Source organism: Devosia sp. A449 (assembly GCF_054489375.1).
On record NZ_JBTMWU010000010.1, the window covers coordinates 1 to 112,550 of the forward strand.

General features: G+C 59.9%; 109 protein-coding genes and 10 pseudogenes (1 of these 119 running past the window's edge). 49 read left to right on the forward strand and 70 right to left on the reverse strand.

Annotated elements, in window-relative coordinates:
* Positions 1–158 precede the first annotated feature (158 nt).
* Positions 159–314: a hypothetical protein gene (locus ACX3OW_RS19840; protein WP_459097530.1), complete on the reverse strand. Its 156-nt coding sequence runs from the start codon at positions 312–314 to the stop codon at positions 159–161.
* An 89-nt stretch (positions 315–403) separates the two neighbouring features.
* On the opposite strand from ACX3OW_RS19840, the gene ACX3OW_RS19845 reads away from it, so the two are divergent.
* From ACX3OW_RS19845 to ACX3OW_RS19860, 4 genes are all read left to right on the forward strand, one after another.
* Positions 404–1,024 (forward strand): Fic family protein, encoded by a 621-nt coding sequence (locus ACX3OW_RS19845; protein WP_459097531.1) that lies wholly within the window; start codon positions 404–406, stop codon positions 1,022–1,024.
* 241 nt (positions 1,025–1,265) lie between these two features.
* Positions 1,266–1,577, forward strand: a complete 312-nt coding sequence (locus ACX3OW_RS19850) for a hypothetical protein (protein ID WP_459097532.1) — start codon at positions 1,266–1,268, stop codon at positions 1,575–1,577.
* 247 nt (positions 1,578–1,824) lie between these two features.
* Positions 1,825–3,213, forward strand: coding sequence for an FAD-dependent oxidoreductase (locus ACX3OW_RS19855; protein WP_459097533.1), 1,389 nt, complete (start codon positions 1,825–1,827; stop codon positions 3,211–3,213).
* A 225-nt stretch (positions 3,214–3,438) separates the two neighbouring features.
* Positions 3,439–4,014, forward strand: coding sequence for an NADPH-dependent FMN reductase (locus ACX3OW_RS19860; protein ID WP_459097534.1), 576 nt, complete (start codon positions 3,439–3,441; stop codon positions 4,012–4,014).
* Positions 4,015–4,076: 62 nt separating this feature from the next.
* Here ACX3OW_RS19860 and ACX3OW_RS19865 read toward each other — a convergent pair whose 3' ends face one another.
* From ACX3OW_RS19865 to ACX3OW_RS19905, 9 genes are all read right to left on the reverse strand, one after another.
* On the reverse strand, positions 4,077–4,367 hold the full coding sequence (locus ACX3OW_RS19865; protein WP_459097535.1) for a hypothetical protein: 291 nt from the start codon (positions 4,365–4,367) through the stop codon (positions 4,077–4,079).
* A 296-nt stretch (positions 4,368–4,663) separates the two neighbouring features.
* A complete protein-coding gene (locus ACX3OW_RS19870; protein ID WP_459097536.1) occupies positions 4,664–4,894 on the reverse strand; it encodes a hypothetical protein in 231 nt (76 codons plus the stop codon).
* A gap of 586 nt (positions 4,895–5,480) precedes the next feature.
* Positions 5,481–5,933: a hypothetical protein gene (locus ACX3OW_RS19875; RefSeq protein ID WP_459097537.1), complete on the reverse strand. Its 453-nt coding sequence runs from the start codon at positions 5,931–5,933 to the stop codon at positions 5,481–5,483.
* Between the two features lie 606 nt (positions 5,934–6,539).
* Complete coding sequence (locus tag ACX3OW_RS19880) at positions 6,540–8,099, reverse strand: TerC family protein (protein WP_459097538.1); 1,560 nt, start codon at positions 8,097–8,099, stop codon at positions 6,540–6,542.
* 34 nt (positions 8,100–8,133) lie between these two features.
* Positions 8,134–8,784, reverse strand: coding sequence for an exopolysaccharide biosynthesis protein (locus ACX3OW_RS19885; RefSeq protein WP_459097539.1), 651 nt, complete (start codon positions 8,782–8,784; stop codon positions 8,134–8,136).
* 6 nt (positions 8,785–8,790) lie between these two features.
* Positions 8,791–9,312, reverse strand: coding sequence for a DUF2076 domain-containing protein (locus ACX3OW_RS19890; RefSeq protein ID WP_459097540.1), 522 nt, complete (start codon positions 9,310–9,312; stop codon positions 8,791–8,793).
* A 10-nt stretch (positions 9,313–9,322) separates the two neighbouring features.
* On the reverse strand, positions 9,323–10,048 hold the full coding sequence (locus tag ACX3OW_RS19895; RefSeq protein WP_459097541.1) for a Bax inhibitor-1/YccA family protein: 726 nt from the start codon (positions 10,046–10,048) through the stop codon (positions 9,323–9,325).
* Positions 10,049–10,060: 12 nt separating this feature from the next.
* Positions 10,061–10,819 carry an anti-sigma factor family protein gene (locus ACX3OW_RS19900; RefSeq protein WP_459097542.1) on the reverse strand — a complete coding sequence of 253 codons (759 nt, stop codon included), beginning with the start codon at positions 10,817–10,819 and terminating at the stop codon, positions 10,061–10,063.
* Positions 10,806–11,345, reverse strand: a complete 540-nt coding sequence (locus tag ACX3OW_RS19905) for a sigma-70 family RNA polymerase sigma factor (protein WP_459097543.1) — start codon at positions 11,343–11,345, stop codon at positions 10,806–10,808. The genes ACX3OW_RS19900 and ACX3OW_RS19905 overlap by 14 nt, the downstream gene beginning before the upstream one ends.
* A 583-nt stretch (positions 11,346–11,928) precedes the next feature.
* On the opposite strand from ACX3OW_RS19905, the gene ACX3OW_RS19910 reads away from it, so the two are divergent.
* From ACX3OW_RS19910 to ACX3OW_RS19935, 6 genes and pseudogenes are all read left to right on the forward strand, one after another.
* Positions 11,929–12,609: a DUF1236 domain-containing protein gene (locus ACX3OW_RS19910; protein WP_459097544.1), complete on the forward strand. Its 681-nt coding sequence runs from the start codon at positions 11,929–11,931 to the stop codon at positions 12,607–12,609.
* Between the two features lie 421 nt (positions 12,610–13,030).
* On the forward strand, positions 13,031–14,083 hold the full coding sequence (locus ACX3OW_RS19915; protein WP_459097545.1) for an HWE histidine kinase domain-containing protein: 1,053 nt from the start codon (positions 13,031–13,033) through the stop codon (positions 14,081–14,083).
* Positions 14,076–14,441, forward strand: coding sequence for a response regulator (locus tag ACX3OW_RS19920; protein WP_459097546.1), 366 nt, complete (start codon positions 14,076–14,078; stop codon positions 14,439–14,441). Before ACX3OW_RS19915 ends, ACX3OW_RS19920 begins: the two co-directional genes overlap by 8 nt.
* Before the next feature lie 201 nt (positions 14,442–14,642).
* A pseudogene (locus tag ACX3OW_RS19925) lies at positions 14,643–14,962 on the forward strand (site-specific integrase); the annotation flags it as partial.
* 650 nt (positions 14,963–15,612) lie between these two features.
* Positions 15,613–17,004: a DUF6600 domain-containing protein gene (locus ACX3OW_RS19930; RefSeq protein WP_459097547.1), complete on the forward strand. Its 1,392-nt coding sequence runs from the start codon at positions 15,613–15,615 to the stop codon at positions 17,002–17,004.
* Between the two features lie 191 nt (positions 17,005–17,195).
* Positions 17,196–17,399, forward strand: coding sequence for a hypothetical protein (locus ACX3OW_RS19935; RefSeq protein ID WP_459097548.1), 204 nt, complete (start codon positions 17,196–17,198; stop codon positions 17,397–17,399).
* Here the strand turns inward: ACX3OW_RS19935 and ACX3OW_RS19940 are convergent.
* The 4 genes from ACX3OW_RS19940 to ACX3OW_RS19955 form a co-directional block, all read right to left on the reverse strand.
* Positions 17,383–17,655 carry a hypothetical protein gene (locus ACX3OW_RS19940; RefSeq protein ID WP_459097549.1) on the reverse strand — a complete coding sequence of 91 codons (273 nt, stop codon included), beginning with the start codon at positions 17,653–17,655 and terminating at the stop codon, positions 17,383–17,385. The two genes, ACX3OW_RS19935 and ACX3OW_RS19940, sit on opposite strands and share 17 nt — an antisense overlap.
* A 113-nt stretch (positions 17,656–17,768) precedes the next feature.
* On the reverse strand, positions 17,769–19,133 hold the full coding sequence (locus tag ACX3OW_RS19945; protein ID WP_459097550.1) for an ATP-binding protein: 1,365 nt from the start codon (positions 19,131–19,133) through the stop codon (positions 17,769–17,771).
* Positions 19,130–19,792 carry a response regulator transcription factor gene (locus tag ACX3OW_RS19950; protein WP_459097551.1) on the reverse strand — a complete coding sequence of 221 codons (663 nt, stop codon included), beginning with the start codon at positions 19,790–19,792 and terminating at the stop codon, positions 19,130–19,132. The genes ACX3OW_RS19945 and ACX3OW_RS19950 overlap by 4 nt, the downstream gene beginning before the upstream one ends.
* Positions 19,793–19,794: 2 nt before the next feature.
* Positions 19,795–20,256: a PepSY domain-containing protein gene (locus ACX3OW_RS19955; protein WP_459097552.1), complete on the reverse strand. Its 462-nt coding sequence runs from the start codon at positions 20,254–20,256 to the stop codon at positions 19,795–19,797.
* Between the two features lie 191 nt (positions 20,257–20,447).
* Here ACX3OW_RS19955 and ligD point away from each other — a divergent pair, with 191 nt between their 5' ends.
* Positions 20,448–20,885: a non-homologous end-joining DNA ligase LigD gene (ligD, locus tag ACX3OW_RS19960; RefSeq protein WP_459097553.1), complete on the forward strand. Its 438-nt coding sequence runs from the start codon at positions 20,448–20,450 to the stop codon at positions 20,883–20,885.
* 44 nt (positions 20,886–20,929) lie between these two features.
* A pseudogene (locus tag ACX3OW_RS19965) lies at positions 20,930–21,117 on the forward strand (IS30 family transposase); the annotation flags it as partial.
* Here ACX3OW_RS19965 and ACX3OW_RS19970 read toward each other — a convergent pair.
* The 7 genes from ACX3OW_RS19970 to ACX3OW_RS20000 form a co-directional block, all read right to left on the reverse strand.
* The gene (locus tag ACX3OW_RS19970; RefSeq protein ID WP_459097640.1) at positions 21,081–21,395 is read right to left on the reverse strand and encodes a hypothetical protein; all 315 of its coding nucleotides are present in this window, start codon (positions 21,393–21,395) and stop codon (positions 21,081–21,083) included. The pseudogene ACX3OW_RS19965 and the gene ACX3OW_RS19970 overlap by 37 nt on opposite strands.
* 163 nt (positions 21,396–21,558) lie before the next feature.
* Positions 21,559–21,735, reverse strand: a complete 177-nt coding sequence (locus ACX3OW_RS19975) for a hypothetical protein (protein ID WP_459097554.1) — start codon at positions 21,733–21,735, stop codon at positions 21,559–21,561.
* 217 nt (positions 21,736–21,952) lie between these two features.
* A complete protein-coding gene (locus tag ACX3OW_RS19980; RefSeq protein WP_459097555.1) occupies positions 21,953–22,270 on the reverse strand; it encodes an I78 family peptidase inhibitor in 318 nt (105 codons plus the stop codon).
* A gap of 185 nt (positions 22,271–22,455) precedes the next feature.
* A complete protein-coding gene (locus tag ACX3OW_RS19985; RefSeq protein ID WP_459097556.1) occupies positions 22,456–22,680 on the reverse strand; it encodes a hypothetical protein in 225 nt (74 codons plus the stop codon).
* Between the two features lie 156 nt (positions 22,681–22,836).
* On the reverse strand, positions 22,837–31,335 hold the full coding sequence (locus ACX3OW_RS19990; RefSeq protein WP_459097636.1) for a GH36-type glycosyl hydrolase domain-containing protein: 8,499 nt from the start codon (positions 31,333–31,335) through the stop codon (positions 22,837–22,839).
* 21 nt (positions 31,336–31,356) lie between these two features.
* A complete protein-coding gene (locus tag ACX3OW_RS19995; protein WP_459097557.1) occupies positions 31,357–32,112 on the reverse strand; it encodes an SDR family oxidoreductase in 756 nt (251 codons plus the stop codon).
* A gap of 90 nt (positions 32,113–32,202) precedes the next feature.
* On the reverse strand, positions 32,203–33,075 hold the full coding sequence (locus ACX3OW_RS20000) for a universal stress protein (protein ID WP_459097558.1): 873 nt from the start codon (positions 33,073–33,075) through the stop codon (positions 32,203–32,205).
* A 745-nt stretch (positions 33,076–33,820) separates the two neighbouring features.
* On the opposite strand from ACX3OW_RS20000, the gene ACX3OW_RS20005 reads away from it, so the two are divergent.
* The 6 genes from ACX3OW_RS20005 (at position 33,821) to copM (ending at position 38,447) form a co-directional block, all read left to right on the forward strand.
* Complete coding sequence (locus ACX3OW_RS20005; protein ID WP_459097559.1) at positions 33,821–34,660, forward strand: succinate dehydrogenase iron-sulfur subunit; 840 nt, start codon at positions 33,821–33,823, stop codon at positions 34,658–34,660.
* Between the two features lie 24 nt (positions 34,661–34,684).
* Positions 34,685–35,086 (forward strand): succinate dehydrogenase, cytochrome b556 subunit, encoded by a 402-nt coding sequence (gene sdhC / locus ACX3OW_RS20010; RefSeq protein WP_459097560.1) that lies wholly within the window; start codon positions 34,685–34,687, stop codon positions 35,084–35,086.
* Between the two features lie 4 nt (positions 35,087–35,090).
* Positions 35,091–35,483: a succinate dehydrogenase, hydrophobic membrane anchor protein gene (gene sdhD / locus ACX3OW_RS20015; protein ID WP_459097561.1), complete on the forward strand. Its 393-nt coding sequence runs from the start codon at positions 35,091–35,093 to the stop codon at positions 35,481–35,483.
* A gap of 92 nt (positions 35,484–35,575) precedes the next feature.
* Positions 35,576–36,016, forward strand: coding sequence for a CBS domain-containing protein (locus tag ACX3OW_RS20020; RefSeq protein WP_459097562.1), 441 nt, complete (start codon positions 35,576–35,578; stop codon positions 36,014–36,016).
* Between the two features lie 32 nt (positions 36,017–36,048).
* Positions 36,049–36,690: a DUF1971 domain-containing protein gene (locus tag ACX3OW_RS20025; protein WP_459097563.1), complete on the forward strand. Its 642-nt coding sequence runs from the start codon at positions 36,049–36,051 to the stop codon at positions 36,688–36,690.
* 341 nt (positions 36,691–37,031) lie between these two features.
* Complete coding sequence (gene copM, locus ACX3OW_RS20030; RefSeq protein ID WP_459097564.1) at positions 37,032–38,447, forward strand: CopM family metallochaperone; 1,416 nt, start codon at positions 37,032–37,034, stop codon at positions 38,445–38,447.
* A 646-nt stretch (positions 38,448–39,093) separates the two neighbouring features.
* Here copM and ACX3OW_RS20035 read toward each other — a convergent pair.
* Entirely contained in the window at positions 39,094–39,318 is a 225-nt protein-coding gene (locus tag ACX3OW_RS20035) for a hypothetical protein (protein WP_459097565.1), read from the reverse strand.
* A gap of 143 nt (positions 39,319–39,461) precedes the next feature.
* Here ACX3OW_RS20035 and ACX3OW_RS20040 point away from each other — a divergent pair, with 143 nt between their 5' ends.
* Positions 39,462–39,707: a glycosyl hydrolase 108 family protein gene (locus ACX3OW_RS20040; RefSeq protein ID WP_459097637.1), complete on the forward strand. Its 246-nt coding sequence runs from the start codon at positions 39,462–39,464 to the stop codon at positions 39,705–39,707.
* Positions 39,598–39,894 (forward strand): glycosyl hydrolase 108 family protein, encoded by a 297-nt coding sequence (locus ACX3OW_RS20045; protein ID WP_459097638.1) that lies wholly within the window; start codon positions 39,598–39,600, stop codon positions 39,892–39,894. Before ACX3OW_RS20040 ends, ACX3OW_RS20045 begins: the two co-directional genes overlap by 110 nt.
* A gap of 398 nt (positions 39,895–40,292) precedes the next feature.
* On the opposite strand, the gene ACX3OW_RS20050 is transcribed toward ACX3OW_RS20045, so the two are convergent.
* Positions 40,293–42,875, reverse strand: a complete 2,583-nt coding sequence (locus ACX3OW_RS20050; protein WP_459097566.1) for a membrane-bound PQQ-dependent dehydrogenase, glucose/quinate/shikimate family — start codon at positions 42,873–42,875, stop codon at positions 40,293–40,295.
* Positions 42,876–43,013: 138 nt separating this feature from the next.
* Here ACX3OW_RS20050 and ACX3OW_RS20055 point away from each other — a divergent pair.
* A pseudogene (locus ACX3OW_RS20055) lies at positions 43,014–43,343 on the forward strand (ATP-binding cassette domain-containing protein); the annotation flags it as partial.
* Positions 43,344–44,080: 737 nt separating this feature from the next.
* Complete coding sequence (locus ACX3OW_RS20060; RefSeq protein WP_459097567.1) at positions 44,081–44,554, forward strand: hypothetical protein; 474 nt, start codon at positions 44,081–44,083, stop codon at positions 44,552–44,554.
* A 67-nt stretch (positions 44,555–44,621) separates the two neighbouring features.
* Here the strand turns inward: ACX3OW_RS20060 and ACX3OW_RS20065 are convergent, their stop codons facing one another.
* Positions 44,622–44,855 carry a hypothetical protein gene (locus ACX3OW_RS20065; protein WP_459097568.1) on the reverse strand — a complete coding sequence of 78 codons (234 nt, stop codon included), beginning with the start codon at positions 44,853–44,855 and terminating at the stop codon, positions 44,622–44,624.
* A gap of 682 nt (positions 44,856–45,537) precedes the next feature.
* Here ACX3OW_RS20065 and ACX3OW_RS20070 point away from each other — a divergent pair.
* Positions 45,538–46,071: a DUF488 domain-containing protein gene (locus ACX3OW_RS20070; protein ID WP_459097569.1), complete on the forward strand. Its 534-nt coding sequence runs from the start codon at positions 45,538–45,540 to the stop codon at positions 46,069–46,071.
* A 562-nt stretch (positions 46,072–46,633) separates the two neighbouring features.
* Here the strand turns inward: ACX3OW_RS20070 and ACX3OW_RS20075 are convergent.
* Entirely contained in the window at positions 46,634–47,005 is a 372-nt protein-coding gene (locus tag ACX3OW_RS20075) for a PRC-barrel domain-containing protein (RefSeq protein WP_459097570.1), read from the reverse strand.
* Between the two features lie 376 nt (positions 47,006–47,381).
* On the opposite strand from ACX3OW_RS20075, the gene ACX3OW_RS20080 reads away from it, so the two are divergent.
* Positions 47,382–47,756 (forward strand): low affinity iron permease family protein, encoded by a 375-nt coding sequence (locus ACX3OW_RS20080; protein ID WP_459097571.1) that lies wholly within the window; start codon positions 47,382–47,384, stop codon positions 47,754–47,756.
* 323 nt (positions 47,757–48,079) lie between these two features.
* Here ACX3OW_RS20080 and ACX3OW_RS20085 read toward each other — a convergent pair whose 3' ends face one another.
* From ACX3OW_RS20085 to coxB, 13 genes are all read right to left on the reverse strand, one after another.
* Positions 48,080–48,412 carry a hypothetical protein gene (locus ACX3OW_RS20085; protein ID WP_459097572.1) on the reverse strand — a complete coding sequence of 111 codons (333 nt, stop codon included), beginning with the start codon at positions 48,410–48,412 and terminating at the stop codon, positions 48,080–48,082.
* Positions 48,413–49,167: 755 nt separating this feature from the next.
* Entirely contained in the window at positions 49,168–49,662 is a 495-nt protein-coding gene (locus ACX3OW_RS20090) for an MgtC/SapB family protein (RefSeq protein WP_459097573.1), read from the reverse strand.
* A gap of 119 nt (positions 49,663–49,781) precedes the next feature.
* On the reverse strand, positions 49,782–50,522 hold the full coding sequence (locus tag ACX3OW_RS20095) for a vitamin K epoxide reductase family protein (RefSeq protein WP_459097574.1): 741 nt from the start codon (positions 50,520–50,522) through the stop codon (positions 49,782–49,784).
* A 3-nt stretch (positions 50,523–50,525) separates the two neighbouring features.
* Positions 50,526–52,241 (reverse strand): NAD-dependent epimerase/dehydratase family protein, encoded by a 1,716-nt coding sequence (locus tag ACX3OW_RS20100; RefSeq protein WP_459097575.1) that lies wholly within the window; start codon positions 52,239–52,241, stop codon positions 50,526–50,528.
* A 226-nt stretch (positions 52,242–52,467) separates the two neighbouring features.
* Positions 52,468–52,689: a hypothetical protein gene (locus tag ACX3OW_RS20105; RefSeq protein WP_459097576.1), complete on the reverse strand. Its 222-nt coding sequence runs from the start codon at positions 52,687–52,689 to the stop codon at positions 52,468–52,470.
* 684 nt (positions 52,690–53,373) lie between these two features.
* On the reverse strand, positions 53,374–53,835 hold the full coding sequence (locus ACX3OW_RS20110) for a DUF421 domain-containing protein (protein ID WP_459097577.1): 462 nt from the start codon (positions 53,833–53,835) through the stop codon (positions 53,374–53,376).
* 18 nt (positions 53,836–53,853) lie between these two features.
* Positions 53,854–54,369, reverse strand: a complete 516-nt coding sequence (locus ACX3OW_RS20115) for a hypothetical protein (RefSeq protein WP_459097578.1) — start codon at positions 54,367–54,369, stop codon at positions 53,854–53,856.
* Between the two features lie 385 nt (positions 54,370–54,754).
* The gene (locus ACX3OW_RS20120) at positions 54,755–55,009 is read right to left on the reverse strand and encodes a hypothetical protein (protein WP_459097579.1); all 255 of its coding nucleotides are present in this window, start codon (positions 55,007–55,009) and stop codon (positions 54,755–54,757) included.
* A gap of 334 nt (positions 55,010–55,343) precedes the next feature.
* Complete coding sequence (locus ACX3OW_RS20125) at positions 55,344–56,342, reverse strand: c-type cytochrome (protein WP_459097580.1); 999 nt, start codon at positions 56,340–56,342, stop codon at positions 55,344–55,346.
* Positions 56,339–56,959 carry a cytochrome c oxidase assembly protein gene (locus ACX3OW_RS20130; protein ID WP_459097581.1) on the reverse strand — a complete coding sequence of 207 codons (621 nt, stop codon included), beginning with the start codon at positions 56,957–56,959 and terminating at the stop codon, positions 56,339–56,341. Before ACX3OW_RS20130 ends, ACX3OW_RS20125 begins: the two co-directional genes overlap by 4 nt.
* Positions 56,956–57,363, reverse strand: coding sequence for a hypothetical protein (locus tag ACX3OW_RS20135; RefSeq protein ID WP_459097582.1), 408 nt, complete (start codon positions 57,361–57,363; stop codon positions 56,956–56,958). Before ACX3OW_RS20135 ends, ACX3OW_RS20130 begins: the two co-directional genes overlap by 4 nt.
* Positions 57,360–59,849 (reverse strand): cytochrome c oxidase subunit I, encoded by a 2,490-nt coding sequence (gene ctaD / locus ACX3OW_RS20140; protein ID WP_459097583.1) that lies wholly within the window; start codon positions 59,847–59,849, stop codon positions 57,360–57,362. Before ctaD ends, ACX3OW_RS20135 begins: the two co-directional genes overlap by 4 nt.
* Positions 59,846–60,898, reverse strand: a complete 1,053-nt coding sequence (coxB, locus tag ACX3OW_RS20145; protein WP_459097584.1) for a cytochrome c oxidase subunit II — start codon at positions 60,896–60,898, stop codon at positions 59,846–59,848. The genes ctaD and coxB overlap by 4 nt, the downstream gene beginning before the upstream one ends.
* 20 nt (positions 60,899–60,918) lie before the next feature.
* Between coxB and ACX3OW_RS20150 the strand changes: the two genes are divergently transcribed.
* Positions 60,919–61,413, forward strand: a complete 495-nt coding sequence (locus tag ACX3OW_RS20150) for a cytochrome b (RefSeq protein WP_459097585.1) — start codon at positions 60,919–60,921, stop codon at positions 61,411–61,413.
* A gap of 365 nt (positions 61,414–61,778) precedes the next feature.
* Here the strand turns inward: ACX3OW_RS20150 and treZ are convergent, their stop codons facing one another.
* Both treZ and ACX3OW_RS20160 read right to left on the reverse strand, forming a co-directional pair.
* Positions 61,779–63,632 (reverse strand): malto-oligosyltrehalose trehalohydrolase, encoded by a 1,854-nt coding sequence (gene treZ / locus ACX3OW_RS20155; protein WP_459097586.1) that lies wholly within the window; start codon positions 63,630–63,632, stop codon positions 61,779–61,781.
* Positions 63,633–63,676: 44 nt separating this feature from the next.
* Entirely contained in the window at positions 63,677–64,042 is a 366-nt protein-coding gene (locus ACX3OW_RS20160; protein ID WP_459097587.1) for a hypothetical protein, read from the reverse strand.
* 97 nt (positions 64,043–64,139) lie between these two features.
* Between ACX3OW_RS20160 and ACX3OW_RS20165 the strand changes: the two are divergent.
* Positions 64,140–64,259: pseudogene (locus tag ACX3OW_RS20165) on the forward strand (LLM class F420-dependent oxidoreductase); the annotation flags it as partial.
* Positions 64,260–64,334: 75 nt separating this feature from the next.
* Here ACX3OW_RS20165 and ACX3OW_RS20170 read toward each other — a convergent pair.
* The 4 genes from ACX3OW_RS20170 to ACX3OW_RS20185 form a co-directional block, all read right to left on the reverse strand.
* Entirely contained in the window at positions 64,335–64,862 is a 528-nt protein-coding gene (locus ACX3OW_RS20170; protein WP_459097588.1) for a superoxide dismutase family protein, read from the reverse strand.
* A gap of 444 nt (positions 64,863–65,306) precedes the next feature.
* Positions 65,307–66,257: an NAD(P)-dependent alcohol dehydrogenase gene (locus ACX3OW_RS20175; protein ID WP_459097589.1), complete on the reverse strand. Its 951-nt coding sequence runs from the start codon at positions 66,255–66,257 to the stop codon at positions 65,307–65,309.
* 56 nt (positions 66,258–66,313) lie between these two features.
* Positions 66,314–66,541 (reverse strand): helix-turn-helix transcriptional regulator, encoded by a 228-nt coding sequence (locus ACX3OW_RS20180; RefSeq protein ID WP_459097590.1) that lies wholly within the window; start codon positions 66,539–66,541, stop codon positions 66,314–66,316.
* Positions 66,541–67,005 carry a hypothetical protein gene (locus tag ACX3OW_RS20185; RefSeq protein ID WP_459097591.1) on the reverse strand — a complete coding sequence of 155 codons (465 nt, stop codon included), beginning with the start codon at positions 67,003–67,005 and terminating at the stop codon, positions 66,541–66,543. Before ACX3OW_RS20185 ends, ACX3OW_RS20180 begins: the two co-directional genes overlap by 1 nt.
* On the opposite strand from ACX3OW_RS20185, the gene ACX3OW_RS20190 reads away from it, so the two are divergent.
* Complete coding sequence (locus ACX3OW_RS20190) at positions 67,006–67,455, forward strand: hypothetical protein (protein ID WP_459097592.1); 450 nt, start codon at positions 67,006–67,008, stop codon at positions 67,453–67,455.
* Between the two features lie 166 nt (positions 67,456–67,621).
* Complete coding sequence (locus ACX3OW_RS20195) at positions 67,622–68,107, forward strand: GNAT family N-acetyltransferase (RefSeq protein WP_459097593.1); 486 nt, start codon at positions 67,622–67,624, stop codon at positions 68,105–68,107.
* Positions 68,108–68,400: 293 nt separating this feature from the next.
* On the opposite strand, the gene trhA is transcribed toward ACX3OW_RS20195, so the two are convergent.
* Positions 68,401–69,051, reverse strand: coding sequence for a PAQR family membrane homeostasis protein TrhA (trhA, locus tag ACX3OW_RS20200; RefSeq protein WP_459097594.1), 651 nt, complete (start codon positions 69,049–69,051; stop codon positions 68,401–68,403).
* 187 nt (positions 69,052–69,238) lie between these two features.
* Complete coding sequence (locus ACX3OW_RS20205) at positions 69,239–69,790, reverse strand: cysteine hydrolase family protein (protein ID WP_459097595.1); 552 nt, start codon at positions 69,788–69,790, stop codon at positions 69,239–69,241.
* 89 nt (positions 69,791–69,879) lie between these two features.
* Here ACX3OW_RS20205 and ACX3OW_RS20210 point away from each other — a divergent pair, with 89 nt between their 5' ends.
* Positions 69,880–70,803 carry a GlxA family transcriptional regulator gene (locus tag ACX3OW_RS20210; protein ID WP_459097596.1) on the forward strand — a complete coding sequence of 308 codons (924 nt, stop codon included), beginning with the start codon at positions 69,880–69,882 and terminating at the stop codon, positions 70,801–70,803.
* 500 nt (positions 70,804–71,303) lie between these two features.
* On the opposite strand, the gene ACX3OW_RS20215 is transcribed toward ACX3OW_RS20210, so the two are convergent.
* From ACX3OW_RS20215 to ACX3OW_RS20225, 3 genes are all read right to left on the reverse strand, one after another.
* Entirely contained in the window at positions 71,304–72,074 is a 771-nt protein-coding gene (locus ACX3OW_RS20215; protein WP_459097597.1) for an ABC transporter permease, read from the reverse strand.
* Positions 72,071–72,868 carry an ABC transporter ATP-binding protein gene (locus ACX3OW_RS20220; protein ID WP_459097598.1) on the reverse strand — a complete coding sequence of 266 codons (798 nt, stop codon included), beginning with the start codon at positions 72,866–72,868 and terminating at the stop codon, positions 72,071–72,073. The genes ACX3OW_RS20215 and ACX3OW_RS20220 overlap by 4 nt, the downstream gene beginning before the upstream one ends.
* An 89-nt stretch (positions 72,869–72,957) precedes the next feature.
* Positions 72,958–73,953 carry an ABC transporter substrate-binding protein gene (locus tag ACX3OW_RS20225; protein ID WP_459097599.1) on the reverse strand — a complete coding sequence of 332 codons (996 nt, stop codon included), beginning with the start codon at positions 73,951–73,953 and terminating at the stop codon, positions 72,958–72,960.
* Positions 73,954–74,142: 189 nt separating this feature from the next.
* Here ACX3OW_RS20225 and ACX3OW_RS20230 point away from each other — a divergent pair, with 189 nt between their 5' ends.
* The 3 genes and pseudogenes from ACX3OW_RS20230 to ACX3OW_RS20240 form a co-directional block, all read left to right on the forward strand.
* The gene (locus ACX3OW_RS20230) at positions 74,143–74,478 is read left to right on the forward strand and encodes a DUF2062 domain-containing protein (RefSeq protein ID WP_459097600.1); all 336 of its coding nucleotides are present in this window, start codon (positions 74,143–74,145) and stop codon (positions 74,476–74,478) included.
* Between the two features lie 109 nt (positions 74,479–74,587).
* A pseudogene (locus ACX3OW_RS20235) lies at positions 74,588–74,731 on the forward strand (arsenical resistance protein ArsH); the annotation flags it as partial.
* Between the two features lie 241 nt (positions 74,732–74,972).
* Positions 74,973–75,306: pseudogene (locus tag ACX3OW_RS20240) on the forward strand (IS21 family transposase); the annotation flags it as partial.
* A 121-nt stretch (positions 75,307–75,427) separates the two neighbouring features.
* On the opposite strand, the gene ACX3OW_RS20245 reads toward ACX3OW_RS20240, so the two are convergent.
* Positions 75,428–76,708 carry a tyrosine-type recombinase/integrase gene (locus ACX3OW_RS20245; RefSeq protein ID WP_459097601.1) on the reverse strand — a complete coding sequence of 427 codons (1,281 nt, stop codon included), beginning with the start codon at positions 76,706–76,708 and terminating at the stop codon, positions 75,428–75,430.
* Between the two features lie 956 nt (positions 76,709–77,664).
* Between ACX3OW_RS20245 and ACX3OW_RS20250 the strand changes: the two genes are divergently transcribed.
* The 5 genes from ACX3OW_RS20250 to ACX3OW_RS20270 all read left to right on the forward strand — a co-directional run bounded on the left by ACX3OW_RS20250 (position 77,665) and on the right by ACX3OW_RS20270 (position 80,268).
* The gene (locus ACX3OW_RS20250) at positions 77,665–77,874 is read left to right on the forward strand and encodes a hypothetical protein (protein WP_459097602.1); all 210 of its coding nucleotides are present in this window, start codon (positions 77,665–77,667) and stop codon (positions 77,872–77,874) included.
* 1 nt (position 77,875) lies between these two features.
* Positions 77,876–78,112, forward strand: a complete 237-nt coding sequence (locus ACX3OW_RS20255) for a hypothetical protein (protein ID WP_459097603.1) — start codon at positions 77,876–77,878, stop codon at positions 78,110–78,112.
* Positions 78,113–78,247: 135 nt separating this feature from the next.
* Positions 78,248–78,439, forward strand: coding sequence for a hypothetical protein (locus tag ACX3OW_RS20260; protein ID WP_459097604.1), 192 nt, complete (start codon positions 78,248–78,250; stop codon positions 78,437–78,439).
* A 144-nt stretch (positions 78,440–78,583) separates the two neighbouring features.
* On the forward strand, positions 78,584–79,777 hold the full coding sequence (locus ACX3OW_RS20265) for an ImmA/IrrE family metallo-endopeptidase (RefSeq protein WP_459097605.1): 1,194 nt from the start codon (positions 78,584–78,586) through the stop codon (positions 79,775–79,777).
* Positions 79,774–80,268, forward strand: coding sequence for a DUF4411 family protein (locus ACX3OW_RS20270; protein ID WP_459097606.1), 495 nt, complete (start codon positions 79,774–79,776; stop codon positions 80,266–80,268). Before ACX3OW_RS20265 ends, ACX3OW_RS20270 begins: the two co-directional genes overlap by 4 nt.
* A gap of 109 nt (positions 80,269–80,377) precedes the next feature.
* On the opposite strand, the gene ACX3OW_RS20275 is transcribed toward ACX3OW_RS20270, so the two are convergent.
* Positions 80,378–80,551 carry a hypothetical protein gene (locus tag ACX3OW_RS20275; RefSeq protein WP_459097607.1) on the reverse strand — a complete coding sequence of 58 codons (174 nt, stop codon included), beginning with the start codon at positions 80,549–80,551 and terminating at the stop codon, positions 80,378–80,380.
* Positions 80,552–81,479: 928 nt separating this feature from the next.
* Between ACX3OW_RS20275 and ACX3OW_RS20280 the strand changes: the two genes are divergently transcribed.
* Positions 81,480–81,800: a helix-turn-helix domain-containing protein gene (locus tag ACX3OW_RS20280; RefSeq protein ID WP_459097608.1), complete on the forward strand. Its 321-nt coding sequence runs from the start codon at positions 81,480–81,482 to the stop codon at positions 81,798–81,800.
* 334 nt (positions 81,801–82,134) lie between these two features.
* Here ACX3OW_RS20280 and ACX3OW_RS20285 read toward each other — a convergent pair whose 3' ends face one another.
* The 7 genes from ACX3OW_RS20285 to ACX3OW_RS20315 all read right to left on the reverse strand — a co-directional run bounded on the left by ACX3OW_RS20285 (position 82,135) and on the right by ACX3OW_RS20315 (position 92,257).
* On the reverse strand, positions 82,135–85,224 hold the full coding sequence (locus ACX3OW_RS20285) for a DEAD/DEAH box helicase (RefSeq protein WP_459097609.1): 3,090 nt from the start codon (positions 85,222–85,224) through the stop codon (positions 82,135–82,137).
* A gap of 8 nt (positions 85,225–85,232) precedes the next feature.
* Positions 85,233–86,540, reverse strand: a complete 1,308-nt coding sequence (locus tag ACX3OW_RS20290; protein ID WP_459097610.1) for an EH signature domain-containing protein — start codon at positions 86,538–86,540, stop codon at positions 85,233–85,235.
* Positions 86,537–87,493 carry an OmpA/MotB family protein gene (locus ACX3OW_RS20295; protein WP_459097611.1) on the reverse strand — a complete coding sequence of 319 codons (957 nt, stop codon included), beginning with the start codon at positions 87,491–87,493 and terminating at the stop codon, positions 86,537–86,539. Before ACX3OW_RS20295 ends, ACX3OW_RS20290 begins: the two co-directional genes overlap by 4 nt.
* Positions 87,493–89,454, reverse strand: a complete 1,962-nt coding sequence (locus ACX3OW_RS20300; protein WP_459097612.1) for a MotA/TolQ/ExbB proton channel family protein — start codon at positions 89,452–89,454, stop codon at positions 87,493–87,495. Before ACX3OW_RS20300 ends, ACX3OW_RS20295 begins: the two co-directional genes overlap by 1 nt.
* 263 nt (positions 89,455–89,717) lie before the next feature.
* Positions 89,718–89,927, reverse strand: a complete 210-nt coding sequence (locus ACX3OW_RS20305) for a hypothetical protein (RefSeq protein WP_459097613.1) — start codon at positions 89,925–89,927, stop codon at positions 89,718–89,720.
* 288 nt (positions 89,928–90,215) lie between these two features.
* On the reverse strand, positions 90,216–90,935 hold the full coding sequence (locus ACX3OW_RS20310) for a PP2C family protein-serine/threonine phosphatase (RefSeq protein ID WP_459097614.1): 720 nt from the start codon (positions 90,933–90,935) through the stop codon (positions 90,216–90,218).
* Positions 90,932–92,257, reverse strand: a complete 1,326-nt coding sequence (locus ACX3OW_RS20315) for a serine/threonine protein kinase (protein ID WP_459097615.1) — start codon at positions 92,255–92,257, stop codon at positions 90,932–90,934. Before ACX3OW_RS20315 ends, ACX3OW_RS20310 begins: the two co-directional genes overlap by 4 nt.
* Before the next feature lie 263 nt (positions 92,258–92,520).
* Between ACX3OW_RS20315 and ACX3OW_RS20320 the strand changes: the two are divergent.
* A pseudogene (locus ACX3OW_RS20320) lies at positions 92,521–93,715 on the forward strand (IS3 family transposase).
* 335 nt (positions 93,716–94,050) lie between these two features.
* Here the strand turns inward: ACX3OW_RS20320 and ACX3OW_RS20325 are convergent.
* Positions 94,051–95,109 carry a GlxA family transcriptional regulator gene (locus ACX3OW_RS20325; RefSeq protein ID WP_459097616.1) on the reverse strand — a complete coding sequence of 353 codons (1,059 nt, stop codon included), beginning with the start codon at positions 95,107–95,109 and terminating at the stop codon, positions 94,051–94,053.
* Positions 95,110–95,241: 132 nt separating this feature from the next.
* Between ACX3OW_RS20325 and ACX3OW_RS20330 the strand changes: the two genes are divergently transcribed.
* Entirely contained in the window at positions 95,242–95,901 is a 660-nt protein-coding gene (locus ACX3OW_RS20330; RefSeq protein WP_459097617.1) for an HD domain-containing protein, read from the forward strand.
* A 199-nt stretch (positions 95,902–96,100) separates the two neighbouring features.
* Here the strand turns inward: ACX3OW_RS20330 and ACX3OW_RS20335 are convergent, their stop codons facing one another.
* Complete coding sequence (locus ACX3OW_RS20335) at positions 96,101–97,171, reverse strand: alkene reductase (protein ID WP_459097618.1); 1,071 nt, start codon at positions 97,169–97,171, stop codon at positions 96,101–96,103.
* Positions 97,172–97,274: 103 nt separating this feature from the next.
* Between ACX3OW_RS20335 and ACX3OW_RS20340 the strand changes: the two genes are divergently transcribed.
* Entirely contained in the window at positions 97,275–97,676 is a 402-nt protein-coding gene (locus ACX3OW_RS20340; RefSeq protein ID WP_459097619.1) for a winged helix-turn-helix transcriptional regulator, read from the forward strand.
* A 109-nt stretch (positions 97,677–97,785) separates the two neighbouring features.
* Positions 97,786–98,418 carry an FMN-binding negative transcriptional regulator gene (locus tag ACX3OW_RS20345; protein ID WP_459097620.1) on the forward strand — a complete coding sequence of 211 codons (633 nt, stop codon included), beginning with the start codon at positions 97,786–97,788 and terminating at the stop codon, positions 98,416–98,418.
* A gap of 179 nt (positions 98,419–98,597) precedes the next feature.
* On the opposite strand, the gene ACX3OW_RS20350 is transcribed toward ACX3OW_RS20345, so the two are convergent.
* Entirely contained in the window at positions 98,598–99,068 is a 471-nt protein-coding gene (locus ACX3OW_RS20350; RefSeq protein WP_459097621.1) for an SRPBCC family protein, read from the reverse strand.
* 172 nt (positions 99,069–99,240) lie between these two features.
* Positions 99,241–100,131: a LysR family transcriptional regulator gene (locus ACX3OW_RS20355; RefSeq protein WP_459097622.1), complete on the reverse strand. Its 891-nt coding sequence runs from the start codon at positions 100,129–100,131 to the stop codon at positions 99,241–99,243.
* A gap of 186 nt (positions 100,132–100,317) precedes the next feature.
* On the opposite strand from ACX3OW_RS20355, the gene ACX3OW_RS20360 reads away from it, so the two are divergent.
* Both ACX3OW_RS20360 and ACX3OW_RS20365 read left to right on the forward strand, forming a co-directional pair.
* A complete protein-coding gene (locus ACX3OW_RS20360; protein WP_459097623.1) occupies positions 100,318–100,935 on the forward strand; it encodes a nitroreductase family protein in 618 nt (205 codons plus the stop codon).
* Between the two features lie 160 nt (positions 100,936–101,095).
* Positions 101,096–101,971, forward strand: a complete 876-nt coding sequence (locus tag ACX3OW_RS20365; RefSeq protein ID WP_459097624.1) for an EamA family transporter — start codon at positions 101,096–101,098, stop codon at positions 101,969–101,971.
* A 642-nt stretch (positions 101,972–102,613) separates the two neighbouring features.
* On the opposite strand, the pseudogene dmeF reads toward ACX3OW_RS20365, so the two are convergent.
* From dmeF to ACX3OW_RS20380, 3 genes and pseudogenes are all read right to left on the reverse strand, one after another.
* A pseudogene (dmeF, locus tag ACX3OW_RS20370) lies at positions 102,614–103,138 on the reverse strand (CDF family Co(II)/Ni(II) efflux transporter DmeF); the annotation flags it as partial.
* Between the two features lie 34 nt (positions 103,139–103,172).
* Positions 103,173–103,430 carry a metal/formaldehyde-sensitive transcriptional repressor gene (locus tag ACX3OW_RS20375; RefSeq protein ID WP_459097639.1) on the reverse strand — a complete coding sequence of 86 codons (258 nt, stop codon included), beginning with the start codon at positions 103,428–103,430 and terminating at the stop codon, positions 103,173–103,175.
* 233 nt (positions 103,431–103,663) lie between these two features.
* The gene (locus tag ACX3OW_RS20380; protein WP_459097625.1) at positions 103,664–104,395 is read right to left on the reverse strand and encodes a hypothetical protein; all 732 of its coding nucleotides are present in this window, start codon (positions 104,393–104,395) and stop codon (positions 103,664–103,666) included.
* Between the two features lie 25 nt (positions 104,396–104,420).
* Between ACX3OW_RS20380 and ACX3OW_RS20385 the strand changes: the two genes are divergently transcribed.
* Positions 104,421–104,918, forward strand: coding sequence for a hypothetical protein (locus tag ACX3OW_RS20385; protein ID WP_459097626.1), 498 nt, complete (start codon positions 104,421–104,423; stop codon positions 104,916–104,918).
* Between the two features lie 247 nt (positions 104,919–105,165).
* Positions 105,166–106,581 (forward strand): mercuric reductase, encoded by a 1,416-nt coding sequence (locus ACX3OW_RS20390; RefSeq protein ID WP_459097627.1) that lies wholly within the window; start codon positions 105,166–105,168, stop codon positions 106,579–106,581.
* A gap of 83 nt (positions 106,582–106,664) precedes the next feature.
* Here ACX3OW_RS20390 and ACX3OW_RS20395 read toward each other — a convergent pair whose 3' ends face one another.
* From ACX3OW_RS20395 to ACX3OW_RS20410, 4 genes are all read right to left on the reverse strand, one after another.
* The gene (locus tag ACX3OW_RS20395; protein WP_459097628.1) at positions 106,665–107,018 is read right to left on the reverse strand and encodes a TfoX/Sxy family protein; all 354 of its coding nucleotides are present in this window, start codon (positions 107,016–107,018) and stop codon (positions 106,665–106,667) included.
* A 549-nt stretch (positions 107,019–107,567) separates the two neighbouring features.
* Positions 107,568–108,278 (reverse strand): CE1759 family FMN reductase, encoded by a 711-nt coding sequence (locus ACX3OW_RS20400; protein ID WP_459097629.1) that lies wholly within the window; start codon positions 108,276–108,278, stop codon positions 107,568–107,570.
* A gap of 1 nt (position 108,279) precedes the next feature.
* Positions 108,280–108,720, reverse strand: a complete 441-nt coding sequence (locus tag ACX3OW_RS20405) for a MarR family winged helix-turn-helix transcriptional regulator (RefSeq protein WP_459097630.1) — start codon at positions 108,718–108,720, stop codon at positions 108,280–108,282.
* A 20-nt stretch (positions 108,721–108,740) separates the two neighbouring features.
* Positions 108,741–109,925, reverse strand: coding sequence for a CE1758 family FMN-dependent luciferase-like monooxygenase (locus ACX3OW_RS20410; RefSeq protein ID WP_459097631.1), 1,185 nt, complete (start codon positions 109,923–109,925; stop codon positions 108,741–108,743).
* 149 nt (positions 109,926–110,074) lie between these two features.
* On the opposite strand from ACX3OW_RS20410, the pseudogene ACX3OW_RS20415 reads away from it, so the two are divergent.
* The 3 genes and pseudogenes from ACX3OW_RS20415 to ACX3OW_RS20425 all read left to right on the forward strand — a co-directional run.
* Positions 110,075–110,704: pseudogene (locus tag ACX3OW_RS20415) on the forward strand (VOC family protein); the annotation flags it as partial.
* 235 nt (positions 110,705–110,939) lie between these two features.
* Complete coding sequence (locus ACX3OW_RS20420) at positions 110,940–111,245, forward strand: hypothetical protein (RefSeq protein ID WP_459097632.1); 306 nt, start codon at positions 110,940–110,942, stop codon at positions 111,243–111,245.
* Between the two features lie 346 nt (positions 111,246–111,591).
* A pseudogene (locus tag ACX3OW_RS20425) lies at positions 111,592–111,816 on the forward strand (transposase); the annotation flags it as partial.
* A gap of 33 nt (positions 111,817–111,849) precedes the next feature.
* Here ACX3OW_RS20425 and ACX3OW_RS20430 read toward each other — a convergent pair.
* Positions 111,850–112,550, reverse strand: the 3' portion of a protein-coding gene (locus tag ACX3OW_RS20430) for a dihydrodipicolinate synthase family protein (RefSeq protein ID WP_459097633.1). It continues 244 nt past the right edge of the window; only the last 701 of its 945 coding nucleotides appear in the window; the start codon falls outside the window, past its right edge; the stop codon is at positions 111,850–111,852.

A 112,550-nucleotide genomic window follows, 5' to 3' on the forward strand; every position in this document is an offset into this window, starting at 1 on the left:
ACTTGTTCGTCGCCAGCGTCGTGGCCTAAATCGGCTTCGAGCATGATCCCTCCCATCCCAACCATCACAAATCAGCAAATGTCTGATCGGAGACTGACGGGTGAGCCAGCCTCATAGCAGGTTTCCGCCGCCAAAGACGATAATTAGCGCCGCGCAACCTAGGCTACAGCATTCTCGAACGGCTTCGGCCCAAATCGATCAAGAAACCGCACGCCAAACCCAGCGACAACCAGCGTCGCCAGTGTCTGCGGCATCGTTGCCAGACCAGCAAGGAACGGCGGCATCCCCAGCACCAGCTGCAGACGTTCCGGCATGAGCCGGATTACCGTGGGGGCTTGGCGGGACGATTCTTATGGCCCCATGCAGGTCGTTTCTGGTCCAATGGGACGCGAGCGCATCCACTATGAAGCGCCTGATGCATCGCGTCTGGACGCTGATGGCGGCGTTTCTTCACTGGTTTGAGGACAACGCCAAGCTGGATTTGATGCTCAAGGCCGGCATCGCCCATCTCTGGTTTGTGACCGTTCGCCCGTTCGAGGACGGCAACGGGCGCATCGCGCGCGTGATTGCTGACTTGATGCTGGCGCGTTCGGAAGGCAGCGCGCAGCGCTTTTATTCCATGTCCGCCCAGATACGGATTGAGCGCAGCGCCTATTACGACCTCCTCGAGGCCACCCAAAAGGGCGGGCTGGATATTACGGCTTGGCTCTCCTGGTTCCTGGACTGTCTTGACCGTGCGTTTGACCATGCCGAGGGTGCGTTGGCGAGCGTCCTGCGCAAAGCACGCTTCTGGGAGCACCACGCGGGAGAAGCCTTGAATGAGCGGCAGCGGAATATGCTCGTACGGCTGCTCAATGGCTTTTTCGGTAAGCTCACATCGGGTAAATGGGCGAAGATCGAGAAATGCTCGCCAGATACGGCTTTGAGAGACATAAACGACCTGCTGGAACGTGGGATACTGGAAAAGGGACCGGGCGGCGGTCGCAGCACCAGCTATGCCTTGGTGCATCCATCCAATACCTAACCGCCGCTTTCCGGTGTCCTTGGTCCGAGGATGTGAATACTGATTCAAATTTGACCCCACAAACGGCGTTCGTCCCTCGCTCAAACGTTTTTAATTGCTGGCCTTAAGGTCGAGACCCCTGTGGCTTGGCACTTAAATGGGTTCTTCCTCACTTTGTATGGTTCGTCTGTCAATCGGCGTGGGGTTTCAGCGCCTATCGGTGCCATAAGTCATTGAAATATCAGTCCCAGCGGGTCACATAGTGAGCGCCGATCTACACGGCGGCTCATTCGGTTTGCCGCATGCCCAGACCCACGCGGTGATGCTGCTGCCCTATACCATCGGCTTCAACGCCGTGGCCGTTGCCGATCGCCTTGGACCCATCCTCGACATTTTTGGTGGCACCAGCGTTGGCCAGGCCCTGCAGCGCTTCTCGATTGAGGTTGGTGGGCCTAGAAGCCTGCAAGAGCTCGGCATGGCAGAGGTCGACCTTGAGCGTGCCGCAGATCTTGCCCTTGAGGCGCCTTACCACAATCCCCGCCCCTTGATCCGACTGGGTGGTTCGCACTCTTGAGTGCGGCCTGGGCGGGCGCGGATGTAGCCTGAAAGGAACACCATGACTTGTTTACGCGGTGATGCGAGAGGCGCGCCAAGACAATTTGAGGGGACCGAATGCACTGTCCCCAGATTGCCATTTTGGTAGCTTTGGTGATGGCTGCCTGGGCGCGGTCGGCTTGGTACGAGTCCGCCCACACGCCCGGTCGGTCAGCGCGACAGAAATAGTCGTCCGATGAATGAATGTCGCCATGGGAGACGAGTCAATGCCAGAGTTGGAACAGTATGACGTGGTCGTCGTAGGAAGCGGAGAGGGCGGCAAATATCTGGCGTGGCACCTGGCGCAAACCGGGTTGCGAACGGCAGTTGTCGAGCGGCGCTGGATCGGCGGTTCCTGTCCGAACACCAATTGCCTGCCCTCCAAGAATGAAATCTGGAGCGCCAAAGTTGCGACTCTGGCGGCACGGGCGGATAGCTTCGGGGTCACCACCGGCCCGGTTGCAATCGATATGGTCAAGGTCCTGCAGCGCAAGCGCGCGATGGTTGCGGCATTGGTCGCGTTCCACCGAGAGCGCTTTGAGGCAAGCGGCGCGGAATTGATCATGGGTGATGCACGGCTCGTGGGCGCCAATACCCTCGATGTGGCGCTGAATGACGGGGGCACGCGGCGGCTGGTGGCCGACAAGCTGATGCTTAATCTGGGGACGCACGCCGCCATTCCGGACGTGCCGGGCCTGGCCAAGGCGCAGCCGCTCACCAATATCGAAGCGCTCGAACTTGATCAGGTGCCGGACCACTTGATTGTCCTGGGCGGCGGCTATGTCGGGCTGGAATTGGCGCAGGCCTATCGGCGCTTTGGTAGTCGAGTGACCATCATCGATCATGGCCCAAGGCTGCTGCGTCGCGAAGATGCGGATGTATCCACCCAAATTGGCCAAATCCTGGTAGCCGAAGGCGTCGAGATCCTGACGTCGTCGGAAGTGCTGCAGGTGGAAGGACGTTCGGGGGACCGCATCGACCTCACGCTTCGCACGGCCGACGGGTTAACAAAACTCACGGGCACGCATGTCCTGGTGGCTGCCGGGCGGGTACCAAACACCCGCAATATTGGCCTTGAAGCACACGGTATCGCGGTGACCGACCAGGGGTATATTCGCGTCAATGATCGCCTCGAGACCTCGGCCCCCAATATCTGGGCGATTGGCGAATGCGCCGGTAGCCCGCAGTTCACCCATGCCTCCCTCGATGACTTCCGCATCATTCGGGACAATCTTGCTGGCGGCAGCCGCACAACTCGGGGCAGGCAGGTGCCCTATTGCATGTTTGTTGACCCGCCACTGGCGCGAGTTGGCCTCAGCGAGGGCGAGGCCGCGCGGGCCGGCGTGGCCGTGCGTGTGGCCAAGCTGCCGACGGCGTCGGTGCTGAAGACCCGCACCACGGGCGATAGCGTTGGTTTCATGAAGGCGTTGGTCACGGCTGACGACAGGATTGTCGGCTTCACCATGATTGGCGCCGACGCTGGGGAGGTCATGGCGGTGGTGCAGGCAGCGATGTTGGGGCAGTTGCCGTACATGACACTCAGGGATGCGATCTTGGCGCACCCGACCATGGCGGAAGGGTTAAACGCGCTGTTTGGCAATGTCCCGACGGTGTGATGGCGAATCCAGCGAATACATAGCCCGCGCGGTGTCGGGCAGGGCAAAGCCATCGCAGACCGTCAGGTCAATGTCCTCGGGCAGCAGAGCACGCTCGGCCTCTGATCGGCGCGACGTACCGCCGTCATGATGCCTGGGTCGCGTTTCAGCATGGCGCTGGCATGGGCGGATCGAATTGTCATCTCCGGCGTTGTTGCGGATCGGCGACTATCGCTGGAGGGTTCTATGACCACGACGTTCAAAGTCGGCTACTTCGTTGGCAGCCTCGCCACTGCCTCCATCAACCGCAAGCTGGCGATGGCGCTGGTTCGCGTGGCGCATCCGGGGTTTGTCATGAACGAAATCCCGTTCCGCGACCTGCCGCTCTATAGCTACGACTACGATGCGGACTATCCTGCGGTGGCCCGAACCTTCAAGCAGGCCATTGCCGATGTCGATGCGGTGCTGTTCGTGACGCCGGAATATAACCGGTCGATCCCCGGCGGCCTCAAGAACGCCATCGACTGGGCCAGCCGGCCCTGGGGCCAGAATGCGTTCACGCGCAAGCCATCGGCGGTGATCGGGGCTTCTATCGGCGCAATCGGTACGGCGGTGGCGCAGCAAAATCTGCGCAGTGTGCTCAGCTTTTCCAACTCGCCGCAGATGAACGCGCCCGAGGCCTATATCCACTTCACGCCCGGCCTCATCACTGATGAGGGCGAGGTGACCAATGACGGCACTAAGGAGTTCCTGCGCAATTATATGGCCGAGTTTCACCAGTTCGTCGCTCGCGTCTACACAGCGCTCCCGCGCGGCGAATAGCACAAACCAAATGGGCCGGAGCGTTCCCGCTCCGGCCCGGTCTCTTGGGTTAAGGCTGAAGTCTATTTCGCCGTATAGACTAGGATCACACCGGGGTTTTCTAGCTCACCAACGCCTTCGCATGCCGCGTTCAGTACGCCACCGGCGGAGTCGGTGACGAAGTAGGTCGTCTTGCCGCCATCGGCGATATCGAGGTCACGCAGACGGTTCTCGCCCAGATAGTACGGGGCGAACTTGGCGTCGTCGCCTGTGGCTGCCGGATCGATCGTGTAGATCGCGCCGTGCTTCAGTGTGGTCGAGAGCAGCGTGCTTGCCAGTTCCGGAACGGCGTCGAACTGTTCCTCAGCGCCCACGGTGACCTAGCGATCGACCGCAAGACCATCACCGAGTTCGCGCTTGAAGGTATGACGGCATGTGCAGCGAAAGATTAGCCAGCTTATCGCAGAAAATCGATGGCAAGCGTCCTCGATCCAAAGCCCGCTTCGGCGGGTTTTTCTTTGTCCGCCACGTAGGAGGACTATGGCTGCGCAGTCCTACGACCCTCTCTGCCATCGGAGCCATTCCTAGGTCAGTTCGCAGGACTGCGCACGGCACCGTAGCTTGTTCGGAGCGGTCACAAGGTTAGCAGACACTGAATAGTCACAGCTGTTCACTCATCATTTGGCTCGTCTCGACCTTCGTCGGAAGGGAGTAGGCGCAGGATCGCCCCGTCTGTCGGCGGTAGATGGGCTAGCTCGATTGCGATGTCGACCGCTTCATCAAGGAGGGCGAGCAACGGTGCTGCATCGGGTTCGTGCGACAGAACTGCCATGGCCTGTTCGAGATGGTCTCTGACCTGCACGTAGAGTGGGTGGGCAAGTAGCGGATTTGCAATGGTCATTCTCCACGTGCCCCAGATGCACCTGTGCGCCTCAACGGTTTGTCGAAGGCGAAAAGCCGGCTAGACAATTTGATTGAAATTGAGGCTCGCCATACGAAAAACCTGCCCCGCGTGGCCACTGCCTGCGGTGCCACAAAGGCCGAAAATGCCAAATGTGAGCTGGGCCGTGTCTCGAGATCCTGATCCAAGCAGATTGCGCAGTCTCAGGACTCTCACTGTCATCAGAATCACAGCCGGATGGCTGAAGGTTTATGGGGCCGCGCACGCACCCTTTGAAAACGCCTGCCGCCATCTATTCGATCAGCCGATCATGAACGGTGGGCGCATTTGCAATTGGCGCCCACCTATAATGCCGTGGATCTTTGACAGCGGAGTAGCCAAGCTAGAAAGTGGTTTTAGCCGTCAGAAGGGGCCTCTCCAACCGAGTTGCTTCGAACATAGACGTTGTAAAAAAAGTGGCTGCCAAGGCAACGACGGCGCCAAACGCCATCGCAGCCAAACGAATGCCAGGTGAATTCCTCATTGCTGCCGTCTCCCTGGGCCTGATATAGCGTCACTGGCTTGCCGGAAGGGACCCCTGCTGACCTTAGTTGGCAGCGGTTTCGGCGTCAGCAACGGGCATGGTGCTGCTCGGGGCCAACGGCGCTTCTGCTACGGGCGTTGGGATGTCCGCCTCAGCCAATTGTTCGGCACACAGCTTGGCCGCCCCGCTGATGGGTTTTTCCTGCCCTCCTAAGGTGGTCCAGCCGCCACCATCGATATACTTGGCCCGTGCGTATGTGCTTTCTTCATTGAAGGCGGTGAGGTTCGCTTGAAGATCCGGGGCAGCCATGAAGCGAGTGAAGCAGACATCTGCAGCCAAGGATGCCACGGCGGCTTCCGAGGTGTTCTCGGCTAGTTCGATAGCGGAGCCTCCGGTAACCCATCCGCCCCAGGTAAACCCAATCACCATGGTCAAAACTGCAGTTCCTGCGCAGGACCAGAACAGAACTTTCTTGGATGCCTGGTAACTGCCAAATTTTTCGCGAAAATCAGCCATGATGTCTCCTCCATATTCAATCTAATGTCGTATTTTTAACACAATTCGAGCGGCGTGACAGATGTGTAGGAATATTGTTGTGTGATTTTTGATTTATTGTAAGGTAAGTAGATATTCACGGTGGTGTCTTTGTTAATTTGGCCTTGATCAAAGAACGAACTATATTTTTGGTTTATTTACATTGCGCCGCTGCTGTCACTTTTCTGTGTTCTAGTCTCGATCTCACACTGGCACCGCTGCTTAAATGCTGAAGTGGATGGGTCTTCGATAATTGTCGCAAGGCGCAGCAGGCCACCTCCGCCAGCAAAGCCGTCGAAATCGCTGTCTAAATCGGCAGATAGATGCGCACCGATGTTCGCCGTGCTCAGCACGGTGGAACCGCCGGGCCTTGATTTTGCACATTGCGCCGGTACAAATCATCGGGGTCGTCGACCATCTCAGCCAACTGCATGGCCCGGACGGTTTCGGCGGTGTCTGTCTCATAAACCGTGGTGCGTAACCGTCCGCTCGCGCATCGCAGCGGCTGCGCCGTGGTCGTGTTCATCCGCGCGTGGCAATGGAGAGGACGCGGATGCCTCGCGCGGGTAAACAACGGACATTGGCCCGCTATGGACCCAATCGTTTTGTGCTGATCATCAAACGGGTAATCTGCATCTCCACGATCTGGGAGATCTCGAACTGCAGATCACCGATGGCCACCACTGATCCCTCTCTGGGAAGAGCTCCTTGGTTCCACAGAACGTAACCGGCAGCGGTCGAATAGCGGTCGGCTTCATCAACTAGATCGACCTCAAGTGCATTGGAGAGGCGCCTGATGTCGACTCCGCCATCGGCGATCCAGGTGCCATCATCCTGCTGCACCAGCATCTGCAGTGGCTCATCCTCCTCGGGGAACTCGCCGGCAATGGCCTCTAGGATGTCGGTTGGTGTCGCGACGCCCTGCATGACGGCATATTCGTCCAGCACCACGGCCATCTGTAGCGGCGAGTTTCGAAGCTGCTCAATGAGCTTCAAGACATTGGCGCTTTCGTGGACAACAAGAGGGGCCCGGATCGAGCGTTCCAGGTTGACCTGGCCGTCCTCGATGATATCGCGCAGCAAGTCCTTGGCCAAGGCGACACCAAGAAACTCGTCGAGACTGCCCCGACCGATCGGGAAACGGGAATGACCGAGGTCGAGAATCTTGGCCTGGATGGCCTCTGTGCTGTCTTCAATGTCCAGCCAGTCGACCTCTGTACGCGGCGTCATGATGGACATGACGGGTCGCTCGGCAAGCCCCAGCACGCCCTGGATCATCTCCTTCTCCTCTTTGGCGAAGATCGCGCCGCCCGCCGATTGTTCCGCGATGACATCCACAGTTTCGCCCAGACTCATGTTACCCTTTTTCCCGCCAAGCAGGCTGAGGACAGCGTCGGCCGTGCGCTCCCGCAGGTCAGCGGTTTTTAGAAACTTCTCGCGGTTGCGACGGCCGATCTGGTTGAACGCTTCGATTAGGATCGAGAAGCCGATGGCGGCATAGAGGTATTCCTTGGGCATGTGGTAGCCGAAGCCTTCGACGACCAAGGAAAGGCCAATCATCATCAGGAAGCCCAGGCACAGGATGACGACGGTGGGGTGCTTGGACACAAAGGCCATAAGTGGTTTGGACAGCAATAGCATGACGCCGACCGCGACGATCACGGCAATCATCATGACGGAGAGGTGCTCGACCATGCCCACCGCAGTGATGACGCTGTCGAGGGAGAATACGGCGTCGAGCACGACGATCTGAACCAGAACCTGCCAGAATACGGCCTGAACGACTTTGCTCTCCTTGGGCCCATGATGGCCTTCAAGGCGCTCGTGCAGTTCCGTGGTGCCCTTGAAGAGCAGGAACAAACCGCCGAACAGCAGGATCAGGTCGCGGCCAGAGAACTCCGTACCCAGGACGGTGAAGAGCGGTGCGGTCAGCGTCACGATCCAGGCGACAGAGGCCAGCAAGCCTAGACGCATGATCAGTGCCAAGGATAGACCGACGACGCGAGCACGTTGCCGTTGATGTTCTGGAAGCTTGTCGGCCAGAATGGCGATGAAGACGAGGTTATCGATGCCGAGAACGATCTCAAGCAGGATTAGGGTACCGAGGCCAGCCCACGCAGCGGGGTCGGACATCCATTCGAAGAGCATGTGTTAGCGGCGCCGTTAGGCCACCGTCCTTGTGTCAGTTGAAATAGGTCGTAATGGCGAGCCAGCCGGCATAGGCGAAGGCGGCGATAACGCCGGACACGATGATCGCCGAGGCGATTGAGACTGCCGTGCCGATCAGCACCCAGACACCGTCCCGTTCGATCAGCCCCAGGGCCAGCACGCAGATGGCGATAGCCGGCAACATATTGCCCAGTGGGATCGGCAGGAAAAGTATGATGGCCAAGATCAGCGCGATGGCGCCGATCAGGTATTCTGCGGGTGGTTTGGCCAGGATTTCGAGGCGTGGCCGCATGAGCTTTTCAGCCTTCTGCAGCCATGGCCCGACCTTTATCACCACCTTCTCGAAATCGGTGCGGGCAAACGAACGATCCGCAATCAGACGTGGCAGCCACGGCGGGCGACCGAGCATGAGTTGGGCGGCCAAGAAGATCAACGGCGCGCCCAGGACGCCTGAGACGCCGGGCGGTACCGGAATGGTATTGGGCACAGCGAAGATGAAGAGCATCGCCGCGATGGCGCGATGATCCAGCTCGGTCAACAGATCGCGGATGAAGATGCGATCGCGGCCCGGCTTGGCCGCGATCCTGAGCAGGGTTGCCGAGAGACGATGGTCGTCGTATGACGGCGTTTCGTCCTCGGCGAGACTTCGACTGGGGTCGGACATGAAGGATCAGAATCCGATCTCGTCGTCACCAAACCTGCCGAAGTCATCGCCGCCGTGATCCTCCACGGGAGCTGGTTCTTCCTCGGCCAACGCCTGGGTAGGTGAGAGCATGCCGGCAATGGCGCTTCCTAACAGCACCCCGCCAGTGACGCCAAGTGCGGTCTGGGCAGCACCGGCCAGGAAGCCGCCGCTAGGTTGGCCGGGTTGCTGCTGGCCGAGAGCAGCGCGTCCGGGTGCCTGGCGTGCAGGTTCCTGGCCACCACCAAACAGGCCGCCAAAGAGACCGCCGCCTGCCGGTCGACGAGCCAGTTCGGCTTCGAGTTCAGCAATGCGATCCTGTGCCACCGACAAGGCGTGCTCCTGCACCAGCACGGTCTGCGCCATGTAGTATGGGGCGGCCGGCGCTGCAGAGACGCGCTGCTCGATCAGGGCGACAGCATCGGGGTCACGATCGGGGTTCTGGTTGGCGACGGTGTCGAGGCGATCAAACAGGCCTTCGATGGCCTTGCGGTCTTCAGGTGCGAGCATATGCTGTATCCTATTCTTCGCGCTGGCCGGTGAGCTGCAGCAGCAGCTGGAAGATGTTGATGAAGTTCAGATAGAGCGACAGGGCGCCCATGACGGCGAGCTTCTGGTTGGCTTCGGCGCCGGCATGTTCGGCATACTGTTCCTTGATGGATTGGGTATCCCAGGCCGTCAGGCCGACGAACACGATGATGCCAATGATCGAGATGGCGAACTGCAACGTGTCCCAGCCCAGGAAGATGTTGATGATCGAGGCGATCACCACGCCGATCAGGCCCATGAACAGCAGCGAGCCGAACTGGGTCAGATCGCGCTTGGTGGTGTAGCCATAAAGACTGGTGGCGCCGAACATGGCCGCCGCGGCGAAGAAGGTGCGCACGATGCTGGTGTCGGTGAAGACCAGGAAGATCGAGGCGAGCGACAGGCCCATGACCGCGCTGAATGCCCAGAACAGGGCCTGGGCCGCACCGGCTGAGATCGAATTGATCTTGAACGAAAAGAACAGCACGAAGGCCAAGGGCGCCAGCATCACCACCCATTGCAGGGGTGAGGAGAAGATCGGCACGTAGAGCGCCGGCGTCGTGCCGACGACGAAGGACACGATGCCGGTAACCACCAGGCCAATGGCCATGTAGTTATAGACGCGCAGCATATGGCTGCGCAGGCCTGCGTCGAACTGGACGCCGGCCACCGTAGTTGCCGGGTTGCTCCAGCGAAGCTGGGAGTTAGGGGCTCTCATGGAAATCTCCATTCAATAGAGGGTATGGGCCAGGCCGGTGGCGGCCGCACCGAGAATTTCGGGGCGTTCGTCGCCCAGGAGCGCATAGGCGATTTCGCCGATCTGCCAGTAGGCACCCGCTACATCCCCCATCTGCGCCGTGGTCACCGGCGAAACCGCGAAGTGGCCTGGACGGGCGGAGAAGAGGGAAAGCGAGCCGTACGGCTCGGCCTGGATTGCCATCTCGATGCTGGGACCGAATTGGGAAGGAAAGACCTGAACGTCGGTCACGATCCAATCCGCCGGCAGCTCTGGCATGGTGATCGCAGTCGCGGACAGCAGTTCCGCTCGGTCGTAGTCCGGCGCCTCGGGTTGGGAATACATTGCGGCCCGCAGCAGGCTCGCCTGCCGGGCGTTCAGCGCCGCCTCGACATAGCCGGGAAGCATGGCCTCGCTGGTCGATTGCGCCGCGAACTGGGCATGCGCGAACCAACCGGCTGTGACCAGAACGGTCGCTGCGATCGCAGGCCGGAAGCGCTGGGCCCAGGCGTGGCGCCTGAGCGCTCCCTCGATCCGTCTGGCTGCATCCTCGGTAGCAGGCCGAGCGAAACCCGGCTCGGCAACAAGCGCCATCCGCAGCTCGTGCCGATTGCGAAGGTCGGCCATCACTTGGGCGGCGGCAGTAGGCCGCTCGGCCAGGTAGGTCTCAACTTCGATGCGTCTGGCGACGTCGAGCTGATCATCGATATAGGCATGCAGGTCGTCCTCGGACACCTTGTCACTTCTGGCCATCATGTCCTCCGACGCTTCTGAAAGGAATGAGCTTGCCCCCAGGTGCGGCTTCAATCTCACGCAACCGATCGCGGGCCCGGGCGATGCGCGACATCACCGTCCCGATCGGGACGCCCAGCACCTCGGCGACTTCCTGGTAGGAAAGCTCTTCGATCGCGACCAGGTGAAGGACGGCACGCTGCTCTTCTGGAAGTTCCAGAAAGGCGCGGCGAACCTGCGACAGCCGAACGCTGTCGTCTTGTGGTGCCGGGGCGTAAGTGGGCTGCAACTGAGAGGCGGCCTCATCGCGACGGGTCATGGCGGCAGCGGATCGCTTCCGGTCGATGAAGCGGTTATGCAGGATGCCTATCAACCAAGCCTGCAGATTCCCGTCAGGACGAAAGCTGCGACGGCTTTCATGGGCGTCGAGCAAGGCGTCATGCACCAGGTCCTCAGCATCGGCCTCATTCCGGGTCAACGACAGCGCATAGCGTCGCAATCCAGCGAGCTGGCTCCTGACATCGATGCGGGACGTCCACTTGGGCATATTCAGTATGCGTATCTCGACGACGGATTATTCCATCCCGATGTCGATTTATTTTCGCGGAGCCTGATTTTATCCGAAAAGGGCAACCAGGGCTATCGCCGTCAGTGCCAGCCCAGCGACATGTAATTCGGCGCCATCATGTGACCCCGCGGTGATTGAGATTCAATGATTTACCGTGCCGATCGGCACCCAAACCACGCGCCTATTCACATTCTGGGCGCGCAAGCAACCAAGCTGCCATCGCGCCGCTACGTTCCGTCGCGCTCGGCACCTGTGACGGCCCAATCACGTGGTTTGAGGTCGGCGGACGTGGTCAGCGGAGAGTTCGGAGAGTCGGCGTCAAAGCACGGCCTTGTGCTGGAGTTGGAGTAGCCAGCCTCCCCAAGTCTGAGATGCCGCCTTGGAAGCCAAAGGCAGCCGGGCCTTACAATACGCTTACGCGTCCAGCTGGTCATTTGTCATAGTAAAAATAAATACTTACCGGAACAATCCGCCCGCTTAGGCAGTTAGGGTGGCAGCTGAACAATCACAAAATCAAACTCAGCTGCGCGTCACCCAAGTGACGTCGACAAGGAGAGCTCCAATGCACAAGCTTCTGACTTTCGCTACGGTCGCAGCCTTGGCAACGACCGCATTCGCCGGTGCCGCCCTGGCTCAAAGTGCTTCGGCTACGGCCACCGCAGACCTCAACATCCGTTCCGGCCCAGGCCCGCAATATGCCTCTGTGGGCTTCATCGCTTCGGGTGATTCAGCGACCGTCGACGGGTGCCTCGAAGGCAGCAAGTGGTGCCGCGTGATTTATGATGGAGTCACCGGCTGGTCGTACTCCGACTACCTCACGGCCGACCTTTCGGGTGAACTGGTCGTCCTTACCGAGAGATACCCCGATGTAGGTCTCGCCACGGTCACCTTTGAGGGGAGTGATGCGGCGGCCGGCGGCGCTGTGGCGGGCGCTACTGGCGGCGCAATCGTCGGAGCGTTGGTCGGCGGTCCTGTCGGCGCGGCCATTGGTGGCGCAATTGGCGCCAGCAGCGGTGCTACCGTCGGCGCTGTGATCGACCCGCCGGAGGTTGCCCGGACCTATGTTACCTCGAACCCAATCGATCCAGTCTATTTGGAGGGCGAAGTGGTGATTGGCGCAGGCGTTCCCGATACCGTCACCCTGAAGGCCATTCCGGATTACGAGTATCAGTACGTCTACATCAACGGCCAGCCTGTCCTGGTCGACCCTCGCACGCGTCAGATCGTGTACGTAGTTCGCTGAACTTGGAGGCCGGCCGGTTTAACCGGCCGGCCACTTCATTCCCCTATCTCAAGAGGTCCTAAAATGAACCTTGCTCAAGGACTGCTTGCACTCTCTGTGTCCCGCTGATGGCAGGCTGTCATCGTAATATTTCCGGCTAGACACATGAAAGATGCGCTCGCCCCTTGTGTTCACATTGCCCTTGATATTGCAGGAGCCGCTACCCTCCCCGCGAGGGGGAGGGAGCGATGGAGCCGCCGGTTCGGGGTGCGGGCACCTTGGCGGCAGTCGTCCCCCTTGCACGGCGTGCCGTCGCGTGGCGTGGTCAGGCCGCCTCATCTCCGCCATACGATTTGTACTGACGCTCCGCACGTGCGATGTTGCTACCGTTGGATTTCAATGGGCCGACGCATTGGCCCGGTACTCGGATTACATTCCAAGCATGCCGAAAATAACCAACAAGTCCAAAGGGCAGAAGGCTGCCGAAGCCGACGTCGAAAGCTTCCGAGACGATCTTGGCCCGTTCGTGGTCGCCGCCGAAGAAACACGGATGGCCATGGCGTTCACGGATGCGAAGGAATCCGGCCACCCGATCATATTCGCAAACGACGCTTTTCTCGCCCTGACCGGATACGCCAGGGACGAGGTGCTCGGCCAGGATTTCAGTTTTCTGGTGGAGCGCGGCGCAGATGCCGCGGCGCTGGCCAAGATCGAGAGCGAGTTCAAGGGGCATTCGGAAGGAGGCGCGGAAATCCAATTTCGTCGCAAGGACGGCAGTGCTTTCTGGGCCGCCGTCTTCATTAGCCCGGTCCGCGACGAGGACGAAGAAATCGTCCAGTATTTTGCCTCCTTCGTCGATGTCACGAGACACAAGCAGGAACAGACCGAGTCCAAGATGCTCATCGACGAATTGAACCACCGGGTGAAAAACACGCTTGCAACGGTGCAGTCGATCGTCTGGCAGGCATCGCGGACAAATTCTGATCCCAAGGTGATACGGGAAGCCATCGAGACCAGGCTATTCGCGCTTTCCCGCTCGCACGATCTGCTGACCCGGGAGAACTGGAAAAGCGCAGGGCTGGTGGACGTGCTCAATGACGCCCTCGAACCGTTCGGGATCGCCGACGGCCGGGCGGAACGGCTCACGATCAAGGGCGCGAACATCCGGTTTCCGCCCAAAGCCGCTCTGGCGTTCGGAATCGCATTCAACGAGCTTGCGACCAATGCCGTTAAGTACGGCGCGTTTTCCAACGCAATGGGGGCCGTCGAAATCGAATGGAGGATCGAGCCGAGAGCCGACGGCAGACGATTGGTATTACAGTGGCGGGAGAAGGGTGGCCCGCCAGTCGCGACACCCTTGCGCAAAGGGTTCGGCTCTCGCGTGATCGAGCGGGGCCTAGCTTACGAACTGGAGGGTGTCGTGCATCTCGACTACCGTAAAGAGGGATTGGTCTGCAGCATGGACATTCCCGCACCGGCACCGCGCAATGGATGATTTGTTGTCTGGCCGCCGCGTCCTCGTCGTCGAGGATGAAATGCTGGTCCTCCTGATGATCGAAGACATGCTGGCTGACCTCGGGTGCGAGTCAGTGACCGCCGCCGCCACAATTGATAAAGCCCTTGCGTCGATCGAAGAGTATGTCTTCGACGCGGCGATGCTGGACATGAACCTGAATGGTGACGACAGCGCGAAAGTGGCCGTCGCGCTCGCCGCGCGGGGCGTGCCGTTCGTCTACTGCACTGGTAACAACAGCCATGGCATGCAGGCAGACCTCGCCAACACACCAGTTCTTCGCAAGCCGTTCAGCTTCGAAGAGCTGACCGCCATCCTCACGCGCCTCCTCTCTCGCTGATTTGGTGGATTCGAGCCGTTCAGCACGCCTATTGGGATGGCCGCAAATGGGGCGAGGCAGCCTCCAATGTCGCCAGCAACGATGTCGGCTCTCGGGAAAAACGAGGTTGATCTCAATGAACGATATGGGGTCGCAAGGCGCCACTCCGGAGCGGAAAAACATCGTTTCTCCTGCGGCCGCCTTGGCCAACGGAGAAATGTTATGGGTATCTCACAGTATGATCCCGGCGGCGCAAGAAGACCGGCTTGGAATGCCGGTAACAGGTCGGCGCGAAGTGGGCGCCCAAAGTCCGGCAGATATGGTCGATCCGCTTTTTCCTGGACCGGGAGGGGCGGATGAGGGACCGGGCCCTCTTCGACCTTGCGATCGACAGTAAGCTGCGGGGATGCGAACTGGTGAAGATCAAGATCGGCACGCTCGTAGCCGGCCCAACCATCCGCGCCAGGTCGATGGTGGCTCAGCAGAAGACTGGGCGACCGGTTCAATTCGAAATCACTGCCGACGCCAGAGGCAGCTTGCTCGACAGGGCGTCGACGTCGACGACGCCCTGTCGCTGTCCGAGGCCACTGAAATCTAACCTAAGCGACGTCGCCGATGATCATGAAAGCGCCGTCGGCGAAGCGCCCCACTCCGGTCGTTGCAGGTCGCAACACCACGTCCCGAAAGCGGCCGTTCGGTCACGTCCAATGTCTACGACCGCCGCGATGGGGTGGCTTGCCGTTTGTGAGCCGATGTCCATCTATGGCCTAATCTGGCAGAACGGCGATCGACCCATTCATTTCTGCACCTTCCGAAGTCACAGCGGATAATGTTCAAAGTATATCTAGACTTTAAAACTTACAAGTCCATTACTTTTTCTGAAAGCAAAATGTAATACGTATATTTTTGGAACTATATCTAATCTATTTCATTTTCTATCCATCCCATGCTTCAAGAATGGAGAGCCGAAACGAATTTTCTCGCTGGAATTGCGACCATAGCAATGCGGAGCATTCCAACTATTTCCTATGCTCAGTCCGCCGACGTTGACGCAGAAGCCGACTGATCCTGCCTGGCGGCCGTCGTTTTGCCGGGGGCGATAACCAATGAGGTTCCCATGTTAAAGTCCCGACTTCTAGCGGGCGTCGCGCTCGCAACGCTTTACCTTCCTCTAACGTCATTGTCGCCCGCGATGCCGCTTGGCGTCACGACCGCCCAGGCCCAGGCCCAGTCCGTCAGCGTCAGCTTCCAGCTGTTCTTCGACCAGCTCGAGCCGCATGGCGTCTGGGTCCGCCATGCCCGGTATAATTACGTGTTCTGCCCCACTGGCGTCGATACCACTTGGCGTCCCTATAGCCATGGCCGCTGGCTCTATGTCGAAAACCGGGGCTGGTACTTCGCCTCGGACGAACCCTTCGCATGGGCGACCTATCACTATGGCCGCTGGTTCGCCGACCAGGAACTCGGCTGGTGCTGGGTGCCGGGGACAAAATGGGCTCCGGCTTGGGTCAGCTGGCGCCGCAGTGACACCATTGTCGGTTGGGCGCCCCTGCCGCCGGAAGGCGATGGATTCGCCGTATCGCTTGAAATATCGCGCCTCGAGCTGCCCGAGGGCTACTGGGTTTATGTGCCCACCAAACAGTTCGTCGTGCCCGACCTGGCGATCAACATCGTCCTCGGCAGCCAGCAGCCGGACTATTATGCCCAGACCCAGTTCCTCGGTCCCGTCGTTGTCGAGGGCGACCTGGTGATCAATAACGTGATCGACATCACCTATATCGAGCAGACCATCAACCAGGAAGTCATCATCTATCAACCGCAGGAGGCGGAGGATCCTGCAGCCCAATCGGTGGACATCGACGCCCAGGCGATTGCCATCTTCGATCAGGACATCACCGAACCCACGGAAGAAGCCGCCCCGCCTGAAGCCGTCGAAGGGGCCGACGCGGCCGCCACGATCGAGACCGAGGGCGGCACCGCCGGTGCCACCGCTGATCTGCCGGAAGAGACAGGAGCCGGAACCGAGGCTGCTGTAGCTCCGGCCAAAGACGAGCCCGCCAGCCCGGACGCAGCGCCCGAATCGGGCGCCGAGCAACCGGCTGCCGATCAGCCCGCCGCGAACCCGGCAGCTCCGGCTGAGCCGGCCGCCGAGGGCGAGGTAGCCCCCGCCGAGCCTTCGGCCCAGCCCGATTCCGCAGCCCCGGCGGATCAGCCGGCCGCGACGGACGAAACTACTCCCGCCGCTGGCGACGAGCTTCTGTGTCCGCCCGAAACGATGGTCGACGGCAAATGCCCGCCCCTCCCCGGTGAGGACCAGCAGCCTGCCGCTGCCGACCCAGCTGCTCCGACCGACGTGGCGCCGGCACCGGACGCTGCACCCGCAGATGCGGCGCCCGCCGAAGCTGCTCCCGAGGCTGCTCCTGCACCCGAGCCAGAGGCGGCTCCGGCCGATGCGCCGGCGGATGCCGAAGCTGTCGAACCGGGCGAGGCAACGACGCCTAAGAAGCCGCTCTGCCCGGTCGAACTCATGGTGGATGGCAAGTGCCCCTTATTGCCCGGGCAACCTGCGCAACCTGCCCAGTAGTAGCGCAACAAAACGGACCAAGGGCGGCTTTCGAACCGCCCTTTTTCGCGCTCACGCCATGGCTGCTCAGGCACCCACCTTACAAATTCCTGACAACCGCCAGTGGCGAATTTTAATGTGATAGATCAATAGCTTAGGAACCTTATGAGCGGCCTGGGCATTGACTTCTCAACCAAGCAATGGAGGCTCACATGCCCATCGAACGAGAAACCGTCGTAGAACGACGCCCTGACGAAACCGTGGTGGTCGGCGGCGGCAACCCCTTTGGCATTATTGGAGTCATCATCGCCGCGGTAATCGCCGTGCTGCTCATCCTCTGGCTGGTCAATGGCGGCATTTCGAGCAATGGGGACTCGGTCAATGTCGACCTCCCCAACGTCACCGTGACCGAGTAAGTTCGATGATGTTGGCCACTCGCTCACGCCAGAAGCGCGCTGCATTCGCCAGGATCGCCATGCTAGTGACGCTTGCCGTTTTGCTGTTCACGCCGCAGACGGATATCGGTGGCATCCAGGCTCTGACGAGCTTCCTGCCCTCACCCATGGCGGCGCAGTAGCTCTCCTCTTCTTGCGCCCGGCCGGTTGGTAGACCAGCCAGCCGGGCGATCTTCTCCACGCACAACCATGGGATGGAAGAAATGATCACGCTCATTCTCGTTACCGGCTTTATCCTCGCGTCATGCCTGGCGGCAGCGGGTCTCATTGCCGGCACGCTGCAGGGCGAGGACGCCGGAACCAGCATCGAGCCCGGCCATGACTGGGCATTTAGGGCTCCGCCGCGGCGCCGGGTTTAACCAGCGGCAGGGCAATGGTCACGATCAACCCGCCCACCTGGGCGCGGCTGAAGCTCATCCTGCCCTGGTTCATCTCCAGGATATCGGCGGCAATGGCCAGCCCCAGCCCCGAACCGGGCAGCGTCTGATCGAGACGCAGGCCCCTGGTGCCCAGCAGTTTCAGTTGTTCCTCGGGAATGCCCGGGCCGTCGTCGCAGATTTCCAGCACGGCATTGCCGGTGTCGCACATGCTGCGGATGACGATCCGGCTCGATGCCCATTTGGCGGCATTCTCCAGCGTGATGCCCACCAGTTCCATCAGGTCCTGCCGGTGCACGTCGACCCAGCAATCGTCCGCCAGCTCGGCGATCCAGTGCAGGCTTTCCCCTCGCCCGGTCTTCTTGAGCACGGTAAGAGTCCGGATAACGGCAGTATTCAGCGACGAGCGCGTCGAATGGGCGGTGGTGCGCACCCGCAACGCCGCCAGCCGCATCTGATAGTCCACCCGCTCCGACATTTCGAAGCTGAGATCCTGCAGCAGGTTGGCCTCCGCCTCGTTGCCCGTGTCGCGCAGCCGTTCGGCTATGCCATGCACCGCGGCCAGCGGCGTCTTGAGCCCATGGGCCAGGTCGGCCGCCCGGGATCGGGCCCGTTCCATCATCACCTCGCGCGCATCGAGCAGGCCATTCACCTCCTGCACCAACGGCCCGAGCTCGGTGGGAAACGCACCTTCAAGCCGCTCCACATCGCCGCCCCGCACCGCCTCGATGGCGCGTTTGACCCGGCTGATCGGCGACAGGCCCAGCTTGATCTGCAGCCAGGCCGCCAGCATGATCAGGCCGCCCAGCAGCAGCAGCACCTGCGCAGCGTCCCGGCTGAACTGCTGCGTCGCCTGGTGAATAGGGTCATGGTCCTGTCCCACCGTGACCAGGAAGGGCCGCGTGCCCGCGCCGTTCTCGATTTCGAACAGGCGCGTCAGCAGGATCAGGTGCCGGCCATCCGGCCCAGCCTCATGGTGGACGACATCGTCCGCACCCGGTGCATTGATGACAAAATCCCACAGCGAGCGGGAGCGCGCGACCTGGCCGGTATCGAGTGCCTCGATCTGCCAATAGCGGCCGCCGAACGGGGTCGCGTATCTGGGGTCGGGCAGCGGCGTACGGAGGCTCGGAACCTCGGTCGACGGCACGATGACGGCCGCGAGCCGGGTCAGGGCGGCCTCCATATCCTCGCGGCTGGAACGCTCGACATTGACGCTGAACAGATATTGCAGGGCCAGCCCTGCGGCGATCAGCGACACCGCGACCCAGATGACGGCCAGCCCCATCATGCGCAGACGGAGCGAATGGAGGGTCAAAATCCATCACCCAGCGCGTATCCGAAGCCACGCCTGGTCTTGATGACATCCGCCCCCAGCCGCTTGCGCACCCGGGCGACGAGAACCTCCACCGCGTTGGAATCCCGCTCATAGTCCTGGTTGTAGATATGCTCGGTGATTTCCAGCTGCGAGATGACATGCCCGCGCCGATGCACCAGGTAGGAAACCAGCTTGAACTCCTGCGGCGTCAGTTCCATGGGCACGCCATCGGCCGTCACTTCCATGGTCCGCAGGTCCAGCAAATACTTGCCGAAGGCGACGCGCGACGATGCCAAGCCATTGGCCCGGCGCACCAGGGCGCGCAGCCGCGCCACGATTTCCTGGACATGAAAGGGCTTGACGACATAGTCGTCGGCGCCCGCCTCGATGCCATCGACGCGCTCCTCCCACTGGCCCCTTGCCGTCAGGATGAGTACCGGCGTCAGCCGGCCCGCCTTGCGCCAGCGCCTGAGGATGGTGAGGCCATCGATCTGCGGCAGGCCAAGGTCCAGCACGATGGCGTCATAGGCCTCGGTATCGCCGCGAAACCACGCTACCTCGCCATCGCGTTCGCGCTCCACTCCGAACCCCGCCTTGCGCAGCGCGGTGGTGAGGGTCTCGGCGATCCTGTCGTCATCCTCCGCTATCAGCACCCGCATCGCTAATTCCCTACATGCAGGCCCGAGCGGGCATAGTAATATTCGGTGGCCACTTTGCCGGTCGGAGTCAGGACCGTGACCGCATAGAGCAGGAATTTCCCTGCCTGCTGCAATTGCGCATTGATCACCTCGCCTCCGGTTCGCGTCCGTATGTCGGGCAGGATCGTCGACAGCGACACCGCCCGCCTGGCCTCCACCGCGGCCAGCACCTCGCTTTCGGACAGCTCCTCAATGGCACCGCCGCCTTGGCCAGCGGTCACCGGCGCGCCGCCCTGCCCAACACCGTTGGCGGCCCCGTTAGCGGGTCCACCCTGATTTCCGTTCGTGGCCAGGCCTGCGCCCGCAGTCAAGCCCGCATTTACATTCGCATTGCCATTGCCATTGCCCTGTCCCTGAGCCCAACCGGGCGGCGAGACGGACAATGCGACAGCAAGCACCAATGCGAAGGCGACGTTCGAATTCATGATAGCTACTGCAATAGACGCTTTAGGCTGACAAAACGCTGACAACCACCGTCACGGTTCCATCAGTGGCCGTCTGCTACCTTCCCTCCTTGACGCCCGAGATCCCATGCCGCTTCCCGATCGTCAGTACAGGGTGACCGGCATCGACAACACACCGCCCCCGCGTTGTCGATGCCGTCCGCCTCTATGCGATGAATTCATCGAACGTTCTCAGGCTAGCGGGAAGCCGACTGGGACTAGGTGAAAACGTTCTGCCACACTTTGCCGAGCTGCTGGCGAGAACTGAGCCGGATCGCTTCGTCGGCAACATGTCCAAGGTCCGCCGCAAAGACCACGTGTTCCTTGATTACCTCCGAAACGGCCAAGGCAGCACTACCATCTGCCCTTGGTCGACTCGCGCCGGCGGCACACCTGCGACTCCTCTTCTATCCATTCGGCCACTTGCGGCCGAATGGATAATTAAGATGGGTGCCTCACAGTATGATCCCGCCGCAGCGGGACGCCCGGCGTGGAATGTCGGCAAGCAAGTCGGCGCCAAACGACCGTTGAAGGTCCGGCAGATATGGGCGATCCGCTTCTTCCTCGACCGGGAGCAGCGAATGCAGGATCGAGCCTGTTTGACCTCGTGATCGACAGCAAACTGAGAGGCTGCGATCTGATCAAGTTCAAGATTGGCACGCTAGTCGCTGGTCCTTCGATACGAGCCAGGTCGATGGTGGTCGAGCGTCACCCGCGCTATGTGATGCTGATCAAGGTCGCCAAAAAGATACTGAAAGCGTCGTCTCCGCCCTGATCAAGCAGTCACAGAAATTACCCGGCGAACTCTATCGATCGCTGACCTGGGACCGCGGCAAAGAGCTCCGGGTCGTTGACGCGGTCCATGACCTTGAACACCGTCTTGTCGAACTTCTCTCCGGTCTTCGGGCGTCCTGCAACTGTTCGGCAGCGATGCCGGCGCTGAAGGCGAGGTTCGTGCTGTCGTGAATGAGGAAGGCCTGCAGGTCGGCGGAGACCATTTCCATGTCGACGAGACATTGCGGGACGTGGTGGACGGGCTGTCCGTAGATGGCGTCGGACCGTTCGGCGATCGTGCGGACGTACTCCTCCGCATTGATCTTGCCGTCGCCAAATCCGAACATGTGTCGCCCCCCGGTCGGCGCACACATTAGCTAGGTGACAGCAGAGCGGCCGTCGCCGGCAGGGAAAGCGCACTCCATTTGGATTCGCATAATATCTGTTGTGGAAGCTCGAGCTCTTGCCCCGCTATCTGCCTGGGGGTGGCGGTGCCGCACGACACGATTGTCACTGCATAGACAGATGAACAGCCGCATCCTCAGCAAAAGCCGGAGTGATAAGTGGGAACGAACCCAGGTCTGGAATATCAACTTCCTTCGGAGTGACCAGGATCACGGCCGCGGCTAGAACGAGCGCAGATTTCAGCATCAGTGCTGCCCTGCGTTTTTCTCTGATCATCATCATGTCAGCCTCCGTCTCTGCTCGAGTCTCCCTGTGCCAACGACCGGAGAGCGGAAACTGTTCCGGTCGAGGTTATGACCAGCGCAGAATTCTCCAGGAGCCATAATGATAGGATTTCTGATCAGGTATTGGCTTTCACGCGAAAGACCACAGCACAGGATCGAAGCCGCCATCCGCAAGATCGCGTTGGTCGTCCTGCCGAGGTCATCATAGCTGGGAATTACCCGCAGGTGGCCCGAACAAGATTTCCGGCAGCGTCGGTTTCGAGGTTTAGGCGCTCTTCAAGGTAGTTCTGAATCACGGCCTGACCAGGCGCGATGACGCGCACCTCACCTTTGGATTGGACCGCTACGCCACCTATCTGGACGTCGGCTGCGGTCGATCCCGTGACCGGTTGGCCGGCCTTGTCCTGACGCAGAGACGCCCCACAATCGGACGGCGGCGGAAGCTGTGCCGCAGGCGGGGCCATGTTCGTGCACCCGGTGAGAATGAGAGCGGCGGCGAGGGCAGCAACGCCCGGAATAAAGTGCAGTGTCATTGGTGGCTCCTTCTAGCTAGCCGCACCATCACAGCGCGGTTTGGCTATTTTGAAATGCAACGACTTTGCGGCGGCTCGTTTGTGACGTCCTCCGACGATGGCAATCCAGATACGCTTTCCGAAAACGGCGAACGTCCTTCTTAGTTCTCCCATCATTTCAACCTGCGGCAGGCATGCCTAGGATCTTATTCCCCATCGGGTTTATCTCGAACCTCGTCGGCGGGGCTTAGGTGCAAGATAGTCTCGTCTGTCGGCGGGAGATGCGCCAGCTCGATGGCGAGGTCGACCGCTTCGTCGATCAGGGCGAGCAGAGGTGCCGCGTTGGGGTCACGCGACAGAACTGCCATGGCCTGCTCGAGGTGGTCTCTGGCCCGCACGTAAAGCGGGTGGGGCAGGGTAGTCGGCTTCATCATCACGCTCCGGGAGCCCCCACCCCGTAGTGCGCCTCAATGGTGTCTGAGAAGACAATGTCAGCTGGCCACATTGATTGAAATTTGAACCACACCAAATGAAAAACCTGCCCGCGTGGTAACGAGCAGGCCCACAAAACTGCCAGCAGGCCTTTCTCAAACTCCCAAATGGATCGTCAGGACGTGGCTGTTCCCATCGAGGGGCAGGCGTAGATCGCCGATGGATGGGGGTAGGACGGCGCCGTCGAGGGTGACCTGGCGGGTGTCGGGGCTGCCGTGATCAGCGTTTTTGACGCGGATATCGTATCGCGTGGTGCCGAGTTTTACGCTGGCTTCGAAGTCAGTCCATGTGGTCGGGATGCAGGGGGCGATCACTAGGATTTGGCCTTCGCGGCGAATGCCCAGGATCGCTTCAATGCCGGCGCGATGCATCCAGCCAGCCGATCCGGTGTACCAGGTCCAACCGCCACGGCCGACATGCGGGGCGACCGAATAGACGTCGGCAGCGATCACATAGGGTTCGACCTTGTAGCGGTCCACCTGCTCGGGCGTGTGCGCATGATTGATGGGATTGAGCAGCCCGAACAGATCGTGAGCCTCGTCGCCCTGACCGAGTTTGGCAAAGGCCATGATCGCCCACATCGCAGCGTGGCTATACTGTCCGCCGTTCTCGCGCAGACCCGGCGGATAGCCCTTGATGTAGCCTGGATCATGCGGGGTCTTGTCGAAGGGTGGTGTGAAGAGCAGGGCCAGGCCATCGTCGCGGCGGATCAGATGCCGTTGCAGGGATGCCATGCCGGTCGCAGCCCGCGATGGATCGGCGGCGCCGGACAATACAGCCCAGGATTGGGCGATGGAGTCGATCTGGCATTCGTCGCTCAGTTTTGAACCGAGCCAGGTACCATCGTCAAAGGTGGCGCGGCGATACCATTCGCCGTCCCAGGCATGGCGTTCAATCGCTGCCTTCACGCGAGCCATATGGGTGCGCCAACGTTGTGCGCGCTCAGGGGCGCGAGCTTCGGCCAGGGGCAAAAACAGCGTGATGGTGCGGATGAGCAGCCAGGCGAGCCAGACGCTCTCGCCCTTGCCGCCTTCGCCGACCCGGCTCATGCCGTCGTTCCAATCGCCGGTGCCCATCAATGGCAGGCCATGTTCGCCGGTCAGCTCGAGGCACTGGTCCAGCCCGCGCGCACAATGCTCGAACAGGGTCGCGGATTCTTCCGCAACCATCGGCTGGAAGAATGCATCGTGTTCCTCTGGGCGTAAGCGCGGGCCTTCAAGGAAGGGCAGGTTTTCGTCGAGGACGGCGATGTCGTTTGCCGCGGCGACATAGGTCGCGGTAGCAAAGGCGAGCCAGACGCGGTCGTCAGAAATCCGCGTGCGAACCCCTTGGCCCGATTGCGGCAGCCACCAATGCTGGACGTCACCTTCGGGGAACTGGCGGGCGGCCGCGCGAAGCAGATGGTGCCGGGTTTCGTCGGGGCGCGCAAAAGTCAGCGCCATGCCGTCCTGCAACTGGTCGCGGAAGCCATAGGCGCCGCTGGCTTGATAGAAGGCCGAGCGGGCCCAGACCCGGCAGGCCAAGGTCTGATAGAGCAGCCAGCCATTGAGCATGATGTCCATGGCGCGATCCGGCGTCTTGACTTGGATGGCGCCGAGCAGCTCGCGCCAATGGGTTGTGACCTCGGCCAGAACCTTATCAAGGTCCGCGCCGCGGTAGCGGGCGATCAGGGTCTGGACAGCCTCGAGCGAACTGCCCTGGCCAAGGAATGCGACGATCTCGATGGTTTCGCCGACGCCGAGTTCAATGACCCGCTGTAACGCGGCGCAGGGATCCAGCCCGGCGCCGCTGCCGCCCGACAAAGGAGAGCGTCCCAGCAGCGCGGTAGGTGCAGCCAGGCTGCCATGACGGCCGATGAACTCGGTGCGGTCAGCCGTCCAACCGGTCTGGTGACCACCGAGGTCCATGAAGGCGATCCGGCCGGAAAATGCAGGGCTCCAGGGATTGTGGGCGAGGATGGCCCCTGTAGCTGCATCGACGTCCGTCGCAATGAACGGCGCCGAGGCGCCGCGCGACGTCCCAAGCACCCATTCGGCGTAGCTGGTGAGCGACAGGCGTCGGGCCCGGCCCGATTGGTTGGTGAGGGTGAGGCGCGAAATCTTGATTGGATCAGCCAGCGGCACATATTGCAGCAGATCGCTCGCGATGCCGTTGGCCGTGTGCTCGAAGCGGCTATAGCCAAAGCCGTGGCGGGATATATAGGTGCCGCCGTCGCGGATCGGCTGGGCCGTCGGGCTCCAGAGGTCACCTCTGACTTCGTCGCGGATGTAGAACGCTTCGCCGGTCGGATCGGTGACGGGATCGTTGGACCATTGCGTCAGCTGGTTTTCGCGGCTGTTTTCAGCCCAGCTATAGCCGCTGCCTTCGGTGGAAACCTGGAAGCCGAAATCAGGATTGGCAATGACGTTGATCCATGGGGCTGGGGTGTTCTGGCCGGTGTTGAGGACAGTCACATACTCGGTGCCGTCCTTGTCGAAGCCGCCCAGGCCGTTGAAGAACTCCAGCGCTGGTGCCGGCAGGATGACAGGCTCACCAATCCGATGTCCGCGCACCAACAGGGGCGGGGCTGCCGCTGCTTGCACCAGGTCGAGCTGGTTGGCGATCGAGCCGTGATGCGCGTTGAGAACCACTCTGGCCACCGACCGGAGCAGGGCGCGTGCTTCGACGCTCATCAGGTCGGCGCGCAATGTGTAGACAGCGCCTTGCCCGAGCGGCTCGCCGAAACTCGGCCGCAGCTGGCTGCTGCGGACTGCGGTCTCAATGGCAATCTGCAGATCCTGCACATAGGACGAGCCGCGCTCGTTGATGATGACGAGATCGACGCCGAGCCGCTTCATCCGCCAGTATTCCTGGGCCCGCAACAATTGGCGAACCTGGGCGATGTCCTGGAGATCCTCGATGCGCAGCAGCACGATGGGCAGGTCGCCGGATATGGACAGCGGCCAGAGGCCCGACTGGGAACCGGCGCCCTTGCTGATCAAATCCGAGGGTGGGCGGAAGCGGCGGTCGGCATAAAGGATCGGCGCGGCCAGGCGCTGGAAGTCGGCGGCCTCCAGTGCCTCGACATCCAGGTGACGCAACTGCACCTGCGCCTGGGTCCAGGCCAGGGTTTTGGCGCGCTCGAAGGCGCTGCGGTCATGGTGCTTATCGAGCAAATCCAGCAGCTCGGCACGCGAGGCGGCGACGATGGTCCAGAAGGCCACGCGCGAGACCTTACCAGGCACCACCCGCAGGCGGCGGCGCAGCGAGAAGATCGGGTCCAGAACCGTGCCGACCGTATTCGAGAGCGGCTCACCCGTTCGGAGCACGGCCGCATCACCGAGCGCACCGGCCTTACCGATGAAGCGCGCTCGATCGGTTTCGTATTGTGGGTCGGCCGCCAGTTCGCCTTCCACCACCGCGAAATGGGCGGCCCAGACTTCCGGCTCGGTCGCGGAGCGGGGGCGGCGGGTGGCAATGATGGCGTCGAACTCGGCCAGATGCTCGGTCTGCACGAACATCTTGGCGAAGGCGGGATGGGCATTGTCAGTCGCCGGGGTGGTGAGCACGACTTCGGCGTAGGAGGTCAGCTCGATTTCGCGGGCGCGCCGGCCGGTATTGGTCAGCGTGACACGGCGGACTTCGCCATCATCCTCGCCCGAAACCAGCACATCCATCGCCGTGGTCAGAGCGCCATAGCGGCGCGTGAACTCGGCATGATCTTCGCCGAAGATGATCTCGTCATGATCGGCATCATTCTTGACCGGCTGCGCGCCGGCGGACCACACATTGCCGCTCTGCACATCGCGGAGAATGATGAAGGAGCCCCAGTCGTCACGGGTCGCGTCTTCGCGCCACCGGGTAATGGCGATATCGCGCCAGCGGCTATAGCCCGAACCGGCGGCGGTGAGCATCACCGCATAGCGCCCGTTCGAGAGCAAGTGCGTGATGGGCTGGCCGCCCGATGGCGCGTGCAGGCGGCGCACGGCGGGGGCCTCCCCGATGGCCTCTGCCGGTGAGGCTTTGACCTCCTCGGCGCGCGGATGGGTGGTGACGATGTCGCGCGGCACGCGTTCCTGCAGCAGCAATTCGCTGGCCCGGATCATCGGCTCGCGGTGGAAGCGGTCGCGCATCTGGCCATCCAGCAGCGTGTTGGCGATCGCCACGATGGTCATGCCCTGGTGGTGGGCCATGAAGTTGCGGACGATGGCTACGTCCTTGTTTTCCGGAACGCGCGAGCGGGTGAAGTCCAGGGCTTCAAAGAAGCCATAGCGACCGTTGGCACCCATCTCGGCGAGGCGCCGATAGTTGCGCAGCGCGTCATGCGGATCGACCATGGTGGCCAAGCCGGTCGCATAGGGCGCAATCACCGCATTGTCGGACAGGCCGCGCTTGAGGCCGAGGCCGGGCACGCCGAAATTGGAATATTGGTAGGTGAATTCCATGTCACGGGCATTGTAGGCGGACTCCGAAATGCCCCATGGCACCCCCAGCGAGCGCCCATAGGCCTGCTGGCGTTCGACCACGAGGCGGCTGGTTTCTTCGAGCAGGCTCCCCACCGGCTCGCGCATCACCAGTGACGGCATCAGATATTCGAACATCGAGCCGGACCAGGAGATCAGCGCCGAGCCATTGCCCAGCGGGGTAGCCGCCCGACCCAGGCGGAACCAATGCTGGGTGGTGATATCGCCCTTGGCCACGGCGAAGAGGCTCGCCAATCGGGCTTCAGACGCCAGCAGATCGTAGCAGCTGGGATCGAGGCTGTTATCGACCAGCGAATAGCCGATCGACAGCAATTTTCGGTCCGGATCGAGCAGCCAGGCAAAGTCCATGGCCAGCGCCATCTCGCGCGCCGCATCGGCCAGCCCCTGCAGGCGATCGGCCAAGGCGGTCGCCGGGGCGCCCGCTTGCAACAGGTCGCGCTCATGCTCAAACGCCGTTCGCCGCAATGCCTCGCACCAGAACACCAGATCGAGCGAGCTGTCATGCCCCACCAGCGGGATGAGGTCCTGCGCCGCCTTGGCGGCCTTTTCGGCCATTCGCCTGAGTGTGGGCGACAACGCATCGGTGGTGCGGGTGGCGTTGAGTTCGGCTTCTATCTCATCAAAGGCTGTCGCCAGCTTTAGCCCAGCCTCGCCCTGTGCCGCGGGCAAGTCTGCAAGTGCCACACGCGCCAGTTGCAGTGTATCGGCCAAGCCAGCCCGGCTATCGAAAGCCAATGGCGCCAAAATCCACTCTTCGCAGGCATTGGCCAGGGCGATCAGGTGCCCGGCCAGATTGCCGCTATCGACGGATGACACATAGATCGGGTCGAGCGACCGCAAATCCTGGGTGTCGTACCAGTTGAACAGATGGCCGCGGAACTTGGTCAGCCGACGGATCGAGGCAAATGTCGCCTCGAGGCGCTCGATAGTTTCGGTGGTTCCAGCCCAGCCAAAATCCCGGGCCGCAACGGTCGAGAGCAGATAGAGCCCGATATTGGTGGGAGAGGTTCGGTGAGCAATGGCAGGCCGCGGGTCTTCCTGGAAGTTGTCCGGCGGCAGCATGTGATCGGCTGGCGTGACGAAAGTCTCAAAGAACCGCCAGGTGCGGCGTGCGATCAGGCGCAATTGGTCGGCGTCTGTCCCGGACAGAACCAGACGCTTGGGCAGAGTGGGCGCACGGCTGGCCCAGAGCGCCAGCGCCGGCGCTAAAAGCCAGAGCAGGGCAAACGGCAACACCAGTGGCCAGGACGCGGGCGCAATCGCCACAGCGCTGGCGCAGATGACGAAACCCAGCACCGTACCGGGCGCCATTGTCCGGTAGAAGCCGAGCAGGTTCAGCCGCGGACTGCCCATCGATTGGGCCGCGGTGGTCCATTCCAGCAAGTGCCGGCGGGTGACGAACAGCCGTGTCAGCGTGCGGACGATGGCGTCCCCCATGCGCCACGCCTGATCGGGCAGGAAAGCGATGGCGAGAAATGTCTGTGTGGCCGCGAGGCGCAGATCCGCAGCCACCGCGCCGAAATGGTCGCGCAGCCGGACGCCGGTACGGCGATGCAGCACCGACAATAGGGAGGGTAGAAACGCCGGCAGCGCCATGGTGCCGAGAACGATGAGCACGCCGAGAACGCCCGGCCACACCGGCAACAGCCAGCTCAGCCCCAGGCCCATCAGGGCAAGCGGTGCCAACAGGGAGCGGCGCAGATTGTCGAGCATCTTTCCACGCCCGACCGCGGGAACCCCGTGGACGCCGGACTGTCGTTTGAACAACCAGGGCAGCAATTGCCAGTCGCCGCGGGTCCAGCGATGCTGCCGCTTGCCCGCAACGTCGTAGCGCGAGGGCGCCCCTTCGACCACTTCGATATCGGAGGCGAGGCCCGCCCGTGCAAAAATCCCCTCGAACAAATCGTGGCTCAGCAGGGCGTTTTCCGGGACGCGCCCCTCCAGCGCTGCCTCGAAGGCGTCAACGTCATAGATGCCCTTGCCGGTATAGGAGCCCTCGCCGAAGAGATCCTGATAGACATCCGAAACCGCCGCCGCATAGGGATCCATGCCGCCGGGCCCCGAGAAGGCCCGCTGATAAAGCGAACCTTCATTGCCTTGAGGTAGCGACGGGGTGACGCGCGGCTGCAGGATGCCGTAGCCTTTGATCACGCGTTTCTCGGCTATGTCGAATTGCGGGCGATTGAGCGGGTGCGCCATCTTGCCGATCAGCCGCAGCGCAGCCTCACGCGGCAACCGCGTATCGGCGTCCAGAGTGATGACGTAGCGCACATCGCTCGGAACATGGGGCGCAATGCCGGCAATCGGCGCGAAGGTCGTGTCGGTCGCCCCGCGGAGCAGCCGGTTGAGTTCGTGCAACTTGCCGCGCTTGCGCTCCCAGCCCATCCATTTGTCTTCATTGGCATTAAACACCCGCCGCCGATGCAGCAGGATAAAGCGATCTCCGGCGGGGGCGGGGCCATAACGCTGGTTCAGCTTGTCGATAGCAGCAGCCGCCACAGCCAGTAAGGCAGCATCGCCGTCGACGATTTCCTGGTCGGCATCCATGCCGTCCGGCAATAGCGCGAACACCAGATCGCCGCCGGCGCCAGCCAGATGGTGCACCTCCAACCGCTCGACCTGCTCGAGCAGGTCGGCTTCATCGGTCAACAGGGTCGGCACGGCGACCAGCGTGCGCAGTGACTGGGGGATCCCCTCGGTCAGCTCCAGCCCCGGCAGCACCGTCGCCCCAAAACTCCAGGTGACGCCGCGGTTGATCAGCGCAGTGGCGACCTCGGTCATCGGCAGGAACACCAGGATCGCAAAGGCTATCAGCCATCCCGCCGTCCCGCCAATCACTGCCAGCGCCCAGAGCGACAGCGCCAGCAACAGTGCGGTGACCAAAAGAATGGCGCCGATATAGCCGCCAATGCCCAGTCGGACATTGAACCGGCTGATCAGCAGCCGGGGCGGGGCGCGAAACGCAATCGTGCATTCGAGCGCCGGCCGGCCTTCGGCGATCAAGTAATAGCCCGGGTCGGTGGTGCGCTCGGCATCGACAGCGTCGGGCTCCTCCAACGCCGCTTTTAGCGCCTCGTCGGCGACGTCGAGTTCGGTGAATGCCGAGCCGCGGGCGAGTTGCTCGATGGCGCTGCGGTAAAGATTGCGGGTGGCAAAATCCATCTCGCCGAACGCGCTGCCCGCGCGCAGCCGGGCGTCGACCAGACTGACGCTTTCGAACAGATCCGCCCAGTCGATATCGGAGATCAGCCGCATGCTGGTGATGACATTGCGCACACTGACATTGGAGGTGCCTTGGCGCTGCTGGGCGTGCTGCACCACGGTTTCAACCGAGGTGCCCTGCAAGCCTAGCCGTTCTTCCAGCCAGCCCAGGGCAGGGGTGGTCCTCGGGTCGCGGTCGCGCAAGCGCTTGGCCAACTGGGCGGCAAACACTTCGGAGAGCGGTGCCGACGAGCGCAGGGCGATGTCGTTGTCCAATGCAGATCGGGCATTGCCAGACGTCAGCAGTCGATTAGCCAACTCATCGGCGTCGGCGCGCTTGATCCGCCCGATGCTCATCTGGTCGGCCAGGCGACGGAGGTTTTCGATGAGAACAATGCGCAGGGTGATGGCCACGGCCCACAGCTCACCAATGGTCAGCGGCTGCACCCGCTGGTAAGCCGCAATGAAGCGAACCAGGGTTTCGGGATCGAAATGGCTGTCGGTGTGGGCGACGAACGCCCAAGCCAGCCCGAAGACGCGCGGATAGCCGGCAAACGGTCCCTCGGCGAGCTTGGGCAATTGGCGATAATAGCCGGGCGGCAGGTCATCCCGGATTTCGCGGATCTGTTCTTCGATCAGGTGATAATTGTCGAGTACCCATTCAGCAGCGGGCACCACGTCGCGGCCCCTCTCCAGTTCGGCCGCACTGGCGCGGTAGGCGGCGAGCAGCACCGCTGCATTGTCGGTGAGACGCGCATGCAGCGACAGCACGCGCGGCGGCGCATTGGTGACCGGCTGTGCGGCGGCCAGGCTTTCGGCATGTTGTTCAAGCCGTTCGACCCCGAATAGTTCCTCCCGCACCGGTGCTGTATCGCTCCAGACCAGAGATGATCGGGGATATCCAAAGGCGCGGCGCAGGGGCGAAATCATAAGCATCGGCCCTTGCCGTTCTCAGGCCGCGCTCCAGCCCATATCCACCGGCAGCACAGCGCCATTGAGATGCCGCGCCTCATCGGAGGCGAGAAACAACACCGCATTGGCGATATCAATCGGCTCAAGCATGCCGGGATTGCTGGCGTGATACGCGTCAATCCGGCCCAGCGCGGCTTGGTCGAGTGCACTGTCCTTGACACTATCCATGATGTTGGTACTGACCCCACCGACCGCCAGCGCGTTACAGCGCAGACCCAGCTTAGCATATTGGTAGGCCGTACTTTTGGTCAGCCCGACAAGCGCGTGCTTGGACGCCGTGTAAGCCGCACCCGCGGCGCCACCACCAATTGCGGCGGCCGAGGCGATGTTGACGATCGAGCCGCCGCCCTGTTCCAGCATCAGCGGTACCGCTCTGCGCATGGCGAACATCGGCCCATCGACATTGACCGCCATGCAGCGCCGCCAGGTGGCATTGTCGACATCGGCCACCGATTGAAACAGATCCATGACGCCAGCATTATTGACCAGGATATCGATGCGGCCAAATTCGGAAACTGCCCGATCGACCATCGCCACGCAATCAGCCTCTTCGGCGACATTGCCGCTGATGCTGACGATGGGGCCGCCAATCTGCCGGACTGCCGCTGCAATAGCGTCGGCGTGCCAGTCGGCCCCAACGACTTTGGCGCCTTCGGCGATGAACCGGGTGGCAATGGCCAAGCCGATGCCTGACGCTGCTCCGGTGACAACGGCGACCTTATCCTGGATGCGCATTGGCAATGATTTCTCCTAAAAGGCACCGAATTGGAACGCACGATTGCACCAATCTGAGTCAACCCATGGTCCGACGCACATTCACAAACTTTAATGGGAAAGCAGGGTGGGCACGCGCAGATCGGTTAGAATGCCCTTGGTCGCGCCGCCCAGCACGAAGTCACGCAGTCGCGAGTGGCCATAGGCACCCATAACCAACAAGCCGGCATTCGCCGCTAGCGCTTCATCCTGCAAGGTCCGGGCGATTGGCCGGCTGTGGCCAACAATACCTCGGGCCTCTGCGGGGATACCGCGCCGCCCAAGATGCTCCGCCAGACGCTCGGCCAGCTTATCTTCCTCAAGCGGCTTTTCGTCGGTTACGGTCGCGACGATGACTTTCAGCGCCTTGGCCAGGAAATGTTCGGCATCAGCCACGGCACGAGCAGCAACCGCGCTGCCATCCCAAGCAATGACGATGGTGCCGTAATTGGGTAACTCCACCCGCTCGGGCAACAGCACGACCGGCCGCCCCGAGCCAAATATCACAGCCTCGATGACGCTCCTGCGGGCTGCATCTTCGCCGTTCCAGCCGAACAGCGTAAGATCATGGTACCGCGCCTGGTCGGCAATCACGTCGCCAAAAGACTCGGGAATGCGTTCGATTCGGCCCGAACGGAACCCTACGCCTGCGGGAGCGGCCAGATCGGCGATCGCCTGGGTCAGGCTCGTCCCCCGCACCTGGCACGCATTCCTGATATCCCGCACCATTCCCGGCACATCGATAACCAGACCCGTCAGCATGTTTGTGGGCGGTCGAAAGCTTGGCTCCAGGGAGAGAGCATGGATATCCGCTCCGAGATGGCTGGCGGTATGAACGGCGAGCTGGCCGACCTGTCCGGCTGCGGTATCGGGATAGGTAATCAGCGGAACCAGTGCCTGCAAAGTCATTGCCGCCTCGTGTTTTTGGGATTGAAAGCTCTTCATGACCGGATGTCCTGACGCCATGGCAGTAAGACCATAGGTCGATCGGAACAGACCGTCTTGATTTAGGTCAACAACTGCTTTGATACGAATATGGTTGCGGCCGCGCCGGATTTGCCGGCGCAGTGTCCGAAGAACTTAGAGCACGATTACACGCCGGATCGTTTGCTCGCGCGCAAGGAGAGCACGTGTCTGGGAGTAAGATTGTCGCACTGGCGGTGGATCTGCCCGCATTGGCGGCGTGGCATTAGCTTCCGTCATGTCCGCGAACGTAGGGTTGGTCGTGGGGCTTGCGCGTGAGCGGCGCAGCGTATTCCAGCATGCATATAATTCCCGATGTCGTGACGATCACCATGTAGTCGGCGAGTGGAGCCGCGAGGGGACGAATAAGTCCCGGCATCGATACCGTGAAGGATGGATCAATCCTGTTGGAACTGCCGCCACCCAGCCAAATGAGACGCAGGTCAATCAGCAGCCTCGTTTCGGCGACACCCTTCGCAGCCCAGCTTTATAAAGGTGCCGAAAAATCAGTGGGGATCCGACGTAGTGCCTGGGGTGGGAGAGGTGCAACCATATCGGCTGCCACCGGTTGACGGTTTGTTGTGTTCAGGTGGAATGGCTAAAGGGGCTGATAGGTGACGTTGGAAATCACATTGACGATAGGCATGGTCTCCGCGGCTTCCAAAGCCCTTGAAACTCGCCATTACACGGCTTTCCTGGGCGAAATGGTCGAAAGGACAGACGAACAATGATCATTGAGTCCTCGGATCAAGTGCCTCGTGTTACTCTACTTAGGCGCTTTCCAGTGCCCAGGAATTTTAAGGTTACGCGGGAATCGCGCATCGAAACCGGTAAGGTATGGGCTGCTCCGAGCGGCGCCACCCGGGTAAAGACGTTCGAGATTTATCGCTACGATCCTGATTTTGAAGCCAACCCTAGGATCGATACGTTTGAGGTCGATCTCGACGATTGCGGCCCGATGGTTCTGGACGCTCTCGTCTGGATCAAGAACAAGATCGACCCAACGCTTGCCTTTCGCCGCTCCTGCCGTGAGGGCGTTTGCGGTTCTTGCTCCATGAACCTGAATGGTACGAACTGGCTCGCCTGCACGAGATACATCTCTGATATGGCTTCGCCGGCCACCATCTACCCTCTGGCAAATATGAGGATCATCAAGGACCTGGTTCCAGATCTCACGCATGTCTTTGCGCAATATTCGATGATCGAGCCATGGCTTAAGACTAAGACACCGGTCCCCCAGATTGAACGGCTGCAATCTCCTGAAGAGCGCAGTAAGCTCGACGGCTACTACGAGTGCATTTTGTGTTTCTGCTGCACCTCAGGCTGTCCAAGTCATTGGTGGAATGGCGACCGCTTCCTTGGCCCGGCCGTACTGCTCCAAGCTTATCGCTGGCTGATCGACAGCCGCGATGAAGCCAAAGGGGAGCGGCTCGACGGTCTCGAAGATCCATTCCGGCTTTATCGATGCCACACCATTCTCAATTGCACTCGGACGTGCCCGAAGGGTCTGAACCCCGGGAAGGCCATTGCCGAGATCAAGAAGATGCTGATCGAGCGTAAAATCTGACTCGTAAAACGAAGAAGGTCTAAAATGACCGACCAAAGAATCCAAAGGGTCCGCCCGCTTTCTCCCAATATCCAGATCTACAGGCCCGAACTTACCTCGGTCTTGTCGATCGGCAATAGGATCACTGGCATTGTCTTAAGCATTTATTCCGTGGGCCTCGTTTTCTGGCTACTTGCCGCGGCGGCCGGTCCGCAGGCCTACTTAGCAATGCACGCGTTCATTGGCTCATGGGCCGGAAAGATACTATTGTTGGGGGGGACATTCTCTCTCTTCTGGCATCTTTGCGGCGGGATTCGGCACTTGATCTGGGACACTGTCCACGGGTTTGAGCTTCGGTCGATCTATATTTCAGGGTGGGCTGTTGTCATAGCGAGCGTGTTGCTCACTGTGTCAGCGTGGACCATTGGCTTGTTCTTCATAGGATAAATAAATGGACGGGCAGGATACACGCACCCCATTCTCTCGCGCTATCGGACTTGGCTCGGCAAGGCACGGCGTCGAACATTGGTGGGCAGAGCGCGTTTCAGCTGTCGCGCTCATTCCGCTGACCCTATGGTTCGTCGGTTCAATGATCGCTTATTCCAACAGCAGTCATGCGGTTTTCATTACATGGCTGAAGTCACCGCTTGCCAACATTCCAATGATATTGCTTTTGATTTCGCTGTTTTATCACACCGCGCTCGGCTTGCAGGTTGTGATCGAAGACTACGTTCACTCCGGGGTAAAATTCATAGCAGTAATTGCGGTTCGACTTGGCTGCTTCGCACTCGCATCCGCCGGGATCGTGGCCGTGCTGCGGATCGCCTTCGCCAATCAAATCTGACCGTGGCCCCAACGACCGCGAAAGCGTCTGCATTAAAGTTTGAAAGCGGCTGTGTGGGTCGGCGCCCCATGATCTAACCAGGAGACAACGTGATGTTCGTTGAAATTTTATTGCCTGCGGCGCGCGAAAGACTGGTCACCATCGCTGAAGACGCTCCCCTGATTAAAGCAGCGCAACTTCTTCGATCGGGAACCGATATCCTCGCGGTGTGCAATTCCAGCGGGGTGTTGCTGGGGGTCATTACGAAAACGGATGTGGTGAGCCAGATCAGCCAATGTCAAGGAGCAAGTTGCATCAGACCCGCCTCGTTGGCGATGACGCAAGACGTCATGCTGTGCCGGACTGGGGATTCTCTGGAAGACCTGTGGGCCCGCATGAATGAGCGCGCCTTAAAGAATGTTCCTTTCGTGGACCAGGATACCCAGCCCGTAGGAATTTTGAACGCCAGAGACATGCTCCAGGCCTTGCTGAAGGAGTCGACAAACGAGGAAGCCATGATGCGGGATTATGTCATGGGTGTCGGATACCGCTAAGGCCCGTGCTATTGGCTTACGGAAAACTTCATATGCCTGATAAAATCCCCGATGAACTAACCTCTTCAAATCAGCGTCAGCGGGCGCTGTCCAGATGGGACAATGAAGGCGGGGCGGTCTGTCCTGAGCCGCAGGCTTATGTGACATCTGACCAAGAAAATCATGAATATCCTCCGCTGACCAATGCCGAATTGGTCCACCTTCGTATCCGAGTCATCGCGCTCGAGAACCTTGTAATTGCCCTGTTGGCAGAAGCCTCGGATCGTCAGGCTGATCTTGCGCGGGAAATGGCAGGCTACATCGCTCCGAGGCCAGGATATACCCGGCATCCCCTGACAGTTCGCGCGGCGGAGCATATGACCGATCTTATCGATCGAGCCGCAAAATTCCAGTCGCCTCCGCCTTCTGCCGCACCCTACAAACGCACGCCGGTGTTTGATGAGAAGACCCTTCCTGAGCGACTGCGCCGAGAGCATCGGACAAAAGCCGGCGTCTGGGGCGTTATCCGGGTGCTCGATGGCCGACTGCGCTATCAAGTGCTTGACCCACCGTCGGAGCAGGTCCTCGAGCCCGGACTTCCTGGTCTGGTGTTACCCGACCAACCGCACCGTGTTGAGCCGCTCGGGCAAATGCGCATGCAGGTGGAATTCTATGACCAAATGCCAGACCTATAGTGTCAAATGGCCCGACAATAGTGTCCTTTCGGGAACGGCGGCCAGGCCCGTGCCCTTCGCCGATTGATGCGATCCAAGGTGATCGATGATGCAGCCTTAGGAGGCAATGGCCTGCGGCGACCTCGAGATCGTGTATCGGCCATGCCGCTGTTTCCCGCCACAATCACGACGCTGTTTCCGAGCCGGTCGGTCCCCGTGGTGCACAATTGGTCGATCACAGCGTTCGTGCTAGGTATGATCGGGGGCCTCACCGTTGGTGACTGGCATTCAGCAGCAGCGGGACGGTTTTAAGGCAGATGAGGAAGCAAGCAATTCCGAGTCTACCACACTATGGTCGTTGGATGAGATCGTCGCTCCTTCTGGCCGGGGGCATAGTCGCTGCGACCTTTTTGGTCAGCCCCGCATTCGCGCACGTCAAATGGTTTGCGCCCTACATCGTCGGCGCCTCCCCGCAGCCGGCTGGGAACACACTTACCAATACGTGGTTTTGGCTCGCCATCGCCCTGGTGCTCATTTTCTTCGTCGCAACGCGAGCCGTCGAGAAATCGCCATTGGGCGAAACAGTCCTCCTCGGCATGGACAAGGTGGCCAAGCCCCTGTGGACGAGACTTGACGACTTTGTACGCGCCGTCATCGGCGTATTCTTCGTGGCCATCTTTGCAGTCGGCGGCATTTATCTCACTCCAGACCTGAAAACCCCTTATGAATGGGTGTCGTGGATCCAACTGCTGATTGCTTTCGGCGTATTCTCGCGAAAAACGATGCCGTTCTCGGCAGCAGGAATCATTCTGCTTTGGGTGCTGGCACTCACCGAATACGATTTTTTCCATCTGTTGGACTATCTTGCTTTGGGCGTCGCCGTGGCGGGCTATCTCGTGCTCGCTGCGTCGAAGAACGAAGAGTGGCGCCGACACCGTTTCGAAGTGCTTCGCTGGGGTGTTGCCATCGCGCTTATGTGGTCAAGCCTCGAAAAGTTCGCCTATCCGGAATGGTTCTATCCGCTCGTTCTGGAGAAGCCCTTCCTTACTTTCGGCATGCCGCGCGACGTGTTTATACCAATGGCGGGAGTCGCCGAGTTTACCATGGGATTCGGCCTGCTCTGGACGCCGTTGGTGCGGCGGCTCTCAGCTATTTCGCTCTTTTTCATCTTCAACGCTGCGGTCTATCCGTTCGGGCGCATCGACCTCGTTGGACATGCGTTGATCATGGCGATCATCGTCGCCATTGCTGCCGATCCGGAACGACAGCTGCACTTCTTTCCCAAAATTCGAAAGTCGTTGGCGGGTGTACCTTCGGCACTCGCCGCAGCGCTCCTGGTTTTCGCGACCGGCTATTGGGGCCTGCATCTCGTCTTTTATGGCGCCGGGACAGATGCGGCCGTATCCACAACCGAAATGGCGACCCACACGTTCGACCCTGAAAATCCCCACTCTGTGCCCGGCGGCGTTGCGCCAGTAGGCGAAACGGCCGCGACACCGACGACTGGCGCAGCCGCGACGGCCCAGTTCGAGACGGTGATGGATACAATGCATCAGCCGATGATGGATGGCATTATGGACCCCGATCCGGACGTGGCGTTCATCCGCGGTATGATCCCTCACCACCAAGGGGCCATCGATATGGCACGAGTGGAGCTAAAGTACGGAACCGATCCTGAGAACCGCGCCCTGGCCGAACACATAATTTCGGAGCAGGAGCAGGAGATCGCCCAGATGAAGCGGTGGTTGGAAATGCGAAAACAGGCCACCTCGGAGTGACGAGCTGCTCCTCATCCACTGTGCCCTTCTGCATCAGCAGTATTTGGTTCCTAGCTTGAGAGAAAAGCGATCGATCCAGGGCCCCCTAAACTTCAAGGAAGGTGTGATTAATTTTCGAATAGCAGGTTGGAGGTTGGTCGAACCGCCGATGAGATTAAGAACTCGGATAAAGCCGGTAAAATTTTGATGCCGATACGACCAGTACGCTCGACGCGGCATGGATCGTGGGGCGGTTCGGACTGTTCCAATGGGACGTATTCTGGTGTCCGCTCCTGGGGGACAACATACGCCATCGAGGAATTCGGACGCTGGGCGAATGGGAATGCCGGTTCCGGAGCTATGGGATCTGACGTCGTGAAAACTGCGACCCGCTCCATAAATTTACCTCAGACGTCGCGATCCTTGCAACTGCTACGAACTTATATGGCCGCCGCGCCATCAGCGAGACGATCCACCGAGCAGTGTTGTTCGAATTGCCATCGGCATTCTTATGGCTCTGCTGGCCAGCTTTGACATGCTGTTCGTGGGAACCACCGCGGCTGTTATTGCCAGTACTGCGCAGTAGGGACTGGTCCTGCGCTTCCTGCAAACGGCGAACGTCCCTCGTAGTTCCTTCCACATCAATAGGCGCGTGGCATGGCCTGTCTCACTCCCCGTCGAGTTTATTTCGGACCTCGTTGGAAGATCTTAGGTGCAAGATCGTCGCGCCCGCGGGCGACAGATGCGCCAGCTCAATAGATATATCGACCGCTTCATCGAGCAGTGCGCGCAGAGGCACAGCGGCCGGATCGTGCGATAGGACGGCAATTGCCTGTTCGAGATGGTCCCTGACTTGCACATAAAGCGGGCGGGGCAGGGTGGTTTGCTTCATCGGTAACGCTCCACGGGCCCCAAGCGTACGGTGCGGCGCATGGGTTGCTAGAAAGCGAAAGTCTGCCGGACAATTTGACTGAATTTGTAGCACCAAATGAAAAGCCCGCGCCGAGTGGCAACGAGGCAGGCTTCGGAAGACGATTGCGCGAACTCGATACATGGCGCGCTCACCAAGACCGCCACCGCTTTCTAAACGAGCGATTAATTCACGGACAACACAACAACATCACAGGAGGCCACCATGGCCAAACTCAACTTCGCCCATGCGCTGGGCGAGGTGCTGGAGCACGAGGGTGGTTATGCCGTCATCCCGCCGACCCCGGTGGGGCAACCAATCTGGGGATCACCCATAAGACGCTGGCCAGCTGGCGCAAGGTTTCGCCCTGATGGGCCCCCCAAGGCCGAAGTCAAAGCCCTGAACCTCGCCAGCGTGACGCCGATCTACCGCAAGAACTATTGGGACGCGGTGCGCGGCGATGACCTGCCGGCCGGGCTCGATCTGGCGCTGTTCGACTTCGCCGTGAACAGCGGACCGGGCAGGGCAGCGATCACGCTGCAGACCAAGCGGCCATGAGCCGCCTCAGCGATGCAGAATTGTCGTCCCCAGCCGAGTATTCCGCTCCGAACGCGCCTTGCCGCAGTCATTCGGTGCAACTGGCAGACGAGGCGAGCGGGTCGCCATGTCGGGGGATTTTACCGCAACGGATCGGAGCTGTAAGGGACTGCCATGATGGCGGTGAACATGACATAGCCTAGGCCCCGTCTCGCAAAGCCGAGAACGCATAGCAGTCCGGCCAGCAGAACCGGGTCGAAATTCCACCGTCCCCACAGCGTGCCCGGTGACGGCGGCGGTCCACAATAGCTCATATTGAAGGAAAAGGCTGACGCTATGTCCATTCCATCCCAACTTGGAAAGTCTTCAGGAAAAGCTTTGGGGCATCCCGAGGTGCTCGGCTCCGAGATGCCCGCCGATCAAAGCTGGGCGGCCTCGCCACCCTGGGGCAGCGCATAGGCGATGAAGTAGTCCCCGATCGGGGTCTCCATGAAGGCGTGGCCACCTGCGTTGATCACCACGATCTGTCGGCCATTGGCCTCATAGGTCATCGGCGTCGCCTGGCCGCCTGCCGGAAGAACCGTCTGCCAGACTTCCTCGCCCGTCTCGATATCGATGGCACGCAGGATGTCGTCCGTCGTCGCCCCGATAAAGAACAGGCCCGAAGCGGTGATCACCCCGCCGCCATTATTGGGCGTCCCGATTTCCAGCGGCAACATGGAGGGGATGCCGAACGGGCCGTTCTTGCGCGCAGAGCCGAACGGGCGATCCCACAGCACTTCGCGTGTGTTGAGATCGATCGCCGCGATCCCGCCATAGGGCGGCTGCGAGCACAGCAGCCCCGTGAACGGCACCCGCCATCCCGCATTGACGCGGATACCATAGGGCGTCAGCGCCTGCGGGCTAATGCTGCCGTGGGATCCGCCGCCCGCATCCGCATCATAGTTCGGATCGGTGATCGGCAGCACGCCCAGGGCGTCCACTACCTCACGCGGGATGAGCTGATTGTAGTTGGGCATGTTGTTGTAGTTGGCGATCATGATGCCCTTTTCCGGGTCGATCGCCACGCCGCCCCAGTCCGAACCGCCATTATATCCGGGGAACTGGATCCAGGGCTGATCGACCGTCGGCGGCGTGTACGCGCCCTGGTAGGAAGCCTGGCGGAATTGAATACGGCACCAGAGCTGGTCGAGCGGCGTCGTGCCCCACATATCGGCTTCGGTGATGGTCGGCTTGAGCAGGTTGGGGAAGTCCGTCACATAAGGCTGGGTCGGCGAAAGCCGCTCGGGCTCGACCCCGCCCGGCGGCGCAGCACGTTCCTCGATATTGACCAGCGGCTCACCCGTCTCGCGGTTCAAGATATAGAACTGCGCCTGCTTGGACGGCATGACGATGGCCGGCACAGGGCCATCGGGAGTGGGAAAGTCCACCAGCGTGCCTTGACCTCCGAGATCATAGTCCCAAACATCATAGTGCACCGTCTGGTAGTGCCAGCGCACTTCGCCGGTCTCGACATCGAGCGCCACGATGGCGGTCGAATAGGTGCTTTCCTCGTCCGAGCGCTCACCGCCCCAATAGTCCACAGCCGAGTTGCCCATCGGCATATAAACCAGCCCCAGCTCGTCATCACCGGAGGCGATGGTCCACATATTGGGCGTGCCCGGGGTATAGATTTCCCCTTCGGGCGGCAGCCCGGTTTCACCTGGACGGCCCATGTCCCAAGCCCATTCAAGCTCGCCCGTCACCGCGCTATAGCCGCGAATAACGCCCGACGGCGCCTCGCGCGTCTGGCCATCGCTGACTTGGCTGCCCACGACCAGCACGTCCCTCACCAGGGTCGGAGGAGACGTCGGCGCATAAAACCCCGGTGCTGTATCGCCGATACCTTCAAGTAGGTTGACGATCCCGCCATTGCCGAAATCGGCGCAGAGCTGTCCCGTTTCAGTATCCAGCGCGATCATCCGTGCGTCATGGGTGAGGTTGACCACGCGCGTTGCGCACGGCTCTGTCTGGTCCGCCGTCGGATCCTCGAAGTATACGAGCCCCCGGCACGACGCGTTGTAGCCGATGGCGTCTACGGACGTTTGCGGGTCATAGGTCCAGTGTTCGGCGCCCGTCGCCGCGTCAAGCGCACTGATCTTGTTGAGTGCCGAGCAGAGATAAAGCCGGTCGCCGACCTTGACCGGCGTGTTCTGATTGCCGAACGGTTCGCCGTTCTCAGGCAGATCGCCGGTCCTGAATTCCCAGATCTGCTCGAGCTGGCCGACATTGTCCGGCGTGATCTGGGTCAGCGGCGAATAGCGGGCCGCCTTGTGCGTGCCGCCGTAAGCCGGCCAGTCCACGCCCGTCTCGAGCGACACATAGCTCGCAACCGGTTCTTCGGGTTCTACTGGCGCAGCCGGCTCTGTCGGCACCAGGGTTGGCGCAGGCGTGGCAGGAACCGCCGGATCAGCAGGTGTGGTCTCGCTGGCGGGGCCCGACGGAGCAGCTGCAGGCGGCGTCGCTTCTGGCTCCGTCTCGGCCGGCTGCTCGGTTTCCTGCGCAAATGCGCTATCCACGCTGTCCTGTGCCACGCCGATTGCCCCGAGCGCACCGGCCAGGGTTACCATCGCTGCGGCCATGCCGGAGCCGAAGCGCCGCACGGAGCCTCGAAGCACTGGAAGCGTCGTCAAAACCAGCAGCAGCACCACCGCAGGCGCGATGAGCCGAGGCACCTGCGCCCAGCCGTCCAGGCCCGCCTCCCAAAGCGCCCAGATCACAGTAGCGGCAAAAACGATGACATAGGTCCAGACCGCCGCCATCTCCCGGCGGAACAGAAAATAGGCGGTCAGCAACAGCCCGATCCCGGCGGGAAGGTAATACCAGGATCCACCAAGGGTGATTAGCCAAAGCCCGCCTGCCGCAATCGGAAGGCCAAATATCACCAGCGCCAAAGCCACCAACATCGTCCACCAGAAGCCCAAACCTTTACGGTTCGATCGTGACATTTCGTGCGTGGCCATGGATCCCTCCAACAAAGCAATGAAGCGCAACGCCACAAATTGGCCACGGTTCCGCATCGTGTCAGATTCCGTCCCCCGAAAGTACACAGAGCCGCGACTTTAGAAGGCGGCTGAACGGTCGATCAGGCACACAAATACCCCCATCAATTGTCCGGCGGCCAGCAGCAGCGTGTCGGCATTGCGCGCGCCCTCGCCACGCGCCCGAACATCCTGCTGTTTGATGAACCAGCCTCGGCACTCGACCCTGAACTGGTCGGCGAGGTCCTTAATGTCATCGGCCAACTGGCCGAGGAACGTGACCTGACCATGCTGCTGGTCACCCATGAGATTCGCTTTGCACGCGAGATTTCAGACCGGGTCTGCTTCTTTGATCAGGGCCAAATCCGAGAAGAAGGCACGCCTGAAGAACTCTTCAGCGACCCCAATGAGGACCGCACCCGCGAATTTCTCAAGGCAGTCTTGGACTAGCCGCAAATACGGGCCACTAGACGTCTCGATCCCTCCGATAGAGGCGTACCATGTTCACGGGCTGTCCAAGCATTTGCCAGTAGACCCGGGCGACCAGATCCTTCCTCGGCCCGCTGCGCACAACGTCAATGCCCAATGCCTGTCGTACCGCTGCCTCGGGCGATAGGACCCCCTCAACGATGATATCGATGGCGTCGATCATGACTGTTCTAAGATCCACGACGCGATAGGCCAAGGCCATTCCCAAAATCCTCTCGCTAGTCCGTCGGTTCAATACTGGCAGTGCCGCGCTCGAACAGCTTGATCTCCAAACCCTGCTTGTTGTAGCCGGGTTCACCCGCTGACAAATCAGGCAGCCGACGTCACATAGGCGCGTGGCCATTTCTTTTAAGGCTGCATGTCATCGATCTCAATGGTCCGTCCGGTCGTCAAGGTAGCTCTGTAGATCATCACACGTCCTCAGGTTCGCTCGCCATACCGCGGACGCTCTGGCATCGGAGGTCCCATGGCGTCCCCGATCGTCAGTACTCAGTGATCGGCATCGACAACAATCCCGCAGTGTCGATGCAGTCTTTGCCTCAGGGTACGGCAGTATTTTTCGATATTCGTGTGCCCTGCCGGGAAGCCCACTGCCTATTTTAGCAGTTACGGGGATGCTCCTATTCATAATTCGCAACCATCGGGGGCTCGGGCCGTTCTTCAGGCGCTAGTGGGGGCAAACCACTGCGGAGATGAAAATGAAGAATACCCTGATCCTAACTACGGCCGCCGTCTTTCTTGCGTCGATCGCTCTGCCTAGCTTCGCCCAGGATGCTGGTGCCGGCGCTGGAGTGACCGTCGAAACTCCGGCGGTCGATGCTCAGGTCGGCGTCGATGCAAATGCCGGAGACATGGCTGATGATACCTACGGCTCCGTGACGTCGTCGGTTGCAGGTTCGGCCGATGTCGACCTGTCCACTGTGGCCGATGAAGCCAGCGTCACCATTATTCTGCTGTCCTCGCTGCAGGGCAATGCCGACACCGAAGCTGCCGCGCTCGACGAGGCATTGACCGCCAATGCCGAGGCTATGACGACGCTGCATTCGAACATCGAAGCCAATGCGGCGATCAAAGCCAAGCTCGAAGCCGAAGGCCATAGCGCGGGCGATGTCGTTGCCGTGAAGAGCAACGCCGATGGATCGGTCATGGTCTATGTCGATGACCGCGCCTAGCCCACGATAGCCTAAACGCGCAAGAGGTCCATGGAGTATCAAGTTTCATGGGCCTCTTTCGTATGTCTTAGTCCTGCTGGCGCCGGCGCTCGGCAACGCGTTCGCGCCAGTGTCTCGTCTGAATTTGTCCGAGAACCAGGCGCCGAACCGTGTCTTCGGGGGTATCAACGCCCACCGATAGCATGAGGGTGCGCCCATCAATGCGAGCATGGATCGTTCCTGTTTCTACGAAGTACGTTGCCTTTATGGTCCGGCTGCCGTCCAAGACCTCAAGATCACGGACGATATGTTCTTCCTGCATGTTGGCCTCCTACGGGACCAGAATGCGGCAGGTTGGAGAGTGAGTCCAGTGGGCGGCAGTGTCCGCCTGAAGTCTTTGCTCGTCCCAAAAGGTGCATTCCATCACAGTGCCAAAAGGGTGCATCTAGGACAGGAAGTCGGGAGGGCCTATTGGGGCGCGCGCCCCTAGCCGTTGGAGGCATTGCTGCGTTACCGCCGTGAAACTGCCAGTTTAAGCCAGGCTATGGAAATGGGTGCCACGAAATGCGGTAGTATTGACGACATATGAGTCGCGCCGGGACGTCGAGCCGATGGTAGCCCTTGCTGTGCAGCGCGGTGAACGCTAGCGGCGCGCCATTCTCGCTTCGTGCTATATTCCATATGCGTGACGGTGAGACGCTAGGCCACTGCTTCGTCCTAAGCCTCGTCTTGCTCTCCAACGTTAACGATGGCCACCAGCCCAATGGCGGCTGCGGTTGGAGGCCGCTGCACTGGGGAAATTGCGGGTCTAAGTGCGGCGGAACGAAAGCGGAGGGTGAGCATTCTGGTCCCCAGGAGGCTGTTATGGCGAGCTACTCCAAGGACACCTTGCTAGCTTGAATTCCGACGCAGGTTGGGCCAGCGACAAGGCCCCTTTCGACAGCGGACATCAAGAACGACCCTATTGGCGCGCACCAGGAACACATGTTGAGGCAGCTTGATTGATGGTAACAGGATTCACCACCATCGGTCATTCCAGCCGAAACCTTGACGATTTCCTGGACATGCTGCGGGCGGCGCAGGTGGATTTGTTGATCGACGTCAGATCGTTTCCAAGATCGCGGACCAATCCCGTCTTTAATGCTGATCGACTACCGGCAGAGCTTTTCCCACTACAGATTGCCTACCGGCATGTCCCCGCATTGGGCGGTCGACGACCCAGACAGCAGGGGATTGAGGAGAACCTCAATTCCATGTGGAGGGTGCAGAGTTTTCACAACTATGCCGATTATGCCTTGGGCCACGATTTTGGAGTCGCCTTCGATGACGTCGTTAGCCTCGGTTGTGACCACCGCTTGGCCCTGATGTGTTCGGAAGCGGTTTGGTGGCGATGCCATCGACGGATAATCGCTGACTATCTCCTCCTAAACGGCCATGACGTCGATCACCTGCTAGCGCCTGGTCATTCTGACCGTGCTACACCAACCCCCGGCGCACAACTAACCGTTGGGGGGAAGGTGATTTATCCTGGCACGTAGGGCCCGTAGTCATGGGAACAATTTGGCCCATCGGCATGCCGGACCCAAGGAATGAAGTCCACCCTCGACCGTCTAAACGAATTGGCCGGCGGCATGGCCGATATCGTGACACGTTTCTCGCCGATCTCTGGAGTCAGCTGGCGCACGCCTGTAACCGTTCCCGCGCATAGGCCTCCGCAGCCGCAAACAAACGTTCTAAACGCCGGGACTGGTCTTGAACTTTTCGTTGGGTGGGTGTCCAAGTCCGCCATTGCAGACCTCCAGCACGCCGCCGACACTAGTGAGCGATGCTTCTCTATTGGCGAAGCTCTCAGCCATTGTTTCACGCAAGCCTTGGCACGTCGACTGCCGTGATCGGTAGTTGCGCTTTCCGACCGCCCGACGCGTGTCCCGAAACGACTGGCTCAAGCATGCATCTTGGCCAGACGCTTAGTTTGGCGGCCAGTGGCACCTAGATATGCGGTTCCATTACCATGGTGCGAAGCCGATGTTCCAATCTAGAATGAGCCGCGCCATCCGATCGCGAGAACGCGGCTCGAAGGGGCCGATGACCTATCAACATTTAGATCCAGTAGGGCGGGATGCCATAATAGTCGTAAACGCGGCGACCACTTTCTGGCGACCAATCATAGTCCTCCTCCCCAGCGTAACTCGGGGCACCTTCGATCTGCTCGCGCGCAATATCAACGCGATACCCGTCTAGCGACTCATCGTAGGTCAGTTTGGACCAGGGAAGGGGATAATGATCGTTGCCGATGCCGAAGAAACCGCCAAAACCAAGCACTGCATAAGATACGCGACCGCCCCGCTTCTCCAGGATTAGGCGTTCGATTGAGCCGACGTGTTGGCCGCTGGAATCGTACACTTTGGTTCCCTCCACCTTATCGCTAGCAATAAGGTCGTGAGTTTCTTTGATATTTGTGTCCTGGGCCATTTTTGTTTCCTCTCGCTGGGTTCACGGAACACAACGGTGCGAAGCGGCAGCGGTTCCAACTGCGAACCGTGTTGGATGCTACTCGGGGTGGGGAAGACCGAATATAGTCGGCGGGTGGTGAAGTCAGCCAAGGGAGACTTTGAGCTGATGGCCGAGTGGAACCGCCCGAGCGATTGCACACTCACCATCTCCTGGTTCACGTGCAGAGGTCTGCAATTCAGCATCGCTGGCGCGGGTTCAGTCCGACATCAACGCTGCCGCTCTGAAACGCTGCGCTCGAAAAAGGCGGGAGTTATTCGATCAAAATCGCCATTGCCGCGCGACCCAAATCAAGCTCATGATCTGGGTCGGTTTCTTATCTGGGACTTCGAAGATCATGGCCGATCATCCGTTTTTTGTGACATTCGCAACTGGGGTGGCGCACGCTGCGGGGCGACCGTTGATCTTTGCCATGGCTTGCGCAGGCATTGCGGCATGGGCTTTGTCGGGCCCAGTCTTTGGTTTCTCTCAAACATGGCAGCTGGTGATCAACACCGGCACGACCATCATCACATTTCTTATGGTGTTCGTGCTTCAGAATACTCAGAATCGAGATGGCGCTGCGGTTCAGGCCAAGCTCGATGAGTTGATACGAGTGAGCGCCGGCACGAACCGCCTAATTGGCTCCGAGCACTTGAGCGAAGAAGAATTGAAGCACGTTCGGGACGTCATCGCTTTGGCGGAAGCGAGGCAAGACCGGCGAAGCAATTAACGGTGCACGCGAGTGGTGAGTTTAGCATAATTACCGTGCTGCCGGCGCACCTCTCATCCAACGCCTCAGAGTACCCACCTGAGTAGGAGCAACGATAAGGGACGTCCGAGTGGAGTCTCGGGATGGCGATTCACCCGCCGATGTGAACATCGACCTGGACGCGGTTCATCAACGTATCGTACGCATATTTCAACAGTACCGGCGATTGGACAATCGGCACAGCGGTGCAAAATTCTATTCACCGCCATTGCCAGTCTAGCTGTTCCTAGGGCTCATAACCTAGCTGGATGGCGCCCCGCGCTTCCGAGGGGCGCCAATTTGCGCTACTTCGCCGAGGCGGTGAATCCACCTTCGTCACACATTTCGACGGTCAGAGTTTCCAGATCAATCTGTGCATCGGCCGCAGGCGCAGCGGCTTCCGCAGCTGGTGCTGCATCTGCTGCCGCCGGCGTTTCAGCGCCTGCCGCTGGTGCAGGTGTTGTTGCCTCCGCAGCGGGGGTCGCTGCACGAAGCTCGTCGCATTTGGCCTGTACAGCTTCGACCTGATCGGCAGGGACGGCGCTGCCGCCGATCATGTGCTCCTGCGCTATCGCGGGTGCCGACAACCCTAGGGCCGAAGCCAGAGCCAATGCCGATATCAGTGCTTTTGCGTTCATATTCTTTCTCCTCTTGCGCAGTTGGCTTCTTGCCAATGCTGATTGCAAACGCGGATGGAGAAGCGATGGTTGCGGCGTTGTTGGACCTAGGTATACACTCATCGTTTCTTTTGAAGAATAGGTTCTACAAACACTAATTGTCGGATATGGAAGACGATAATTTGAAAATGCACTATAGTTTTGTTCGACTGGATGACGATTAGCCTGTCACTTTCCTGTGTTTTTGCTATAATTGCGTCCCTTGCGGCAGTATGGTCGGCAAGGCGTGACGGGAACCGGCATGAGCGTGTCCGACAATGCGAAGTCGGGAGATCGAGACCACCGCCGCCGGGAGCGAGGTGAGCGCATGTCCTCGGCGAACGTGAGGAGTGTAACCCGGTATGTTTACCTGCGCGACCCGGTCGACCTATGGACCGTCTGGGATAATGACCGCAAAGAGCCAGCCGCACTGGCGGGCGACGTCTTGATGGGACGTCGCAGCTCCAGGCAGAAATAATACTGTGTGCGTTTCTGCAGACCTTGAACGATGCCGGCAAGAGCGCAACCCGCGTGGCTGATGTGTGGTGGCCAACGGCATAGGTTGATCGGGCGAAGCCACACCGGAGGAGGCTAGTAATTCACGCCGCTAGCGCCCGCTGCGTAAGACGGCAACGGCATTGCAAGTAAGCCTTGAAGGACAGTTGCGGCCATACTGATCATTGTCCACCTGAGCAGTGGCCATCGGCATCGACTGTGAGCCTGGCCACCCAACGCAGCTATTCAGGGTTCGATTTGCCGTCTCGGGCGATCACACGATGCGCCAGTACCCGCAATGCCGCTAGCACCAGCACCGCCAACAGCGCCACTCCGAAAGCTACCAAATAGTATCCCAGCGCCGAGGCAATCCCCACCGTGCCGGCGAGCCACATTCCGGCCCCGGTTGTCAGGCCCTGGACGTTACTGCCACTCCGAAAAATCGCTCCTGCCCCGAGAAACGCGATGCCGGCCGTCACGGCTTCAACCGCGCGGATCGGGTCGACCCGCGAGCTGCTCGCATCCCCCAGCGTATGATAGATTTCAAAGGCCAGTATGGTGAACAGTGCAGCCGCTACGCAAACAAGAATGTGGGTCCGCAAACCAGCGTTGGCGCTATCCACCTCTCGCTCGAAGCCGATCATCGCCCCGAAAATGGCTGCGATGAGCAAGCGGATAGCAATGATATGCTGCGGCAGATAGGTTTGGACATATCCGAACTCGTTGCCTACGTCCATCTCGAGAACCTCCGTTGAAGCGCATCAGCTCAACACCACTTGCCCGATCCGGTTCCGTTGCGCGCATGCCAGGAAGATTGTGTAGGTGACTGCGGCCGCGATGAATCAACCCAGATGGCTTAGATGATGTATTTGTTCCATCCGCCATACTGCCCATCGATGTTCCCCTTCGGCAGGCTGCACGCCATCAGCAACGCCCCAGCCAGGAACGCAGCGATGGTCTGGAGCAGTGAGGCGCTCAGCAGGAATGGCATGATGATCAGCGCCGCACCCAGTGCGAGGTTGAGCAGGCGCACGGCCCGGGCGACTTCCGCCATGGCGGTGACTGCGACGACGATGACCAAAGCGCCGATCAGGTGATCGGCATTGGCCAGTGCGCCCTCGCTGCCCAGCGTCAGGCGCGTCGTCATCAAGAAAATGCCGATAACGACCGATATAGCGAGCGTCCACGGCAGGCCGACGCCGCCTTGAAGATCGACAAGCAGCTCGCGCGGCGGGCGGCCAAAATCATCCTTGTGCTGGCGATCGCCCTCATCGGTATCGCCGAACAGGAACGCGCGGATCAAAATGCCTTGCTGGTGCTTGCGCATTAGGAACTGGCCCGTGGCGACCAGTTCATCAAGCGAGTATGGGATCTGGAGCACCATCGCCGTCGCGGCGATGAGGCAAAGCGCACACCAGGTGCCCAGCAAGATCGGCTGGATGATGATGAAGGTGACCGAGACGATGCCTAGTGGCACGATCATCAACCCGAAGATGAAGACCAGCCAGGGGATGGTGCGCCAACGGCGCGAGGAGCCGATCACGCCGGTTAAAATCTCAAGCATGTAGGTCGCCGCGCCAATACCCGCATCGGGCACCGGCTAGGCCTTCGAGACCTCGGAGGTGATGATATCCTCAGTGCCGTTGAGCAGGGGCTGTGCCGCGCCGGAAAAAAATGGATCCCAGACGCCATCGACATGGCCGAGCTGATAGGCTGTCAAATAGCGCGAGACGAAGAAGCCGACCAGCGCCAGACCGACGATGGGCGCCCGCTGCAGGAAGGTGGAGGGAGAGACAGTCCAGCCGGGCGGTACATCGGGGCCGGTCTGCATCGCCAATGGCGAGATCAGCGGGAAGGGGCGCGATACCACGGCGAAAGCGATGGCCAAAGAACCGATGGCCGTGCCGTTCAGGTAGGCTGCGGCGGACGGCGTCCAGAACAGTAGTGGCGCGAATAGCACCCAGAGTCCCACGATTCCGGCGGCAAACCGGGCGAGCGGCAGGGTCCAATTGAGCGAGAGTGCACCGAACACGACCAGCAAGACGCCCGCGATCCAGTCGCTCCAGATCATCTCGGGTTGGGTATAGACGAGCAGGGTTGGGCTCGTGATCAACCAGACGCCCAGGAAGATGTTGGCGAAGTGCGCCCAAAGCCAGGAGAAATGTTCGCGCTTGACCGTCGCTTCGTGGCGACGGCGGATCGTGTCGGGATTCATCTCCTTGTCCGCCGCCTCGATCATCCAGGCGAGGGGCACGATCTTGTTGGCCTTGTAGAAACCGATAGGATCGGCCGTGAGGTTGGTCACCAGGTCCTCGAGTACGGTCTCGATGAGGTGCTGGGGCTGCCAGCCGAGCTGCGCGCGCGCCAGGGTGATGTCCAGCGCATAGTGATCGTCGGCCATATCGATCATAAACGGGCGGATGAAAGGCTTTTCGCCCTGATCGAAGCTGTCGGGCACGGCGGGCTCCAGCGCATGCTGCACGAAAGCCCCGGCCTTGGCGAGCGGCCTGGGGAGGGTGATGGTCGCCCATTCGTCTTCGCCATGGATCAACTCGCCGATACGGCGCTGCAGAACCTGGTAGCTGAGTGCGCCAGGTTCGCCGATCAGGATAGCGCCGCGTGGGGGCAGGCTGGTGCGCCGCTCGATGGTGGCCTTGATCGCATCGACCATATCGTCGGCGTGCAGGAAGCTCTGTCCCGCATCCGGATCGCCGGCATAAAGGCCACTTTCAAAGTCGCGCTCATAAATCCTGGTCAGCTGCTGAGACAAGGTCGGAACGGCAATCTTTTCGTCATACACACCGGCCAGGCGCAGCACCGTGTAGGGCATGTCGCCGGCCTCACGGGCGATGGTGCGCTCGGCCGCCGCCTTGGATTTTGGATAGGCCCAGCCTGGTTTGAGCGGCGACTTCTCGGTAATGAGCTCTCCGGGCCTGCCCGGCGCATGCACCAGCATCGTGCTCGCGTAGATGAAGCGCTCGACGGTGAAGGATTGGAGTTTACGGATCAGTCGGCGCGTGCCGTCGACATTGACCGTTTTGTAGAGCGGATTGTCCTCGCCGCTGAAGTCGAAGAAGGCCGCCAGGTGGACAACTGCGGCGATGGTTTCGCCGTGATCAGTCCTGATTGTATCCAGCGCGCTGGTGACGCTTTTGTCGGAGACCAGATCGCAGGCATAGATGTTGGCCAGGTTCGCTTCTGGCTCCCGGTCAAGTCCCACGATGGTGAAGTCCGCGGCCAGATGCGTGATGAGTCTGGTGCCGATACGCCCGCCAGCGCCGGTGATCAGAACAAGTGGTTTAGCTTGCGACGCCATGACCACACAACGGGATGGAGTGCTTTTGGTTTCGTCGGTGAGAGCATCGTCTGTGACTCTGCTGATTTACCGGGCCTTACGCATACCCGCCTGTGTTAGGAGCCACCGCTACAGAAGGCCTTGGAGCGCTGACCAAATCGTTTCGTCCTTCACCGTCTCGCCGCGAACGACAGGCCGAGAAGCGGCGAGATAATCCTCGAACTGGGCGGGCAGACCTTCGCCAGCGTCAGGGTATGGGTTCGTCTGCAGATGCAAAATGCGGTTCTGATGTGCCGCTATTACCACAGAGACCCCGCTTGCTGCCGACATCGACTACGTCTCCAGCCGACACAATGCGCGAGAAGGCAAACTCTCTATTGCCCAGGTCGAGTACCACGTGGTTGCCTGCAGGGTTCTCGATGTCCGTTTGGCCGATCGGGTTGTCCGGCAGATTGTTGACGACTGACACCACTGTTCCATCGGAGTCAAAATCATCTTACCCAGCAATAGTAGCTCTCGAGGTCCCTACCGGCATTTGAGTGAAACCTGAACCACGCGTTGCCTCCCATATCGTTTCCTTTCGGCCTGAATGCCAAGGTCACCAAGGTCAACAATCAAGCCGAGGGTCAGTTCCGCGTGGCGAAGACGCCGTTTCCACGGACGATAGCCCAGCGCCTATGTTGCAGTCGTGCACAATAGCTCCCGCGAGTGAGGGGGTTGGAGCAGTCATGAAAGTTATTGGTGATGCAGCACGGGCGGGACAGAGACTCGTGTGCCGTTTCGTTGGCCAGTGCGAGAAACCGGCAAAATCGCACTGTCTCCCTTGCCGCCAGGTCCGGTTGACGCGTGCTGCATCAGCCCAACAACCATCCCAGCGCTTGATGGTTCCTTTTTGCCGGCGCGCGCAGCAGCCTCTGGCCGCAATCTATCCAGATGGGGTGCCCGCGACAATGGAAACAAAGCGAGACCGAAAACACCGTCATCTCGGCCACTTCTTGGGGCCACTTATTTGCCGTCGATGTTCTGCCGCCAGTGTCTTTGACGACGTACTCGTTGTCCGCCCTTGACCCAGGATCGGGTGATGCTGGTGTTGGTGGCGTCCGTCACCTTGATGCTGGCATTCGCCGCCCGACTTAATGGGGCGGCGAAATGATCACGGTCGTTGGCGAGGCGGCGTGTCCTCCGGGACTATGGACACCTTGCCGCCCACTTCCAAAATGGCGAACTTGATCTGCTCCAGCCGTTCAAGTCCTTGTTCGCGTGCGAACTCCAGCACTTCTTCAAGATCAACCCGGGCCCGACGCAAGGCAAATTCGTCCGGCTTGCCATGGCTGACCAGCACGGTTGGCGTACCTTCCAGCACAAGTTGTATCCGAACCGACGATCGTTTGAGATAGGATAGCGCGATATCAAGTGTGAATAGCGTAACGATAAGAACAAACGCGTTTACCAGCGAATAATCGTCCGTCAACATGGCCTGCTGGGTGGTTTCCGCCACGATGAGCAACAGCACCAGATCGAATGGGGTCATCTGCGCCAAGGTGCGGCGGCCAGATAGCCGCATTACGAGCAACAGAATGCCATAAATCGCGGCGCCACGAATAACGGTTTCCAAGTCTTCCTCCCGATTGCGCTACGGCAATATGAGAATGTGAAACTGGACCGGCGCTCCCTCGTCCACGGCAATGCCGTAGGTGGCCAGCCCCGGCGATTGGGCCCGCATCTGCAGTTTCGCGCTGGCCGGATCGCCGGCCTTGAAGCGAAAGCTCAGCCGATTGCCATCCGCGCCAGCTTCCGAGCGCTCAGGCGATGGTTGAATTTGTTCAATCTGGAAATTAGCGACAAAATCTGGCGACAGCAGCAGCGTGCGTCGGGGGGCCCCTGCATCAAATTGCACGATGAACTCATCCGCGCCTTCCCAGCGGGCGACGCGTGGATAATCCAGCGTCCCTCCCTGCATGATAACGGTGCGACGCGCGAAAACGCCGCTGTCGCCGGTTAGGCCCAATAGGGCCAACACGATGAACACAAGGAATGCGCCCCAGGTGAAGCGCTCGACAGTCCAGAATTTCTCCTGAAACTGCCGGTGCTCGTCAAGCTGCAGTCCATCCGGTCGAACGGGGGGCGCGTCACTTCGATCGGCGGACAACGGGCTTACTCCTTGCGGGGTCGACGTTGGGGTTTTCGCGCCCTCGGATTAGGCAACCGCTGGGGTGGCGCGCACGATATCGCGAATTAGCAGATCGATGGAAATGCGCTGAGGCACGGTATGGTGGACCTCCGCTGTGTCGTTAACGAACACCCCGCCCGGCGGTTCCGGTGTTTGCCACGCTCGTTGCGGTATGGTGGTACGGGACAACCACCGTCCCGGAATTTCAGGATGACGGTCAATACCATTTGCCGACAGGGCATAGCCATGAAAATCAAGGAAACCTGGCTGGCGCGCGACTTGACGCCCAAGTGACAGCCAGTCAAGCCAGTACCTCGTCACCATCAGGATGCAATGTCAGTTCCCCCGCAGCCCTACGACCACATCATTTTGGCACTGGCAGCCTCTCAGCGACGGACAGCACAAAGTCGAACATCTTTCGGTCCTCCATAATAGCCATGTCGATATTGCCATATGTGAGGTTTTCAATCAGGGCCTCGCGCGCATTGACCGCAGCGTCTCTGCCACCGGTCCTTTCGATCTGGTCGAGCAGGAAGGCCAGGGAGAGATATAGCGAATTGACAACGATCTTGATTTCATCAACGGCAGTGCCGGCATGGATTTCACTGGTATCGGTCATTCTCTGTCCCAACCTCCGTGGCAGTTGTAGTAGAGCAATGGCTCGTACGGCCATTTGTTCCCCTATAACGCCGTGACCGGTGAATTCGCGTGGGCGTGGGATCTGGGCAATCCCGGCAGTCGCGGCGAGCCGGCCGAAGGCGAAGTCTATTCGCGCGGTACGCGTTGCCGGCGGGAGCGGAGTAGGGCAAATACCTAACTGCGAACCCTCCTCCACACGCTGACGCTTCCCCAGATCTTGATCCGGGTGCTCTCTCAACGCGGCACACGCCGATAGTAACCTGTGCGGATCAAGGCCCGGGGGACGCGCCGGCGGGCGGTCACTAAGTAGGCGACTATCGCCCATACCACTCTGCCAGCGCTTCCATTTGATCCTCTTCGAGCCCCCACACCACCTCGGCCATGATGTGAGCATTAGGCCCACCACGCTCGCCGCCGAGTTCTTTGAACAGCTTAAGCTGGTTGAGCAGGTAATCTGCGTCCTGTCCGTCGAGGCGCGGATAGCCGGGCCGAGCGTTAACGCCGTGGCAGGAGTCGCAGGCCGGCACATCCCGGTCGGGGATGCCCAGCCGCGCGACCTCCGCGGTCCCCGAGTCCTGCCCGTTGACCGGAACCAAAACACTGCGCCCGTAGCGCCGCGCGAGTTCTGCAATCTGCCCATCGGTCAACCTGCGGGTCGCCGCCATCATCGTGCCACTCTGGCGCGTGCCGTTGCGGAAGCTTTTGAGCGCCGCTTCCAGGTAAGCGGGGCTCTGGATATCGAGCCGTGGCGTGCCGGGAACGGCGCCATCGCCGTCTTCTCCATGACAACGGCTACAGTCATCGTCGGCACCCGCACCGGTCATCTCGTCATAGACTGTCGCGTCGATATCCGGCAGTGCGAGCAGGAACGCCACCATGTCCCACACCTCATCGTTCCGCATCTGCGTCGCCCAGCCGGGCATGGCGGTACGACGAATACCATGCTTGACCGTGGCGAAAATGCGCGCCTCCGGGTGCCATTGCGCCATGCGCTCGACCAGTGGCGGTGGGCTGGGGCTGAGATCTTGCGCGAACCGTTCGGCCGGCGCGGCGGGACTGCCATGGCAGTCGGCGCAGACCATTTCATAATGCCCCGCGCCGCGCTCTGTCATGCCTGGCCGGTTGAGCGGCGGCGCTTCCACGCCCAGCGAGCGCAGGGTGATGGACTGTTGCGCGGCAAAGTTGAGATACCAGTCCAGCACGGTCGGTTGCCCCGGCTCCGCCGAACTAGGCAGCAGCCCGCTCAGGGGCAGCAGGCCCAGCCCCAGCGCGCCCAGTGCCGCCCCGATAAGATATGGCTTGAGCGTTTTCATGGGCTCGCCCGCCGCAGCACGCGTGCCATCAGCACCAGCCCGCCCATGAGGTAAATCGCTCCGCCAATGGCCAGCATGATGACCCCGCCCATCTGCTGATCGGCCAGCGCCGGCAGGCCCCCTGTGTGGTGCAGATGGCCGCCATAGATCGGTCGCGGCGCCAGCCCGATCAGTGCGCCCAGTAAAGTCATGTGCATCGAGGTGAAGAACAGCGTCATGGCCCCGGCCAGCGCTGCGCTCCGCCGGGTTTCGGCGGTGCTGCCCAACGCTACTAGCCACACCAGTAATGAGACGATGGCAAAGCTCGCCTGCTCGGCCGCCAGCGCCCAGGGTAGACTACGCGAGGCATGGTGCAGCGCCGGCGCATGCCAGCCCCATACCACCACCAGATCGAGGATGCTGACCGCGATGGGCAGCGCCAGTTGCGAGCGTAGCCAGCCCCTCATTGCCACCAGCGGCCCAATGCCGGCGGCCAGCAGCGGTACGCCGATGCCGACCACGCTCATGTGCAGCGCCATATGCGCGGCAAAACTCCCGGCGACCAGGCCGGGCAGGGGGCCTGCCCAGGCCAGGATGAGCACGGCGATGCCGGCTATGGTCAGGGCGCGGTCGATCATCGGCAGGTCGTCAGGTACAGCATGGGGATGACGACATAGAGCACCGCCACCGCCGACAGCACGCACAGCATCAGCGCCACATGGCTGAGAAAGCGGTGCCGTTCCTCAGGCGTGTTATGTTCGTACTCGAAATCATTGTCGGTGATACTGCGCGCCCGTACTCGCCAAAGCCGGCGTGTAGACCAGCCGATACCGATCAGTGCCACCAGTGTCGCGCCGATCACCCACAGCCGCGCCTCGTCCAGCCCCGCGCCGCGACCGGCCTTTTCGCAATAGATGGCGACGAACACGTAGCAGAACAGGAAATGGCTCGCCCAGATGATCGGCGAAGCGATGACCCGCCACAGATCGGTGCCGTGGCTGGTTTCACGTTCGACTTCGTTACGTGTGCGTTTGGTGTTCATTGCAGCAGCGGAAAGCCTCCGATGACCATTGCAGTGAGCAACGCGCTGAAGCCGATGAAGTGCCAGTAGAGCGTGACGTTCCACAGATCGGCGTCGTGCCTCGGCGTCAGCCGACCGAAAATCGAACGGGCGAGGCAATAGGCCTGCATGATCATGCCGGTCAGCAAATGCACGACGACCCAGACCACCAGGCCCCAGACGATAGCCGGATAGGCATGCATTGTCGGATCAAGGCCGGTCACCCACGGCCCGGCCATGAGCGCCAGGCCGGTGAAAACGGTGCCGGCCAAGCCTGCGACCAGCAGCCCACGAGCCAATACAACGCGGCCCGATGCATTGGCCAGCCGGGCGCCCAGCGTCATGCCCCAGGTGAGGGCCGCCAGCGCTGCTGCCGCCATCGGCCACTGCCAGCCCGGACCGTCGATTCCGGCAGGGGGGAAGTGCGGATGGATGGTCCAGAAGAAGAAGTAACCGAACAGCACGGCGAGATAGGCGGTAAGATCGCCCGTCATGGTGATGAACATCGCCCACCAGCCGGTCGATCGCGGTCCCGCCACATAGAGCGGCACGCGCCGCCCGTCGCCGATATCCTTGGTTTGCTTCTCGGGAATTTCCGCGGTGCCGGTCCACAACCAATAGAGCGTGGCGGCAAGGAAGAGCACGCCGCCTCCCAGCGTCAGCCACCAGAGTTTCCATGTGGCGAAAATGAAGACGGCTCCCAGTCCGGCGGCAGCAATGGCAGGCAGCCATGTGGGCGTTCCAACGCGCAGCACCTGCACCGGCGTGGCATCGAGTACCGAGGTTACCAGGGTTTCGCGGCGGCCCTCCTTCGCATCGGCCAGCAGGCCCCGGCCTTCATCAATGGTGTCGAACAGGTCCTTGTCGTCCCATAGGGGATAGCGGCTGTTGATCTGCGGAATCGAGCGCAGTCCGTAGCTGTCGGCTGGCACTTTGCCGACCCATTCCAGCGTCCCGGCATTCCAGGCGTTGCGCGGCGCAGCGGGCTCCTTGCCCTTGGGCCGCACGCAGTCCCAGACCAGGAGCAGGAAGCCGGCCGCGAAGACGAAGGCCCCGATGGTCGAGATCAGATTGAGCGTGTCCCAGCCGCGTTCGGCACCATAAGTAAAGACACGCCGGGGCATGCCCAGGAGCCCCGTCAGATGCATCGGCAGAAAGGCGACATTGAAGCCGATGAAGGTGAGCCAGAACGACCAGATGCCGAGCCGGCGCGACAGCATTTTCCCGGTGGCGAACGGATAATAATACTGCACGCCCGCAATCACGGGGAACAGCATGCCGCCGATCAGCGTGTAATGCAGGTGGGCGACGATAAAATATGTATCGTGCACCTGGAAGTTGAATGGCGCCACCGCGATCATCAGACCGGTCAGCCCACCGACGATGAATGTTGCCAGCGCTCCCAGGCAGAACAGCATGGGTACGGTACGCACCACATTGCCCAGCATCACCGTGGCGATGAAGACAAAGAGCTGGATCCCGGTGGGAATAGCCACCGCTTCTGACGCCGCCGAAAAAAAGCCCAGCGAGATCGAGGGCAGACCGGTGGTGAACATGTGGTGGACCCACAGCCCGAAGCTGAGGAAACCCGTGCCGATGGCCGACAGCACGATCCACGAATAGCCCGCAATTGGGCGCCGGGCAAAGGTGGGAATGATCATAGCCAAAAGAGCAATGGCCGGCAGGAAGATGATATAGACCTCGGGATGCCCGAAAATCCAGAACAGGTGCTGCCAGAGCAGCGGATCGCCGCCCCGGGTGACGTCGAAGAAGGGCCAGTCGAACGCCCGCTCCATCTCGAACAGAAAGTCACCGGCGATGAGAGGGGGAAAGGCAAACAGGATCATCGCGCCCACGATAAGCACATACCAGGCATAGAGCGGGGTAAGGTTGATGTGCATGCCCGGCGCCCGGCATTTGAGCACGCCCACGATCAGTTCCACCGCTGCGGCGATCGAGGCGACCTCGATAAAGCTCAGGCCCAGCAGCCAGATATCGGCCCCGATCCCCGATTGCTCGGTCGAGAGCGGGGGATACATGAACCAGCCGGCGTCTGGCGCGGCATTGAAGAAGATCGAGCCGCAGACGAACACGCCCCCAATCAGGAAGCACCAGAAGCCGAAGGCGGACAGGCGCGGAAAGGGCAGGTCGCGCGCGCCCAGCATGGCGGGCAGGATGAGGATCGCCACCGCCTCGAAGATTGGTACGGCGAACAGGAACATCATCACCGTGCCATGCAGGGTAAAGACCTGGTTATAGGTCTCGGCGGATACCAGATTGTTGTCCGGCACGGCCAGCTGCAGTCGGATGATCAGCGCCAGCGCGCCGCCAAATAGCAGGAAGGCGAAGGATGCCGCGATATACCAGAGCCCGACCTCCGAATTGTTGACGTCCGAGAAATAGCGCCACCCCTTTGGACGGGTCCACGCCTTGGCCAGTTGCTTTTCCTCGGTGGCCTTGTCGGTCATTGCAGCTCCAGCAGGAAATCGACGATGGCCGCACGCTCGGCATCGGGCAGGGTGGCGAAGGACGGCATGCGCACGCCCGGCTTGATGTGGGCGGGTGCCACCAACCAGTCGTCGAGATTGGCCTCGGTCAGCGGCAGGCTGCCCGCGCCGATGGTCCGGCGGCTGGCGAAATGGGTGAGGTCAGGCCCCACCGAGCCGGCCTCGCTGATGCCGCGCACGATATGGCAGGCCCCGCATCCGGCAGACAGGAACGCCTCGGCGCCGGCTGCCTTCGCCGGCTGGCGTTGCGCGGCGAGCCAGGCGGCGAATTCATCCGCCTCGTGCACCACGACCGGAAAGGCCATTAGCGCGTGAGCGGCCCCGCAGAATTCGGCGCAGACGCCGCGATAGATGCCTGCCTTGGTGGGCGTCAGGCGCAGCACATTGGTGCGGCCGGGAATGGCGTCCATTTTGCCGCCTAGCGCCGGAATCCAGAAGGAATGGATGACGTCGGTCGTGGTCAGCACGAACTCGGCCGTGGCGCCCAGAGGCAGGTGGACTTCGTTGGCCGTGTCGATCCGCGCGCCGTCCGCGCCCGTATAGCCTAGCCGCCACCAGAACTGTTCGGCCGCGACATGGATTCTGAGATCGGGCGCATCGGCCTCCGCCCAGTTCGGTAACAGAGCCAGCCCGAACACCAGGAGGGCCGCCAGGCCGATTGTCGGAAACGCCACACCGCCGATGAATACGAAGCGGTCAGCGAAGCGTTCGCTCCGCGGGCGCTTGCTGCCAAGCACGGCGTAGATCGCGGCGCCCATGATGATGCACCAGACCAAGACGCCCGCCACAGCCATGAACCAAAAAAGATTGGCGAGTTCGGCGGCGTCCTCGCCTGCCGGATGAAGGGCGCTCTGTTCAGGGTTGCATGCCGCAAGAAAAACGCATGAAAACAGCAATAATGCCGCCCGCACGCCCCTGTTAACGATGTCCTTGGATGCCTGCCCCATTTGCCCCTGCATAATGAGATACAGGCAGGGAACGCGGCGGTGCTGAATGAGTTCCTTCCTCATCCGCACGCACAGGACATCTCATGCCGCAGCCAAAGGGCTATTCTCGCATCCAGATCGTCCTGCACTGGACCATTGCGGCGCTGGTCATCTTTCAGCTTTTCGTCAATGAGGCGATGCAGCACGCCTTTTCCAACCGGCTCGACGGGGAGCCCATCGGTGAAATGGGCGGCGCGCAATTGCATATGACTATTGGTATCTCCGTTCTCGTGCTGGCTGTGATCCGCCTCGCCATCCGCATATTCCGAGGCGTCCCGGCACCGCATGGCGATACGCCGGCCGTCCTCAACTGGCTGGGTCACGCCACCCATATCCTGCTCTATGGCTTTATCTTCGCCATGCCGCTGACCGGTGCCACCGCGTGGTTCTTGGGTATCGAATTCGCCGCAGAACTGCACGAGCTAGGCCGGCTGATCCTAGTGCCAGCCATCGGCTTCCACGTGCTCGGCGCCCTGGCGGAGCACTTCGTCTTCCGTAACGACACCCTCAAGCGCATGCTGCGCGTCAAAGCGGACTAAGATCGCCAAGCGCCCTCGTGACGCGAACGAAATCCACGCCGATCAAAATGTCCTGGTACACCGTGGTAAATCCCGCTCACACAAAGTGACGCGCCGCGTCCATGGCAATGTCCTGCCGCAGATGGAGTTGCGTGATAGCCTCGCTGCTGAGCACTGGCTCCACAACAGAGCCACCCCTGGTAATCATGCGAAGGAAGGCGTCTCCACGAAGATGGGCAGACTTTTCAAAGCGCTGCACCAGCGCCTTGGCAACGGTAGGTTTGCCAGCAGCCCCGCCCCCGTGATGACATAGAGCGGTGCAGTCCTCTGATATCCTTTAGTTAATGCAATGGCCGCTTGGCAGCGCCAAAATCGGTTAGATAAAGTCACGCGCCGCTGAGGTCGATAGTCCAAAGCACCGTCCACGCCCCGAGCCGGTGCTCGTCGACAAAGCCTTGGAGCCACAAGCGCCGGCCGCTGATGGGCGGCACGTTTTCTTGCGTCTCGCCGCACAGGTTCAGGTAGAGACGAAGCACCGAAGCATCGCCAAGCCGCCAGTCCACCAGCACCGCATTGTCGCCCAGCACCTGATGATGGCTTGAAAACCCCTCCATCCTGGCCAGTCGTGGTACGATCTCCATGCGCCGCAGGTCGATCAGCGTTCGGTAATAGTTCAGCCAGTCGCGGTGCTCCTTATTGCGCAATGCGCGCCAGTCCAGCTTGGCCGCCGCGAAGGTTTTGCGGCTGGTCGGATCGAGAGTCTGGCCCACGTCGAGCTTGCTCGAATCCTCGTGTTCAGGGGTCTGGGTCAGCTGCTCCTCCCGGCCCTTGCGGGTGACCGGTCGCAGGCTGGCGGGAACATCGGAAAAAAATGGAAACAGCTGCCGGGCGGCCCATTCCTCGCCCATGAACAGCATCGGAATTTGCGGACAGAGCAGATAGACCGAGGCGACGGCCCTGACCGCGTCCTGGCTGGCCAATTGGGTGATCCGGTCGCCACTGATGCGATTGCCGATCTGGTCGTGGTTCTGAATGAAGGTGACGAAGGCGGTGGCCGGCAGTCCGGTGCTCGGCTGGCCGCGCGCCATGCCTTCGCGCCGTTTGAATTCGCCCTGGTAGGCAAAGCCCTCGGCCAGCGAGCGGCCCAGCTTGTCGAAGCGCGACCGCAGATTATCGAAATCCGAGTAGTAGCCCGTGTTTTCTCCGGTCACAGCGGAGTGGAGCAGGTGGTGCATGTCGTCGTTCCATTGGGCCGTATAATGCACCGGTCGCAGGCCGCTATTGCGCTTGAGCCAGCGCTCCTGGTTTTCCGAATTCTCCACGATCAAATGGGTATGGCGGTGCGGGCGGGCCGCCCGAACGCGGGCGGCGAGGATTTCCAGAATATGGGTGGAGCTGTCATCGACGATGCTGTGCACTGCATCGAAGCGTAGCCCGTCGAGATTAAATTCGGTGACCCAGTACAGGGCATTCTCAATGGCCAGTTCGCGCACCACCGTAGCGCCCTTGCCGTCGAAATTGATCGCTTCGCCCCAAGGGCTCTCGTGTGCGTTGGTGAAAATTGGGGCGATGAGCGGCAGATTGTTGCCGGTCGCGCCAAAATGGTTGTAGACCACATCGACAAAGACCATCAGATGACGGCGATGGGCGGCGTCGATGAAGGCCTTGAGATCATCGGGCCGACCATGGGCGGAGGATGGCGCGAACCACAGCACCCCGTCATACCCCCAGTTGAACTGGCCGTAGAACTCGTTCAACGGCATCAGCTGGATCGCGGTGATTCCTAGTTCTGCTAGGTGATCGAGATGACGCGCCGCCGCGGCGAACGTTCCTTCGTGCGTGAAGGCGCCGACATGCAGTTCATAGATAATCGTTTCTTCCCAAGGCCGCCCGACCCACAGGATATCGGTCCAGATAAAGCTCGCGGGATCGATAACCTCGCTGAAATCCTCGACGTTATCTGGCTGATACCGTGACGCGGGATCGGCGATCTGCGTGCCGTCGGGCAGCACATATTTGTACAGCGCGCGCGCCCCGATGCCCTCGACTTCCAGCCGATGCCAGCCATCGTCCTGAGGCAGCAGCTCCAGCAGGCCGCGACGACCCTTGAGCTTGAGCCTAACCGTCTTGCAAAGCGGCGCCCATAATTTAAAGCGGGTGGACTTGGCCCTGACTTCGGCGCCAAAGCGCATTTTGTGAATGCGCGCGATGTCGGTGGGATGGCGAGGATGCAGCGGCATGACAGCGGCCTGTTGGTCAGGGGAATGGGTTATCTGCGGTAGACCTATGGAGGCGGATCGCCTTTGAACCAGGACAAGACCTGCTCACCGAAAATGTCGATGAAGCGCTCCTGGTTCCGCCCTACGCAGTGCAGATGAACGGTGTGCACGCCCAGGTCGGCGATGCGGGCAATCCGCTCGATATGTGGGTCCGAGTCAGCACTGACCAGTACGCATTGGTCGATCTCGGTTCGCCCGACCAAGCGCCCGGCCATGTCGAAATCCGCTGACCGCCGCAAATCCCAGTTGACCTCGCCGCCGATAGCCACGGGCGCACACTGATCAAGCGCTTGAGCATATGCCTCGTCCCCGGTATGCGCCCAGGACAGCGCCAGCTGGACATGGACTGGCTTGCCTTGGCCGCCGTTCACGCGAAACGCGCCGATGACCTTTTCTAGCTCCTCGACACTATTGCCGGTGGTCAGCCGGCCATCGCCCCAGCCGCCGATCATTTTCATCCCTGGAGCGAGCGAGCGGCAGGGGCAGTCGGGCTTCGCCTGGAGCTGGTTCGGGGCGGCGATGCAAACATCAACGCTGCCCTTCGGCATAATCTCGGCACCCGGCTATCGTTATCATCCCGTTCCTACGCCTTTACCAGCCAAGTGCCAGGGGACTTGATGGCGGTGCCGCCCCACCAAGTCCCGCGATTAGCACGAGTGAAGGCTACGCGTTGGGCGATGCTTCAATGATCGCGCAGGAGATGCGGTCACCGGAGTTGCCGGATGGGTCGGTCTTCATGTCGTCGGGATCTGCGTGGATTACCAGCGCCGTGCCATCGGCGTCAAAGACATATGCAGGGTCGCCTTCCACCAGTGAAATCATCTCCGTGGTCAGATCGACAGCCACGGTTTCGTCTGCCCCCGCCGTGACGTTGGGCAGATCGCCGGCATGTGGTCCTTGCGGATTTTCTAGTCCATGCTGGTGCTCGGTCGGATTGAAATGGTCGCCCGCCGTCTGGAAGGCGCTGGCGGGATCGCAATCGCCGACGGCATGGAAATGAAAGCCATGTTCGCCAGCGGGTATGCCTGTAAGATTGCCAGCAATGGCGACGCCGCTGTCGATCTGGGTCAGCGTCACGCTACCGATTTCGGCTCCTTCGCTATTGATGAAGCTGGCGGTAGCTTCCTGCGAAATTGCAGGAACGGTCAGAAAGAGCATGGCGGCTGGCGCCAGCATAGCTATGATATTCATGAATGGTGCTCCTCGATTAGGGTTGGACGCTGGAGGCACAACAGCCCAGCCTCCACACCGTTCCCGGCACCCCGGCACAAATTCGGGGTCCGCTGACTCAGGGGGGTCTTGCCGCAACGCTTCGCCAGGTCGCCCGCTTGACCGGTGGGACATAGGATTGCCGGTATTGCCTCAGCTTTGGCGATACCTGTGACTCGCCCCCACCTTGATCCCTCCCACAAGGGAGGCTGACGAGCTTAGGCGGCCTTTGCATTGGCATCCGAGGTCGCCACCTTTGAAAGCTTCTGGTCCGTGGGGATCTCTTCCTGAAGAGTGGCATCAAGCAAGGTCATGGCGTGGGAATAGCCTTCTATACATTTTCGAGTGCGAAGAGCGTTACCGAGATGCGGCTGATCGCCTACTGCGGCTTGCAGCGGTTGCCAGAACGTATTCTAGGGCCCGGTCCTAGATCGCCAGCACCACGGCCCCGCGCTTGCGACCGCTGTCGACATAGGCATAAGCCTCCCGAATCTCTTCGAGCTGATACACGCGGTCGATTACCGCCCTGATTGTACCGGCTGCCAGCAGGTCGGCCAGCAGCTGCAGGTCCTCGGGCCGCTCCGCCGACGTGCCGCCGATGATACGCTGGCCGTCCTTGGGCCAGCGGAACAGGTCCTTGGGCACGCCCAGCACAGTCAGCAGCCCCCCGGTTGGCGCCAGGACCGGTTCGCATCGCGCGAACGACGCCGTGCCCACCGTGTCCATGATCAGATCGTAGGCCGTGTCCTCCCTGGTAAAATCGGTCGTCGCATAGTCGATCACCCGATCAGCCCCGAGCGAGCGCACCAGCCCGGCGTTGCCCGCGCTGCAGACGCCGGTGACCTCAGCGCCGAAATACTTGGCCAACTGCACGGCGTAGGCGCCAACACAACCCGAGGCACCGTTGATCAGCACCTGCTGCCCTGGCTGGATCCTGGCCCGGTTGAAAAAATCGAGCGCCGTGACGCCCCCAAACGGCACGCCTGCCGCGCCCTCGAACGAGAGGCCCTCCGGCATCAGCGCGACGCACTCGTCCTCGCGCACCAGCTTATACTCGGCGTGGCAGCCAAAGACGTCGATGCCGAACACCCGGTCGCCCGGCCTGAACTTCGTCACCGCCCTGCCGATTGCCTCGACCGTCCCGGCGAACTCGACGCCGAGCACCTTCTTGCGCGGCCCGAAGATGCCGAGCACCAGCCGCCCGGGGATCGCGAACGGTTTCGGCATGTTGAAGGCTCTCAGCCGCGCATCGCCCGAGGTGACCGAACTCGCGGCCAGCTTGACGAGAAGGTCGCGCCCGCCCGGCACGGGCTTGGGCACCTCCTGGATCGAAACGACATCCGGGGGGCCGTATTTCTTGTAGACAGCAGCTCTCATGGCATCCTCCTTGAAGGGGCGCGGGTTCAGTCTCGGGATTGGCTTGGGGTCGGCCGTCAGCCCTTGGGCGGCTCGGCCTTCCACTGAAAGACCTCGCTGATCGGCACGCCGAACACTTCAGCGATGCGGAACGCTGCTTCCAGCGACGGCGAGTATTTGTTCTGCTCGATGGCGGCGATGGTCTGCCGGGTCATGCCGATGCGATCGGCCAGGTCCTGCTGCGTCATCTCGTCATGGTCGAAGCGCAGCCGTCGGATCTTGTTGGAAATCAGCGGCGCGGCCATCAGCTCAGCACCCGGAAGCGGATGATAATGATGATCTCGGCCAGCACGTTGGCAGCGACGGCGGCCAACAGCAGCGCGTTGGCCATGACGATGGCAAAGCTCCCGACCGGATCGGTTGGAAAGCCTGCCGCAAAGTCCCTGCCCCAGAGCAGTGCCGACGCCGAAATACCGAGTACCGCCCACTCGAACAGCGGCTTGGTTATCCTGGCTGCGCCGCTCTCCATCTGCTTTTCCAGCTCGTCGGGGCTGGCGCCGAAATCCTTGAGCCGACGCCGGGAGGCGAGCAGGTTCAGGCCGAGCAGCAGCACGACCGTGATCCCCATGCATACGAGGAACAGCGTCCACAGCGCCTGCCCATCCAGCGCGCGAGCGCCGACGCCGCGCCAAACTTCAGAAAAATAGTATCCCCACACCACCAGCGTGGTGACGACGGCGATCCAGGCGGTTTTCTCGCGGAAGGACATTTGACGCGCTCCATGCACAATTTCCTGGGCGATATATCCAATATTTCTTACAACATGTCTAGTATTTTTGACTCAATGACAAAGACTTTTGGCGAGATGCCGCCCGAACGCCCAAGAGCGAAGTCGCGACGTTTTTCCCAGCCCGTGAGTGTCTTGTCGAGCACTGAGACCAGCGGCCGCTTCTGGCGCAAGATGCCAGGATGTCCTGCCACGCTCATGTCCGCGTCTGGCAGCGGCCTTTTGGGCGGCAATGACAGAAATGGGGACACGTTGCCGTCGCAGTGCGGCCGCCACCTCAACGGCGGCTATCCCAGCCTCGCGGCCCAGAAGCCGTCAGGCAGAAATCCACCCGAAATGAGCCGGTCGAATGGCGACCTCATGGCGGCCATTCCGAACTGGATTGCCAAATCCCGAAAGCTGCCGTCTGTCGTCGCTCAATGCATTATGTAAAGCCGTTGATTTGTCATCGCTATCGTTCCACAATGTCTGAGCAACCTAAAGGCTTGATCTTGATACCGTCGTTCGCGAACGTTCGAGTACGCTAAGTAAGAAGAAGTGAGTGTGGACCAGCCCTGTTCTGGCCCGTTTTTCATGTCTTTTTCGGAGCGTTTTCTCCATGGATTTTCGCATCGAGGCATACAAGCTCGAACAAAAAACCGAAATAATCGAACTGTCATTGCGCGCTTGGGAGCCGGTATTTACCGCGCTCCAGCCCGCCGTGCAGGCATTTGCATATGACGCGTTTTTTCCCGATGGGTGGGCAGTTAGGCAAGCCTATGACGTCGCGCAAATCCTAGAACATGAGGCCGCCGACGTTTGGGTAGCGACCCATGAGGCCAAAATCTTAGGATGGGTCGGCCTTCGTCTCCATCCAATCGACCAGATGGGCGAAGTGCGGATCATGGCCGTTGATCCAAAATATCACCGGCAGGGAATAGGCACTGCGCTTCTGGACTTTTCGGCAGATTTAATGCGTCGCGAAGGGATGAAAATGGTGATGGTGGAAACAGGAGGCGATCCCGGCCATGCACCGGCCAGAGCGGCCTATGAAAGCGCAGGCTTTCAACGTTGGCCAGTAGCTCGGTATTTCCGAGAGCTATAAACTTGAGAAGCGGTGCATAAATCTTGATTTATGCACCACCTTTCTGCCCTGCTATTTCAATAGTTTGCACGATACAAAAATCAGGTGCTCATCTGAACACCAATCACGTCTAACGAAAAGTTTGGTTGGGCGGCGACGTCAGCTTTCGACCGCCAGAGACCAATAGTCGCCAGTCAGTTTCCCATCCCGTCATGGACATTAGGGCGGCCGGAGCGGAACTGCCGCTTCCGAGGAATCGCCAAAGCCTAGCATCCCAGCCTTCAACGCTGCGCCAGTCGGATTGAGCGCGGCAATCAGGAGCGGACCACAAACAGTCCCACCAACACGGCTGCCCAGTGCGTCGCAGCCGCAGCTACGACATGGCCGTGCCAGATGGCTTTGGCGAACTGCAGGCGCTTGTTGGTGTAGAAGAGAACACCAGCTGAATAGAATATGCCGCCCAGCGCCAGGAGCCACAGCACCACCTCAGAGGTTATGTCCGCAAGGGGGACTGCTGCGATGGCGCCGATCCAGGCCAAGCCCAGATAGATAGGCACCCAGATCTTCTGGCTGATCGGAGGCAGGAAGATCTTGCCGACAATTCCTAAGCCGGCCAGCACCCACAGGCTTGTGGTCAGCGACCAGGCCCAGGCGCCCGAGAGCAAATACGCGGTGAACGGCGTATAGGTCGCCGCGATCATCAGGAAGATGCCCACATGGTCGAGCCGGCGCAGGATGGGCTTCCATTCAGCCGGCGCGAAGTTGTAGGCGGTGGAGAACCCGAACATGCACACCGCGCCAAGCGAGTAGATTGCGATCACGGCTAGCTTGCCAGGGGCCGGATCCTGAATGCCCATCCAGAGCAGGATGCTGCCGCCGACGATGGCAAGGCCGAGGCCAAGCAAATGTACAAACAGGTCGGCGGAGCGCGCCTGGGCGCTAGGATAGTGAGGGCGCGCTGCCATAATGCCTCGGCTAGGGTTGGATAATTCTTCCTGGATATAGGAAGCGTGGGCCAACGATGCGATGGAGTGCGCAGCTAAGTGATCGGACGTTTCAATGCCTTGCCACCCTAGCCGACCGCCAAAAGTGGACTTGGTCCCACAGGGACCAAGTCTCGTACTGGTCCTTTGGTCGGCACCAGCACCCTGTTCAAGAAGTCGGTGCCAACAGATCATCAGCGTTAACAATCTTGGCATATGCGAAGCCCAACGCTGACATAAACGCGGCGTGCACTTGATCTGCTGAAACGGTCTTGCCGTTGAACTCGACGTCTCGCGTAGCTGTCGCGTCCGTGACAACGGTAACATTGAAGCCGTAGTCCGCCGCAGCTCTGGCCGTCGCATCAATGCACATGTGGGTCATCGCCCCGACGATTACTACTTCTTGAATGCCCTTTGCATCGAGCTGGGCCTTGAGGTCGGTATCCCGAAATGCGTTCGGATAGTTCTTCACGACGACCTGCTCGCCGGCCTTCGGTTTAACTTCGGGAATGATCTCGGCTCCCGCTGATCCAGAAACAAAGAACGGAGCCCCTTCGGCGCTCTCATGGCGAACGTGAATGACTGGGATGCCCTTGGTACGGGCGTTGCTGATCACCCTGACGGCGTTTTGCACGGCGGCATCGACGCCAACCAGTGGCCAAGATCCGGATGCGAGATAATCATTTTGGAAGTCGATAACGACGACTGCTTGGTTGGTCATAGGTTTATCCTTTCAATTGCCTGTTTATGGACAGCGATCCACGTCCGCGCTATTGGCGGGACCGACAAAATAGGGGTCGAAAACGACACATGGCTTACAGCGTCGACATTGGCCTGCTCGAGTACCCCGGCGCTCAGGAAGCAGCTCTGCTGGGGCTGGCCGACCTGTTCGAGATTGCAAACCAGCCAAACAGACCGAAGCTGCGGGTAACTAGATGGCGTGCCGAGGGAGATCAATCGTCACCTGCCGAGGAAACTGGTACGCCAAGTGTGATCATCATACCGCCCGGCAAACGGGGGCCAGTTACTGCTGAAGTTGCCCGTCCTTTCGCCTCGGGCTTGAGGAAACTACACGCTAACGGCACCACAATAGCGTCCGTATGTGTCGGCGCTTTCATCCTGGGTGAAACCGGATTGCTGGACGGGCGATCAGCGACAACGCATTGGGGAGCAGCCGAGGCATTTTGCAACCGTTTTCCAAAGGTCGCTCTCGAGGTTGATCGGCTGCTCATCGATGATGGTGACATCATCACCGCCGGTGGAATGATGGCATGGACGGACCTTGGCCTGAAGCTGGTCGATAGGTATCTCGGCACTGCTGCGATGATGGAGACCGCAGGTACTCTACTGATCGATCCTCCTGGCCGTGAACAGCGATACTACAGCTCTTTCGTGCCAACACTGAACCATGGCGATGCGGCTGTCCTAGGTGTGCAGCACTGGCTCCATGCAGAATTTGCAAACAGCAACAGCCTTGCGGATCTGGCCGGCAAATCAGGACTAGAGGAGAGAACCTTTCTGCGTCGGTTTCGGAGGGCGACAAACATGACCGCGACCGAATATCTTCAGAGATTTCGCGTCAACAAAGCCCGCGAAATGCTCCAGTTCGGAGCCGACCCAGTCGAAGCAATTGCATGGGCTGTCGGCTACAGTGATGCCAGTGCCTTCCGAAAAGTGTTTTTTAACGTCGTGGGTTTGTCGCCGTCAGAATATCGCCGGCGATTTCGCGCGTAGTGCGTCTGCGCTTAGCGCCATGCACAGGCGGCCTTAGTTGCCAATCCAGGTCGCGCCCGAAGGGGCCAGACTAATGTCCGCTTTCCTGTGCTTCGATCCAAAACCGGGCAGGCCGGAATCCACCCCATTCGAGCCGCATGAGACTGTATCGGCAGCTACCGACCCCATTTCTGCCATTCGCCATTGATTAACGAAACCCTGTAAGCGGCCATTCCTCAGGCTTTGTGCTATACCGGCGGTATTTGCCGGACCACCAAAATTTTTTCTACGGCGGCGCACCAAGGTTCTTGAAGCTAGACCCTCCCGGGTGGCAGGTTGACGCAGATCGGCCGATCTAAAGCCAAAGCGAAGCCTACGTCCACCTCAGCACCAAACAGGACTTAAGACTCATCCAGCTTGCCGGCCCGGGCCTGGCGCATGTCAGCGCCACTACCCAGGTTTCCTTTGGTAGCTGTTGGCTGCGTGTCAGCAGCTATCCATGGTCCCGACTTCCGCGATACTCATGTCGGGCGACGCTCTGCCCAGCCGGCAAATATGCGCTCCAGCGCCACCACGATATAGTAGAGGAGGATGCCGAGCACGGCGAGCGCGATTAGCACCGCAAACATCAGCGGATAGTTTGAGGCGATTCGACCGGAGTCGAACAGGCTGCCAAGACCGCGGCCATGCGGCGCGACGATCTCGACCAGATTGGTGCCGATGAAGGCGAGCGTCACCGCCACCTTCAGGGCACCGAAGAATTCCGGCAGCGTTTTCGGCAAGGCAATCTTCCAGAAGACGGTGAGCCGGGACGCGCCGAGCGAGCGCAGGATGTCGCGATATTCCGGCTCCAGCGTCGAAAGCCCGATGGCAATCGAAACCGAGATGGGGAAGAAGGAGATCATGAAGGCGACGAGGATGGTGTTGAAGTCGTGCTGCCCGATGAATATGAGTGCGACGACCGGCACGACCGTTGCCTTGGGGATCGCGTTGAACCCCACCAGCAGGGGATAGAGTGCGTCATTCAGCACACGGCTGAGCCCCATGATCATGCCAAGGACTGTGCCCACAACCACCGCAAGCCCCAGCCCGACCACAGTGCGCCACAGAGTCTGCCACGCATTGATCGCAAACAACTCGCGATACTGCCAGAATGCGGGCCACAGGTCCGACGGGGCGGCCATCTTGTAGGTCGGCCAACCCATGTACCAGACCCAGAACTCCCAGAGTGCCAGGACGATGATGATGGCGATGATGGGGCTAAGAAACTTCTGCAATTCGTGGCGAGTCATGCCGTCATGTCCTTTTCGGCGCCGCGACCCTGCGCTATCTCGATCTGGTTGCGCAGTTGTGCCAGCCACTCTACCGCTTGCATCGAATAGAGCATGTCGATGGGGCGCGGCCCCGGCACGTCGATATCGAGCACGAATTGCGTAGTGGCCGGTCGACCCGAAAGCACGACAACCTGATCGGCCAGATAGACGGACTCGCGTAGGTCGTGAGTGATGAGCAAGGCGGTGAAGGGCTCGTCGATACGAAGCTGGTGCATGAGTTGCCACAGATCCTCGCGCGTGAAGGCGTCGAGCGCGCCGAACGGTTCGTCCAGGATCAGTATGTCGGGCTTGTGGACAAGGGAACGGCAAAGCGAGGCGCGCTGGCGCATGCCGCCGGACAATTCGGACGGACGTTTGCCCTCGAAACCCTGCAGGCCCACCATGGCCAGCAGTGCGTGGGCGCGTTCTTCCTTCTGTTCCTTGGGCATCCTGGGCGCAACGATCTCCAACGGCAGGATCACGTTCTGCAGGATCGTACGCCATTCCAGCAGAACCGGGTTCTGAAATGCCATGCCCACGCTCTTGCGCGGGGATTTGACACGTTCGCCATGCAGCAGAACTTCACCGCTGTCGGGGAGCATGAGCCCGGCGATCAGCCGGGTGAGGGTGGATTTACCGCAACCGGAGGGACCGACAACGGCACAGAAATCGCCTTCGGCGATGGACAGGCTGAGGTCTTTCAGGACAGGCAGGGGACCGGCAGCAGTCTTATAACTATGGCTTACGCCCTTGATCTCGATGAGTTTGGTCACGCGTACTTTCAGTACTCTGTAGGGCCATCATGGGTGGTGCGGGGAGGCGCCGCGCTCTTGGCGCGGCGCCCGAGTTTCATCGCTAGAGGTCACTCGACCATGAGGCTGCCGTCGTCGGGCAGATAAGAGCTATCGAAATAGAGGCTCGCCTCTGGCCCGTTGATAAACTCATAGGTGACGGCAATCTGCTCGAGCGACCGGGCGAACCGTGCCTCATCGATCCCGCCAACGCCGTTCTCGCGCACCCAGTCGGTCATGATGTTGTCGCGCAGCGCAAGTTCGAGCCGCCGTACCTCAAGATCTTTGTCCATCGCCGGGTTGCGCGACACCATGGCGTCGACGCCGGCTCCGGGGTCGTTCACCGTATCTTGCAGCCCCTTGGCAACAGCGCGCAGGAAGCCGGTCAGCTGTTCCGGGTTCTCCTTTGCGAAGTCGGTATTGGCGATGATGACATTGCCATAAAGCTCGAGGCCGTAATCGGCCATCAGCAGGACCGTCATATCCTCTTCCGGAATGCCGAGGCGAATGGTGTTGAGGAAAGATGTGAAGGAGAAGCCGGTCACAGCCGCCACCTGTCCCTCCGCCAGCATCGGCTCACGGGTGGGGAAGCCGACCGGCTCCACCGTCACCTTCGAGACGTCGATGTCGTTGGCCGTGGCGAAGACCGGGAACTGTGCCCAGGCGCCGTCGGGCGGCGGTGCGCCGAGCACGCGGTCTTCCAGATCCTTCGGCTCCTCGATGCCGAGGCTCTTGCGCCCGACGATGGCGAAGGCGGGCTTGTCGTAGAACATCATCACCCCGGTGACTGGCGCGTCGGGGTTCTGGTCAAGGAACTTGATCAGGCTCGCCATGTCAGCAAATCCCACCGGAAAGGCGCCGGTCGCGACCTTGGGAATCGCGTCCAGTGAACCCTGGCCCGCCGTGATCTCGACCGAAAGCCCCTCGGCTTCGAAATGGCCGTTCTCGATCGCCATGAAATAGGGAGCGGCCGGTCCTTCGAATTGCCAGTCCAGCGCAAAGGGCATCTGGCTCTGGGCAAGTCCTGAACCTGCAAGCGCAAAGCTTGCAGCCGTGGCGAAAATCACGCGTCTAAGCATCGCTGATAACCTCCCCGTGGAACGCGGTCCCTGTTTGATCTTGTTGCAGATTGCTGCGTGGACCGCTTCCTCTGAAGTCAGAGTAGAATATTGGTGGCCCCCGTCAAGGTGGTGTGGTCGCCTAACTGTCGCGCCAATTGGATTCCCCATTCGCGTCTATATAATCCATGGAGAGTGATGCCGTTGTTGGCGAGTCCACATGCGATTGCCGCGGAGGTAGCTTCCGGTGCCGCCGTATCGATGTTCCCGCTAGTGCTGCACTTCTTCCTCGGCTTCGCGCTTGCCTATGTCACTCGCCGGAACTTGCTGGCTGCTACATCCGGTACAGCATGGGGAAACCCGGCAACTTTTCCGTTTTCCTTTGCTGGGGCATATGCGGTAGTGGACTGGATCACTGGAGGCGGACAAGTCAGCGCGGCAGAAAGCGAGGCGCTTGAAGCCACTGGCGAACAGCTGAGTGGTGGACTTTTCGCGGCCGGCCTCGATGCAATATGGCCCACGTTGCAACGATGATGATCGGCGGGATGCTGTAAAGCGGGACTAAGGTTCGACGCCGGGGTCACGTCATCGTTCCTTTGCAATCGACTGCATCAGCAGCAGGCCGACGGGTCACTATTCGGTCAGTATTCACAATAGGGTCTTGGACGTCATGGAAGAGCTGGTGAAGTTCGCGCTGATCAACCGCGGCATATCCGGCTACCTGACCTCCCGCTACAGCGAGCGCAAGGAAGCCGCAGCCAAACTCGAGGAGCGGGTCGGCCTGTAGTCGATCTAAGTTACGATGCCCGATACCCAGTCCAATGCCGGTGCAATCTGGGCACTCGGCGTCACCCAGATCATCGGCTACGGTACGCTGTGCGCTTGAAGATATGAAGCAGGCTGTACTCATAGCTATTCACTCACACCCTCCGAGGTGGCAAGGCACGAAACGGGTTTCGACGTGCATATCGCCCCCCATTGCTTGGTTTGAGCAGACTCCCGCCCCGGAGTGAGGACGGGTGGCGGGGATGAAGTGCGTGGATCCGATTGCGCGGATCCGGCGCGAGTTTCTTGTGGCGGGCAATGCGGTCAAGCAGATCGTTCGGGACCTGCATGTATCAAGGAACACGGTGCGCAAGGTGGTGCGGTCGTGCGCCACAGCGTTCGAGTATGAGCGTGAGTACCAGCCCCGGCCGCGGATCGCTCCCTGGAAGGCTGAGCTGGATCGCCCCGCTGGCGTCGAACGAGGGCAAGGCGGTGCGGGAGCGGCTGACGCTGATCCGGCTTCGAGGAGCTCCGAGTCTGGGCTACGATGGCGGCCATGATGTGGTCCGTCGCTATGCCCGCGCCTGGAGCCTGGAGCCTGGAGCCTGGAGCCTGGAGCCTGGAGCCTGGAGCGGGCCCCGTCGTCGGCAGTAGCGTTTGTGCCGCTTGCCGTGTGGGAACAAAGTGCATAACAATGCGCGTTAAGCGGCAATCTAAGTTATTGACTAAGAACGATAAAACTAACCTGGGTTCGAATCCTGGTGGGCCCACCATCTTCTGCTGGTGTTTCAGCCGCTTTTGCGGGGAACGAAACCACGTTCCCCACACTTTCCCCCACAACTACACGGCCTTGACGGTGCTTGCCAAATGCGCTTGCGGCCGCTTTTAGGTGGTCCGGGTGGTGGTGGCCGTAGGTCTTTTCCACAAGTTCAGGCGACATGCCGAGAAATCCGGCAGCCTCCCAAATCGGCACGCCGGCCTGCATCAGCCATGTTGCGCAGGTGTGGCGGAGCGTGTGCGGCGTGACGTCTGTTCCCAGCCCTGCCAGCTTGCAGGCGCGGGCGAAGCCAACCTTTACTGACTTCACTGGCTTGCCGTGCCACATGACGAAGTGCGCCGGGCGATAGCCGTTGGCGTCAGGGGCCGCCCAGCGGCGTAGGTGCGTTAGGAGGCCTGGAGGTAGCGGAGCAGGTGGTTGGCGCTTGCTGGAGGCCCGCTGCCCGCCTGCAAGGCGATAGAAGATGCCGCGATCTAGGTCGACGTACGACTTGCCGTCGCCGCGTTCCGGCGCGGCTGCTGCGATGGCCGCTGAGCGTGTGCCAGTGTAGAGGCCAAGCAGGATGAAGCGGGCGATATGGCGCAGTGGGTATTTATCAGTCGGTTCCTGTGGAACATCAGACTTCCCACCGTCGTGCTTTCGACGTTGCATCTCCCGAGTCCGCCAGCAGGTCCATAGCAGCCGCGCTGCTTCGTCGCGGGTCAGCCAGCGTTCCTTGGGGGCTCCTTTTTCGGGTAGCCAAACCCCGACGACGCCGCGGTGCAACCCTTCCCTTGTGTGATGATTGATCGCTGCGCGCAAATCCTCGAGATCGCGCCGGGCACCGCCCATGGTCTTCCGGGTTTTAGCGTATTGGCGGCACGTTACGCCCGTCACATCAGACAGCATCATGCCGCCCCACCAGAGTGCAAGACGAGCCATCCGCTCGTCGTGTTTCGCCCTGTTGGACATGGTGGGGCGCTTGTCGTCATCGTAGATTGACAAAACGTCCGACACATCAATCGTCTCGATGTCTTGCACACGCCTTGCGGCGGAGTGCTTTGTCTCAATGTAAGAGGCTAGCCTTCCTTCCGCCGCCTCAGCTTCGCCAGCAGGGCAGCCTGTGCGATGCTCTGACTTCCCGTCTCTGATGACCCAGTGGGAGCGCTCTTTGACCTTGCCGTCGGACGCGCGGCGCTCCGGCTTAAGGTAGAGATAGGGGCCTCGGCTGGTACGCGGCATCGTTTCCTCATGTCTTCAATGGCTGCCAGGGTGGTGAAGTCCTTCCCGGCAATTCGTTCTATAGAAAGTCGCCCCCGCGCCGCTTCGCGCCGCAGGCCAGATACCGTCATCCCACCGCTAGGAAAGGCGTGGAGCAGCGCGGACGTGAGGCGCAGTGGAGTGGTCGGGCCGGGTTGGTTATCATTCGCCGCTTTCATGCTGCAGCCTTTCGCTTAACAAAACTGCGCGCGGCAGATCATCCGGGAACCCGGCGTCCACCCAGGCGAGACGCAACTTAGTTATGTTTAGCTCCAATTAAATCCTAGATGAATGGGCTGGTTTACCTTTGAATGTCCAATATATCTAAGAATAAAATTGCGGTCGTACGTCCGAAATCATTATAGAATGGCGCATTCAACAATAGTCAATGCGGTGCATGCGGACTCCAAATCGGATTGGAGCGCTTCCAACACTGGTAAACAGATGTAGCTTGGGGCAGGTTGCAAAATTCTCGCTAACGCACCGTTGGGCGGATCGACTACCGCGGTGGCGGGGTGCCGTTGTCTACTTCCATCATCAATGTCGATATCGAGTTGAGCGGCCGCTCGTGAACGGAGACGGTTTATGTCGAGTAGAAGCAAGTGTCTTGCTCCACGCACATGAGATAGGGCTATGATAGCACGCCCGATTTCCAGATTTTTTCTGCAGTATGTGTAGCCCTATTTAGCGTATAAGTCACTGTTTTCACTGCGAAAATGGTGTACACCTCCGTATCTTGGACGTCAGAGAAATCGCCCCATATTGAAACGCGTCGGCAGGGGAATTCAAACCCTGTTGGCTGCCTCGGTTAGCATCACCTAGATCGCTTTTCGCCGAAGCAGTGAGCCTTTCAGTATGGACGCGCCATCGCTGAAAATTCACGAAAATCCATAAACCAACACACGGTACCGCACGACCTGTGCGGACGAGGAGAAGCCATGCCTGCCACTTACCTGACGATTATCGCCGACCTCATGATCGAACTCTCGACCGAGATCGATCTCCACTACGAAGATTCAGATTTGCCCGCACTGACCCAGACCATGGGCAAGCTGCGCGCTGCAGCGGCCTTCTTGGCTAGCAATGGCTCGGATGTGCCCGACGCCTTTGTCCACCTGAACGCCCGCGTTCTGCGGGGGACCAACTGAGATGGCAAAGGTCGATCAGGAAGGCGCATTCCTTATGGCGCAGTTGATGGTGATCGTCGTGGAGGACAACCAGGACCACCCCGATCACATCCTGCTAGCGTACTGCAACTACGTGTACGACACCCTTTTGCAGAGCGTGCAGTACCTCTCAGCGGGGGGAGTGCAACCGCCGATGGCGGTCCTGGAGTTTTTGCTCCGCTTCGTCCGGGCTGCCAAGGCTGCTGAAAACGACCACTGACTTCACTACGAAAGGGCGGCGCAGGGCCGCCCTTCGCTCATTCCCTAAGGTGAAGTGGTAGTCCAATTTTTGGACTGGACCCCGACGTGAATGCTGCGGTGTCAGCTGCCTGGCCCTAACGACGAACCTCAACCCTTGCCAAAGCAGCCCGCCCGTGGGGATCGCGCTAGGGACTTTGCCCAGCAACTGGCCGGGTTCTCCGACACCACTTTGACCGCGCCATCTGGTGCTGCGGTGGTGCTGCGCAAGCTGGCGCAGGATCAAGAAACAGCACTTAGGATGCTGCATATGGTGGCTCTGAAGGTCGCGATGATCGAAGCGAAATAAACCTGTCGCCGCCACCGCACGCGACAAGTTGGCCCTCCGGGCTTTCTCGACAGGTCCGGCGAATTCATGCCACAAGATGCAAGTTCGCCGTGCCGTCGCTGGCAACGATTGGTGAAAGGTTCACGTTAATGATTATGTGAGGGAATGACCCCACTTTTGATGGTGGCGTTTGAGGGAATGTCCGAAGCACTCATAAACAGCGATATGTTGACTTGGGCGATGGAAAGAGCGGCTCTATCGGAGAGTGTTCTTGCCAAGCGGGTTAATGTGTCCGCCGACCGCGTGGCTGAGTGGTTGTCGGGTGCCAGCCGTCCCACATTTCGACAGGCCCAGATCGCATCCTCTGCGCTGCATGTTCCCTTCGGCTACCTGTTTCTGAAGGAGCCTCCCCAAGAAGACCTGCCTATTCCCGATCTGCGGACATTGGGTAGCGATCCTGCGTACACGCTCGATTTGAACTTCAGGGATCTTCTGCAGGACATCATGTTCAAGCGGGATTGGTTCCGGGATTTTCTGATCGAGCGAGGCAGCCAAGAATTGCCATTCGTCGGCAAATTTGATGTGAACGCTGCCCCCACTGCCGTGGCTGCCGATATGCGCTCGACGCTGTTTGGCTCCGACGGCGCCCCTTCCGTAAGAAATTGGGAAGAGTACCTACGCGCGTTGATGCGAGCAGCTGAGGATGCGGGCATTTGGGTATTGCGCAACGGCGTTGTAGGCAGCAACACAAGTCGCCCCCTGTCTGTGCAGCAATTCCGGGGCTTCGCGATTAGCGACACAATCATCCCACTCGTGTTCATCAACGGCCGAGATGCGAAGGCAGCGCAGATTTTCACTCTGGCGCACGAATTGGCTCATATCTGGCTGGGCGCCAGCGGCATTTCGAACGTGCAGATCCGCGAAGCGGACTATGGAGCACACCGCCGGCTGGAAAAGACTTGCAATGCGATCGCGGCAGAATTTCTTGTTCCCTCTGAGGATTTCAGGCCCAGGTGGTCCTCTAGGCTCTCGCTGGACGAAAATGCAGATACGTGGTCGAGGCACTATCGCGTCAGTCGCATTGTCGTGGTCAGGCGCGCGCTCGACTTGGGCTTAATCAGCCAAGCTGACTATGGCTCTTTTTACGCACGCGAAAGCAAGCGTTGGGCGGACGCTGGTTCCGACGGCAGCGGCGGTGATTTTTACAAGACCCTTCCCATAAGGAACGGTCATCGATTTACACGCCACGTTGCCTCCCAAGCGATGAGCGGCCAGCTTCTTCTGAAGCACGCTGCCAGCTTATTAAATACTCAGCCATCGTCCGTCGTGAAGTTCTACCGAAAGGCCACGGCGGTATGAAATACCTGTTCGATACCAATGTTTTTATCGAGGCCAAGAACCGGTATTACGCTTTCGACATCTGTCCAGGATTTTGGCAGTGGATGGACCACGTTTGCGGTGTCGATGCGGGCTCAATTCGCAATGTTCGAGACGAGCTGACGCCTGGTGACGATGATCTAAGTGAATGGGCGAAGGCCCGAAAAGATGCTGATTGGTTCTTGAAAGTTGAGGATGCGCCAACTCAAGAGGCCTTTGCGGAAATCGCGACCGCCATTTCCGGCAAGCTCTACACTCAGCCAGCGATTGCACATTTCCTAAGCGGTGCAGATCCATGGCTGATAGCGAAAGCCAGGACAACTGGCGCGGTTGTGGTGACGCATGAATTGCCAAGTCCCGACTCGAAAAAGAAGGTCTTTATCCCAGACGTCTGCGACACGTTCGGCGTGCCGTACCTTAACACTTTCGATGCTCTGCGCGAGCTGTCAGTGACGTTCCACCTCAAACCATAGTTACGCCTCGGCACCTATGCCGAAGCCCACTCTTCGATATCGCCTTCGAAGGTGTCGTAGCTGGAGCGGTTGCCGTTGCCGACCGCCAGCATTCGGCCCATTGCCATGATCAAAGCGACGGGGCCGTCGATCTTGTTTCCGTCCGTTCCTTGCGCGGATAGACATTATCCTTGGCGTCGGGCTTGGCCGTGAGATTGCTGAGCATCCATGTCATCGCCGGATCGCCGTTGTGGATGATTCGACGAGGGCGAATCATCCCCTCCACTTCCTTGAGCGCGGACATGGTGTTGACGATCTGCCGATACCCCCGACGAACCGAACTTGACGCTGGAGCGCGATTGATACACAGGCGATCGGTTGGCGGGCGAATAAGCTAGCAAAATTAGTGTGTAGCGCGATTTTTGGGCGTTCGAATAAACTCTTCAGGCGCCACACGCAGGCGCGAGTGCACGGAGTATTGGTCTAGGGGCCTGGCTGTGAGTAGTATGCTACCGCATCATTGCACCCCAAATTTCTCCAACGATTAACCGGTGTTGGTTGACGCCATAGGTGGGTCTGGACAGGACTCGTGGGGGCTATTTCATATTCTCGCTGGGTACTGAGCCCAGGGTGCAAGGCCGAGGCTTGGCAACCAATTTTCTGGCCCGGATGTTCCAAGTGGGCCGACAAGGTCGGGACCAAGCTCTGTCTGACTGCCGCTTCATATGACGACAGCCCGCTCTCGACCCAAGACTGTCGAGACGTACCGCAAGGCCTGTTTCGAGGTCGATACGTGCCGATGGTGTGGCCAATCAGCTGTTCCGATGGTGAGGCATCCTCGGTTCCATCGTTCTTGAGGGCCAATAGTGACGTGGATCATCGCCATGATGCGACAAAAGTACGATCCAAACCCTTAGTCCGTGGGTAATTGAACTGCGTTCTCCTTTTACCCTCTTAACAGCGACAAAAATAATCACCACATGAACGACCAAGGAGCACTGTCAAGTATTCCATTTTTCTTCTTTCAAGAGAAAATAACACTACATAGGCAAAATCGGACATCTGGAGGAAACTCGATTTTGATCTACGGAAAATAATTTAGTCTAATAGATTAAATTATACTCTTTCACCAAAAATCCTCTTTCCTTCTTTGTCAAACCTTTCCGGTACAACCAATGGTTGATCAACGGCGGTCCATAAACCGCGAAGTACGCGGCCCCCTCTGGAAAGAGGTGGCCGACCACATCCACACCCAGCTCACCACCACCGACCAGAGCCTGAACCAGATCACGGAAGAGCTTGCGGCGGGCTATAAGGCCCGCACTCTCCCCAGGGCGCTGTACGACACCATCTGGTACGGCCACACCCAGAACTACAAAGGGTGGATCAGCCCTCGCACCTTGGTCCGGTGGTTCATCATGAGCTACCCCCACTATCGTGACGACCAGATGGCCGAGGCCCGCAAACTCCTGGACCAGGGCCTGACCCAAATCCAAGTCGCCGCCCATTGCGGCGTCACCACCCGCACGATCCGAAACTGGATCTCCTCATGAGAGACGACATCGTGCAGGCTGCCTTCATCCTTGGGGATGGTGTCGGACCTGCGCAGCCGCTTTGCTGTGATTTCGGATTGCAACTGGCATGATGCTATCAACTTGAAGCACCCGCCAGCCTCAAACGCCCCACGAGAGTCAGGAGAATGAGTCCATCAGACGGCCCAGGGGTGCCAGAGGTTGGTAAACCCCCACCCAGAGTCACCGCTGGTCGCTTCTGACGCTATCCTGCGCGCCTGGGCCGACGTTGCCCTCACTATGGTCCTGCCTGCGTGTTTCACTAGTTCCCGGACACGGGAGCGCCGTTCTGACACTTTGAGCCGAAACCGCGTCACTACTGAAATGAAAACGATCCATCCGCATCGGGGGACGGAACTGGCACGCCATCGCGCTCGAACATAGAGACCATCGCGCTTTGGACCGCGTCGTCGCATCCAGTCCCGGATACCCCTTCTGCCACCATGCGCCGGAGATCCCCCGCATCCGCTTCAGTATCGCCCATCGGCCAGAGGGCGAAGTTAGCTAGCTGCCTCTTGCGCTGCATAAGACTATGCAGGAGGCAATCGAATGAGTGCTCGCGAAATCCGGGATGGATCGACATAGGGACATGTATGTGAACCTGCCGGGTCTGGCCGATGCGATGAACGCGATCGTTGCATTGCTCTTCCACGGCTGGATTCCACCAGCGCGACAGGTGAATGACATGAGTGGCTGCGGTCAGCGTTAGGCCTGTACCTGCCGCTTTGGGGCCCAATACCAAAAGGTCGAAACCGGGCGCGTCGCGATATTGCTGGAATCGATTGACGATGTCTTGCCGCTTCTTGATGGGAGTATCACCGTTGATCAAGTCAACGCGCGATAGCCCAAACTCGGATTTGACCAGTTCGATGAAGCGATACTGCATCTTGCGATGCTCGATAAAGACAAGCGCTCGTTCGCCCGATCGCTCAATGGTGCGCAGAATGTCAAAGGTGGCCTCCAGCCGGGCCGAGGCAGTGATGATATCCTGATTGGCGGCGATGGCTTCGGGATCGGGATGCACCGACACGCTGCGGATGTGATGCAGCATCTTGAGTGCAGCGCCAAATCCACCCTGGGCCAGCTTCAGTTTGGCATCTTCATAGCTGCTTGCCTGTTGAGCGGGCATAGGTCGAGGGTGAAGATGCCGTGATTTCATCGGCAGGTCGCTGGCCACCGTCTGCTTCAAGCGCCGCAAAGCGAGCGGCGGAACGGTCCCGTCGGCCTTGAACACCCGGCCATGCAGCTGCTCCATGTTTTCCGGCGACGGCGTAGCATAAGCCTTGCGGAAATCGCCCAGGCTGTCGAGGCTGCCGGGCGCCAGCTGATCCATGATAGCCCACAGATCTTGCGCGCTGTTCTCAATCGGCGTCCCGGTCAGACCAATTCTGAAATCAGCATTGATTGTTCGGGCTGCCTCAGCCCGCATGCTGAACGGGTTCTTGATGGCCTGGATCTCGTCGAAAACCGCAGCCGCAAACGGAATTGTCGCGAGCGAGTGTTGGTAATTGGTCAGCGTCGTATAGGTCGTCAAAATCCATTGGCGATGCGCTCGGCCGTCTTCGATAGCCTCATGCAGGGCGGCCAAATCTAGTTTGGCGACGCCGTCGTCGATATCCATGCCCTTGGCTCCGGTCAGCTTCCGCGAACCGGTGCCGGCGCCGTAGAGGCGGATCACTTGCCCTAGTCCAGGCTGATGCAGATGACCGCTGACTTCCTGCTCCCAATTTATTAGCAGAGACGTCGGCGCCACCACGAGGATTGGGCGGCGCGGGGCACCGCCGCTCTGGTCCATATACGCCTGAAGCCAGGCCAGAAACGCGATGGTCTGTAGGGTTTTTCCTAACCCTTGCTCGTCGGCATTGAGGACACCGGGCAAGCCCGCCTTCCAACTGTCGATCTGCCAGGTCAGGCTGTCGACTTGGTGGGGTTTCAGAACGGTTTTGACTCGGGACGGAACATCGCTGCTGAGCGTAGTCCGGCGCGGTTTGAGTGTGCCGATCCATTGCAGCTCATCAATATTGTCCTCAGTCTCCAGCACAATCGGACCGCCCGGCCCGTCTTTCGCCTCGGCATTATCACCCGTTTCCTGTCGGGATCTAATATGTACGTCGATCGTCGTCAGAGTTTCCGCACGGGCCGGGACGGCAAGATCGTCTAGCGCGACATGGTCTTCCCCGTTGGCGATGGCAGTGACCACCGCCTCACGCAGTTCATCGAGAGCTGGACTTGGCATGTTCGCCAAAACCTCTGCAAATTTCTGCCCGAAATCCTCGGGCATCCAAGTGCTGGCATCGAAATCGATCGGCGCCGTGCGTTTCTCAAACACCTTGAGACCCATCACGCGTTCGGAAAACTCATGCGTCTCCACCAGAACTGGCCCGGCGATGGCCTCGATGGCTTCTTCTTCGCCGACAGCGTCGAGCCCCTCAAGCTTGCCCGATCCCCGAAGTGCGTCCTCGACGGCCAAAGTGATTGCGGGGCGGGGGTTGCGAATGAAGGCTTGTCGCTCAGCAAGAGGCGCCTTCTGCATTCGCGACATGACATCGAGCACTGGCGCCGCTGACCGGTCAATGACGAGATAGCTGCCTGGACTGACGCGATAGGCCGGCAGTGCTCCGCGATCGCGCACTCGCATCTGGAAAGCGTGCAGATCCCGCGCCTGAAGCTCGCCCTGCGCTTCGTATGGTGTGGTGGCCTCCTCGAGCCCGTCCTGTTCCAATGCTTTGCCCGAGAACGGCACAACGTTGAAATCCGAACCGTCCGCATTGGGCGAGATGGAGAACCGGTCCGCCAGGCTGACCGTGAGGCCAGATAAGAAGTCTGTCATCGACACCTTGGCCGCATCATCGGCACCGGCAACGCGAATTCCGGGGTCCAGGGCTTGGCGGAAGCGAGCCAACGCCTCCCAATGGGCAGCATCATCATGCCCCCCAGACCTGAACCCTTCGGCTACTTCTACAGCGTCCAGCAACCAGAGCGGTATACGACGCTCACCGTCCGACGTCACCAAAATCGCGCCGGTACGCTGGGGGAGTTGTCGTTGGCCTGCCTTTGTCCATTCGTGGCGCAGGCGGAACGAGGGGGAACCGATGACGCCCTCTACGTCGGTGCGAAAGGTCAGATCGACCACCGGTGGCATGTTCAGGGCTTGCGCGGTTTGGCTGGCCAGCCCTGCAGCGAGACGATGCGACATGTGGATCTGTTGCCCGCCAATCTCCAGATGCTCGCCAGTTTCATCGGCCAGTGCGCGCAAGTCGGCAATGGCATAGATGAGTTCGCGATCGCTTGGTGGTAGGTGCTCAAGATCCTGTGGTTTCCGCCCAACCAGACGCTGCAACAATCCACCACTACCCCGCTGGGTGACGGTAACCGTGTCCGCGGTGTAGCTGAGCGAAAAGGCCATGGTCTATCCTAAATGTGTTCGAGTACTCGGCTCTGCCAATCGCCGTTGTGGGAGACAGACCAAGATCCAGGAAGCAATCGTATGTGCTCACAATCGTAGCGCCCCTCGTAAAGTTTCGGCGCTTTGGGATGATCGTCTCTGAAGACGTGAACCTTATAGCTGTGGGAGCCTTCAACGACGATTTTGTTGCCGACCTTCAGGATCAGAAGAGACGTGTTTACCCGCGAGCCGCCAGCTTCCTGACGCCCAAAGCGTAAGAACTTATTGTCAGCGCCTTTGCGGCGGGCATAGTCCACGCCTTCACGGCTGAACGCCACCCAAGCGGCGTCGATACGCTTCTGATTATGAAGACCCAACCAGAACTGTCGCCTAGGCGCCCACATGTGGCTTTCTTCAACCGCGGAAACAACGTCGAGGAAGAACCTGATGTTCTCGCCAGTCAGCCAGCGGTCAAAAATGGCCCGCAAGTGAGCGGGAACGCCGCCCCATGCGACATTCTCGCTGCGGATGCGCGGATCGCCGTAAAGCGAAATGAGGCGTTCCGTCAGGTATCGCTCATCGTCTGCCGACGGTGCTCGGTTCAGCCAAGGTGTTAGCAATGCGCTGATTGCTTCCGCCGACCCAGACGCTCGTGCCTGCTGGCCTTCGGGCTTAAGCCAGAGAAACAAGCGCTCCATCGAGCCACGCTCGTGCAGCTGCGGGGCGAGCTGATCAACAAATGAAAGATGGGCGTGATCCATTAGGCCGGGCGCATGGGGACTTCGTAGACCGAGTTGGCGAAGCTCGTCCCAAGGCGAGGCCATACCCACCATCCGTCGGGCAATTCCAGCTGGGGCAGCGCTCGGATCCAAAAACTCTGGAATGCGCTCTAGCAGAGCAGACCAACGGGCCCCGATGCGCGCTTTCGCTGCCGTGAGCGCCGACGCCAAGGCCCGCGTATGGGGAGCGCCAGGCACGTAACTGCCGACAAATACCGCCACCATAGTATTAAGGAAGGTCCGGCGATCGCTACTTTGGATCTCGTCGCAGTAGAATTGACGGAGAGGGGTCAGATCCGACCGATCTCGACGATCCACATCGAAGAGTGCAACCGCGGCCGTTGTCACCAGGGACATCCTGGTGTCGGACCAATCGCCACTTTGCAACCGTCGCAGTACCTCCTGAACCAATCGTTCACGATCACGTTCGGGCGGCTCTGTCACTACATCCGGCCAGCGATTAAGAATGCGGTCAGCGGCAGAAGCGACCTGGTTGAATGCGGCGATTGCCACGGGGTGAAAGGTCGCGGGCTTGGACAAGAAGCGTGACAGGCTCATGGCGTCACCAACCTGACGCCAGCCTGCAGTTCGCTGCGAATGCGTTCGATTTCCTCGGAGCTGCCCGGCGTGAACATGATAATCCGCAAATCGATGCGTCTATTGGTGGAACGTCCTTCCACCGTCTCATTATCGGCGATAGGGCGCATTTCGCCATATCCCGCCACTGAGAGGACGGGCTGTAGGCGATAATTCTGGTGGCTCACTAGATCGGGCCGGTTCCCAATCATCTCGGCATAGGTCGTGTTGGCCCTGTCGGTCGATAGCCCCAGATTGGAAATATCTGACCCTTGGGCGTCGGTATGGCCTTCGATCTGGACGGCTTCAATCACCACACCATTGGGATTGCAGGTGTCGTTCCAGCTCGAGAGCCGGCCGAGCGTGTAGCACGGTAAAATCTCGTTCAGCCGACCGGCAATCCGCTGTACGACCTGCACCGTCTGTTGGTCTCGCAGCGCTGATGAACCGCTCGCAAACAGCCCGTCACCCTGAAACCGCAATGCATCGTTTTCGGCACTGATGACGACATTGAGATCTGGAAACTCCTCCAGGAGCTGGTCACGCAGCCGCTCGAGAATGGTCCGCCGTTCCCTGGCCGTCTGGCCGATGTAGGTTTCTAGTGGGTTTACCTTTTGGGCTTCGGCAAGAAGCTGTTCCAGTTCCGCAAGGCGACCCTCCAGCTCGGCGATGCGATGCTGTAATTCGGCCATTTCTTGCCGTTGCGCGTCGATCAGCTCGTCCTTTTGTTCAATAAATGTTGCTTGCAGCGCGATCGTGGCCAGTGCCTCGTCGTAGTAAGTCCTGTGAACGGTTTCTTCCGGGTTGAACTGGCTGGCGAAGAACGCCAGCAAGATCATGATGATGAAGAGAAAGCTGACGGTCATGTCGGTCATCGACACGAACGACGATTCTTCCTCCTCCTCCTGATGGTGCCGACGGGTACCGCCGCGCATCAAGGTCTCCTGGACTGCGGTGCGAACTGCTCGGCCTGGTCAACAACAGCCTGAAGCGTATCGAGGGCAGGGCTTAGTCGGCCCTGCAGTTCACTGACGTGCCCGCGCATGGAATCCACGGCGCTGGCCACCTGAGTGGTATAGATCTCGAAGGCCTGCCCGAGCTTGCTGTCCATGTCGTCCAGGCGATCACCCTGTCCCTTGAGGCGCTCGAGCATCGCCGCCACCCCTTCGAGCCCAGCTTCGATCGCCCGCGCTTCGGTTCCCAAAATCTGTTTGGCTGCATTCAATGCCTCCAAAGCACTGCTGGCAGTCGCCTCCGCCGACCGTGAAACGGTCACCGATACGTGCTGGGTGGCTTCGGCCAGTTGTCGGATCGAGCCTTCGATCCGTTCAGTCAGAGCCCGAATCGGCGTTGCAGCGGATACCAATTCCCCGCTGGCCGAACGGAAATTAGAAGCTGCCTGCACCGACGCCTCGGCACCAGACCGGACACCCTCGGACAGCTGCCGCATATCCGCGCTGGCGCCGGCGACTTGTCCGGCGACACCGTCCAATTGACGAGCAATCTCGCCCAACGGCGCCAGCAGCTCCTCTGAAGCCCGGCTCGTCAACTCGCCGGTCAGTCGGGCGATTTCGGAACCCGACGCCTCAATGCGTTCCCGGGCCGCTTCACTGCCGGCCTTGGATGCACCCTCCATCTGCTCCTTGAACGCTTCTCCGGCCAGCCGCAGATCCCCTGCCGCAGCACTCATGGCGCGTGCGCCTTCGCCTGTATTTTCGCGAATGCCCTGCAGCGTCTCGTTCATGATGCTCAGCATCCGATCAGCGCCCTGGCTGAAGGCACCGCCGGTGGCATCTGCCGCTGCAGTCATGGTCGAACGAAGATCGTCGACGGCCTGTGCAACCCGCGCAATGGCGGAATCCATTTCACCCCCCATGCGGCCAGAACTCTGATCCATGCGCTCGGAGAGCTGGCTGATCCGCTCGCCGGCCTGCGCGAGCTTGTCGCTGGCCTGACTGAGGGCCTTGCCGACGTCGTCGGAGAAGCGGGACGACAGATCCTGCACCATGGTGCCCACACCATCCGTGCCGGCCTTGCCCACTTGATCTAGGAGCGGCGCCATGGCCGCCGTGATGCTGCTGGAGATGGCCAGCGGTATGTCTTCTCGCAATGGGCGGCCCAGTTCAGCGACAAGCTCCATACCGATGGTGCGGAAATGCTCCCGCTGTTCCCGCACCGCCGCCAATTGCTCGACCGCAAGGGATTCAAGGCTAATAAACGAAAGGCGTTGCTCTAGGCTGCTGGACACCGTGTGCGCCGCATCCTCCAGCCGCGACATTCCAATTCGCAACACGATGGTGAAAATGATTGAGCAAAAGAGGCCCGTTAGCGACATGATGAACTTGGCAGATGCCACATTCATCAACTTGCTCATGCTATCCGCATTGATGACCGATAGACCCTGAAGTGCGGCGACGAGGCCCAAAAAAGTAAAAAACAGACCTGCGGTCACAAAAAGTCCAGGCACGATGCGCCAGAAACCGGCGCCGAATCCAAGGTCTGCAACGTTGAAGAAGATGGAAGGGCGTGCTGCATTGCGCAGCACGAATTCGTTTTCACCGACCTCATACGGAACCAGGGTCTCCCGGAATTCGGTCCAGTGCTCAGCAACGCTCTTGGCCGAGCCCCTGCGCCCAAAACTTTTGATGCGGCTGTCTAGCTCGGAAATGTTTCGGCTGAGGTCGATGCCATCCTTGTATTTTCGGACAGCAGTTCGCAACCGTGCGAGAGCGCGCCTCTTACTGCCAACGCGGTAAAGAAATAAGGCGATTGCGATCGTGAGCAAAACCACCAGCGCAAGGCTCACCAGTCCCGGGGCTGACTCCTCCCTCAGCCAACCCGCAATGTCGAGAACAAATGCACGAACAAAAAGCCCAATCGATATTACTGATTCCAAGACGCCCGCCCCACATAACAACTGACTTGTATTGGGTCGGATGACCTTCGTGCAAGCACGGGGTGCGCTAACTTACAGCCAGCACTTGGCAGCTTCCGGCCCCATCTGCCATTCACTCTCGAATTTCGCTATTCCGAGCTATTTCTCATGCGCATTCCTAACCCACACCGGCCCCCGCTGGTGACGGCTGTCCACGCGGAAGGGTTATGAGGGCTCCGTTGGTGGGCCCACGTATCCTGTCCGGCGCTTATTCCTGATTCGGTTCATCTCCTGGCCTCGTCGGGAGGCGCTAGGTGCAGGATCGTCTCGTCCACTGGTGGCAGATGCGCCAGCTCGATTGCGATGTCGACCGCTTCATCGATCATGGCAAGCAGTGGCGCGGCGTTTGGTTCGTGCGCCAGAACCGCCATGGCCTGCTCGAGATGGTCTCGGGCCCGTATATAGAGCGGGTGGGGCAGGGTGGTTTGCTTCATCTTCACGCTCCGGGAGCCCCGATCCCGTTGTGCGCCTCAATGGTGTCTGGGGCGACATTGTCAGCCGGACAATTTGACTGAAATTGGAAGCACCAAACAGAAAAGCCTGCCCCGCGTGGCAACGAGGCAGGCTTCGGGAGGACGTTGGCGCGAACTCGATACGTGGCGCGCCCATCAAGACTGCCATCGCTTGGTGTTCGCAAATAAATGTGAGGGGCGGTCGGTTGATCGCCTTGCGAGCCAGGATACATCCGCACCTCATTTGCGCGTCCGCTATCTGACGCCAACTCACTGTCGGCAATAGACCGCCGCAAGGCTATAGTTGTCGTCGGGGTTGCGCGCTTCAACCTCAGCCGCCACTCGGGCCGCAAATGCGTGAGGAGTGACCTCATAGCTGGAAATTCTCTGAAGTTCTCTGAGAAAAACTTTCTGATGAATGCCGTCAGTGGTAAAAATCAGTTTGTCCCCGACCGCAAGATCCACGTCGAATATATCGACGCGGGGAGTATCTTCTGTCCCAAGCGCGCTATCTAGAATGTGCTTCCTCGGGTAGTCCGCATACTCATCTTGCGTGAGTTTGCCTGAAAGCAACAGTCGCATCCCTTCCGAGTGATCTGTGGTGAGACGCTTAACTCCATTGTTTCGCGCCATAGCCAGCCGACTATCTCCAGCATGAACGCACATCATCCGCCCCTGCGTGAACCAAGCGGCCGTGAGGGTTGTTGCCATCGTTGACAGTTCACGCGAGCTTCGTTGGCTGATGAGCAGCGCGTGGTGGATGCGTATTGCTATCGAGGAGAACCACAATCCCACGTCCGGCTGCTCGGATATTGCCGAGCTAATTTCGCTAATGGCAGTGCCGGAAGCGGTGTTCCCGCCGCCCATTCCCCCCAACCCATCTGCTATCGCGACTATCAGGTCGTTGCCCGGCAATTTCCATACAGCAACGCTGTCCTCGTTGATCTTTCGAGGCCCCGCGTCGGTGAAGGTGGCGTACTCGAATTTCACGCGCAAATCTCTTGAACGGCCTTGTAGAGTGCTGGGTGCAGTTGGGATGGTGTGAAATCAATCGACCTGCTCAAATGCCGGATCGACCCGCAAATGTCCGTGCCCTCGATGCGAAGCTGGACCGCAAGTCTCTTCGCCAAATTGGTATCGAGGTCGGCGTCACAGTAGTCAGCGAACTTGCGTTCAACATACCATCGATTGTGCGAAGCGCCCATCTCCAGCATCGCCACCAAACATAAGGACTTAGTTTCATAGTCGCAGCCTTCAATGAAGGCCTCCAGCCGGTTCGCGAGAGGATCACAGTAGTCGAAATTGAAACTGCTCTCTCTGACCCACGCAGCGAAAGCTCTGCCTATTCGCCCAGCAGATATGCCGTCCCGGCCAACCAAGTCGTTGATCCTGTCAGCGCCCAGCTTGCGAAAGATGGCAGATGCTTCGTCCTTCGATGCTTCAAGTTCGATGAAGTCCGCAAGTCTCTCCCAGTCGCCATCAGCCGGGGGAGAGATGGCGTCAAGCATGGCTACGAAGTCAATTGATTTTTGAGTAGGTGGTGGTGCCGCGGAGGCATCCACACTCAAGACCGCATCCAACACCGCTTTAGCCGATTTGAAGCGTTGCGCGGGGTTTTTGTGGGTACAGCCCAGTAATATCGCTGAAAACTCCCCCGGCTCCCGTATCTCGCCGCAGGGGACACGATCTTCGGTTCCGACCATGTCGTGCAGGATGCATCCAAGCGAATAGATATCCGATTGGACCGAGGCGAAGCGTAGGTCTTTCGTTATCTCCGGCGCAGTATAATAATCTGACTGCCTCGCCATCCCTGTAGACGTTAGGGCGGAAAGCTGCGTTTCCTTTATTGAGATAAGGCCAAAATCGCTGACTGCATAATAACTCTGGGGTTTGCCCTCTTGCGTCCTGGAATACCTCAGAACATTTTGGGGCTTGAGGTCTCGATGATATATCTCCATCGAGTGCATTTCCTGTAGGCCAGCAACCACGTCGCTCAATGCGGCGACAAAAGAACCTCCTAGTGTTCGGTCAGCCCGCAAGTCTTTGGAGAGGTTGCCGTCTGCCACGGGCATCAGATAATATGGGGGGTCGACTTCCAAATCTGAGCCGGAAATGGGCACGATGTTGGGGTGAACAATTGCACCCTGAACACGTACTTCCTTCGCAAATCTCTTCTTCACATTGACCAGAAGCTCATCGCTTAGCGGCTGGTTTTTTGAGAATGTCTTGCGGGCATATCGATTGCCGTTGTCGTCCTCAACAAGGTCGACGTTCCCGAACCCGCCCTTGTCTATTTGTTCAATGAATTTCATGGCGCTCCCCCTTCACGCAATTGCATAGTTTGCGTCCCCATTGATCTCCTCCCATCTCACGACACGCTGAGCAATGGTCCGCCGGTGAAATTCGACAAAAATTCACGAGGGGTCAAACTCGACAGTTGCGGCTCGCTATTACCCCCCGGTGGTGTCGTTCGGTTGCTTTCGCTGGGTCTGACGCCGTTCCACCTCAATGCTGACGTGAGCCCTTAGATCTCCTCCAAAAATGAGTAGAGTCCGTCCATTGAAGGAGACGGACGATGAAGGCTTCGCGGTTCAGCGAGGAACAGATTATCGGCATGATCAAGAGCAGGAGGCCGGGATGCCGACTGCCGATGTGTGCCGCAAGCATGGTGTCAGCAGCGCCACGTTCTACAAGTACAAGGCCAAGTTCGGCGGCATGGACGTCAGCGAGGCGCGGCGGCTCAAGGTGCTGGAGGATGAGAACGCCCGGCTCAAGAAGCTGTTGGCCGAGGCGATGCTGGACAACGCCATGCTCAAGGATCTCAGCACAAAAAAATGGTAACGCCCGCCGTCAGGCGAGAAGCCGTGGCTTACCTCTGCGAGACCTTCGCGGTGAGCCAGCGTCGGGCGTGTTCCACAATCGGGGCTGATCGAACGTCGGTGCGCTATGTGACCACCCGGCCGGATGATCATGCCGTTCGGGAGCGGCTGCGTGAACTGGCGGCCGTGCGCCGCCGCTTTGGCTATCGCCGGCTGCATGTGCTGCTGGATCGGGAGGGGATCATGCTCAACCACAAGAAGCTGCGGCGGATCTATGCCGAAGAACGGCTGCAGGTTCGTCGTCGCGGTGGCCGCAAGAGAGCCCTGGGAACACGGGCGCCCATGGTTATGCCGTCAGGGCCGAACCAACGTTGGTCCCTGGACTTTGTCAGCGACGCGCTGACCGATGGTCGGCGCTTCCGCATCCTGTGCATTGTCGATGACTATACAAGGGAATGCCTGTGCCTGATCGCTGACACGTCGCTGTCCGGACTGCGGGTGGCGCGGGAGTTGGATCTGCTCATGCTCCAGCGTGGCCGGCCACACACCGTGGTCAGTGACAATGGAACGGAGCTGACCAGCATGGCGATCCTGCGCTGGAGCCAGGATAGGCGGATTGAGTGGCACTACACGGCGCCCGGCAAGCCGACGCAGAACGCGTTCGTGGAGAGCTTCAATGGCCGGTTGAGGGACGAACTGCTCAACGAGACCCTGTTCACCTCATTGACCCACGCCCGGTTTAATTTGGCGGCCTGGAAAGACGATTACAACACCGTCAGGCCACACGGCAGCCTGGGCAATCTGCCGCCGGCCATCTACGCCAAACTCAACGCTCCCGGCATGCAATGGGACGGAGCGCTTGAGCAACTGGGGAGCACCGCGCTCCCTCCCATTGCACCACCGAGCCATAAAAGCTCAAATACCGAAGGGACTCTGCTCTCGGCTGGATGAAACAGTGGGCTCACGTCAGATGGATTCTTCGGTACCGTGTAGCCTCAGCCAGACTTTCCCCGGCCAAAATGGGCAATCAAATTGTTCAGGCCACCAGAACCGCTCTGCATTTGCGGCGACTACCAGCAACCTTTATTTGGGCCGATGAATGTCCGCTATCTGGCTCACCGCCCAGACGCCGTAGCCCCATATCAGCCATGCCGCTTTCTACCCACAGGCGGCCTTCCGGTACGCGAGACATTTGTGCCCACAACATGCTTCTGCATGGGCCGTCCAAAGCGCTTCAAGGTCTGGCATTCCAATCCATCGCGCCAGTGGCAGGTTTCAACCCCATTTTAGTCATCTGTGCTTTGCACCGCATCGCTTGTAAGCTGCCGATCCGCACCTTGGTCCCATCGTTCACTCTCCCGCAGCCATCCGTCAGCAGGATGGGAAGACTGGAAGCTTTCCCGGTACCTTAATGGGCTCAACCCGAGCCGACGCTGAAACGCGGCTCTCATCTGCTGAGGGTTGTCGAAGCCGCAATCGAAAGCGATGGCCTTAATCGGGCGTTCCGTCGCTTCAAGCATGTTGCGCGCCTGATCGATACGGACGCCTTCGACGAAGTCGTGCGGCGTCTGCCCCAGTTCCTTCACGAACAGGCGAGCCACCGTACGTTCACTGGTGCCGGCGATCCGGGCCAAGCGTTCGACGGAAAACGGCTCCGCGAGATGATTGACGACATAGGCCTGAACCTTGCCGATCGGTGATTCTGAGTCGCGTTGCGGCACCAATAACGGGCTGAACTGCGACTGGCCGCCTTGGCGCTGGGCGACGACCACCAACCGCTTGGCGCAGGCAAGAGCCAGCGCCTCGCCATGATCCTCGCTCACCAGCGCAAGCGCGAGGTCGATGCCCGCGGTCACGCCGGCCGACGTCACCAACGCACCGTCACGAGCATGGATGCGGTCGTACTCCACCCGGCAGGCAGGGAAGCTTGCGGCAAGCTGCGCGGCATTCTGCCAATGCGTCGTCGCGACACGACCATCGAGCAGCCCAGCGTGGCCGAGCACGAACGCACCGGTGCAAATCGATCCATAGCGCCCGGCCAGCGTGCCCCAATTCCGCAGCCAGTCCAACATGGCGGCATCCGGCCGGGCCTCTGGCAGTGAAGGTCCGCCTGCCACGAGGGCAATGTCAAAGCGGCGCCCCGCTTGCGCGAAGGCGAGATGGGGGACCACCGACATGCCGTTCGAGGCACGGACGGCATTTGTGTCGGCCGCGAGAAGCAGGCAGTCATATGCCTCGTTGGATGGAAGAAACCCATTCGCTTCGGCGAAGACGTCGAGCGGACCAGCTACGTCTAGCGCCTGCACGCCATCATGGATGATGAGCGCCACTTCCCTCTTGGTCATCAAATCGCCTCCAGTATCGCTTCGGGCAGCTTATCGCACATGGTTGGCGGGTTTTCGATGGCGTGTATGTTTGCTGCCAAACGCCTCGCGGGCGATGAATAGCGCTAGCTTCCTCTCACTGGAGATATGAACATGACCGATCCGCTCCTCTCGAAAGCCAGCATCAATGGCATTTCGGTGCCGGACAGCAAGCTCGGCCGCGCGATCACCGAATTTGTGCGCGATACAGAATCCGATTTGCTGTTCAACCATTCCAGCCGCGTCTATTTCTTCGGCGCGCTTGCCGGGAAGCAGCGCGGCCTCACCGTCAACGCTGAGCTGCTCTATGCGGCAACGATGTTTCACGACATCGGCCTGATGCCGTCACACAGCAGTCCGGATCTGCGCTTCGAGGTGGATGGCGCCAATGCCGCGCGGGATTTTCTACAGAGCCACGGCGTCGATGCCTGCGATATCGAAAAGGTCTGGGCCGGGATCGCGCTGCACACCACACCCGGCGTGCCAGAACACATGCATCCGGTGATTGCGCTGACCACCGCGGGCGTCGAGATGGATGTGCTTGGCCTCACCTATGACGAGTATGACGACACGACGCGCGAGGCCGTTGTCTCGGCCTTCCCGCGCACGCCGCGGTTCAAAGAGGACATCATCCAGGCCTTCTATGACGGCATCAAGCACAAGCCGGACACCACCTTCGGCAACGTTAAGGCCGATGTACTCGCCGACAAGGAGCCACATTTCCACCGCGGCAATTTCTGCTCGGTCATCCGCAATTCGCGCTGGCACGCCTGATCGAGCTGAGAGTTGGGGCAATGCCGAGTATTTCCGAGACGAACACTGTTTCGGCAAACCGCCTGTCAACTTTCCTGGAAGCTGCCGGTCCGGTTTCCACCCAGCCCGAAGTGGCCGGAACCGACCCCATCTTAGCCGTTCGCAGAAATCGTGCCACTTCCCGAAAGCAGCCGCAGGCCATGGAATCGGATAATCGCCATTATGACACCGAGCGACCGGGCACCATGCGGGGATAATCGGTATATCCTTCCGGGCCATCACCGTAGAAGGTTTCCTTGTTCTGCTGATTGAAGGGCAGACCCAGCTTGAGCCGTTCGGCCAAATCGGGCGTGGCGATATAGTCACGCCCGAAGGCCAGAGCATCCGCAAAACCAGCTTCAATGAAGCGGTCGCCGTCCTCTTTGGTCATTAGCTCGTTGGCGATGACAGGCCCGCCAAATCGACGCTTGATTTCGCCTAGAAGGCTGTCGTGACCTTCGATTTCACGCACGAAAATGAAGGCTATCTCCCGCTTTTTCAGCTCGTCAGCAACATAGCCAAAAAGGGCCTTTGGGTTGCTGTCGCCCATGTCATGTTCTTCGCCGCGTGGCCGAAGATGGACGCCCACCCGATCCGCGCCCCAAACCTCGATAACAGCATCAAGAATTTCGAGCAGCAAGCGGGCGCGGTTCTCCACCGATCCACCATGCCGATCAGTGCGGTGATTGGTTTTGTCCTGCAAAAACTGATCGATCAGGTAGCCATTTGCGGCATGCAGCTCGACGCCATCAAAACCAGCCTTCATGGCGTTTTCTGCACCGCGCCGAAAGTCGGCTACAATGCCGGGAATTTCTTCTGTCTCAAGAGCGCGGGGCACCGGATGGGGACGCTTAGGCCGGAGCGATGACACATGCCCGGCTGCGGCAATCGCACTCGGCGCAACAGGCAGTTGGCCTTCGAGCAATTCTGGATCGGAAATTCGGCCTACGTGCCAGAGCTGCGAAAAGATGCGGCCTCCGGCTTCATGTACGGCTGCGGTGACGAGCTTCCATCCTTCTACTTGTGCATCATTCCAAATGCCCGGCGTTCCCCAATAGCCAACCCCTTGCGACGAGGTGGATGTGGCCTCGCTCAAGATCAGGCCGGCGCCTGCCCGTTGCTGGTAATACTCCGCCATCATCGCATTGGGGATACGCTCGACGCCTGCCCGTTTCCGCGTAAGAGGAGCCATGATGATGCGGTTCGGCAGCTCCAAACGGCCAATTTTCAGCGGGTCGAACAGGCGCGACATGCAATTTCTTTCGTTGTTGTGGGTTTAAGGTAAAATAGACAACTAGAGCCAAGAAGGCTATTAGGCACCCGTCGGGGACATAGTGCCCAAAGGGTGACCATCAATGCCTACCATTGTCGGCGATAAACTCGTTTTCGAAGAAACCTGTCTGCCCCGTCGCGTCATGGACCTGTTCACAGGGAAGTGGACCAGTTTGATTTTGCATGCGCTCAACCATTGGCCGGGCGGCAAATGCCGCACTGGCGATCTGCAACGGGCCTTGCCCGGCATTTCTAAGAAAATGCTGATCCAGACTTTGCGGGAAGTCGAGCAGCGCGGCCTTGTGCATCGGCGCGTTTACAACGTGGTGCCGCCCAAGGTGGAATATGAGCTAACGTCCCTTGGCCGTACCTTCGCGCAGCCCATTGAAATGCTCTATCAGTGGGGCGAAGCGAATAAGCCTGCTCTCGATCAGATGGAGCAGCACGCAAAAACGGCAGCAGCTGAGGACAAAACAGAGTCCTGACTTTCCATAGGCTAGTCGGATCACCTCAATTATGGAGCTGTTGGTGTTGATAGCAGCCATCATGGATTTGAATTGGCTTTCTTCGCAGTTGCTATGGTAGTTTTGCAGCATGTACACGCCACCCGCCTTTCGCGAGGAAAACCCCGCAGCCTTGCGCCAGATCATGCGCGAGGCTCGCCTTTCCACGCTTGTCACAGCCACAGCCGAAGGGCTAATGGCCACCCCTTTGCCGCTCATTCTGGATGAAACCGAAGGCGATTACGGCACGCTTTACGGGCATTTTGCAAAGGCCAATCCGCAATGGCAGGCTGCACCCATAGGTGAAGCTCTCGTCATCTTTTCCGGGGTGGACGCGTATATCACCCCATCATGGTACGCAACCAAGCAAGAGCATGGCAAAGTTGTTCCGACATGGAATTATGCCGCCGTCCACACCTACGGCACGCCCGAATTTTTTGACGATGAGACCCGGCTGCGCGAGGCCGTTACGCGCCTTACCGACCTGTATGAGCAGGCCCGTTCCAGGCCATGGGCGGTGACTGACGCGCCAGAGAATTATATTCGCTCGCAACTAAAAGGGATTATTGGCTTCAGGCTCCCGATTACCCGCATAGAGGGCAAGGTGAAGATGAGCCAGAACCGTCCCGAGGCGGACAGGGTCGGCGTCGCCAAGGGGCTGGTCTCCAGCGACAGGGCTGACGAGCGGCAGGTTGCCACCATGATACCGACCCTGAAGCCGTAATTCCGGTCTGTTACCGACCCCATTCCGGTCGTTCGCGTCGATGCTCATCGTTCCTGAAATCAGACTTTGCAGGCGGCTATCGTCATCGTTGATACATTCGCAGAAGTTATGTGCAGAACTGTCGTTTTAAGTGGGATTTTAGCGACACCGAAGCGGCAGACTTCTTCGGCTCCTTAGTGTCATACCAAGCGCTCAGCAAATGCCGCGAGTTGGTCAATCGTGGTGCCCCAGCCTTCGTGAAATCCCAACTCCTCGTGCTTCCGGCTGTCGGCGGGGCTTTTGTGCAGCACACGAGCCGAATACCGGGTGCCCTGACCCTCCGTCTCGAAGGTAATGATCGCGGTCAGCGTTAGCCAAGGCTCGATCGGTCGCCAGCCATCGGCCAAGGCCGTGGTCCACACCATGCGATGTTCGGGCGCGATGTCTAGAAAGCAGCCTTCGACATGCGGCTTAAATTCGCCGCCGCCCTCGCGCATCAGCGTCTCGAAACCGCCGCCCGGCCGCAGATCCAGCTTGACGACCTTGCATTCGATGGGCTCGGGTATCCACCATTTAGAAAGATGCTCAGGCTTGCTCCAGGCCTTCCAGACGGTGGCCGGAGAAGCGTTGATGATACGCGAAATGTTCAACTCGGTGTTTTCAGCCGTCATTTTCGTTCTCTGACATTTGGTTTCGACATAGTTGGCTAGGCGATCCGTTCTGGCCTGCCAAAGCGCACGTTGCTCGGACAGCCATGCCTCAGCGTCAGCCCCGGATTGGTCATGTCGACAAAACTGGCTAAGGGCGGCAGAATCCTGGGTTGAACCGCTTGCGATGCATTCGTCATTTCTCGGTTAGTTCGTCGACAAGAAAGTCGAGGAACGCCCGCACCTTGGAAGTGAGATACAGCCGGGAGGGGTAAATCGCGTAAATGGATGCGTCGACCGTTGACCAGTCTTCTAGCACTGCGCCCAATCTTCCTTGGGCCAGATCATCTTTCACATAGGGATAAGGGATCAGGCTCAGCCCGAAACCAGCGAGCAGAGCGTCACGCACTGCCAGGCTGGAATTAACCTTGTATTGACCGTTGACGGTAATCCGCGCGGAACGATCTGATTTGAAAAACTCCCAAGTATCCGCGTTTCCTAAGGGCGTGAACTGAACGCAATTGTGTCTGGAAAGGTCTTCGGGCGTTTGAGGAACGCCAGAGGCCTCGAAATACGCGGGCGCACCACATAGGACATGGGGCATCGCCATCAGCTTCCTGGCGATGAGACTGGAATCGTCGAGTTTGTTGCTGCCGCGGATAGCAACGTCAAAGCCCTCTTTGACGATATCGACGACGCGGTCCTCCAAATTCAGTTCAAGCGATAGGCCGGGGTGGAGTGTCAGGAACCGTGGAAGCGCAGACGACAGGCATGTTAAAGTTACGGTCATTGGGGCACTGACGCGCAAAATGCCGGTTGGGACTTGCTGCAAGGGACCAAGGGATCGATCGGCCTCTTCGAGGTCATCCAGGATGCGCGACACCTGACTGTAGTAGAGCGTGCCGGCTTCAGTCAGGGCCATTCGCCGTGTTGTGCGGTTGATGAGCCGAACGGCTAAATAAGCTTCCAGCTCCCCGATATTCTTGCTGATCGCTGCCGGAGACAAGCCGACGCGCCGCCCAGCTTCAGCGAAGCTGTTCAGCTCGGCGACATGGCGGAAGACCTTCAATGCGGTCAGATGATCCATGATTGTTTACCCTCAGTAGATAATACCATGTTGATTTCACATATTATCGATCTGTGGTGAAGCCCTTAGGTTTGGGGGGCGGGCAATGACGAGGCAGATCAATCGCTTCTGACGGCCAACCCCCTACATCGGCAACCGAGGGGTGAACGTTGCGGCCGACTAGTATTTAGAAAGACAGTTTCAGCAATGACCAATCCTTTCGTAGAGATGATCGAGCAACGTGTTTCGGTCAGCCTGTTCGACCCGTCGCAAACCGTCTCAACCGAACAGATTGACGAATTGGTTCGGTTGGCGACGCGGGCACCGACCGCGTTCAATCTCCAGAACTGGCGTTTCATTGCAGTTCACACATCAGAGGCCAAGGCGCGGTTGCGTCAGGTTGCAGGAGATCAGCCGAAGATCAGCGAAGCGGCTGTGACCTTCATCATCTGCGGCGTCCTGCCCGACCACGAGACTGTTGCCGATCGCCTGCGGCCATCTGTCGAGGCCGGGTTCATGCCGGAGCAGTTCATCCCAAACTGGACGGACGCCGTTCGTTCCATGTACTCGGAACAGCCGCGTATGCAACGCGATGAAGCGATCCGCACGGCGACATTCGCGGCGTCGACCCTGATGTTTGCGGCGCAAGCTTTCGGTCTCACCTCCGGTGCAATGGTCGGGTTCGATGCTGACGGCGTGAAGGAGGCTTTCGGTCTCGGCGCTGATGAAGTGCCGGTGGTGCTTTTGGCGGTGGGCCGTGCTGCCCCAGGCAACTGGCCGCAAAAACTGCGCCGGCCTGTTTCCGAGGTTCTGGAACTTGCATAGTCCGAGACGGTCCCATCGGGCAGTCGCCAGCGGATAACGTGGCGTTGAACGGAGCTTAGGTATTTGCGGAAGTCACGCGATGGATCGAACACCGCCGAAGACGACAGTCAGTACCTCACCCTCTGGCTCACTCTGCAATTCTAACGCTGGAGGAATCATCATGGTTGATGACAAGAAAGCTTCCCATAGTTTCGACCTACTCGTTACGGCCATTGCGCCTGCCGTGTGGGGCAGCACTTATATCGTAACCACCCAATTTCTCCCGGCGGGCTATCCGATGACGGTTGCCATGCTGCGTGCTCTTCCGGCCGGTCTAATACTGCTTTTGATCGTTCGGCAGTTGCCCACTGGAATTTGGTGGGGTCGGACATTCCTGCTTGGGGCGCTTAACTTCTCAGTCTTCTGGGCGATGCTATTTGTCGCGGCCTATCGTCTGCCAGGTGGTGTTGCCGCGACAGTTGGAGCCGTCCAGCCGCTGATCGTCATTTTTCTGGCGTCCGCCTTTCTGGGGAGTTCGATACGGCCAGTGTCGATTGTGGCCGCAGGTGCGGGCATTGTAGGGGTAGCGCTGCTGGTCCTCACGCCCGGCGCGGCCCTCGATCCGATAGGGATTGCAGCGGCCCTTGTCGGAGCCGTTTCAATGGCATTTGGCACAGTCTTGAGCCGCCGCTGGCAACCGCCGGTTTCGCCGCTCACGTTCACGGCCTGGCAATTGACGGCGGGGGGGATTCTGCTCGTTCCTATTGCGCTTCTGCTTGAACCATCTCTACCAACCCTGACGACGCCAAATGTGCTGGGATTGGCATATCTCGGGCTGATCGGTGCAGCTCTGACTTACATTCTGTGGTTCCGTGGTATTGCGAAGTTGGAGCCGTCGGTTGTCGCCTCGCTTGGTTTCTTTAGCCCTCTGACCGCCGTTGTTTTGGGGTGGATGTTTCTCGACCAGTCGCTGTCGCTGATGCAGCTCATTGGCATGGTCATCGTTGTTGGAAGTGTCTGGCTGGGCCAGCGCGTTCAGCGCCCGCGCTCTCAATAAGGACCGACGGTCCCACGTCGGCGGTCGACGGAACGGCCGCTTACTCCGATGACCATCCGAAAGCGGACGGGCAGAAAACCACCCCATTCCGGCAGTGGTCTCTTCAAGAGCAGACCGGCAGCTTTCGGGACATGCAGATGGACGCCCGAACGGCCGCAATGGGGCGCGTTGCTGCTCGGCGGCTTCCGACCCCATGGCTGACGAAATGCACGGTCCCGAATGGGGGCGTTGGTTTGATGTGCAAGAACACTTGTACAAGGGGAGCAGGGTCGTTGGCAGCGCTATCTCGCTGGTCAGCGTGGTCACTTTGATACCTTTCGTAACCGGACGCCGGTCCCTCCCTCCGCACAACTACCGCACAACTACACCGTGAACAAACGCGGATATACCCAGCTATTCGTGATCGGAGTGTCCCGGATTTCCGGGCTTTTGCTCATCCAGAGGACCGCTCATAACGGTCTGGTTCCAGGTTCGAGTCCTGGTGGGCCCACCAACTCCCCTCATAGTATTAGGATCATTTCGATCTGAGTCGATTTAGCCCCGTCGAACGGGCATCGACCAAAATTCTTGAGTCGATGCGGCCAGGAATAGCGATCCGAGAAGACAGCTCCTGAATCGATATTAGGACCAAATCGGTTGGGTCGATTTGGTCCCATGACGCAGGTAGCGACCGAAATTCTTGAATCGATGCGACCAAAACTGGGGACGCGAATGATCGTCGCGCAATAGCCATGCACTGACAAGGTTCACCCCAAGGCCGATGCAGGCTACCAGTATGGCCTGTGAAAAATTGATGTGTACCGGGCTGTAAAAGCGCAAGAGGCTTTCCCACCCGATCAGCAGAGCGATAAGCGCCAGTATGACCGCACTGGCGAAGGCGGCTAGATCACCCAGCTTTCCCGTGCCGAAGGTAAAGCGCCTATTGTGGGCGTGCTTGCGGGCATAGAGATAGGCCAATGCGCTAATGAGCATCGCGGCGGCGTGGGTTGACATATGCCAACCATCGGCCACTAAAGCCATGGAGCCGTATATCGAACCCGCCACAATCTCGACCACCATCATTGAGGCGGTCAGCGCAATTACGATCCATGTCTGCCTTGCATTGCGGTCATGGTTTTTTCCCAGAAAAATATGTTCATGGGAGGCTGCGAGTGACTGGTCAGTCATTGGTTTGCTTTCAGGGGTATGCGACCGCCAACCTCTATTTGAGGTAAGTGCGAACGACTTCGATCAGATCGGCTGCGCCCTTTGCGCGGTCAGAATCTGGCTCGTGATGGGGGTTCACCACGTGATACACGATATGATCCTCGATCAATTCGACCGTCAGGCCGCTAACGGCACCGCGCACGGACGCGACGAGTTGCAGCACATCGGCGCACCCCAGTTCCGCCTCTAATGCGCGTTCGACAGCTTCAACCTGACCCTTGATCCTTCGGACGCGGGCAAGAGGAGAGCGCAAGTTGGGCGTTTGGCAGGCGGCACTCTTGGAAGGCGGATTATGGCTTCTCCAATGGCCGACTTGGAGGGTGGTTTCCGGGCGGTCTGCATTAGGAACGCAGTGAGCACAAGCGGTCGATATAACCTTGGCCGTACTGGTGCGAAGCGAGATGGCAGCCATTCAGCATCGCCGAATGACCGCCCGATGCCAGGTATGGTCGGCGGCACCCTGCCAATCGCGCGCATTCCCAGGGTTCAGGTAATTGGCTTTCCGCCGATCTCGATCCGGCTAATCTCGCGCAGCGGCGTCGAAAAATCATAGTCGGGCATAGCGCTATTCTCGGCGATTGCCTGCCCCTGCACGACGAGCGCATCTCCCTTGGCCCCGGGCTTAAGGCTGAGCGCGTGCGCTTTGAGATGCACCAACTTGCCGCGCACGAGGCTGTCCCCCTCGCCCCCCTTTGTGCGGATGTCCTGCTCCACGACGATGGTCCCAAACGGCTTTGAGAGTTGCACCCCAATTGCGCCGTCGCCATAGGTCGTGATGCTCTCGAACACGGCATGTTGCAACGAGCCGTCATAGAGATTGAAGCCGCGCGCGCCCATCCCGTGTGTTTGGATGGGTGCCTGAATCTTCAGGGTGTCGATGTCCCCAAAATTGACGAAACCGATGCCGCTGCTGCCGTGTGACGTGACCGCCGCCTGGGCAACCCATGAGTCGATCTTGCCCCAGTTGTCCAGCACCATGTCATTGGGTCCGTAGGTCGTGGTCGGCCCCTGATTGACAATGCTTTGCGCGTGCACACCCGATCCGACAAACACCCCGCCGGTGATGAGGTTGGACGTGCCTTTGGGGATGCCGCCATCCGCATGGACGTCGCCCGTCGTCAGCAGCGTCAGCTCAATAGTGCCGCCCCCCTGGGTCGGAGCGGGGGCCTGGGCTGGGTCGGCATTGACCGGAATAAACCAGCCACCGAAGATAAACACCCCACTTCCACGCAGGGGGTGGTCCTTGCTGCCGCCCGACAGGTTGCGGGCGTCCAGCGTCCAGCGTCCAGCGGCTGCTCTGGTCTTTCGAGGAATTATAGACCGTAAGCCCCCCGATCAGGACCTCCACCCCGAAGCCGGCGGGGCGGTGAGCGGCCATCCGCGCATCCGCGCCTTCGACATGGATGCCATCCAGTTTCAGGGCGCCGCGTTTGGCGCGGCTGGCTTCCAGGTGGACGCGGCCGAGGGTTCTCACATTACTGATCGTCAGGGTGCCGAGATCGTCCGTGTCATCGGCCAGCCCCAGGGCAATCTGGGTTTCATCCGTCACCAGGCGCAGATCGGCAATCTGGTGATTGGCGCTAAGCAGCAGTCCAGGGAGCCCTTCCCTGAAGTGCAGCTCCGCATCGGGACCCACGCCACGCAGGCGGGTTCCAGGGGAAAGCTTCAGGCTGGGCAGGTCGGTGATCCGCCCTTCGATCTCGATATGAGCCGCCTCCTGCTGCACGGCTTCCTGAAGTGAGGCGCAATCTTTCACGAGGATTACGGTACCGGCCATAGCAATCTCCCTGCTCAGCCCTTGGAGATTGAACCATTTCGTCCCGCGAGGATACCGCTCGAACGGGCCCAGCATTCACCGCCAAGGCGGTTTTGGTAAACATCTCGCGATGAATCTGGTTGCCGTCGTGTCCGGCCTTTCACGAGCGCCTTGATAGGAAAGGCATTCTAGGAATGTCCGGAAACAAGGGTTAGTCTCGGCAGCGAGGCGCTTGATTGTTGAGGTCGCGATGCTCAGAACTGAACAGTATGATGCAGTCGTCATCGGCAGTGGCGAGGGCGGCAAATACCTTGCCTGGCACCTCGCGCAATCTGGCCAGAAGGTCGCGGTGATTGAACGACGCTGGATCGGCGGGTCCTGTCCAAACATCAACTGCCTACCCAGTAAAAACGAGATCTGGAGCGCCGGCGTGGCCAGGATCGTCTCCCGCGCCGGAGAATTCGGCGTTACCACCGGCCCCGTTTCGGTAGATATGGCAAAGGTCGTGCAGCGCAAACGCGCCATGGTTGAAAGCCTCGTGGCCTTTCATCTCGAGCGTTACAAGGCAACCGGCGCTGAACTCATCATGGGCAATGCGCGCCTCGTCGCGCCTCAGATGATCGAGGTGGCATTGAACGACGGCGGGACGCGGCGGCTCGCTGCCAAAAAGCTGTTTCTCAATCTTGGAACGCATGCCAGCATTCCGCCTGTTCCGGGTCTGGTGGAGGCCGAACCTCTCACCCATATCGAGGCACTCGACCTAGACCGGCTGCCGGATCACCTGATCGTCCTTGGCGGCGGCTATGTCGGGCTCGAACTGGCCCAGGCCTATCGGCGTTTCGGCAGCCGCGTCACTGTCATCGACCATGGCTCCCGGCTGCTGCGGCGTGAAGACCCCGACGTGTCACAAGAAGTGCAGCGCATCTTAGAAGCGGATGACGTCGAGGTGCTGCTGTCCGCCACTGTGGAGCGGGTGGAGGGGCGATCCGGCGAGCACATTCGCGCCGACATTCGTACGCCCGATGGAGCGATAACAATCGAGGGCACTGATCTGCTGGTGGCGGCCGGTCGCACGCCCAATACGCGCGGCATCGGCCTCGAAGACGCTGGCGTCGCGTTGACGGATCGCGGTTATGTCCAGGTTAACGATCGCCTGGAGTCGACGGCTCCCAACATCTGGGCGATCGGAGAGTGCGCGGGAAGTCCACAGTTCACCCACGCATCGCTCGACGATTTTCGTGTCATCCGGGACAATCTGGCCGGTGGCAACAGAACGACTGCCGGGCGAATGGTGCCGTATTGCATGTTCATCGACCCGCCGCTGGCCCGTATCGGCCTGAGCGAGGCAGAAGCACGAGCCAGCGGGATCGACGTCCGCGTGGCAAAATTACCGATGAAGGCGGTGTTGCGGACGCGCACGACGGGGGAGACCGCTGGCTTCATGAAGGCGCTGGTCAACGACGACGACCAAATCCTCGGTTTCACCATGATCGGTTCCGACGCTGGTGAAGTCATGGCCGTAGTGCAGGCCGCTATGCTCGGGCAACTGCCCTATGGCGAATTGCGCGACGCCATTCTCGCTCACCCGACGATGGCTGAGGGCCTGAACGCGCTGTTTGGCAATGTGCTGGCCAGCAGCCGGCGATAGATTCCACAGTCAATCAGAAGGTGGGTCAGTGGCTGCCCAAAAGCAGACTTGATGAGCGTCACCCTGTTAGCTGCCTGAAGCCCTCAAGAGCGCGCAGCCGTTGTGAGAGCAACCTGATATGCCGTTTCTGCCCACTGACGAAGCTTTTCCTCGTCCTCAGTTACGTCCGGGGGGACTTCGGCATAGGACTTCAGTGCCTGCGACTTGCCACCGTGGTCGGTGTAGCGCAGTTTGTCGGAATCCGCCTCGTCGTACTCCTGCACCGATTGTTCGTCGGTCTTGAAGTAGAGGGCGCCCTTCCAGATCATGCCGAAAACCAGGTCGTTGCGGCGCAGCGCGATCGCGCCGAAGAGAGGCTTTCGCGTCACTTCGGCCCATCCGGTGAGAGCTGCAATGTACTGATCTGCCATTTCTGAGGCTTTGGACTTCGTCGCCATTTATGTCTCCGTTCGAGGTTAAGGAGGTCAGGTCCGCTCGATGCCTGCAAAGGTACGCAGAACTTCGGCTGCATGGGCCGTGATGTCGATGGAACAGCTTCGAGAGAAGAGCGTGCCCCACGCAGCGTACGCCGAAACCCTCGGAATGGTGTTGTCTAATCACCCAATCAGTCAGCCGTCGGAACGGCCAGCTTCGTTGCTTGTGATGTGTCGATAGATTGTATTTTTATCGACACGACAGAGCCACATGTCGATACCGGCGACATATCCACCGGGCGTCGCCGCGCATTCGGACAAGCGGTTCGACGCAGAGGACCGTCTCATCCCTAAAAGCGTCCTGCTGTCACTGCGATGATTTTGCTATCTGGACCGTTCGATCTAATCGACATTGGCAGCTCGGGGCAGTAGTTGCTCCGCGCTGTCCGCCAGCAGGCGATGTTTGCAATAGCAGGGTGTTGTCGGGTACGTCAGCATCGAGCCTGTGTCTTATGTTGTCGCGTTGCCGGTAGCAGACGCAGGGCCATTGTCGCCCCGCCTCATTTTGCTCGCTTATAGCTTGGTGCTGATCGACCCACCTGTGGCCAACCGCATCAGATCGGTGTCGAAATCGACATCGCCGGCGCTATGTTCGGCCCGCGTGGCGTTGCCGGCGAACTGGTGCTGGTAGCTCTGCCAGGCCGCCTCAGAGATCGCCAAGCCGACGCCACTCAACACGAACTGGCTGAGCTCGACAGCACCGCGATCAATGCGTTTGGCCAACTCGCTCGAACCCCAATCATCGGGGGTCACGAACACCGAGGTCGGCATCGGGATGGCGCGCAGGAACGCAAACAGCGGCCGCATCTGGTCGTCGGTCACCATGGCATGGCGCGCGGTTCCCGCCGTTGCGCCGAGGAGCACCGGCTTGGCTATCAGCAGGTCGCTGTCGATCAAGTCGATGAACGACTTGAACAGCCCGCTGATGCCAGCCTTGTAGACTGGCGTGGCGGCTATGACGGCGTCAGCGCTCGCCAGGCTGTCGATCGCGGCCTGCAGCTTTTCGCTGGGAAAGCCGGCAACCATGGCTTTGGCAATATCGACAGCCAGCGGTGCCAGATCGATTATGCTCAGCGTCGTGACGCGATGTGTCGCAGCGAGCCGGTCAATGGTCTTTTGTGCCATCTGATCGACCAGCATCCGCGTCGAGGACGGATCGCTGACGCCGCCATTGATCGCCACGAGGCGCACTGGAGCGGCATTGTCCTGAGAAAGAGGAGGCATTTCAAATGTCCGTTTCGTGTGGGGCTGGAGATGGCTTCAGCATGCATTGGCAGAGATCGCGCAGGGCGATCAGTTGCGCCGGGGTAAGCCGCGACGCCATCACGTCGGCAACATGGCGTCCGTGCCGCGCGCCGACCCGACGCTGCAGGTGAGTTCCCTCGATCGAGAGCCGCAGGACGCTGGCCCTCGCGTCTTGCGGGTCAGGCTGACGTTCGATCAGGCCACGTTTTTCTAGGCGAGCCACCAGGCGGGAGAGCCCCGCCTGGCTGAGCAGGACGTCGGCTGTCAGCTCCGACATCCGAACGCCGGTCTTGGCCGTCGATAGCGCATAAAGCACGCCATATTCGCTCGGCGCCAGATCGCCCCAAGCTTCGCTTTCGGCGAGGTCTTGAGAGATCGTCATTTGGGCGCGGAACAGTGCTTCCCAAGCCTTGTTCGCCAAGGCGGCATCTCCAGCCATGGTTAGCTCACCCGCGCCAGTTGGGCATTGTCGTTGCTGTCCTGATAGGGGCGAGCGCCGGTGAGGTTGTCGCCACGGTTCGGACTCGGCGTCGGCTGGCGGGGTGCGGTCTCGCCATACTTGGCTTTCACCAGGCTGGCATGGGTCGGTGCGTCGGCAGCGCCAGCCGAACGGCGCGACGCCATTTCACGGCGCAGTACCGGCACGACTTCGGTGCCCAGCAATTCAACCTGTTCAAGTGCTAGCTCAACCGGCAAGCCCATGGCATCAATGTTCCATAGTTGGCGCTGATAGTCGCCAAAACCCGCCTGGAACGTCAGGGTACGGTCGATGATTTCCTGCGGACTGCCGACACTAAGCGGCGTATCCCGAGCATATTCTTCCAGAGTGTGGCTTGAGCCGTACAGCGGGTTACCCTCGAAGAACGGCCGGAACTGCGCGTAAGCGTCCTGCGAGTTCTTGGCGATAAAGGCCTGCCCGCCAAGGCCGACGATAGCCTGTTCCTTGGTGCCATGGCCGTAGTGCTCGAAGCGCTGCCGATAGAAATCCACCAAAGGCTTGAAGTGAAAGTTGGGCGCCAGGATGTTGTTGGCAAAGTAGCCATTGCCATAGAACGCGGCCTGCTCGGCGATTTCGGGCGTGCGGATGGCGCCATGCCAGACGAATGGCGGCACGTCATCGAGCGGCCGTGGCGTTGCGGTAAAGCCCTGCAGCGGCGTGCGGAATTTGCCTTCCCAGTTGACCACATCCTCGCGCCACAGCTTGTGCAGCAAATTGTAGTGCTCGAGCGCCAGCGCCACGCCGTCGCGGATTTGCTGTCCGAACCAGGGATAGACCGGTCCCGTGTTGCCGCGACCCAGCATCAGGTCCATGCGGCCGTTCGAGAGATGCTGCAGCATGGCATATTCCTCGGCCATGCGAACGGGGTCGTTGGTGGTGATCAGCGACGTCGACGTACTGAGCAGGATGTTTTCGGTACGCGCCGCGATATGCGCCAGCAGTGTCGTCGGCGCCGACGAAAAGAATGGCGGGTTATGATGCTCGCCGATTGCAAAGACATCGAGCCCCACCTCATCGGCCCGTTTGGCGATGCGGCCGATATCCTGGATGCGCTTGGCTTCGCTCGGCGTTTCGCCGGTATGCACATTGCGCGTGATGTCGCTGACCGAGAAGATTCCGAACTGCATTTTCATAGCCTCCGTGGCAAATCTGAAGCTATATATATGCATGCGCATGCAATTATCAAGTGGCGTTTTCGCTCGCTTGGCGCGATGGGGCGGGAGACCCCTGACACCATGCCGCTTAAGCTTGGACATTGATAAGAAGGCGTTGAACCATGACTTCAGGCATCCACCACATCACAATGATCACCCGCAAGGTGCAGGCCAATGTGGATTTCTATGTCGGTTTTCTCGGCCTTCGTCTGGTCAAACGCACCGGTGGTTTTGAGGATGCCCAGCAGCTCCACCTCATCTATGGCGACAGCGCTGGTTCGCCTGGTTCACTGGTCATTTTTCTCGTTTGGGAAGATGGCGCGCCGGGTCGGGTCGGTCTTGCGCAGGTCGCCGAATTCTCGCTCGCGGTCGCGCAGGACAGCCTTGGCTTCTGGATCAGCCGAGCCTTGGAATTCGGTATTCCGATGGAGGGACCGCAGCGCGAGTTCGGGGAGACATTTCTCCGCTTGAAGGATCCCGATGGCATCGTGGTCAAACTGGTTGGCGCCAGCTTGGAGGGCACTGCGACGCCTGTGGTAACGAGGGGAATATCCAGCGCCGATGCCGTGCGTCGTCTGCATGGGGCGACATTGTTGTCGAGTGTACCCGAAGAAACCATTGCCTTCCTGGAACGCTATTTCGGCTATGCCAAAACGTCTGCCAGCCACACGACCTATCGCATGGTTTCCGAAAGTGGCGACGTAATCGACGTCCGCAATGCGTCAGGCTTTTGGCCGGGCTGGTCTGTTGTTCGGGTCGATGTCGGTGCGCACGGCTCAACGCTGGCAGGCCTCTATCGCGCGGGAGACCAGCATCTGACGGACCGCAGTTCGCGGCCGCATCATTGTCCGTATCGGCTCGCCGCCGAACTGGGAATGGCGCGTTCCAGCGTGGGGCTTGATCCTGCGTCGGTTGGGCCTGAACCGGCTGGATCGGCCTGAGCCCCGTCCGCCCGTGATCCGCGATTGAAAGGCCCGACCGGGCGAGATGAGCCACATCGGTATCAAGAGCCTGGATAGGATCGATGGCGTGGGCTACCGCATCACCGGTCAGCATGCCGCCATCATCGCACCCGTGGCATCGGCTATCCTGCTCGTTGGAGCGTTCGGAGATATCCTTCTACCATTCCTCGCGCGCCTTTTCGGTCTTTGGCGTATGGGCGACCCGCAGGGCACCGGTGACGAGGCCGCCGCCTGGAACCAGTTCAACGATGCCTTCGGCGACGGTTCGGCCGAGATTTCGCAGCGCGGCCCTGCTTTTCGTCATCCATCACCTGCCCCTTTATATGTTTGATAAAGGACAATATCACACAGTAGTCGCGGTTTTACTGAAGACGGAGCAGCAAACCTGCTTTAGGCACTTGGTTCCAGCGTTCAATGCTCATCGTCTAGGAGCCGCCGCGGCGCGAGATTGGTTATAAGCGGGCGGCGCTCTGAATGTCTTGTTCCAAGCGCCTCTCCCCGAAAGTGGCCATTCCGCGGTCGGCCCCTTTCCGCTATTCACCAAGACAGGGGCAACGGCAAGAATGGGGCCGATTGCGGTCTGTCCGCTCTTGGTGAAGCTCCGTGGAAAGCAGCCACTCAAAGACGGGACGGACCTGGCGGCCACTTCCTGCCTGCCTTCCTCCCCCATCTGAGCTGTGGAGAGACGCAGGTTCAGCAGGGAGTTCAAGCTCGGGACTGTCAGGCTGGTCAGGGAGCGGGCGTTTGCAGTGGCGCAGCGGCGACCTGCATGTGAACGTGTTGCGCAAATGGGTACGCGAGCAGTCTGCCGATCCGCAACAGGCCTTGGTCATGGGCAGATGAAGCCCGAGCAAGCCGAGATCCAGAAGCTGCGCCGCGAAGTCGCCAAGGCGGAGCGCGATAACCACGTGTCCACCGAACCGGCAGCAGCTCAACTAGATGTAGTTATAGAGTATCCTCTGAAGTTTCTTCACTGCGTCGGGATCCGTCGCCAAGGTGCTGGTCGGGAAACGCGGCAAGCCTGCGTCAACGCCCACAGCACGCATAAGGGCCTTCATTTCCGCATGCCAGGCCTGGCCGGGCGCGAGCACCGACAGCAGGTCCTTCTTGAACTGGGAGAAGCGCATCATGGTCTGGCGCGCCGCTTCGATATCGCCAGCCCAAACGGTCTCGAATGCGACGGACAGCTGGTGACCTAACGGCATTCCGGCACCGATCTGGCCGCGACCATAGCCTTCAAGCAAAAGATCGAAGGACTGGGGATCCAGAACGTCAGAGAACGCCGCGGTAGTCTTGCCAAGCGCGCGCAATGTCTGGGCGCGGAAGCCCGGGTTCTGGGTGTTGTCCTTGAAGCCCACGACGCCGGGGATTTTCTGCAGCTCTTCGATGCAATCAGGCGGCAGATCAGAACCGGCGGCGCTGGGGACATTGTAGATGAGGATTGGCAGGGGCACGTCCTGGGCAATGCGACTGTAGTAGGAGTAGATTTCCTTGGTAAACAGACGGCGACCGGGAGGCAGAGTGACAAGCACGCCATCTGCACCGGCGGCGGCGGCGTGGCGACCGAGCCGAACGGTTTCGCGTGGGTCGTTGCTGGAGACACCGATGAGCAGGGGTATGGTGTCCGGAACCGCCG

Coding starts and splice junctions, on each gene's coding strand:
- ACX3OW_RS20340 (WP_459097619.1), top strand. CDS start 97,275: ATGCCTACCATTGTCGGCGATAAACTCGTTTTCGAAGAAACCTGTCTG.
- ACX3OW_RS20265 (WP_459097605.1), top strand. CDS start 78,584: ATGACCCCACTTTTGATGGTGGCGTTTGAGGGAATGTCCGAAGCACTC.
- ACX3OW_RS20130 (WP_459097581.1), bottom strand. CDS start 56,959: ATGATCGACCGCGCCCTGACCATAGCCGGCATCGCCGTGCTCATCCTG.
- ACX3OW_RS19880 (WP_459097538.1), bottom strand. CDS start 8,099: ATGCTCTTCGAATGGATGTCCGACCCCGCTGCGTGGGCTGGCCTCGGT.
- ACX3OW_RS19870 (WP_459097536.1), bottom strand. CDS start 4,894: ATGACCATTGCAAATCCGCTACTTGCCCACCCACTCTACGTGCAGGTC.
- ACX3OW_RS20170 (WP_459097588.1), bottom strand. CDS start 64,862: ATGAATATCATAGCTATGCTGGCGCCAGCCGCCATGCTCTTTCTGACC.
- ACX3OW_RS20065 (WP_459097568.1), bottom strand. CDS start 44,855: ATGCAGGAAGAACATATCGTCCGTGATCTTGAGGTCTTGGACGGCAGC.
- ACX3OW_RS20365 (WP_459097624.1), top strand. CDS start 101,096: ATGGTTGATGACAAGAAAGCTTCCCATAGTTTCGACCTACTCGTTACG.
- ACX3OW_RS20410 (WP_459097631.1), bottom strand. CDS start 109,925: ATGCAGTTCGGAATCTTCTCGGTCAGCGACATCACGCGCAATGTGCAT.
- ACX3OW_RS20100 (WP_459097575.1), bottom strand. CDS start 52,241: ATGGCGTCGCAAGCTAAACCACTTGTTCTGATCACCGGCGCTGGCGGG.
- ACX3OW_RS20035 (WP_459097565.1), bottom strand. CDS start 39,318: ATGAAGCAAACCACCCTGCCCCGCCCGCTTTATGTGCAAGTCAGGGAC.
- ACX3OW_RS19885 (WP_459097539.1), bottom strand. CDS start 8,784: ATGTCCGACCCCAGTCGAAGTCTCGCCGAGGACGAAACGCCGTCATAC.
- ACX3OW_RS20420 (WP_459097632.1), top strand. CDS start 110,940: ATGAGCCACATCGGTATCAAGAGCCTGGATAGGATCGATGGCGTGGGC.
- ACX3OW_RS19895 (WP_459097541.1), bottom strand. CDS start 10,048: ATGAGAGCCCCTAACTCCCAGCTTCGCTGGAGCAACCCGGCAACTACG.
- ACX3OW_RS20210 (WP_459097596.1), top strand. CDS start 69,880: ATGGCTTACAGCGTCGACATTGGCCTGCTCGAGTACCCCGGCGCTCAG.
- ACX3OW_RS19930 (WP_459097547.1), top strand. CDS start 15,613: ATGCCGCTTGGCGTCACGACCGCCCAGGCCCAGGCCCAGTCCGTCAGC.
- ACX3OW_RS20400 (WP_459097629.1), bottom strand. CDS start 108,278: ATGCCTCCTCTTTCTCAGGACAATGCCGCTCCAGTGCGCCTCGTGGCG.
- ACX3OW_RS20290 (WP_459097610.1), bottom strand. CDS start 86,540: ATGAGCCTGTCACGCTTCTTGTCCAAGCCCGCGACCTTTCACCCCGTG.
- ACX3OW_RS20395 (WP_459097628.1), bottom strand. CDS start 107,018: ATGGCGACGAAGTCCAAAGCCTCAGAAATGGCAGATCAGTACATTGCA.
- ACX3OW_RS20335 (WP_459097618.1), bottom strand. CDS start 97,171: ATGTCGCGCCTGTTCGACCCGCTGAAAATTGGCCGTTTGGAGCTGCCG.
- ACX3OW_RS20195 (WP_459097593.1), top strand. CDS start 67,622: ATGGATTTTCGCATCGAGGCATACAAGCTCGAACAAAAAACCGAAATA.
- ACX3OW_RS19950 (WP_459097551.1), bottom strand. CDS start 19,792: ATGCGGGTGCTGATAGCGGAGGATGACGACAGGATCGCCGAGACCCTC.
- ACX3OW_RS20250 (WP_459097602.1), top strand. CDS start 77,665: ATGCCTGCCACTTACCTGACGATTATCGCCGACCTCATGATCGAACTC.
- ACX3OW_RS20135 (WP_459097582.1), bottom strand. CDS start 57,363: ATGAACACCAAACGCACACGTAACGAAGTCGAACGTGAAACCAGCCAC.
- ACX3OW_RS20150 (WP_459097585.1), top strand. CDS start 60,919: ATGCCGCAGCCAAAGGGCTATTCTCGCATCCAGATCGTCCTGCACTGG.
- ACX3OW_RS20255 (WP_459097603.1), top strand. CDS start 77,876: ATGGCAAAGGTCGATCAGGAAGGCGCATTCCTTATGGCGCAGTTGATG.
- ACX3OW_RS20230 (WP_459097600.1), top strand. CDS start 74,143: ATGCCGTTGTTGGCGAGTCCACATGCGATTGCCGCGGAGGTAGCTTCC.
- ACX3OW_RS19940 (WP_459097549.1), bottom strand. CDS start 17,655: ATGAGCGTGATCATTTCTTCCATCCCATGGTTGTGCGTGGAGAAGATC.
- sdhD (WP_459097561.1), top strand. CDS start 35,091: ATGGACGGGCAGGATACACGCACCCCATTCTCTCGCGCTATCGGACTT.
- ACX3OW_RS20360 (WP_459097623.1), top strand. CDS start 100,318: ATGACCAATCCTTTCGTAGAGATGATCGAGCAACGTGTTTCGGTCAGC.
- ACX3OW_RS19955 (WP_459097552.1), bottom strand. CDS start 20,256: ATGAATTCGAACGTCGCCTTCGCATTGGTGCTTGCTGTCGCATTGTCC.
- ACX3OW_RS20080 (WP_459097571.1), top strand. CDS start 47,382: ATGGCCGATCATCCGTTTTTTGTGACATTCGCAACTGGGGTGGCGCAC.
- coxB (WP_459097584.1), bottom strand. CDS start 60,898: ATGAGGAAGGAACTCATTCAGCACCGCCGCGTTCCCTGCCTGTATCTC.
- ACX3OW_RS20000 (WP_459097558.1), bottom strand. CDS start 33,075: ATGAAGAGCTTTCAATCCCAAAAACACGAGGCGGCAATGACTTTGCAG.
- ligD (WP_459097553.1), top strand. CDS start 20,448: ATGAATTCATCGAACGTTCTCAGGCTAGCGGGAAGCCGACTGGGACTA.
- ACX3OW_RS19855 (WP_459097533.1), top strand. CDS start 1,825: ATGCCAGAGTTGGAACAGTATGACGTGGTCGTCGTAGGAAGCGGAGAG.
- ACX3OW_RS20330 (WP_459097617.1), top strand. CDS start 95,242: ATGACCGATCCGCTCCTCTCGAAAGCCAGCATCAATGGCATTTCGGTG.
- ACX3OW_RS20025 (WP_459097563.1), top strand. CDS start 36,049: ATGCCTGATAAAATCCCCGATGAACTAACCTCTTCAAATCAGCGTCAG.
- sdhC (WP_459097560.1), top strand. CDS start 34,685: ATGACCGACCAAAGAATCCAAAGGGTCCGCCCGCTTTCTCCCAATATC.
- ACX3OW_RS20075 (WP_459097570.1), bottom strand. CDS start 47,005: ATGGCCCAGGACACAAATATCAAAGAAACTCACGACCTTATTGCTAGC.
- ACX3OW_RS20325 (WP_459097616.1), bottom strand. CDS start 95,109: ATGACCAAGAGGGAAGTGGCGCTCATCATCCATGATGGCGTGCAGGCG.
- ACX3OW_RS20125 (WP_459097580.1), bottom strand. CDS start 56,342: ATGAAAACGCTCAAGCCATATCTTATCGGGGCGGCACTGGGCGCGCTG.
- ACX3OW_RS20275 (WP_459097607.1), bottom strand. CDS start 80,551: ATGTCCGCGCTCAAGGAAGTGGAGGGGATGATTCGCCCTCGTCGAATC.
- ACX3OW_RS20295 (WP_459097611.1), bottom strand. CDS start 87,493: ATGCGCGGCGGTACCCGTCGGCACCATCAGGAGGAGGAGGAAGAATCG.
- copM (WP_459097564.1), top strand. CDS start 37,032: ATGAGATCGTCGCTCCTTCTGGCCGGGGGCATAGTCGCTGCGACCTTT.
- ACX3OW_RS19985 (WP_459097556.1), bottom strand. CDS start 22,680: ATGAAGCCGACTACCCTGCCCCACCCGCTTTACGTGCGGGCCAGAGAC.
- ACX3OW_RS20345 (WP_459097620.1), top strand. CDS start 97,786: ATGTACACGCCACCCGCCTTTCGCGAGGAAAACCCCGCAGCCTTGCGC.
- trhA (WP_459097594.1), bottom strand. CDS start 69,051: ATGGCAGCGCGCCCTCACTATCCTAGCGCCCAGGCGCGCTCCGCCGAC.
- ACX3OW_RS19975 (WP_459097554.1), bottom strand. CDS start 21,735: ATGATGATGATCAGAGAAAAACGCAGGGCAGCACTGATGCTGAAATCT.
- ACX3OW_RS20305 (WP_459097613.1), bottom strand. CDS start 89,927: ATGAAGCAAACCACCCTGCCCCACCCGCTCTATATACGGGCCCGAGAC.
- ACX3OW_RS19970 (WP_459097640.1), bottom strand. CDS start 21,395: ATGTTCGGATTTGGCGACGGCAAGATCAATGCGGAGGAGTACGTCCGC.
- ACX3OW_RS20175 (WP_459097589.1), bottom strand. CDS start 66,257: ATGAGAGCTGCTGTCTACAAGAAATACGGCCCCCCGGATGTCGTTTCG.
- ACX3OW_RS19910 (WP_459097544.1), top strand. CDS start 11,929: ATGCACAAGCTTCTGACTTTCGCTACGGTCGCAGCCTTGGCAACGACC.
- ACX3OW_RS19860 (WP_459097534.1), top strand. CDS start 3,439: ATGACCACGACGTTCAAAGTCGGCTACTTCGTTGGCAGCCTCGCCACT.
- ACX3OW_RS19915 (WP_459097545.1), top strand. CDS start 13,031: ATGCCGAAAATAACCAACAAGTCCAAAGGGCAGAAGGCTGCCGAAGCC.
- ctaD (WP_459097583.1), bottom strand. CDS start 59,849: ATGACCGACAAGGCCACCGAGGAAAAGCAACTGGCCAAGGCGTGGACC.
- ACX3OW_RS20085 (WP_459097572.1), bottom strand. CDS start 48,412: ATGAACGCAAAAGCACTGATATCGGCATTGGCTCTGGCTTCGGCCCTA.
- ACX3OW_RS20180 (WP_459097590.1), bottom strand. CDS start 66,541: ATGGCCGCGCCGCTGATTTCCAACAAGATCCGACGGCTGCGCTTCGAC.
- ACX3OW_RS20090 (WP_459097573.1), bottom strand. CDS start 49,662: ATGGACGTAGGCAACGAGTTCGGATATGTCCAAACCTATCTGCCGCAG.
- ACX3OW_RS20215 (WP_459097597.1), bottom strand. CDS start 72,074: ATGACTCGCCACGAATTGCAGAAGTTTCTTAGCCCCATCATCGCCATC.
- ACX3OW_RS19840 (WP_459097530.1), bottom strand. CDS start 314: ATGCCGGAACGTCTGCAGCTGGTGCTGGGGATGCCGCCGTTCCTTGCT.
- ACX3OW_RS19995 (WP_459097557.1), bottom strand. CDS start 32,112: ATGCGCATCCAGGATAAGGTCGCCGTTGTCACCGGAGCAGCGTCAGGC.
- ACX3OW_RS19935 (WP_459097548.1), top strand. CDS start 17,196: ATGCCCATCGAACGAGAAACCGTCGTAGAACGACGCCCTGACGAAACC.
- ACX3OW_RS19900 (WP_459097542.1), bottom strand. CDS start 10,819: ATGGCCAGAAGTGACAAGGTGTCCGAGGACGACCTGCATGCCTATATC.
- ACX3OW_RS20315 (WP_459097615.1), bottom strand. CDS start 92,257: ATGAAATTCATTGAACAAATAGACAAGGGCGGGTTCGGGAACGTCGAC.
- ACX3OW_RS20020 (WP_459097562.1), top strand. CDS start 35,576: ATGTTCGTTGAAATTTTATTGCCTGCGGCGCGCGAAAGACTGGTCACC.
- ACX3OW_RS20070 (WP_459097569.1), top strand. CDS start 45,538: ATGGTAACAGGATTCACCACCATCGGTCATTCCAGCCGAAACCTTGAC.
- treZ (WP_459097586.1), bottom strand. CDS start 63,632: ATGCCGCTGCATCCTCGCCATCCCACCGACATCGCGCGCATTCACAAA.
- ACX3OW_RS20245 (WP_459097601.1), bottom strand. CDS start 76,708: ATGCCGCGTACCAGCCGAGGCCCCTATCTCTACCTTAAGCCGGAGCGC.
- ACX3OW_RS20120 (WP_459097579.1), bottom strand. CDS start 55,009: ATGACCGATACCAGTGAAATCCATGCCGGCACTGCCGTTGATGAAATC.
- ACX3OW_RS20285 (WP_459097609.1), bottom strand. CDS start 85,224: ATGGCCTTTTCGCTCAGCTACACCGCGGACACGGTTACCGTCACCCAG.
- ACX3OW_RS19890 (WP_459097540.1), bottom strand. CDS start 9,312: ATGCTCGCACCTGAAGACCGCAAGGCCATCGAAGGCCTGTTTGATCGC.
- ACX3OW_RS20050 (WP_459097566.1), bottom strand. CDS start 42,875: ATGGCCACGCACGAAATGTCACGATCGAACCGTAAAGGTTTGGGCTTC.
- ACX3OW_RS20205 (WP_459097595.1), bottom strand. CDS start 69,790: ATGACCAACCAAGCAGTCGTCGTTATCGACTTCCAAAATGATTATCTC.
- ACX3OW_RS20060 (WP_459097567.1), top strand. CDS start 44,081: ATGAAGAATACCCTGATCCTAACTACGGCCGCCGTCTTTCTTGCGTCG.
- ACX3OW_RS19920 (WP_459097546.1), top strand. CDS start 14,076: ATGGATGATTTGTTGTCTGGCCGCCGCGTCCTCGTCGTCGAGGATGAA.
- ACX3OW_RS19845 (WP_459097531.1), top strand. CDS start 404: ATGAAGCGCCTGATGCATCGCGTCTGGACGCTGATGGCGGCGTTTCTT.
- ACX3OW_RS20005 (WP_459097559.1), top strand. CDS start 33,821: ATGATCATTGAGTCCTCGGATCAAGTGCCTCGTGTTACTCTACTTAGG.
- ACX3OW_RS20270 (WP_459097606.1), top strand. CDS start 79,774: ATGAAATACCTGTTCGATACCAATGTTTTTATCGAGGCCAAGAACCGG.
- ACX3OW_RS19980 (WP_459097555.1), bottom strand. CDS start 22,270: ATGACACTGCACTTTATTCCGGGCGTTGCTGCCCTCGCCGCCGCTCTC.
- ACX3OW_RS19990 (WP_459097636.1), bottom strand. CDS start 31,335: ATGATTTCGCCCCTGCGCCGCGCCTTTGGATATCCCCGATCATCTCTG.
- ACX3OW_RS20350 (WP_459097621.1), bottom strand. CDS start 99,068: ATGACGGCTGAAAACACCGAGTTGAACATTTCGCGTATCATCAACGCT.
- ACX3OW_RS19905 (WP_459097543.1), bottom strand. CDS start 11,345: ATGCCCAAGTGGACGTCCCGCATCGATGTCAGGAGCCAGCTCGCTGGA.
- ACX3OW_RS20355 (WP_459097622.1), bottom strand. CDS start 100,131: ATGGATCATCTGACCGCATTGAAGGTCTTCCGCCATGTCGCCGAGCTG.
- ACX3OW_RS20185 (WP_459097591.1), bottom strand. CDS start 67,005: ATGTCCTTCCGCGAGAAAACCGCCTGGATCGCCGTCGTCACCACGCTG.
- ACX3OW_RS19875 (WP_459097537.1), bottom strand. CDS start 5,933: ATGGCTGATTTTCGCGAAAAATTTGGCAGTTACCAGGCATCCAAGAAA.